The organism is Paucibacter sp. KCTC 42545 (genome assembly GCF_001477625.1).
Classification (GTDB): domain Bacteria; phylum Pseudomonadota; class Gammaproteobacteria; order Burkholderiales; family Burkholderiaceae_C; genus Paucibacter_A.
In genome coordinates this window covers 508,410-623,752 of sequence record NZ_CP013692.1, presented here as the reverse complement: position 1 = coordinate 623,752, position 115,343 = coordinate 508,410, and the positions used below count along the sequence as shown (strand labels likewise).

83 protein-coding genes (2 of these 83 cut by a window edge) are annotated in these 115,343 nt (G+C 64.0%); 26 read left to right on the top strand and 57 right to left on the bottom strand.

The genetic code is table 11. The features are described from left to right. Both AT984_RS02720 and AT984_RS02715 read right to left on the bottom strand, forming a co-directional pair. Positions 1-2,580, bottom strand: the 5' portion of a protein-coding gene (locus AT984_RS02720; RefSeq protein ID WP_058718795.1) for a two-component regulator propeller domain-containing protein. Its footprint begins 1,386 nt before the window's first position; only the first 2,580 of its 3,966 coding nucleotides appear in the window; its start codon is at positions 2,578-2,580; its stop codon lies beyond the left edge, outside the window. A gap of 264 nt (positions 2,581-2,844) precedes the next feature. Further along, positions 2,845-4,028 (bottom strand): IS3 family transposase gene (locus tag AT984_RS02715; RefSeq protein ID WP_231741695.1). Its coding sequence is split into 2 segments (ribosomal slippage): positions 2,845-3,758 and positions 3,758-4,028, totalling 1,185 coding nucleotides; the frame shifts between segments, so codons are not numbered across the junction. Between the two features lie 206 nt (positions 4,029-4,234). On the opposite strand from AT984_RS02715, the gene AT984_RS02705 reads away from it, so the two are divergent. The 3 genes from AT984_RS02705 to AT984_RS02695 all read left to right on the top strand — a co-directional run bounded on the left by AT984_RS02705 (position 4,235) and on the right by AT984_RS02695 (position 7,021). Continuing rightward, entirely contained in the window at positions 4,235-4,807 is a 573-nt protein-coding gene (locus AT984_RS02705; protein WP_082680284.1) for a nuclear transport factor 2 family protein, read from the top strand. A 362-nt stretch (positions 4,808-5,169) separates the two neighbouring features. Further along, positions 5,170-5,739, top strand: coding sequence for a TIGR01841 family phasin (gene phaP, locus AT984_RS02700; protein WP_269465248.1), 570 nt, complete (start codon positions 5,170-5,172; stop codon positions 5,737-5,739). A 313-nt stretch (positions 5,740-6,052) separates the two neighbouring features. Further along, complete coding sequence (locus AT984_RS02695) at positions 6,053-7,021, top strand: DUF3667 domain-containing protein (protein WP_058718792.1); 969 nt, start codon at positions 6,053-6,055, stop codon at positions 7,019-7,021. Positions 7,022-7,049: 28 nt separating this feature from the next. Here the strand turns inward: AT984_RS02695 and AT984_RS02690 are convergent, their stop codons facing one another. Both AT984_RS02690 and AT984_RS02685 read right to left on the bottom strand, forming a co-directional pair. Further along, positions 7,050-7,703 (bottom strand): LON peptidase substrate-binding domain-containing protein, encoded by a 654-nt coding sequence (locus AT984_RS02690; protein ID WP_058718791.1) that lies wholly within the window; start codon positions 7,701-7,703, stop codon positions 7,050-7,052. A 59-nt stretch (positions 7,704-7,762) separates the two neighbouring features. Beyond that, the gene (locus AT984_RS02685; RefSeq protein WP_058718790.1) at positions 7,763-8,731 is read right to left on the bottom strand and encodes a patatin-like phospholipase family protein; all 969 of its coding nucleotides are present in this window, start codon (positions 8,729-8,731) and stop codon (positions 7,763-7,765) included. Positions 8,732-9,078: 347 nt separating this feature from the next. On the opposite strand from AT984_RS02685, the gene AT984_RS02680 reads away from it, so the two are divergent. Genes AT984_RS02680 through AT984_RS02670 form a run of 3 tightly spaced genes read left to right on the top strand, consistent with a single transcriptional unit; the run spans position 9,079 to position 13,428 of the window. Continuing rightward, positions 9,079-10,125 (top strand): PEP-CTERM sorting domain-containing protein, encoded by a 1,047-nt coding sequence (locus tag AT984_RS02680; protein ID WP_058718789.1) that lies wholly within the window; start codon positions 9,079-9,081, stop codon positions 10,123-10,125. Positions 10,126-10,151: 26 nt separating this feature from the next. Then, a complete protein-coding gene (locus AT984_RS02675) occupies positions 10,152-11,678 on the top strand; it encodes an esterase/lipase family protein (RefSeq protein ID WP_058718788.1) in 1,527 nt (508 codons plus the stop codon). Between the two features lie 13 nt (positions 11,679-11,691). Next, positions 11,692-13,428 (top strand): dockerin type I repeat-containing protein, encoded by a 1,737-nt coding sequence (locus tag AT984_RS02670; protein WP_156421861.1) that lies wholly within the window; start codon positions 11,692-11,694, stop codon positions 13,426-13,428. A gap of 69 nt (positions 13,429-13,497) precedes the next feature. Here the strand turns inward: AT984_RS02670 and AT984_RS02665 are convergent, their stop codons facing one another. After that, positions 13,498-14,493, bottom strand: coding sequence for a hypothetical protein (locus AT984_RS02665; protein WP_082679731.1), 996 nt, complete (start codon positions 14,491-14,493; stop codon positions 13,498-13,500). A gap of 320 nt (positions 14,494-14,813) precedes the next feature. Here AT984_RS02665 and AT984_RS02660 point away from each other — a divergent pair, with 320 nt between their 5' ends. Further along, on the top strand, positions 14,814-17,231 hold the full coding sequence (locus AT984_RS02660) for a penicillin acylase family protein (RefSeq protein WP_058718785.1): 2,418 nt from the start codon (positions 14,814-14,816) through the stop codon (positions 17,229-17,231). A gap of 62 nt (positions 17,232-17,293) precedes the next feature. Here the strand turns inward: AT984_RS02660 and AT984_RS02655 are convergent, their stop codons facing one another. The 4 genes from AT984_RS02655 to AT984_RS02640 all read right to left on the bottom strand — a co-directional run bounded on the left by AT984_RS02655 (position 17,294) and on the right by AT984_RS02640 (position 23,541). Continuing rightward, the gene (locus tag AT984_RS02655; RefSeq protein WP_058718784.1) at positions 17,294-20,068 is read right to left on the bottom strand and encodes a PAS domain-containing hybrid sensor histidine kinase/response regulator; all 2,775 of its coding nucleotides are present in this window, start codon (positions 20,066-20,068) and stop codon (positions 17,294-17,296) included. Continuing rightward, complete coding sequence (locus tag AT984_RS02650) at positions 20,065-21,339, bottom strand: HD-GYP domain-containing protein (RefSeq protein WP_058718783.1); 1,275 nt, start codon at positions 21,337-21,339, stop codon at positions 20,065-20,067. Before AT984_RS02650 ends, AT984_RS02655 begins: the two co-directional genes overlap by 4 nt. 106 nt (positions 21,340-21,445) lie before the next feature. Beyond that, on the bottom strand, positions 21,446-22,675 hold the full coding sequence (gene pncB / locus AT984_RS02645; RefSeq protein WP_257721170.1) for a nicotinate phosphoribosyltransferase: 1,230 nt from the start codon (positions 22,673-22,675) through the stop codon (positions 21,446-21,448). Then, positions 22,672-23,541 (bottom strand): hypothetical protein, encoded by an 870-nt coding sequence (locus AT984_RS02640; protein ID WP_058722040.1) that lies wholly within the window; start codon positions 23,539-23,541, stop codon positions 22,672-22,674. The genes pncB and AT984_RS02640 overlap by 4 nt, the downstream gene beginning before the upstream one ends. Positions 23,542-23,670: 129 nt before the next feature. On the opposite strand from AT984_RS02640, the gene AT984_RS02635 reads away from it, so the two are divergent. The 4 genes from AT984_RS02635 to AT984_RS02620 are packed head-to-tail and all read left to right on the top strand — an operon-like array spanning position 23,671 to position 27,236. After that, complete coding sequence (locus tag AT984_RS02635) at positions 23,671-24,810, top strand: ABC transporter permease (RefSeq protein ID WP_058718782.1); 1,140 nt, start codon at positions 23,671-23,673, stop codon at positions 24,808-24,810. A gap of 34 nt (positions 24,811-24,844) precedes the next feature. After that, on the top strand, positions 24,845-25,615 hold the full coding sequence (locus AT984_RS02630) for an ABC transporter ATP-binding protein (protein WP_058718781.1): 771 nt from the start codon (positions 24,845-24,847) through the stop codon (positions 25,613-25,615). Continuing rightward, a complete protein-coding gene (locus AT984_RS02625) occupies positions 25,612-26,619 on the top strand; it encodes an MlaD family protein (protein ID WP_058718780.1) in 1,008 nt (335 codons plus the stop codon). Before AT984_RS02630 ends, AT984_RS02625 begins: the two co-directional genes overlap by 4 nt. Continuing rightward, positions 26,616-27,236, top strand: a complete 621-nt coding sequence (locus tag AT984_RS02620; protein ID WP_058718779.1) for a PqiC family protein — start codon at positions 26,616-26,618, stop codon at positions 27,234-27,236. Before AT984_RS02625 ends, AT984_RS02620 begins: the two co-directional genes overlap by 4 nt. Before the next feature lie 36 nt (positions 27,237-27,272). Here AT984_RS02620 and AT984_RS02615 read toward each other — a convergent pair whose 3' ends face one another. Beyond that, positions 27,273-27,698, bottom strand: coding sequence for an Lrp/AsnC family transcriptional regulator (locus AT984_RS02615; RefSeq protein ID WP_058718778.1), 426 nt, complete (start codon positions 27,696-27,698; stop codon positions 27,273-27,275). Between the two features lie 167 nt (positions 27,699-27,865). Between AT984_RS02615 and AT984_RS02610 the strand changes: the two genes are divergently transcribed. After that, on the top strand, positions 27,866-28,921 hold the full coding sequence (locus AT984_RS02610) for an ornithine cyclodeaminase (protein ID WP_058718777.1): 1,056 nt from the start codon (positions 27,866-27,868) through the stop codon (positions 28,919-28,921). 34 nt (positions 28,922-28,955) lie between these two features. Here the strand turns inward: AT984_RS02610 and AT984_RS02605 are convergent, their stop codons facing one another. After that, positions 28,956-29,399 (bottom strand): HIT family protein, encoded by a 444-nt coding sequence (locus tag AT984_RS02605; RefSeq protein ID WP_058718776.1) that lies wholly within the window; start codon positions 29,397-29,399, stop codon positions 28,956-28,958. Positions 29,400-29,457: 58 nt separating this feature from the next. Here AT984_RS02605 and AT984_RS02600 point away from each other — a divergent pair, with 58 nt between their 5' ends. After that, the gene (locus tag AT984_RS02600) at positions 29,458-30,489 is read left to right on the top strand and encodes a Bug family tripartite tricarboxylate transporter substrate binding protein (RefSeq protein ID WP_082679728.1); all 1,032 of its coding nucleotides are present in this window, start codon (positions 29,458-29,460) and stop codon (positions 30,487-30,489) included. A gap of 112 nt (positions 30,490-30,601) precedes the next feature. Here the strand turns inward: AT984_RS02600 and AT984_RS02595 are convergent, their stop codons facing one another. After that, positions 30,602-34,537 (bottom strand): DUF3683 domain-containing protein, encoded by a 3,936-nt coding sequence (locus tag AT984_RS02595; RefSeq protein ID WP_058718775.1) that lies wholly within the window; start codon positions 34,535-34,537, stop codon positions 30,602-30,604. Between the two features lie 396 nt (positions 34,538-34,933). Between AT984_RS02595 and ugpB the strand changes: the two genes are divergently transcribed. The 5 genes from ugpB to ugpQ all read left to right on the top strand — a co-directional run bounded on the left by ugpB (position 34,934) and on the right by ugpQ (position 40,065). Continuing rightward, the gene (gene ugpB / locus AT984_RS02590; RefSeq protein ID WP_058722038.1) at positions 34,934-36,244 is read left to right on the top strand and encodes a sn-glycerol-3-phosphate ABC transporter substrate-binding protein UgpB; all 1,311 of its coding nucleotides are present in this window, start codon (positions 34,934-34,936) and stop codon (positions 36,242-36,244) included. 11 nt (positions 36,245-36,255) lie between these two features. Next, on the top strand, positions 36,256-37,143 hold the full coding sequence (gene ugpA / locus AT984_RS02585; protein WP_058718774.1) for a sn-glycerol-3-phosphate ABC transporter permease UgpA: 888 nt from the start codon (positions 36,256-36,258) through the stop codon (positions 37,141-37,143). A gap of 1 nt (position 37,144) precedes the next feature. Next, positions 37,145-37,996, top strand: coding sequence for a sn-glycerol-3-phosphate ABC transporter permease UgpE (ugpE, locus tag AT984_RS02580; protein WP_058718773.1), 852 nt, complete (start codon positions 37,145-37,147; stop codon positions 37,994-37,996). 249 nt (positions 37,997-38,245) lie between these two features. Then, positions 38,246-39,328, top strand: coding sequence for a sn-glycerol-3-phosphate import ATP-binding protein UgpC (locus AT984_RS02575; protein ID WP_058718772.1), 1,083 nt, complete (start codon positions 38,246-38,248; stop codon positions 39,326-39,328). Continuing rightward, complete coding sequence (ugpQ, locus tag AT984_RS02570; protein WP_058718771.1) at positions 39,325-40,065, top strand: glycerophosphodiester phosphodiesterase; 741 nt, start codon at positions 39,325-39,327, stop codon at positions 40,063-40,065. Before AT984_RS02575 ends, ugpQ begins: the two co-directional genes overlap by 4 nt. Before the next feature lie 18 nt (positions 40,066-40,083). Here ugpQ and AT984_RS02565 read toward each other — a convergent pair whose 3' ends face one another. From AT984_RS02565 to epsA, 15 genes are all read right to left on the bottom strand, one after another. Then, positions 40,084-40,665, bottom strand: a complete 582-nt coding sequence (locus tag AT984_RS02565) for a GNAT family N-acetyltransferase (protein ID WP_058718770.1) — start codon at positions 40,663-40,665, stop codon at positions 40,084-40,086. Further along, positions 40,652-42,091 carry an MFS transporter gene (locus tag AT984_RS02560; RefSeq protein WP_082679726.1) on the bottom strand — a complete coding sequence of 480 codons (1,440 nt, stop codon included), beginning with the start codon at positions 42,089-42,091 and terminating at the stop codon, positions 40,652-40,654. The genes AT984_RS02565 and AT984_RS02560 overlap by 14 nt, the downstream gene beginning before the upstream one ends. A gap of 278 nt (positions 42,092-42,369) precedes the next feature. Beyond that, positions 42,370-44,049 carry a gamma-glutamyltransferase family protein gene (locus tag AT984_RS02555; RefSeq protein ID WP_058722037.1) on the bottom strand — a complete coding sequence of 560 codons (1,680 nt, stop codon included), beginning with the start codon at positions 44,047-44,049 and terminating at the stop codon, positions 42,370-42,372. 100 nt (positions 44,050-44,149) lie between these two features. Then, positions 44,150-44,818 carry a hypothetical protein gene (locus tag AT984_RS02550; RefSeq protein ID WP_058718769.1) on the bottom strand — a complete coding sequence of 223 codons (669 nt, stop codon included), beginning with the start codon at positions 44,816-44,818 and terminating at the stop codon, positions 44,150-44,152. A gap of 17 nt (positions 44,819-44,835) precedes the next feature. Beyond that, a complete protein-coding gene (locus AT984_RS02545) occupies positions 44,836-46,653 on the bottom strand; it encodes a putative porin (protein ID WP_058718768.1) in 1,818 nt (605 codons plus the stop codon). A gap of 93 nt (positions 46,654-46,746) precedes the next feature. After that, the gene (locus AT984_RS02540; protein ID WP_156421860.1) at positions 46,747-47,460 is read right to left on the bottom strand and encodes a TonB C-terminal domain-containing protein; all 714 of its coding nucleotides are present in this window, start codon (positions 47,458-47,460) and stop codon (positions 46,747-46,749) included. Between the two features lie 10 nt (positions 47,461-47,470). Further along, positions 47,471-47,872, bottom strand: coding sequence for an ExbD/TolR family protein (locus AT984_RS02535; protein ID WP_058718766.1), 402 nt, complete (start codon positions 47,870-47,872; stop codon positions 47,471-47,473). A gap of 9 nt (positions 47,873-47,881) precedes the next feature. After that, positions 47,882-48,295 (bottom strand): ExbD/TolR family protein, encoded by a 414-nt coding sequence (locus AT984_RS02530; RefSeq protein ID WP_058718765.1) that lies wholly within the window; start codon positions 48,293-48,295, stop codon positions 47,882-47,884. A gap of 18 nt (positions 48,296-48,313) precedes the next feature. After that, complete coding sequence (locus AT984_RS02525) at positions 48,314-50,005, bottom strand: DUF2341 domain-containing protein (protein ID WP_058718764.1); 1,692 nt, start codon at positions 50,003-50,005, stop codon at positions 48,314-48,316. Between the two features lie 46 nt (positions 50,006-50,051). Beyond that, entirely contained in the window at positions 50,052-61,994 is an 11,943-nt protein-coding gene (locus AT984_RS02520) for a filamentous haemagglutinin family protein (RefSeq protein ID WP_156421859.1), read from the bottom strand. Positions 61,995-62,008: 14 nt separating this feature from the next. After that, the gene (locus AT984_RS02515; RefSeq protein ID WP_082679724.1) at positions 62,009-63,760 is read right to left on the bottom strand and encodes a ShlB/FhaC/HecB family hemolysin secretion/activation protein; all 1,752 of its coding nucleotides are present in this window, start codon (positions 63,758-63,760) and stop codon (positions 62,009-62,011) included. Between the two features lie 187 nt (positions 63,761-63,947). Continuing rightward, positions 63,948-65,072, bottom strand: coding sequence for a PEP-CTERM sorting domain-containing protein (locus AT984_RS02510; RefSeq protein ID WP_082679723.1), 1,125 nt, complete (start codon positions 65,070-65,072; stop codon positions 63,948-63,950). Between the two features lie 96 nt (positions 65,073-65,168). Continuing rightward, positions 65,169-66,671, bottom strand: a complete 1,503-nt coding sequence (locus tag AT984_RS02505; RefSeq protein WP_058718760.1) for a hypothetical protein — start codon at positions 66,669-66,671, stop codon at positions 65,169-65,171. A gap of 100 nt (positions 66,672-66,771) precedes the next feature. Continuing rightward, a complete protein-coding gene (locus AT984_RS02500) occupies positions 66,772-67,617 on the bottom strand; it encodes a PEP-CTERM sorting domain-containing protein (protein WP_058718759.1) in 846 nt (281 codons plus the stop codon). A 375-nt stretch (positions 67,618-67,992) separates the two neighbouring features. Beyond that, the gene (gene epsA, locus AT984_RS02495; RefSeq protein WP_082679722.1) at positions 67,993-68,940 is read right to left on the bottom strand and encodes an XrtB/PEP-CTERM-associated transcriptional regulator EpsA; all 948 of its coding nucleotides are present in this window, start codon (positions 68,938-68,940) and stop codon (positions 67,993-67,995) included. A 307-nt stretch (positions 68,941-69,247) separates the two neighbouring features. Between epsA and AT984_RS02490 the strand changes: the two genes are divergently transcribed. The 3 genes from AT984_RS02490 (at position 69,248) to adhP (ending at position 74,703) form a co-directional block, all read left to right on the top strand. After that, positions 69,248-70,837 (top strand): S8 family peptidase, encoded by a 1,590-nt coding sequence (locus AT984_RS02490; protein ID WP_082679721.1) that lies wholly within the window; start codon positions 69,248-69,250, stop codon positions 70,835-70,837. A 287-nt stretch (positions 70,838-71,124) separates the two neighbouring features. Then, a complete protein-coding gene (locus AT984_RS02485; RefSeq protein ID WP_058718756.1) occupies positions 71,125-73,539 on the top strand; it encodes a TonB-dependent receptor plug domain-containing protein in 2,415 nt (804 codons plus the stop codon). 141 nt (positions 73,540-73,680) lie between these two features. Next, positions 73,681-74,703 (top strand): alcohol dehydrogenase AdhP, encoded by a 1,023-nt coding sequence (adhP, locus tag AT984_RS02480; protein ID WP_058718755.1) that lies wholly within the window; start codon positions 73,681-73,683, stop codon positions 74,701-74,703. A gap of 47 nt (positions 74,704-74,750) precedes the next feature. Here adhP and AT984_RS02475 read toward each other — a convergent pair whose 3' ends face one another. From AT984_RS02475 to AT984_RS02460, 4 genes are all read right to left on the bottom strand, one after another. Then, positions 74,751-74,945, bottom strand: a complete 195-nt coding sequence (locus AT984_RS02475; protein ID WP_156421858.1) for a hypothetical protein — start codon at positions 74,943-74,945, stop codon at positions 74,751-74,753. Positions 74,946-75,148: 203 nt separating this feature from the next. Further along, positions 75,149-76,591, bottom strand: a complete 1,443-nt coding sequence (gene gbpA, locus AT984_RS02470) for an N-acetylglucosamine-binding protein GbpA (protein ID WP_197418225.1) — start codon at positions 76,589-76,591, stop codon at positions 75,149-75,151. A gap of 211 nt (positions 76,592-76,802) precedes the next feature. Continuing rightward, positions 76,803-77,483, bottom strand: a complete 681-nt coding sequence (locus tag AT984_RS02465) for a histidine phosphatase family protein (RefSeq protein ID WP_058722035.1) — start codon at positions 77,481-77,483, stop codon at positions 76,803-76,805. A gap of 202 nt (positions 77,484-77,685) precedes the next feature. Next, positions 77,686-78,741, bottom strand: a complete 1,056-nt coding sequence (locus AT984_RS02460; protein WP_058718753.1) for a hypothetical protein — start codon at positions 78,739-78,741, stop codon at positions 77,686-77,688. A 349-nt stretch (positions 78,742-79,090) separates the two neighbouring features. Between AT984_RS02460 and AT984_RS02455 the strand changes: the two genes are divergently transcribed. Continuing rightward, the gene (locus tag AT984_RS02455) at positions 79,091-80,707 is read left to right on the top strand and encodes a hypothetical protein (RefSeq protein WP_058718752.1); all 1,617 of its coding nucleotides are present in this window, start codon (positions 79,091-79,093) and stop codon (positions 80,705-80,707) included. Between the two features lie 74 nt (positions 80,708-80,781). Here the strand turns inward: AT984_RS02455 and argJ are convergent, their stop codons facing one another. Continuing rightward, the gene (gene argJ / locus AT984_RS02450) at positions 80,782-82,011 is read right to left on the bottom strand and encodes a bifunctional glutamate N-acetyltransferase/amino-acid acetyltransferase ArgJ (protein ID WP_058718751.1); all 1,230 of its coding nucleotides are present in this window, start codon (positions 82,009-82,011) and stop codon (positions 80,782-80,784) included. A gap of 228 nt (positions 82,012-82,239) precedes the next feature. On the opposite strand from argJ, the gene AT984_RS02445 reads away from it, so the two are divergent. Together AT984_RS02445 and AT984_RS02440 are read left to right on the top strand one after the other, a co-directional pair. Beyond that, a complete protein-coding gene (locus tag AT984_RS02445) occupies positions 82,240-82,971 on the top strand; it encodes a type 1 glutamine amidotransferase (RefSeq protein ID WP_058722034.1) in 732 nt (243 codons plus the stop codon). A gap of 183 nt (positions 82,972-83,154) precedes the next feature. Beyond that, a complete protein-coding gene (locus tag AT984_RS02440) occupies positions 83,155-83,982 on the top strand; it encodes a substrate-binding periplasmic protein (protein WP_082679720.1) in 828 nt (275 codons plus the stop codon). A gap of 43 nt (positions 83,983-84,025) precedes the next feature. Here AT984_RS02440 and kdpE read toward each other — a convergent pair whose 3' ends face one another. The 12 genes from kdpE to AT984_RS02385 all read right to left on the bottom strand — a co-directional run bounded on the left by kdpE (position 84,026) and on the right by AT984_RS02385 (position 97,645). Beyond that, on the bottom strand, positions 84,026-84,739 hold the full coding sequence (kdpE, locus tag AT984_RS02435) for a two-component system response regulator KdpE (protein WP_058718749.1): 714 nt from the start codon (positions 84,737-84,739) through the stop codon (positions 84,026-84,028). Then, the gene (locus AT984_RS02430) at positions 84,732-87,488 is read right to left on the bottom strand and encodes a DUF4118 domain-containing protein (protein WP_058722033.1); all 2,757 of its coding nucleotides are present in this window, start codon (positions 87,486-87,488) and stop codon (positions 84,732-84,734) included. The genes kdpE and AT984_RS02430 overlap by 8 nt, the downstream gene beginning before the upstream one ends. Before the next feature lie 16 nt (positions 87,489-87,504). After that, positions 87,505-88,479: a magnesium and cobalt transport protein CorA gene (locus AT984_RS02425; RefSeq protein WP_058718748.1), complete on the bottom strand. Its 975-nt coding sequence runs from the start codon at positions 88,477-88,479 to the stop codon at positions 87,505-87,507. Between the two features lie 59 nt (positions 88,480-88,538). Next, positions 88,539-89,381: a TorF family putative porin gene (locus AT984_RS02420; protein WP_058718747.1), complete on the bottom strand. Its 843-nt coding sequence runs from the start codon at positions 89,379-89,381 to the stop codon at positions 88,539-88,541. Between the two features lie 186 nt (positions 89,382-89,567). Next, positions 89,568-90,200, bottom strand: coding sequence for a potassium-transporting ATPase subunit KdpC (gene kdpC / locus AT984_RS02415; RefSeq protein WP_058718746.1), 633 nt, complete (start codon positions 90,198-90,200; stop codon positions 89,568-89,570). 13 nt (positions 90,201-90,213) lie between these two features. Then, positions 90,214-92,325: a potassium-transporting ATPase subunit KdpB gene (kdpB, locus tag AT984_RS02410; RefSeq protein WP_058718745.1), complete on the bottom strand. Its 2,112-nt coding sequence runs from the start codon at positions 92,323-92,325 to the stop codon at positions 90,214-90,216. Between the two features lie 9 nt (positions 92,326-92,334). After that, positions 92,335-94,131, bottom strand: a complete 1,797-nt coding sequence (kdpA, locus tag AT984_RS02405; protein ID WP_058718744.1) for a potassium-transporting ATPase subunit KdpA — start codon at positions 94,129-94,131, stop codon at positions 92,335-92,337. 1 nt (position 94,132) lies between these two features. After that, positions 94,133-94,222 (bottom strand): K(+)-transporting ATPase subunit F, encoded by a 90-nt coding sequence (kdpF, locus tag AT984_RS22315; protein ID WP_082679719.1) that lies wholly within the window; start codon positions 94,220-94,222, stop codon positions 94,133-94,135. A gap of 274 nt (positions 94,223-94,496) precedes the next feature. Beyond that, a complete protein-coding gene (locus tag AT984_RS02400; RefSeq protein WP_058718743.1) occupies positions 94,497-95,507 on the bottom strand; it encodes a S49 family peptidase in 1,011 nt (336 codons plus the stop codon). A gap of 26 nt (positions 95,508-95,533) precedes the next feature. Further along, positions 95,534-95,920 carry a Rieske (2Fe-2S) protein gene (locus AT984_RS02395; protein WP_058722032.1) on the bottom strand — a complete coding sequence of 129 codons (387 nt, stop codon included), beginning with the start codon at positions 95,918-95,920 and terminating at the stop codon, positions 95,534-95,536. Positions 95,921-96,027: 107 nt separating this feature from the next. Further along, positions 96,028-96,687, bottom strand: a complete 660-nt coding sequence (locus AT984_RS02390) for an HAD family hydrolase (protein ID WP_058718742.1) — start codon at positions 96,685-96,687, stop codon at positions 96,028-96,030. After that, on the bottom strand, positions 96,668-97,645 hold the full coding sequence (locus tag AT984_RS02385) for an RluA family pseudouridine synthase (protein WP_058718741.1): 978 nt from the start codon (positions 97,643-97,645) through the stop codon (positions 96,668-96,670). The genes AT984_RS02390 and AT984_RS02385 overlap by 20 nt, the downstream gene beginning before the upstream one ends. 979 nt (positions 97,646-98,624) lie before the next feature. On the opposite strand from AT984_RS02385, the gene AT984_RS02380 reads away from it, so the two are divergent. Both AT984_RS02380 and AT984_RS02375 read left to right on the top strand, forming a co-directional pair. Further along, positions 98,625-101,726 (top strand): Rne/Rng family ribonuclease, encoded by a 3,102-nt coding sequence (locus AT984_RS02380; RefSeq protein WP_058718740.1) that lies wholly within the window; start codon positions 98,625-98,627, stop codon positions 101,724-101,726. 155 nt (positions 101,727-101,881) lie between these two features. Continuing rightward, complete coding sequence (locus AT984_RS02375) at positions 101,882-103,447, top strand: POT-type proton-dependent oligopeptide transporter (protein WP_058718739.1); 1,566 nt, start codon at positions 101,882-101,884, stop codon at positions 103,445-103,447. Between the two features lie 97 nt (positions 103,448-103,544). On the opposite strand, the gene nagZ is transcribed toward AT984_RS02375, so the two are convergent. From nagZ to fabF, 13 genes are all read right to left on the bottom strand, one after another. Further along, the gene (gene nagZ / locus AT984_RS02370) at positions 103,545-104,612 is read right to left on the bottom strand and encodes a beta-N-acetylhexosaminidase (RefSeq protein ID WP_058718738.1); all 1,068 of its coding nucleotides are present in this window, start codon (positions 104,610-104,612) and stop codon (positions 103,545-103,547) included. An 11-nt stretch (positions 104,613-104,623) separates the two neighbouring features. Beyond that, positions 104,624-105,019, bottom strand: a complete 396-nt coding sequence (acpS, locus tag AT984_RS02365) for a holo-ACP synthase (RefSeq protein WP_058718737.1) — start codon at positions 105,017-105,019, stop codon at positions 104,624-104,626. Then, positions 105,016-105,570, bottom strand: a complete 555-nt coding sequence (locus tag AT984_RS02360; RefSeq protein ID WP_058718736.1) for a GNAT family N-acetyltransferase — start codon at positions 105,568-105,570, stop codon at positions 105,016-105,018. Before AT984_RS02360 ends, acpS begins: the two co-directional genes overlap by 4 nt. A gap of 12 nt (positions 105,571-105,582) precedes the next feature. Continuing rightward, positions 105,583-106,380, bottom strand: coding sequence for a pyridoxine 5'-phosphate synthase (locus AT984_RS02355; protein WP_058718735.1), 798 nt, complete (start codon positions 106,378-106,380; stop codon positions 105,583-105,585). A gap of 25 nt (positions 106,381-106,405) precedes the next feature. Then, on the bottom strand, positions 106,406-107,185 hold the full coding sequence (recO, locus tag AT984_RS02350; RefSeq protein WP_058718734.1) for a DNA repair protein RecO: 780 nt from the start codon (positions 107,183-107,185) through the stop codon (positions 106,406-106,408). 34 nt (positions 107,186-107,219) lie between these two features. Continuing rightward, positions 107,220-108,149, bottom strand: coding sequence for a GTPase Era (gene era, locus AT984_RS02345; RefSeq protein ID WP_058718733.1), 930 nt, complete (start codon positions 108,147-108,149; stop codon positions 107,220-107,222). Between the two features lie 25 nt (positions 108,150-108,174). Next, entirely contained in the window at positions 108,175-108,882 is a 708-nt protein-coding gene (gene rnc, locus AT984_RS02340) for a ribonuclease III (protein ID WP_058718732.1), read from the bottom strand. A 77-nt stretch (positions 108,883-108,959) separates the two neighbouring features. Continuing rightward, positions 108,960-109,346: a DUF4845 domain-containing protein gene (locus tag AT984_RS02335; protein ID WP_058718731.1), complete on the bottom strand. Its 387-nt coding sequence runs from the start codon at positions 109,344-109,346 to the stop codon at positions 108,960-108,962. A gap of 46 nt (positions 109,347-109,392) precedes the next feature. Then, the gene (gene lepB, locus AT984_RS02330; RefSeq protein ID WP_058722031.1) at positions 109,393-110,358 is read right to left on the bottom strand and encodes a signal peptidase I; all 966 of its coding nucleotides are present in this window, start codon (positions 110,356-110,358) and stop codon (positions 109,393-109,395) included. A gap of 29 nt (positions 110,359-110,387) precedes the next feature. Beyond that, positions 110,388-112,196 (bottom strand): translation elongation factor 4, encoded by a 1,809-nt coding sequence (gene lepA / locus AT984_RS02325; protein WP_058718730.1) that lies wholly within the window; start codon positions 112,194-112,196, stop codon positions 110,388-110,390. A 646-nt stretch (positions 112,197-112,842) separates the two neighbouring features. Then, on the bottom strand, positions 112,843-114,324 hold the full coding sequence (locus AT984_RS02320; RefSeq protein WP_442952181.1) for a DegQ family serine endoprotease: 1,482 nt from the start codon (positions 114,322-114,324) through the stop codon (positions 112,843-112,845). A 203-nt stretch (positions 114,325-114,527) separates the two neighbouring features. Next, entirely contained in the window at positions 114,528-114,974 is a 447-nt protein-coding gene (locus tag AT984_RS02315) for a hypothetical protein (RefSeq protein WP_156421857.1), read from the bottom strand. Positions 114,975-115,058: 84 nt separating this feature from the next. Then, a protein-coding gene (gene fabF, locus AT984_RS02310; protein ID WP_058718727.1) for a beta-ketoacyl-ACP synthase II crosses the window boundary here: on the bottom strand, positions 115,059-115,343 show its 3' end. 960 nt of this gene lie beyond the right edge of the window; the window shows 285 of its 1,245 coding nt (coding positions 961-1,245); the start codon falls outside the window, past its right edge; the stop codon is at positions 115,059-115,061.

Here is a 115,343-nt window from a genome sequence, read left to right as displayed (position 1 = left end):
ATGGGCCTGCTGCTGCAACTCATGGGTGCGGGCCGCCACCTCCTGCTGCAAAATTTGACGGCTGCGGTGAAAGCGGCGCACCCGCCAACGGTAGGCGCCGCCCAGGGCCAGCAGCGCGGTCAAGACCAGGCCTGCGTTCCACCAGGTGGTGCGCCAAAACGGTGGCAGCACCTCCACATTCAGCAACTGCTGCTCCTTGCCCCAAACCCCATCGGGATTGGCGGCCTTAGCCAGCAAGCGGTAGTGGCCGGCGTCCAGATTGGTGTAGGTCGCCACGCCGGAATTGTCTTGGCCGTAGATCCAGTCGCGGTCAAAGCCTTCCAGCTTCCAGGCATGCCGCACCAGGCCGCGCTTGTCGAAGTACAGCGCCGAGAGCACAAAGCTCACCATCGCCTCTTTGTGACTGAGGCGCAGTTGCTGTGCCAGATGCAGCGGTCCAGTGACGCCCAGATCGGCCAATGTCAGCGTGGGCCTACTGGCAGCTGACTGACCCTCACTGACGGGCTCCGCCTTGCCCTCGGCCGCCAGCGATTGGTTGAACACCCGCAGATCACTCAAGACCACTTGGGGCGCCTGCGCGTTGTCTTGCATGGCCTCGGGGCGAAATCGCACCAGCCCCTTGCCGCCAAAGTAGAGCGTGCCATCCGGGGCTCGCGCCGCCGCGCCGAAGCTGAAGCCGCCGTTGAAGTGGCTGGCTCCGGGGTAGAACCTAGCGCGCTGCGCCTGCGGCATGAACTCGGTCAAGCCCTGCTCGCTGCCCAGCCAGACACTGCCCGACTCAGCATCCTGAATCGACTCGAAGGCACCGCCAGGCATGCCCGGCAGCTGCGACCCGCTCTTGTACTGCCAGCGCCCAGGACCGGCGCTGATCAACTCAAAAAAACCCGACTCCGAGGCGGCCCAGATGCGCCCCTGCTGATCCTGGCGCAGCCCGTAAACCTGCAGACTCGAAGGCCTCGCTACATCGGCATTGCCTTGCACCGGCTGCGAAAAACTGTCGTTCGCCGCATCCCATAAATGCAGCCCGCCTTTGGTGCCCACCCACAGCCGCCCGCTGCGGTCTTGCAACAAGCAGTCAACGATGTCGTGGCTGAGCGCCGCGGGATTGCGCGGGTCGGCCTGATAAGCCCGCACCCGGCCGCTGCGGTCCACTCGGTACAGGCCTTGCGCACTGCTGACCCACAGCTCGCCCGAAGCGATGCGCAGCATGGCGCTGACCGAGACCGGCGCCATCATATTCGGCCGCAGGTCAAAGGTCTGGCTGCGCCGGCTCCGCGGGTCATAACGCTGCAGGCCGCGCTCGCCGCCCACCCAAAGCAGGCCATCCGGCTCGCGCCACAAGGCTTTGACATGGCTGAGCGGCATCTCTTGCGCGCTGATGCGCTGCACCTCGCCGCTGGATAGATGCAAGCGGTTCAAGCCGCCGCCATAAGTGCCAACCCAAACATGCTGCTCGCCGTCAAAGGCCACGGCCATCACCGTGTCGCTGGACAAGCTCTTGTCGTCACCTGGCAAGCTCAAGTAGGTGGAAAAGCGCCGGCCGCCCAGATCCGCCAGGCTGATGCCGCCACTCAAGGTGCCCACCCACAGGCCGCCGCTGCGGTCTTGCATCAGGCTGGCGACCGAGTCTTCGCTCAAGCTGCTGTCCACCGAGGGCAGCTTGACGAAGGTGTCGAGGCGGCCGGGGACGGGCTCACCTCGCTCATTTTTTGCGCCCTCTTGCCAACGGTACAAAGCCGGGCGGTTGAAGGCGCCGATCCACATGGCCTGATCGCGGTCGCGCAGCAAGCTGTAGACCCGGTCGCGGGGCAGCTTCAGTTGCAAGCCCAGCGGATCCGGGCGCGGCGCCAAGTCTTTGTTTTGCCCCTCGGCCCAGCGCCAAGTCTGCAGGCCGCCGACCATGCCCACCCAAATCCGGCCTTGCCCGTCAAGGGCCAGGGTGCTGACATGCAAATCGCTCGCCGCCATGGCGTCAGCACCCAGGCCGTTGAGGGTGCCAAACTGATAAAGCACCTGGCCCTGTGCATTGATCCGCAGCACCTCATGGCTTTCGCCGACCCAGACGCCGCCCTGCCCATCCGGCAACAAGGCCCGAATCGGCCGCTTCAGCGACAGGCGCTCGCCCCCCGGCCGCTGCCAGTCGACAAAGCGCCGCTCGGCCGTGTTGAACATCAGCAAGCCGCCCACGGTGCCCACCCACAAACGCTGCGGCCCGGCAGGCGCCAGGGCTAGCACGCGCCGCTCGGCGAGGCTGAAGGACTCCGGCATCGACTGACGCTCAACTTTTTCGCTTGCTAGCGGCATGCGGTCCAGGCCGCCGCGCGTGCCTATCCACAGCACGCCCTGCTCGTCCTCTAGCAAGGCTTCAACCAAGGAGTGGCTGAGGGAATCTGCTTGCTCGGGGCGAGACTTAAAGGTCTTGACCGCCTGGCCGTCAAAGCGCGCCAGGCCGGCTGTGGTGCCCATCCAGACCAGACCGTGGCGGTCTTGCAAAAGGCTGATGACGCTACCGCCCGGCAGCCCCTGTGCTCCCCCCAGATGAGAAAAGCGCAAGCTGTGCAGCGCACTTGCCCAGACCAAGGGCTGACACAAAAGCAAGAGCCCGCAAAAGGCCAAGGCACGCAAGGCGTCGGCCCCGCGTGACCACTTCTCTTGTGGCCTTTGTGGCTGCCCCCTACTCGCTGCGTTAACAGCGCGCTGGTCCTCATGCTTGAACAAATCGGTCTCCGGCTCCCGCCTGACAAGTCATCCAACATCTCGGCGGGGCCTTGCACCGCCCTCCGCCGATCAAAGCAGTTCGTATGGCTGTGAGCATATAGCGGCTGACGCGGCACGGTGTGCTGGTCAAGTTTTTTTGGACACAGCGATAGGTTGTTTGATTGCCGATTGCTGCTCGAAGGCATTGGGTGGCAAGTTGCCCAGTTTGGAATGCAGTCGCACGCTGTTGTAGAAGCCAACGATGTAGTCGGCGATGTCCGTCATGGCCTCGGCGTGGTTGGCGTAGTCGCGCTGCCAAACGCGCTCCGTCTTGAGGCTCAGGAAGAAGCGTTCTATCACCGCGTTGTCCCAGCAGTTGCCTTTGCGACTCATGCTGCCGACCAGGCCGTGACGGGCCAGCAGCGCCTGATGAAGGGAGCTTGCGTACTGGCTACCCCTGTCGGAATGAACAATCAGCCCTGGTGCGGGTTGGCGCTGCGCGATGGCCAGTTGCAGCGCCGCGCATACCAACTCGGCATGCATGGTCGGCGCCATCGCCCAGCCCACGACTTTGCGGGCGTACAGGTCCAGCACCACCGCCAGGTACAACCAGCCACTGCGCGTGCGGACATACGTGATGTCGCTCACCCAGGCTTGGTTGGGGCCGCTCGGGTTGAAGCGCCGGGCCAGCACGTTGGCTGAGACCGGTAGCGCATGGCCGCTGTCGGTGGTGTGGACGAACTTGCCCCGCCACAAGGCCCGCAGCCTGTTCTCGCGCATCAAACGTCGCACGCGGTGGCGCCCGATATGCAGACCCTGAACGCGCAGCACCGCGCCAAGACGACGACTGCCATAGACGCGGCCGCTGGCGGCGAACTCGGCCTTCAATTGCGTGCTGACCAAACAGGCCTTGGGCGCGAGCTTGGCGCGCTGACGGGCACCGTAATAGCCCGAACGGCTGACGCCCAACACGCGACACAGGCGCCCTACAGGAACGGCCTTCTTGTGCAACTGCTCGACGAACTGATAGCTCATCGAAGCTCGCGGGCAAAGAAGGCCGATGCTTTTTTTAGGATATCGACGTCGCCGCGCAACTGCTTGTTCTCGGCCTCAAGCTGGCGGATGCGTTGCTGCTCGGCGGTCAGCGGTTTGCCGATACCGGGGCGGCCTGCAGCCTCTTCATCGGCCTGCGTCAGCCATCGCCGCACGGCCGTCTCGCCGAGCTTCATGTCGCGGCAGACATCGCCCACGCTCAAACCCTGCTGACGAATCATCTGCACGACTTGCAGTTTGAAGTCCGCAGTGAATGTCCTTCGTTCTCTCTTGCTCATGTTTCCCGTCCAGGTGGATTCCACCTATCGAGGTGTCCGGGGAAATTAGACCAGCACACGGACACAGCGCTAAGCAGGGCGGTCAAGCGGTCAACCGGTCAAGCGGGCTTGAGCTCTGGCCCTACCTGCGGCATGCTCGTGGCCCCTATTGCGGCCCTAGATGGCGCCGTTGACTTTTGGCCCTAGGCCTCACATAGGAGAGCATGATGCGAGTCCTCGCCTTATCCCTGATCACAGCAGTCGTGTCGCTTGCTTGCGCAAGCCCGCCAAATCAGCCCAACAAGACCTCGCCACTACAAGGCGAAAGACACTCCGCCGCACCACCTCTTGCGGCGAGCACGGACGGTTTGCAGTCCGGGGAGTTGTTCGAGGTTCTTGCCCAGATGGATCGCGCCTTGTTCGAAGCCTCCTTCGAAACCTGCGATGCTGCGAAAGCCAACGCTTTCTTTGCCGACGACGTTGAGTTCTATCACGACCAAACTGGCCTAGCCGTCGCTGAACAAGTACGTGAGAACACCCGCCGGCTCACGGCATCCTGTCCTAGCCATCGTGGCGTGAAGCGAACGCTGGTGCCAGGTAGCTTGAGGGTGTATCCGATACACAACTACGGCGCTGCACAGATCGGCATGCACCGGTTTGACGAGCGTGGTGCCAGCACAAGCAGCTTGGCAAAGTTTGTCAATCTGTGGCGCCTGCAGGACGGACGCTGGCGGCTTGCACGAGTACTGAGCCTCGACCATCGCGCCGTGCCACCGCTGGCACCTATGCCGGCCAACTAAGCGGGCGGACTTACTCCGTTTCAATCGACAGCCGGTCAGGTCGAAGCTGAACTGGATAAGAGGAAGCGCGCAAACAAGGCGTCCCCCTTCGCCCTAGGCCGAGTTCGGGGAAAGGCACAAAGTCATCGCCGCGTCATGGCCCCGTCACGCCCTGCGCGCATGCTGGCTTGGCAAGAACTTGCTGGGCAAAAACAGCCCGGCTTGGCCTTATTACATTTTTTTGCTGCATTGCAACAAAAAAGTGCTTGCAAAAGAAATGCCCCTCCCTATACTTCGGTTTGTTGCAGTGCAACATTTCACTGTCGAAGTTTGACTTTGCAGATAAACACGGGGGTAGCCCCCAATTCAAGGAGTGCTCCATCATGCTGACCGCAGAACAAATCATCGCCGCCCACAAAGCCAATATCGAAACCCTGTTCGGCCTGACGAACAAGGCGTTTGAAGGCGTCGAGAAGCTCGTCGAACTGAACCTGCAAGTGGCCAAGACGGCCCTGGGTGAAGTGGCTGAGTCCACCCACGCCGCCCTGTCGGTGAAGGACGCCCAAGAGCTGCTGGCCCTGCAATCCTCGTTGCTGCAACCCAGCGCCGAGAAGGCCGCTTCCTACAGCCGTCATCTGTACGACATCGCTTCCAGCACCAATGCCGAAGTGGCCAAGGTTGCCGAAGCCCAGTTGGCCGACATCCAAGCCAAGTTCTCCGCCGTGGTTGAGAGCGCTGCCAAGAACGCCCCCGCCGGCACCGAAAACGCTGTTGCCCTGGTGAAGTCGGCTGTTGCCGCCGCCAACAACGCTTTCGAGTCCGTGCAAAAGGCCGCCAAGCAAGCGGCTGACGTCGCCGAAGCCAACTTCGAAGCCGCCACCAACTCGGCCGTCAAGGCCAGCCAGACTGCCACTCAGACCGCCACCCGCGCCACCAAGCGCGCCGCAGCCTGATCAGTCAGCAAACGAATCAGCAAGCCGACGCCCGGGCCTTGATGGCCCCGGTGCAGCGGCCTTGCAGCCGGTAGATCAGTCAGTCAGCCGACCAAGTTTGTCTCCTCGGTGCATGCCTGCACCGATTCAGCCCAGCGCTTGCGCTGGGTTTTTTTATGGCCGAACGCTTTTCAAGCAAGCGCGGCAAGACCTGACCCCAAGGCGGCAACGGCAGGCAAACCCCAAGCGTGCGCCGCGGCGTGGCATGGCGCCAAGCCCATAAGATGCGGGCACTGTTTTTCGCTGTCACGGCGTCACCTTTTTGCGCATCCCCATGTCCGACCCGACCTCGCTTGCCCCCGCCCCAGCACCGCTGGCGCAACGCCCGCCCCGGCTCTGGTCGCGCTGGCTGGCCGTGTCGCCCGCGCAGGCCGAAAAATGCCCCAACTGCGCCAGCCCTTTTCCAGACCCCAAGCCCAAGTACTGCGGTGAATGCGGCCAGGAAACCCTGCTGCGCGCGCCCAAGTTGGGCGAGTTTTTGCAACAGTTCGGTGGCAGCTACTTGGCGATGGAAGGCGCTTTGTGGCGCACCCTGGCCAAGCTGATGCTGCCGGGCCAGCTAACGCTGGAATATTTTGCCGGGCGGCGCCGCCGCTATGTGCTGCCGCTGCGCATCTATCTGACCATCAGCCTGCTGGCCTTGGTGTTGCTGCGGATCGTGACGGCCAATCAGATGGAAAGCGACTCCGGCCATTTGGTCACGATCGACTCTGCCGACAAACGCGACTTCGAGATCATGAGCATCGGCGGCTTTGGTGCCGGCGTCAAAGACGGGGTATTTTTCTGCAACAAGCTGCCCGCCTCGACTTGCGAGCGCCTCAAGCGCCGCTTCAACTTCGACCCCGCCACCATGGCCAATGAGCTGCAAGAAGGCCAGGCCCGCTTCTTCAGCCATCTGGGTACCACCATGTTCTTGCTGCTGCCCAGCTACGCGCTTTGGCTCAAGCTGGTCTATCTGGACAAACGGCGCCGCTACACCGAGCACCTGATTTACGCCCTGCACCTGCACGCCTTCTGGTTCGCCATGATTGCCCTGGTGATGGCGGGCAAGCTGATGGGCCTGTCGGGCGCGCCCGCATGGGCCGGGCTGGCCTCGGTGCTCTACCCACTGGTCGCGATGAGCCGGGTCTACGGCTCACGCTGGTGGAGCACCGGTCTGCGCGCCTTCGCCGTGCTCTTGCTGTATCTGATCACCATCAGCATGGCGCTGGCCGGCTTGATGGTGTGGACGCTGCTGAGCTGATGCGCAGATTGAGCGCGGGCGCGCTCGATCAACGGCCCTGAGGTGGCAGGCCCAAACGGTCCAGCTGATCGGCCACCAATTCGAGGCGCAGCAGCGGGTTGTCCAACTGCATCAGGCGCTGCCGCTCGGCATCGGCCAGCGGCAGCATCTCGCTCCAGCGGTTGGACAACCAGCCGCTGTCCTGCCACTGGTAGGGCGGCTGAAAAGGCAGATCAACCGCCGCCGCGCCCTGCTCCAGGTTGTGCAGCAAGGTTTGCAGCAAGACGGCGGCCGGGGCCAGATCGGCGGGCACGGCCACCGCTACATCGTCGGGCAGCAGTTCGATCTCGCCCATCCACAAACCATGCGGCAGGCATTCGCTGCGAAGCAGGCGAAAGCGCTGGCCGCCATGGCAGCGAATCTGCAGCAGACCGGGGCCTTGCGACTCCAGCCAGTCGATATGCGCCAAGGTGCCGATGTCTTGAAAGCGCTCGCGCACAAAGCCTGCGCCATCGCCCGAGGCCTCATCGCGGCGGCGCAACTCGCCGCCCTCAATCAGGCTGACGACGCCAAAGGGCTGGGCGGCCTTGTGCTGGCGCGCAATCATGTCCAGATAGCGTGGCTCAAAAATCCGCAGCGGCAGATAGCCGCCGGGAAACAGCACCGACTGCAAGGGGAAGAGCGGAATCGTTGCGGTGCTCATGATTCGGTGCCTCGCGGGATAAGCCAGGCCGGGTCAAGCGGCCGGGGGAAGGACATGAACTAGCGCGTTTTGGCCTCAATGCGCGCCCGCAGCTGCGGCAGCATCAGGATAGCCGCTTCGCGACCCGCCTGGATGGAGCGGCGCCGCGCTGAGAAATCAGCACTGCCCACCCCGTCGAGCTTGGGCCGAATCACCACATCGGCCTCGCCGAGCTCAAAGTTATTGATGCTGCGGCCCATGATGGAGAAGGTCTGCATCAGCATGCGCATCGCATCACCCGGCGGGTTCTTGTCGGGCGGCGAGGAGATGTCCACCGCCAACACCAGTTCCGCCCCCATCTGCTTGGCAAAACGCACCGGCACAGGCGCCACCAGGCCGCCATCCACATACTCGCGATTACCAATCTTGACCGGCTGGAACACCGCCGGCACCGAGCTTGAGGCCCGCACCGCCACGCCGGTATCACCGCGCCGGAACAGCGCGCCCGAGCCGTCCGACAAATCGGTGGCGACGATGCCCAGCGGCAGCTTCATCTGCTCGATCAGCTTGCCGCCGGTCTTCTCGCGCACATAGCGCGCCAGCGCCTCGCCACGGATCAGGCCGCGGGTCGGAAAGGCCCAATCGGTGATGGCACCTTCGTCCATGCCATCGGCCAGCGTGGCCAGCTCACGGCCGTTCATGCCATAGGCATACAAGGCGGCCACCAGGCTGCCGGCCGAGGTGCCTGCCACCAGGTCGACCTTGATGCCCTGCTCTTCCAGCACCTGAATCACGCCGATGTGCGCAAAGCCGCGTGCCGCGCCGCCGCCCAAAGCCAAGCCCAGCTTGGGCAAAACGGGCGGGAGCTTGGGCGCAGCCACAGGGCTGGCGGCCACCGGGCTGGGTGCCGGGGCCACCTCGGGCGCTTTGGTCAGGGAAGTGCTGGAACAGCCGGCGAAAGCCAGGGCTGCCAACAACAAGCCACGGCGGCTGAATGAGGTGATGAAGGTGCGAGGGGAAGCAGAAACAGGAGCGGAGAAAGAATGCATGCCGCGATTCTAGGGACCTTGCGCCGCTCCCCCCTAGATGTGAAATTGCGCGCCGCAGCAGCACTCCATAGACTCAGCGCCATTCAAGGCAAGGCTTGTGCAAGTCAAGCTTCTGCGGACGGGCGAAGAGCCGGGCAACAAAGCCCGGTCTTGACGGGCCCAGTCTTCCCCAGGCACCAGCGAAGTGCCGTGCGAGCACGCATGCCTCGCCATCACGAGGTTTCAGCCGGAAAAACTGTTTTGCTTGAAGAGCCGCGGTAGGCCGCGGTTGAAGCTGCTGCATGGCTGCTTGGCCGCCAAGAGCCGCACCCGAATTCAGTCATCACACCGTTCAGTCAGGAGTTCTCATGAAGCTAGGTTTCCCCCTCTCCATCCAGAGCCAGCTCCGCACCGGCATGCTGCGTGGGCTGCTGGCGCTTGCCTTGGCCAGCACAGGCTGGATCGGCACGGCACAAGCCACGCCGCTCATCAGCGTCAGCGCCTCGAAGTCCAGCGTGAATGTGGGTGAAGTCTTCACCATCTATTTCGACATCAGCGGCTTCAGCCCAGCGGCCGGCAGTTCGCTCAGTACATTCGACATCAATATCTTGAACAATGCCGCCCTGGCGGGCCTGGGCACCGTTAGCTTCATCGACCCGGCCAGTGCCATCAACCAGCTTGACCTTGACGAGCCGGGGTCGCTGGGCTTCTACGGTGATGCCACCCAGGGCGCCGGCATGATCGATGCCTTTGGCCTGTCCGGCAATAGCACGGCCTTGTTGGACGCCGACCAAGCCGACAGCTTCCGCTTCCTGAGCCTGAGCTTCACCGCCTTGGCGGCCAGCAGCGGCGCCGAGTTCGCCATTGATCTGAGCGACCCCGGCATGCTGTTCTTGGACAGCAGCGGCCGGGTCATGGAAGTTGACTACCAGTCGGCCCGCGCGGTGGTGGCCATCACCGAGGGCGGCGGCGGGCAAGTACCCGAGCCCGCCAGCTTGGCACTGGTGGCCTTGGCCCTGGCCGGCGTGGGCCTGAGCCGCCGCAAGGGCAAGCAGGCCGACAGCGCAGGCAAGACCCGACCCTCAGGGCGGGCCATCCAGCTGCTCGGCCTGGCCAGCGCCGCCTTCGCGGTGGGCCAAGTCTCGGCACAGGCCGGCAACCTGCCGCCCGCTACAAGCGCCGCCTCCGCGCCTGCCACCACGGCTGTTGCCAAAGGCACGCCAATCGAAGTCGTCGTGCTGCAAATCGCCGGCTCGCGCGCCAAGGTGCGGGCGGTGGAAGACGGGCGTGAGTACTGGATCACCACCGCCCAGCCGCTGCCGGCGGACAAGCTCGGCGCCCGCCTGCAGGGCCAGGCCCATGCGCGTGGTGACGCGATCTTTGTCGCTGCCCCTGTTTTCCTCAGCAAACCCTGAGCCCCTTCGACTCAAAGGACGCCATCATGATGAAGACCTTTGTGCAGGCAGGCGCCAGCCTGACCCTGCTAGCCACCGGTGCCTGCGCGCTGGCGCAGACCACCTCGCCCTTTACCCCGCCCGAGCAGGACATGGGCAAATACGTCACCAACTCCGGCGCGGGCCTGGACACCGGCTGCACCTACCGCGGCAGTGGTCCACTCGTCGTGCGCTTCAAGGTGCCGGCCCCCGTCAATGAAACCCAACTCGACGGCCAGGGCAAGCTCAAGGACCCGGGCAAGCTGGTCGCCGACAAGGTGGTGGGCGCGCGCGCCAAGATTTCCTTCCCGGTCTACGACATTGACGACAAGGCCGTCACCGACGGCACTTACGCCCCCGAGATCGATAACCTTTCCTGGAACGGCACTTTCATCAAAACCCTGTCCGGCTTCAACAACCAATGGGTGAATGATTCCTTCGAGGTCGACATCGGCGAGGTCAAGTTCGCCAGCCCGAGCAATCCGGGCGTGGTGAACGAATTTCAGGTCGACATCGACACCGGCAATGTCGGTAATGGCGAATACTGGTGCATGGCCATCGACTGGGTCGGCATTGAATTCGATGCCGCCTACCCCTTTGCCCTGATTCACGGCATCGCCGCCAAAGACAACACCTGGGACGCCGCCGAGGCCCCCGGCGTGCTCGACACCATGGACAAGAGCGGTGCGCTCTACAAGCGATTTTTCACCGGCAACCGCAATGGTGCGGTGATGACGAATGCGGCGGACTTGAAGGGCCAGATTACGGGCTATCTGGATCAGGTCAAGGCCAAGAAGGTCAACCTGATCGTCCACAGCAAGGGTGGCCTGGACTCACAAGCCATGGCCGTGTTGAGCCCGCCGGAATTTGAAGTGCTGTCGCTGGGTACCTTGTCCACCCCCCACCGCGGTTCGGTGGTGGCTGACCTGACCCTGCTGCAGCGCGCGTTGGCCAGCATCTATGAAGGCAATGGCCAAGACCCCAACGGCTATGCCCGCCGCTTTGTGGACAGCACCACCGCCGGCATCGCCAGCGGCTTTGGCGCCGGCCCTCAGCCTCCGGGGCTGAACGACCTGACCACGCAGTCGGCCAATCAGGCGATCTCAGCTGGCTTGCGCGGCAATGTGGGCAATACCTTCACCATTGGCGCGGACGCCGGCCCCAACTGCAGCCGCGAGCCCAGCAATGGCGAGATCGATCCGATGAACCCCATCTCCGGGGTGCCCATCTTCGGCAACTACACCTACAACGCGCTGCGCCTGGCCTATATGACCATTTGCAACTTCAGCTCGGCGGTGCAGCTGAGCTTCGAGGTGCTGCCTAACTTTGACCCCTCGGTTCCGCCCATCACGGTGCTGACTTACCAGACGGTGCTGAACGCCAGCGCCAGCCCCAACGATGTGGTGGTGGCCCTGCCCAGCGCCAACCCGGGCTGGGGCACGCCACTGGGCAACCAGAACAGCATCAACCATTCGACGGTCAAGAACGGCGGCAATGTGCGCAAGATTCTTGATGAAACCATCAAACTGCGCTGAGCCAGGAGCCATCATGAGCTTGATTCGTCGCCACCCATTTCCTTCATTGCGCTCGCTACGCCTCTCCACCCTTTGCCTGGCGCAAGCCCTGGCACTGGGCCTGAGCCTGCTGGCCCCCGCTGCCCAAGCGCAGAACACCGGCCTGGTCAACGCCATGGCCACCAACACCCAGGCCGGGCCTATCACGGCCGGCGCCACCCAGCTGCGCATGCCGATTGCGGTCTCGGCTTTCAACAGCCTGAAGCTGCAGCTGATCCTGCCAGTGAGCGGGGCACAAATCAGCCTGATCGACCCGCAAGGCACGGTCGTGATCGCGGCCAATGACCCGCGCATCAGCTTTCTGGACGGCGCCAGCCTGACGCCGCCGCTGCCGGGCGGCCTGTTCATCACGCCCGAGATCGCCAACCCGGTGGACGGCAATTGGACCTTGCTGGCCACCTTCCCGCCCGCACCCGTGCCCACGGTTGCCCTGCTGAACTTGTACGCACAGTCGCCCTACCAGGTCGGCATGGTGCTCAGCGGTCAAAGCTACCGGGTCGGCCAGCCGGTGCCGCTGGGCGTGCTGGCCTTGAACCAGGGCCTCCCCATCCTGGGCCTGGCGCCCAGCCTCACGCTCAAGAAGGACGGCAATCCGATTGCCAACGTCAGTGCGGTGGACAGCGGCCAAGCCGCTGACTTCGACGGCCTGGCCAGCGACGGCATCTACAGCCGCGGCTACACCTTCAACCAGACCGGCCGCTACCAGGTCGACGCCCAGGTGGACATCCCCACCGCCGGCGGCGGCAATGTGCGGCGCACGGCCACTGGTTTTGTGGACATCGTGCCGGCCAACTTCACATTCGGCGCGGTCAGCAGCTCGGTCACACGCGGGGCCAACAACTGCATCAGCAAGCTCAATGTCACGCTGACCGGCACGGTCGCCCTGCCCGGCACCTACAGCACGGCAGCCACCTTGCTCGGCCCCAACGGCAGCGCCAGCGGCAGCCTGCTCAAGCGCGCCAACACCACGCTGGCGGCGGCCGGCGCTTTGTCGTCCACCGTGTCATTCAGCTCGACCGAGATCCGCCAGCACTTCAGCGAAGGCGGCAGCTTTGTCGTCGATCCGCTGGATCTGCTGGCCTTCGCCGGCGCTTCGCCGCAGCTGGAAATGCGCCGCAACAATGCGCTTAGCTTCAGCGGCATGCCGCTGGAACAGTTCTGCGCCGCCGCCATCGAGGTGGCCAATGGCGCCACGGTCAGCCCGGTGCTGCGCGGCAGCCATATTGGTCAGCTGGACTTCAGCCTGCCGCTGCGCGTGATCAATGCCGGCAACTACCAAATCTCCTTCAAGGTGATTGATGCACAAGGCGCCGAGGTGGGCCAATTCGGCCTCAGCCGCGCACTGGCCGCCAACAGCAATACCGCCATCACCGCCACGGTGCTGGCAGACAAGCTGCAGCGCAGTGACGGGCCTTACCGCATCGAGTCGGTGCTGGTGGTGGGTGGCGGCAGCACGGCACAGGCTTCGCGGGTGCCGGTAGCCGCCAGCGCCATCTCGCGCTGGCAGTACTTCCCCACCATCACCGGCGACCTCAACGGTGATGGCAGTGTGAACGCCGCTGACCGCGACCTCTTGATGCAGTACCGCGGCCAAAGCCCGCTGATCCCCGGCGACCGCCGCGACCTCAACGGTGACGGCAAGATCGATCTGCAAGATGCGCGGCTTTTGATCCAGCGCGCATGTACGGCGCCCAACTGCCCGCGCAACTGACCCAGATCGGGGTATAGCAGCCGCATGGCCCGTTGACCTAAGGGGCCATGCGGCCGAGTGAGAACGAACTCAGGGCCTACATACAGCCATGTATACGGCCCTGAGTTCATTGGCCTGCTCGGCGCTCAGCGCCACCTCTTGCAACTCGGCCACCAGGCCCGCTTCGCTGGGCCCAAAGCGGATCAGGCCCACCCGGGCCAGCGCCGTCAGTGGCCCGCCAAGAGCGGCAAGCTTGTCTGCGCCCACCCGCACCGAGATGCGACCCGCCCCCGCCGCCAGCATGCTGGAGGCGCTGACCATGCGCGATCCCGCCGGCCCGACCAGGCTGATATTGCAGGCATAGTTGCCGGCAGTGGCCACACTCACCGCAAAGTCAAACAGCACCGCGCGGACGCAAACCCCGGCAGCTCCCGCTTGCTGCTCAAGCCGCAGCCCACTCAAGGCCAGCGCGGCCTTGGGCGCGGCGGCATGCAGCAGCAACTCGGCCTGCAAGGGCTTGGCCGTGGCCCGGAACTGGTGCTGGGCAGTGAGCCGGTACTCCCCCGCGGCGGGCAGGCTGAAGCGGGCGATGAGGGCACCGGGCTCATCGCTGATCAAGATGCCAGTCGCGGTGCGCGCGCCGGCCTCGGCTTTGGGGCTGGCGACAAGTTCACCCCGGCTATCGCGCAGACTCAGCTGCGGCGCCCTTGCCACCCAGTTGGTCAGCGGTACGCCGTAATCCTGGCCTCGCAGCACCAGCAGCAGGGGCTCACCGGCGGCAATCATTGCGCCTGAACTGCCGGCGCTCAACAAACTCAGGCTCAGCTCGAAACGCGGCAAGACCCGGTAGCTCAGCAAGACCTGACCCTTGGCGCCCGCTCTTGCTTCGAGCTGCAAGCGCCAGCGCCCCGGCGCCGCATCGCGCACCGCCGGCAAGACGATGGCATCGCCCAGCTCGGGCCGCCCGGCATCGGCCTGCGGCGTCAGCCCCAGCTCGGCCGGCGTTTTGCGCCAGACCAGCGAACCCAGAGGATCAAAAAGGCTGATGGCCGCGAGCTTGGCCGTGCTGCGCAGGGATGAAAACACGAGGCTATTCTCCGGCTCACCCTGGACCTCAATACTCAGATTTAGCGGCCCGCCGCCAGCCGGCAGCGTCGCTGTGAGCTGTTGCGCCTTGATAGCCGCCGTGCTGCTATTGGCCAGCTGCTGCTGCGCGGACGCCGGGGCTTGTGCGAATGCATCCATACGGGGCCAGAGAGTCATGGCCAAGCCGCCCGCCCAAGGGCCGAACTGCCGGCGCGATACATGCTTGGCGAAGAACATGGGGCGCATGGTCGCATACCTGGCTCCGACATGGGGCAAGACCCGGGGGCCGAGTGCCGCGCAGCCACCTAGACTGCCTCATCATGACGAACACGCCCTCCCCCAAAAAATCCGGCCTGCGCCTGCTGCGCCGCAGCCTCGCTGCCCTGCTGCTGATCCTGCTCCTGCTGATCGCCCTGGCCTGGGCGCTGCTGCGCGCCAGCCTGCCCCAACTCAATGGCAAGATCACGCTGCCGGGCCTGCAAGCGCCTCTGAGCATAGGCCGCGACGCCCTAGGCACGGCCATATTGCAGGGCGAGCACCGGCTGGATCTGGCGCGCGGCCTGGGCTTTGTGCATGCGCAAGAGCGCTTTTTTGAGATGGACCTGACGCGCCGCTCCGCCGCGGGTGAGCTGTCCGCCCTGTTTGGCGCCAAGGCGCTGGAGCGCGACAAGCAGCGCCGCATGCACCGCATGCGCGTGCGCTTGAGCGAACGCTTCCAGCAACTCAGCGCCGCGGATCAAGCCCTGCTGACGGCCTATGCCAGCGGCGTCAACGCCGGCCTGGCCGCGCAGACGCTGCGGCCCTGGCAGTACCTTTTGCTGCAGGCCCAGCCGCAAGCCTGGACCGAAGTGGACTCGCTGCTGGTGGTGGCGGAGATGTTCTGGATGCTGCAAGGCAGTGGCATCGATGCCGGCTTTGAACGCGCCCGCCTGCGCGAACTCAGCGGCGACGCTTTGTTCGACTGGCTCAACCCGCGCGGTGGCCACTGGGACGCGGCGCTTGACGGCAGCAAGCTGCCCCCGCACGGCGCCATGCCCACGGCCGAAGCTTTTGACCTGCGCAAGCAGGCGGCGGCAGCGCCCAAGCAGGCCTTGAGCTTCAACCCAGAAAATGGGGCTGGGCTAGAGCTTGGAATGGGGATCAGCATGGCCAGCGGCGGCGAAGCCCCCGTCATCGGCAGCAATAACTGGGCCGTGTCCGGCCAGCGCAGCGCCCACGGTGGCGCCTTGCTGGCGGACGATATGCATCTGGGCCTGTCGGTGCCCAGCATCTGGTACCGGGCGCAGCTGCAGCTGGGCCAGGGGGGCGGCAGCCAGCGCGGTGCCGGGCTGACGCTGCCGGGCATGCCCAGCTTGGTGGTGGGCAGCAATGGCCGGCTGGCCTGGGGATTCACCAATGCCTACGGCCAATGGTTTGACTGGATCAAGCTGCCGGCCAATCTGCCTGCCGAGCAGATTCAGCGTTACCAAGAAACCATCGCCATCAAGGGCGAGGCCGCGCAAACACTGGAAGTGCGCGAGTACAAGGGCGCGCCCATCGTGCGCGAAGACAAAGCCAGCGGCCACGCCTATGCCCTGCGCTGGATCGCCCAGCGCGGCGAGGCCTTCAATCTGGAACTGGACCGTATGCTGCAAGCCAGCTCGGTCGAAGAAGGCCTGCGCATCGCCCAAACCAGCGGCCTGCCGCATCAGAACATTTTGCTGGCTGACAGCCGCGGCGCCATCGCCTGGACCATTGCCGGCCGGCTGTGGCGCCAAGCCGGCGTGGCGCAAAGCTACGCCCGCTTTCAAGCGCCCGACAGCGCCGCCCCTGACTGGATGCCCCCTGCCGAATACCCCGTCATCAAGAACCCCACTCAGGGCCAACTGTGGACCGCCAACAACCGACAGATCGGCGGCGAGAGCATTGGCGATGGCGGCTTTGACCTGGGTGCGCGCGCCCGCCAGATCCGTGACCGGCTGAGTGAGCGCGCCCAGCACGACGAGCAAAGTCTGGCGGCGATCCAGCTCGACAACGAAGCCCGCTTCATGCAGAGCTGGGCCCAGCGCCTGGCCAAAGTGCTGGCGCGCAGCCAGCGCCACGACGAAGTGGCCGCCATGCTGCAAGCCTGGAATGGCCGCGCCGATGCCGACCAAGTGGCCTACCGCCTGGTGCGTGCGGTGCGCCTGAAAACACTGGACCGCCTGTGGGCCGCCTGGACCCTGCCCTTCCTGGGTGAGCAACAGCTCGACGATAAGCGCCGCACGCCCTGGCGCGCCCAATTCGAGTACAGCGCCAGCGCGGCGCTGGACCAGGCCCCCGCCCATCTGCTGCCGCCCGCCTACGCCAGCTGGGACGCCCTGCTGCTGAGCCAGTTGGACATTGCCATCAACGAACTCACTCTGGGCGCCACCGAGCCGCTGGGCCAGGCCACTTGGGGCCGGCACAACGCCAGCAAGATCCAGCATGTGCTGTCCAAGGCCATCCCCGCGCTGTCAGTGTTCTTGGACATGCCCAGCCAGCCACAAGGCGGGGACAGCAATCTGCCCCATGTGGCCCAGCCGGCCTTTGGCCAGTCGCAGCGCCTGGTGGTGGCGCCGGGCCGCGAGGCGCAGGGCTTGTTGAGCATGCCGGGCGGGCAAAGCGGCCACCCGCTCTCGCCCTACTACGGCGCCGGCCACGCGGCTTGGGCGGCCGGTGAGGCCACGCCCTTGCTGGCGGGCAAGCTGACGCAGTGGCTGGAGGCCAAGCCACAGTAAGCGCTAGTCACCTGTAGTCGCCGCCCATCCATGCGGCCTTGCATGCCGCAATATCTGGAGGCTCAGGTCTGCGCCGGCAAGGCCAGCACCGCCTCGGCCAGTTCGTGCAAGGCTGCCACCGTGGCCTGTAGCTGCTCGGACAGTGTGGCCAGCCAGGCGGCATCGGGCGCATTACCTTGCTCCAGCTGGGTTTCGCCACTGTCCAGAAACTGGGCGAGGCGCTCGGCGCCCAAGATGGCGGCCATGCCTCGGCAGGCGTGAACCTGAAGCTGGGCGGCCGCCAAATCACCCGCATGCAAGGCCGCCTCAACCTGGCCCGGCAGTTCGCTCGCTGAAGCGGCAAAGCCCAGCACGGTGCGCTGATACATCGGCGCTTTGCCCATGAAGCGGTCCAGGGCCAGCTGGATCTGAATGCCATCAGCCAACGCCTGCTGCTGCAACGGCGCGGGCAGCTGCAAAGAGGGAAAGACAAACGCCGCTGCCGCTTCGCTTGAGGCCGAACCCTCCGAGCCGGGCCTTGTTGGCCGGCCGAGCTTTTGGATCAGCTGCACCAGCCGGTCCAGGTCAAAAGGCTTGCCCACATGCTCGTCCATGCCTGCGGCCAAGCAATCATCGCGGTCCGAGGCCATGGCATTGGCCGTCATCGCCACGATGGGCAGGCGCAGGCCCAGCTCCTCGCGCAGGATGCGGGTGGCGGTGTAGCCGTCCATCACCGGCATTTGCACATCCATCAACAAGAGGTCCACCGAGCCCGCCTCGGCCCGCATAAAGTCCACCGCCTCCTGCCCATTCGAGGCCAGGCTAACCGTGGCGCCGGCGTCTTCAAGCAGCTCCTGCGCAACCTGCTGGTTGTTGAGGTTGTCCTCCACCACCAGCAGGCGGATGCCCGCCAGCGGGGCCGCCTCGTTCGACGCAGCCGCCGCGCCGGCCTGGGCGTTTTCGGCGGCCGCGTCCTTGGCCGGATTCAGCGCCTCACGCAAGGCGACCGCCATCAAAGGCTTGACCAAGAAGGCACTCAGCTGCGCTTGCTCGGCCTGGGTCTGCGCTTCGAGCTGCAGCGCCGTGCCGCTCATGACGATGGGCAACTCGGCCAAGCCGGGCTGGGCCCGCAGCTGGGCCAAGCAAGCCCACACATCTTCGCCCGGCAGCAGCGCGTCCACCAGCGCCAGGTTCAGCGCCAGGCCGTCGGGGGCGGAGGCAGCCATCAAGGCCTGCGCCTCGGCCACGCTGGCCGCCGCCACCACTTGCCATCCCTCGGCCGTCAAGAGGCGGCGCAACACGTCGCGGGCCCGCGCGTTATCGTCAATCAGCAAGGCCAGGCCCTGCCGCGGCGGGGCTGCGCGCTGGGCGCTGACACCAGGCTCGGCTTCGGCCTGCACCAGCGGCAAGTCGAGCTGAAAACTGAAGCGGCTGCCCTGGCCCAGCGCACTTTGCAGCGTGATCTGCCCGCCCATCAATTCCAGCAAGCGCATGCTGATGGCAAGCCCCAAGCCGGTGCCTCCGAACTGGCGTGTGGTGGAGGTTTCAGCCTGGCTGAAGCCGGAAAAAATCTTGGCATGGTGCTCCGGCGCGATGCCTATGCCGGTGTCCGTCACCGTGAATTCCAGGCGCGCCGCCTCTGCATCGCACTGCAAGAGCTTGACGCCCACCACCACCTCGCCGCGGGCCGTGAACTTGAGCGCATTGCCGGCCAGATTGATCAGCACCTGCAGCAAGCGCAAAGCATCCACCTGCAACAAGGGCGGCAGTTGCGGATCCAGATCAAACAGCAAGTCCACCGGCTTGGCGCCCACATTGGCGGCCAGGATCACCGACAAATCACGGAAGACCTGCGTCAAGGCATGCGGCTGCGGGTCCAACGCCAGCTTGCCGGCCTCGACCTTGGAGAAGTCAAGAATGTCGTTGAGCAAGCCCAGCAACGAGCGGGCCGCACCTTCGGTCTTGCTGGCGTAGTCGCGCTGGCGCGTGCTGAGCTCGGTGCGCTGCAAGAGTTTGAGCAGGCCCAGGATCGCATTCATCGGCGTGCGGATCTCGTGGCTCATATTGGCCAGGAAACGACTCTTGGAGCGCGAGGCTTCCTCGGCCTCCTGGCGGGCGTGCACGAAATCGCTGATGTCGTGGAAGCTGTAAACCAGCCCGATCACCTCGCCGCGGTCCATCTGCGGGCGGGCGCGGCGTTCAAACAAACGGCCGTTCTTGAGCTTGGTGATTTCGCAGACTTCGTGACCAGCCTGTTGGCTGAAGGCGTCGAAGTCGTCTTGCAACGCCCACGGCGTGCTCAGCTTGTCCATCAGGCAGGCGATGATGGCTTCGCTGTCTTGCAGCAGCACGGCCTCGGGGATCTCCCACATGGCGCTGAAGCGGCGGTTCATATTGACGATCTGGCCGGCCGAATCGAGCACCAGAATGCCTTCCCAGATCGATTCCAGCGTCGCCTGCAACTGGCCAGACAACGCCGCCAACTGGGCCTCGCCGCGCTTCAAGCTGGCGCCGTCACGCACCCGCAGCACCAAGACGTCTTCGAAGTCACCCCGCAAGCGGCGGATCGACTTGATCACAGGCAGCGCCACGCCGTCACCGCAGATGTACATGGATTCAGCGTTGTCGATATCGCTACCGCCACCCATGCGCACATCTTCCCAGTAGAAGATATCGGCCAGGCTGCTTTCCACCTCGGTGATGGAGCGCCCAACCAGCGGCGTGGCTTCATAGCCCAGGGTGACTTCGGCCTGCCGATTGGCCGAGATGATGTTGAGCGACTTGGGGTCCACCACCAAGAGCATCTCGGAGCTCTGGTCGCACATGACGCGATCCAGGGTGGCAGCATCCCAGCTCATGAGGGCTTGCCTCCGTCAAAGAAGTAATTGACCCGCTTGCGCGGCGCCAGGTACTCATACACCGCGGCCGGCAGCTGGCTGGGGCGGTAGGCCTTGCTGATGTGGACATCGCCCTCTTCGTTGAGGTCCAGCATCATGGCTTCGCTCTTCGGAATGCCCGCGTCATAAGTGATGACGGTGGGCTTGAGCGGCCGGGCGGCGTTGACGCGAATCACCAGGCCAATCACATCATTGGACAGGCCCACGATGGTGCCCGGCGGATACACGCCCATGAACTTGATGAAGGCCTGCAAAAAGCGCGGGTCAAAGCGGCTGCGCTGCTGGGCGAACATCTGCGACAAGGCCTCATGCGGCGTCAACGAGTTGGCGATATTCGGCGCGTTGCAGAGGTTGTCGTAGGTATTGATGACCGCCACCAGGCGGGCCAAGGGATCGATCGCCTCGCCCGACAGCTTTTTCGGATAGCCGCTGCCGTCAAAGGCCTCGTGGTGCTGATAGATGATGTTGCACAAGACATTGGACAAGCCAATCTTCTTCGCCAGGTCCAGACCGTACTGGCAGTGCAGTTCGCGCGCCTCGCGCTCGAACTTGCTCAAGGGCCCGGCCTTGCGCATGATGTTCTCGGGAATGTCGTTCAGCCCGATGTCATGGAACACCGCCGCCATGCCCACCATCTTGACCAGCTCGGCCGGCATGCTCATCTCCTTGCCCAGCACCATGGCCAGCACAGAGACGTTGAGTGAGTGGAGATAGACATCCTCGTTGCCGGGCTTGTCGCCCATCACCTGAATGGCCAGATCCGGCGCCGCCAGCATCTCGTCGACGATGCCGCCGATCAGCTCGGTGGTGTCATTCAGCGCCTGCTGGGGCTGCGAGTAAATGGTTTTGTTGATGCCCTTGATGACCCCGGCGGCATTGGCGAAGGCGCGCTCCACTTTCTCGATCTTCTCGCGGTGCTCGGCCAGCTGCTGAATGCGCTGCTGCTTGGCGGCCATCAGGGCGGCCAGCTCGGCCTGGCGGGCCAGCTCCTCCGCGGTGGGCGGCGCCGGCGGCTGCTCGCTCTTGGCCAAAGGCTTCACATCGCTCAGGGACGGCGCCCAGCGCACGCTGGCCAGGCCCAGGCTGCGAATGGTCTGCAGCTGCTCTTCGGTCTTGATCTTGAAGTTATTGAAGTTGAAGGGGTGATCCATCCAACCCACGTCCAAGTAGACGTAAACGCCCACGCGCAACTGATCAACGGTGATGCGATGTTCGTTTTCTGCAGCAGACATGGCGGCAATTATTTGAGCATGTTTCCAAGCACTTGGGGCAGTCGAATCAGTGCCAGAAGCGCGCTGGCTGGGCTGGCAAACTGGGCAGAATGATCAGCTCCTTAACTCATATGGCGGCAATTCCGAAGACCTGGCGCAGATAGGCCAGGAAGGTTTGGTCCTCGCACATGGTCTTGCCCGGGCTGTCGCTCAGCTTGGCCACCGCCTGGCCATTGCAATGGGTCAGCTTCATGACGATGTTCAAGGGCGTCAGCCCCATATCGTTGGAGAAGTTGGTGCCTATGCCAAAGCCCAGCTGGGTGCGATCAGCGAAATGGCGGTACAGGGCCAGGGCGGCAGGAACATCCAGTCCGTCGGAAAACACCAGGCGCTTGGTGTGCGCGTCGATGCGCAACTTGGCGTAATGGGCCAGGGCTTTTTCGCCCCAGACATAGGGGTCGCCGGAGTCGTGCCGCAAGCCGTCAAACAGCTTGGCGAAATAGAGATCGAAGTCGGCCAGAAAGGCGTCCATGCCAACCACATCGGTCAGCGCCACACCCAGGTCGCCGCGGTACTCCTGCACCCAGTCTTCCAGCGCGGCTTTTTGATGGTCGCGCAGGCGCACGCCGGTGGCCTGGTAGCTTTGCAAATACTCATGCGCCATGGTGCCGATGGGCACCAGGTCAAGGTCGCGGGCCAGCAAGACATTCGAGGTGCCTTTGAAGAACTGCGGCACCTCGGCCTTCAAGGTGGCCACCATCTCGCGCTGCCAGGCGCCGGAAAAGCGCCGCCGCACGCCAAAGTCGAAGACCTCGAAGGGATGGGCGCGCCGGGGCTCATGTTCGAAGGCGCGTAACTCGGCAATCTTGCTGGCCAGGCGTTCGCGGCCAAGGCGCAGGGCACGGGCTTGGTCAAAGCGGCGGAAGTAAAGCTCGTTGACGATGGCCAGCACATAGATCTCAAAGCCCATCACATGGACTTGCGGTCCGCGCGCCACCAGGGTCAGGTCTTGCCGCCCATCGACCTCGCTCACGCCCAGTTCGATGAAGTCGCGCTGGAAGCGAAAGATGCGCAGAAAGTCGATGAAGTCAGACTTCATGAAGCGCAGGCCGCCCAGGTAGCGCAGCTCGTCGGGCTTGAAGCTGAGCGCACACAGGGCGTCCAGCTCGCGCGCGATATCGGGCAGCAACTCGGCCAGCGGGTAGTCGGGCTGGGAGCGGCAGGCGAATCGGTACTCGGCCTGCGCCTGCGGGTGGCGGTGCAGCATGGCCTGCCACATGGTGAATTTGTAGAGATCGGTCTCCAGCAGGCTGCCGATGACGGGGGCGGCAGAAGAACCCACAACAGCGCCGCTCACTGCGCCGCCTCGGCCAGCCACTGACCAGTGCTGCACACGCGCAAACCGCGCACCTGCATCTCATCCAAAAGGGCCTGACTCTGTGACTCAAAGCCGGCCACCGGGCTCATGCAATCGCTCAGCAGCACGATGCGGCCCAGCTGATCGGGCGGCCAATGCGCCACCAAATGTTCCAGCGTGGCCTTGACGCAATGGCTGCTGGCCTCACCGGCCACCAGCAAGGTGCCGGCCGTCGCCAGGCTTTGCTGCAAGCCCTGGTTGAACTGGCTGGCGGGGTCGGCGGCATCGGGCACTTCGGCCTGCAGTGCGCTGTAATGCTCGGTCCAGGGGTTGCTGCCTTTGAGGATCTTGCGTACCGGCAGCAAACGCGACTCTTCCCAGGCGCTGCAAGCCGCATGCACATCGGCATGCACCGCATGGCCCCAGGTGCCGATCTCGCAGTGCACCGGCCAGACCATCAGCTGGTAGCGCCCGCCCGCCTCCAGCGCATCCAAATAAGCCTGGCAGCGCGGGGCCTGCGCCGGGTCACGCGGGCAGAATTGGCCGGCGCGCAGCGCCTCGGCGCTGATGATGGTGAAAGGCGGCACAGGCAGGCCGCTGGCATCCTGCCACCAAGCAGGATGGGCGATGTCCAGGCGCTGATGCGAGTCCAAGGTGAGCGTGATCGCATCCAGCTTTGCCTGGCAGGAGCGCATGAACTGGGCCAGTCGCTGCATATCGGCATGAGCGCCAGGCACCGGCAGTGCGGGCGACAGCCTGCCCCCCGTGGCCGGATCGGGCGCCCGATAGGCCTCGGGCAGATCGCAAAAATCGTTCTGCGGATCGATGATCAGCAAATGCAGGGGATGGTGGAGTTGGCTAGGCACGATGAGAATTGAATCTTCGAGGGCTTCAATGTACAAGGGACGCTAGGAGTCTGCGCGGCGGCATTTGCTGATGCGACACTGCGGCAACACCCCAAATAACTTGCGAGAAGAATGACAGAAGTCCCGCGCATGCCCTTGAGCGAAGAACGCTTCCGCGTTCTGCCTGAGCCGCAGGCGGCCTCCGTGCGCTGGGTGTTCGCCGGCTCATGGCGCTTGAGCGACCGTTTACCCCAAGCAGCCGAGTTGATCGCCTTTGCCGCCGAGAGCAAAGCCGAAGGCACCACCATCAGCCTCGACGGCCAACAACTCAACGCCTGGGACAGCGGCTTTGCCGTTTTGATACGCGGCCTGATCCAGCAGCTGCAGGCCGAGGGCGTGCAACTGGACTTCAGCGCCCTGCCCGACGGTCTGCGGCGCTTGCTGCACCTGGCCGCGCAGGGTGAGCCGCCCGACGCACCCCACGCCGAGGCCAATACCGGCTTCATCCATCGCTTAGGCCTGCTGACGCTGGAGATCGGCGCCGATATGCGCGCCTTCGCCCGCTTCATCGGTGAGCTGCTGCAAGCCACCGGCGAGGCGCTGCGCGGCAAGGGCTCATTTCGGGCCCGCGACTTCTGGAGCATCGTCGAGCAATGCGGGCCGCAAGCCTTTGGCATCGTTTCCTTGATCAGCTTTTTGGTCGGTTTGATCCTGGCCTATATGGGCGCGGCGCAATTGGCCAGGTTTGGTGCCCAGGTGTACATCGCCGACCTGGTGGGCATTGGCATGGTGCGGGAAATCGGCGCGCTGATGACCGGCATCGTGGTGGCCGGCCGCTCGGGCGCGGCCTTCGCGGCCCAGCTGGGCACCATGCAGGTCAACGAAGAGATCGATGCCTACCGCACCGCCGGCATGGCGCCGATGCGCTATCTGGTGCTGCCGCGCATGCTGGCCTTGATTTTGATGATGCCCTTGCTGACCATCTACGCCAGCGTGATGGGCATTCTGGCCGGCCTGAGCGTAGCGGTGCTGGTGTTCGGTCTGGACGCCACGGCCTATTTCAGCCAAACCGTGGAGACGCTGAGCCTGACCGACTTTGGTGTCGGCCTGGCCAAGTCCTGCGTCTACGGGGCGATGGTGGCGCTGGCGGGCTGTTTGCGCGGCATGCAGTGCGGCCGCAGTGCGCAGTCGGTGGGCGAAGCGGCCACCTCGGCGGTGGTGACCGGCATCTTGCTGATCGTGGTGACGGCCTCGATGTTGACCATCGTGTTTTACAAACTGGGCATCTGAGCCGGTGAAGCCAACAGCCCCGACACTTCCAACGATGAGCGACACCGCCCCCATCGTCATCGACGCGCTCACCATGGCTTATGGCGAGCGGGTGATACAGCGCGACCTCAACTTCGCGGTGCAGCGCGGTGAGATCTTCGTCATCATGGGTGGCAGCGGCTGCGGCAAGAGCACGCTGCTGCGCCACATGATCGGCCTGCAAAGCCCGGCCCAAGGCCGGGTGCTGATCAAAGGCCAGGACTTCTGGGCCAGCAGCGCGGCAGAGCAAGCCCAGCTGCAGCGCCAATGCGGCGTGATGTTTCAAAGCGGCGCGCTCTGGAGTTCCCTGACCCTGAACGAGAACGTGGCCCTGATCATCGAGCAACACCTGGCCCTGAGCCCCGCCGAGACCAGCGCCCTGGCCAGCTTCAAGCTCGACTTGGTGGGCTTGCGTGGCTTTGATGATTACTACCCCAGCGAGATCAGCGGCGGCATGCGCAAGCGCGCGGCCTTGGCGCGGGCCCTGGCCATCGATCCGGAAATCCTTTTCATCGACGAACCCTCGGCCGGGCTGGACCCGATCAGCTCCAAAAACCTGGACGATCTGATCCTGGAGCTGCGCGACAGCTTAGGCGCCACGGTGGTGATGGTGACCCACGAGTTGCCCAGCATTCTGGGCATTGCCGACCGCTGCGTGTTTCTGGACGCCAAGACCCGTACCATGATTGCCTTGGGCAGCCCGCAAGCGCTCTTAACCAGCGGCCCGCCCCAAGTGAGCAGCTTCATGAGGCGCGGCAAGCCGGCCGCAATGAGTGAGCCCCAATGAGTAAAAAAGCCAACCCGACCTTGATCGGCAGTTTCGTGATCGCGGCCTGCCTGCTCGCCTTTGTGGGCGTCTTGCTGCTGGCGCGCGGCACCTTGTTCAGCCGGCCGGAACGCGCGGTGATGTATTTCGAGGGCTCGGTTTACGGCCTGCAAGTGGGCGCACCGGTGGTGTTTCTGGGCGTCAAGGTGGGCCAGGTCAGCAAGCTGGGCATCACCGTGGCACCGAACAGCAAAAAGTTTCTGATCCCGGTGGTGGTGGAGTTCTCGCCCGAGGCGGAGCGGCGCCTGCGCGTCACGGGCTTGAGCGATCTGGACAGCATGCGCCACCTGGGTCTGCGCGCCCAGCTGCAAAGCCAGAGCCTGCTGACCGGCTTGCTGCTGGTTGATCTGAGCCTGCAGCCCAACACGCCCGAGAAGCTCTATGCCCTGAGCAACGAGATGGGCGAGATCCCCACCCTGCCCTCACGCTTCGACCAAATGACGGCACGTTTGGAGCAATTGCCGGTCGAGGAAATGGTGGCCGACTTGGGCAGCACCATGCGGGCCATCAAGGTGCTGGTGAACTCGCCCGAGCTGAAGAATGTGATCGGCAATGCCGGCGGCACGCTGGACAGCCTCAAACGCACGCTCAAAGCGATCGAGCGGCTGGAGCTGCACATCGAACAGCAACGCGTGCTGCCGCAAGCCACGGAGTCACTGGCGGCGATGCAGCAAGCCGCAGGCAAAACCGGTGCGGCCATGGAGAACTTAAGCCAGCTGACGGCCGAAAACTCCGCCACGCTGACCAGCTTGCGCAAAGGCCTGGACGAGGTGGCCGCCGCCGCACGCAGCTTGCGCGAGATGACCGGGCGCGACTCCACCGCCGTGTGGCAGCTGGAACAGACCGTGCGCGAGCTGGAAAACACCGCGCAAAGCCTGCGCCAGCTCAGCGACGCCGTCGAGGCCAAACCCGATGCGCTGATCTGGGGCCGCAAGCCCCAGCCCGAGAACAGGAATCAACCGTGAAGCCAAGCCCGCACCATTTCACCGCCAGCGCGGCTGCCCTTGTTGGCGCGCTGCTGCTGAGCGCCTGCGCCAGCGATGTTCCGCCGCCGCGCAGCGTTGCTTTGCAGTCCTTGCAAGCCATGCCCCCAGCCACGCAAGTTGCCAACAGCAGCGCCAGCAAGGCCAGTGTGGTGGTGGACCGGGTGATCCTGCCCGACCTGATCCGGCGTAACCATCTGCTGGAGCGGATTGCCGCCGGCGAGGTGCACTACCGCGACGTAGCGCGCTGGGCCGAGCCCCTGAGTGAAGCCGTGCCGCGCGTGCTGGCGGACGATTTATCGGCCCTGCTCGGCCGCAGCGTGACGCTGAGCAAGCTGCGCCCGCAACCCAGCACCAGCGACCCGGCTTGGCTGCTGTGGCTGGATGTGCGCAGCCTGGAGGCCGACGGCCAGGGCCGTGTCACGCTGGAAGCGCACTGGAGTTGGTTGCGCGAAGGCAAGCCGGAAGTGCGCTGGCAGCAAGGCCGCTTCGAAGCCAGCGCCAGCAGCCGCGACCCCGAGCGCATTGCCTATGCCCACAGCCAGGTGCTGCAGCAGCTGGCCCAAGCCATGGCCGCGGAGCTGGCACGGCAACCCTAGCCCGGCCGCCAGCCTGCCTCATACCTCAGGCCGCAATTACGAGGCCATATAGCTCTGCAAGTGAATGCTGGTCTCGGTAGCGCCAATGCCCTTGATCAAGCGCACCCGCTCCAGCACCTCGGCCAGCTCACCCAGCGTGGCGGCACGCAATTCGGCCAGCAGGTCCCAGCGGCCATTGGTGTCGAACAGGCCCGCCACGCCGGGCTCACCCAGCAAGATGCTGATCACCTCGCGGGTCTTATTGCCTTCCACCGCAATGCTCATCCAGGCGGTGATCTCGTTGGGCGTTTCATCCGGCCGTAAACGCACGGTGTAGCCCACGATCACGCCGGCATCTTCAAGCTTGGCGATGCGATTGGTGACGGTGCCGCGCGAGACCTTGAGCTTGTGCGCCAGGGTCGCGACCGAGCTGCGCGCGTCCGCCCGCAGCAGGGCCAGCAGTTGTTGGTCCAAGGTGTCCATATTGGCATTCTGACAAATTAGTCTGCCGATATGGCAAATTTCTAGCGATTCTCGGGCATTTCAGCGGCTTCTCTTTCACTCTGCAGGCGAGAAGAATGGCGACACCGAAGCAATGACCTGCCCGGCACCGTACCGGGCGAAGGCAAAAACCCTTTTGGAGACAGCCCATGACCACCCTGCTCAACACCCAAGACATCGCCCGAATGGCCCAGGCCCTGGGCGTGCCCGCCCTGCTGCAGCGCATGTGCAGCTACATCGAGGCCGACTATCTGCGCTGGCAAGAGTTTGACAAATGCGCCCGCGTGGCCAGCCATTCCGCCGATGGCGTGATCGAGCTGATGCCGATTGCCGACGCCCAGCTCTACACCTTCAAATACGTCAACGGCCACCCCAAAAACACCCAGGCAGGCCTGCCCACCGTGATGGCTTTGGGCGTGCTGGCCGATGTGGCCACCGGCCGACCCGAATTGCTGAGCGAGCTGACCCTGACCACCGCCTTGCGCACCGCCGCCACCTCGGCCATGGCCGCCAAGCAATTGGCCCGTCGCAATGCCAAGACCATGGCCCTGATTGGCAACGGTGCGCAAAGCGAGTTCCAGGCCCTGGCCTTCCACCACCTGCTGGGCATCGAAGAGATCCGCCTCTTCGACCTCGACCCCGCTGCAAGTGCCAAGCTGATGCGCAATCTGCAAGGTCAGGCCGGCCTGCGCCTCAAGCTGTGCAAGAGCATTGCCGAGGCAGTGCGTGGTGCCGACATCGTCACCACCGTCACGGCGGACAAGACCAATGCCACCATCCTCACGCCCGAGATGATTGAGCCCGGCATGCACATCAACGGCGTCGGCGGCGACTGCCCCGGTAAGACCGAATTGCACCCCGCCGTGCTGGAGATGGCCAAGGTGTTTGTGGAGTTCGAGCCGCAATCGCGCATCGAGGGCGATGTGCAGCAGATGCCGGCGGACTTCCCGGTCACCGAATTCTGGCGCGTGCTCAAGGGCCAGGCCCAGGGCCGCGACAACGACGCGCAAGTGACCGTGTTTGATTCGGTGGGCTTTGCGCTAGAAGACTACTCCGCCCTGCGCCTGCTGCGCGATCTGGCGCGGGAACTGGGCCTGGGCCAGGACGTCAGTCTGGTGCCCAGCATGGCCGACCCGAAGGATCTGTTTGGCCAGCTGCAGCAGCGCCCGGCGCCCATGTTGGCAGTCACCTTGGCCGCTGCCTGAGGCGGCATTGCGCGGCTTGATCAGGCCGGCTTGATCAGGCCAATCCAGCCAGCGCAGCCAGCACGCGCTGATCCAGCTCGGCCAAAGGCAGCGCCAGCCGAGCCGCCGCGCCACCCGCCACCTCGCGCTTGGCCTGGCCCCAGATCGGGTTGGGGAAATGGCTGTCCCAATCGAAGCGGGCGATGAGGTGCCAATGCAGATGCGGCACCATATTGCCCAGGCTCGCAAGATTGATCTTGGTGGGCGCCAGGGCCTCCATCAAGGCGCACTCCACCGCCGCCACCGCGGCCATGCAGTCCACGCGCTCGGCGGGCGAAAGATCGCTGAACTCAGCCACATGGCTGGCCCAGATCAAGCGATAAAAGGCGGGGAAGTTGCTGTCGTCCAGCACGCGCACCACGCGCCACTGCGCGCTTTGCGCCACCAGCAAGCCACCACTCTCCTGGCACAAAGGACATTGGGGCTGAATATTGTTCATATTGTGCTCACGGGCTGACTAAGATGCGCAGACTTTAGCAAGCACAAGCGATAGGCCCATGACCCACACGCCAGCAGCCCAAGTCACGACCAAGGTCCACACACGCCGCCAGGCCATCCTCAAGCTAACGGCCAGTTTGGGCGCCACGCTGCTGGCCCCAGGCCTCGCCTCAGCGGCCGCCGAGACGAGCGGTACCTGGCCCAACAAACCGATCAAGTGGATCGTGGCCTACCCGGCAGGCGGCGGCTCTGACTTTTTGGCCCGCCAACTCGCGCCTGCCCTGGGCAAACAGCTGGGCCAGACCCTGGTGATCGACAACCGCCCCGGCGCCGGAGGCAGCATAGGCACCGACGCGGCCGCCAAGTCGCCTGGCGATGGCTACACCCTCCTCAGCGGGGACAACGGCGCGATGATTTTCAACAGCGCCATGTACAAAAAGCTGCCCTACGCAGCCAGTGACTTCACGCCGGTGGGCATGATGGCGCGCTTTCCGCTGATTTTGGCCGTTAACCCCAGCTCAGGCTTCAGCAGTGCCAGCCAGTGGCTGGCGGAAATCAAGAAGAACCCCGGCAAATACAGCTACGCCTCACCGGGCATCGGCAGCCCGCACCATCTGGCCATGGAGCTGATCAAGCAGCGCAGCGAGAGCTTTGTGGTGCATGTGCCCTACCGAGGCACGGCCTTCGCGATTCAGGATGTGATGTCGGGCATTGTGCCGATGGCGATTCTGGACAGCGCCGCCGGCCTGTCCCAGATCCGTGCCGGCAAGCTCAGGGCCTTGGCGGTGCTGAGCAAGACCCGCCTCCAGCAACTGCCCGATGTACCCACCTTCGAGGAATTGGGGCTCAAGGGCGTGGACGTATCGGCCTGGCAGGGCCTGTTCGTGCCCAAAGGCACGCCCGAGCCCATCGTGCAGCGCCTGACGCTGGAGATGAACAAGGCCATCGCCCTGCCCGAGGTGAAGGCCAGGCTGGAAGAGTTCGGCTTGCAAGTCATCCCTGGCGACGGCCCCAGCCTGGCGCGCTATCTGCAGCAGGAAACGCAGATCTGGCACACGCTGATCAAAGAGCGCAAGCTGTCGGCGGAGTAAGCGCTGGGATGCCAAGCTGACCTTTCGGGGTCAGGTCTTGCCCGCCAATCCCTAGCGAAAGATCTTTGCAAGATCTGCCAGGCCTAAGCCCAGCAGGTTCGCCTGCGTCGTCTTACACCAGCACTCGCTCAATGCCGCCGTTATTGGCCTTGGCCACATACTCCGGCATCCAATCCTCACCGAGGATTTGGCGCGCCATCTCAACGACGATGTAGTCGGCCTCCAGCAAGCCGTTTTGCAAGTCGCCACCGTAGCGGCTCAGGCCTTGCAGGCAGCTGGGGCAACTGGTCAGAATCTTGAGGTTATCGGCCGCAGCGACCTTGCCGCTGTCGCGCAGCTGGGTCTCGGTGGCGCGCAACTCTTCTTCCTTGCGGAAGCGGATCTGCGTGGAGATATCGGGCCGGGTCACGCCCAGGGTGCCGCTCTCGCCGCAGCAGCGCTTGCTTTCAACCACGTTGTCACCCACCAGCGCCTTGACCGTTTTCATCGGCTCTTGCAGCTTCATCGGCGTGTGGCAGGGGTCGTGGTAGAGATAGCTCTTGCTTGAACCCAGGGTGATGCCTTTTTCCAGCAGGTACTCGTGGATGTCGATGATGCGGCAGCCGGGGAAGATGTCCTCGAACTTATAGCCCTGCAGCTGGTCATAGCAGGTGCCGCAGCTGACCACCACCGTTTTGATGTCGAGGTAGTTGAGCGTGTTGGCGACCCGGTGGAACAAGACCCGGTTGTCGGTGATCATCTTCTCGGCCTTGTCGAACTGACCCGAGCCGCGCTGCGGATAGCCGCAGCACAGATAACCCGGTGGAAGCACGGTCTGCACCCCCGCGTGCCACAGCATGGCTTGCGTCGCCAGGCCGACCTGGCTGAACAAACGCTCGGAGCCGCAGCCGGGGAAGTAGAACACCGCCTCGGTTTCGGCATTGGTAGCGGCCGGGTTGCGGATCACCGGCACATAGTCCTTGTCCTCGATGTCCAGCAGCGCGCGCGCGGTCTTCTTGGGCAGGCCGCCGGGGAGCTTTTTGTTGATGAAGTGAATCACCTGCTCCTTGATCGGCGCCGGGCCGACGCTGGCGCGGGGCGCCGCCGTCTGCGCCTTGGCGAAGCGCTTGAGCACATCGTGCGCCAGGCGCTGCGCCTTGAAGCCCACGCCCACCATGGCCGCGCGTGCCACCTTGATGGTCTCGGGGTTGCTGGCATTGAGCATGAACATGGCGGCGGCATTGCCGGGGCGCCAGCTCTTCTGACCCATCTTGCGCAAGAGATTGCGCATATTCATGGTCACATCGCCGAAGTCGATCTTGACCGGGCAGGGGTTGGCGCATTTGTGGCAGACCGTGCAGTGGTCAGCCACATCTTCGAACTCTTCCCAGTGCTTGATCGAGATGCCGCGGCGGGTTTGTTCTTCGTACAGGAAGGCCTCGACCAGCAGCGAGGTCGCCAGGATCTTGTTACGCGGCGAGTAAAGAAGATTGGCGCGCGGCACATGGGTGGCGCAGACCGGCTTGCATTTGCCGCAGCGCAGGCAGTCTTTGATCGAGTCGCTGATAGCACCGATATCGCTTTGCTGCATGATCAGCGACTCATGCCCCATCAGCCCGAAGCTGGGCGTGTAGGCATTGGTCAGATCGGCGAAGGTGGTCATGGACTCCGGCCCGCCCAGGCGCAAGAGCTTGCCCTTGTTGAAGCGGCCTTCCGGGTCCACCTTGGCCTTGTAGCCGGCAAAAGGCGCCAGCTCTTCGTCACTCAAGAATTCCAGCTTGGTGATGCCGATGCCGTGCTCGCCGGAGATCACGCCGTCCAGGCTGCGCGCCAGCTTCATGATGCGGGCCACGGCGCCATGCGCCGTCTGCAGCATCTCGTAGTTATCGGAGTTGACGGGGATATTGGTGTGCACATTGCCGTCGCCGGCGTGCATATGCAGGGCCACCCAGACGCGGCCGCGCAAGATCTCGCCGTGGATGCGTTTGCACTCGGCCAAGATGGGCTCAAACGCCGCGCCATTGAAGATGGCTTGCAGGGGCTTGAGGATCTGGGTCTTCCAGGAGGCGCGCAGGGAATGGTCTTGCAATTGGTCGAAGAAGCTGGGCTCGTCAGCGCGGGCCAGATCCAGCTCATCCTTCCACTGCTTCCACTGCCCGCCCACCTGGGCCAGCAGGCTGCGGGCTTGCTGAACCCGGTCGCCCAGCAGCTCGGCGCTGGGGATGTCGCCGGCGTCGTCGCTCTTGCCCAGCGGCAACTTGGTTTGCTCGAACAGGGCTTGCAGGGCGTCCACCAAGGCCAGCTTGTTGAGCAGGCTCAGCTCGATATTGATGCGCTCAATCCCCAGGGTGTACTCGCCCATGCGGGGCAAGGGGATCACCACGTCTTCGTTCACCTTGAAGGCGTTGGTGTGCTTGCTGATGGCGGCCGTGCGCTTACGGTCAAGCCAGAACTTCTTGCGGGCGTCGGCCGACACGGCCACAAAGCCTTCGCCATTGCGGCCATTGGCCAGGCGCACCACTTCGCTGGTGGCGCGCGCCACGGCATCGGCGTCTTCGCCGACGATATCGCCCACCAAGACCATCTTGGGCAGGCCGCCGCGCTTGCTCTTGGTGGAGTAGCCAACGGCCTTGAGGTAGCGGTCATCCAGATGCTCAAGACCGGCCAACACCGCGCCGCCCGGGCGCTTGGCCTCCTCGAACATGAAGTCTTTGATGTCGACAATGCTGGGCACGCATTCGCGCGGGTTGCCGAAGAACTCCAGGCAAACGGTGCGCACATGGGCCGGCATCTTGTGGACGATCCAGCGGCAGCTGGTGATCAGGCCATCGCAGCCTTCCTTCTGAATGCCGGGCAGGCCGGCCAGGAATTTGTCGGTAACGTCCTTGCCCAGGCCTTCCTTGCGGAAGACGCGGCCGGGGATGTCGAGGCGCTCGCTGCGCTCGAGCTTTTTGCCGGTGGCGTCGAAATAGTTCAGCTCAAAGCTGGCCATCTCCACATCGTGGATCTTGCCCAGGTTGTGGTTCAGGCGGATCACCTCCAGCCACTTGGCCTCGGGTGTCACCATGCGCCAGGAGGCCAGGTTGTCCAGCGCCGTGCCCCACAGCACCGCCTTTTTGCCGCCCGCATTCATGGCCACATTGCCACCCACGCAGGAGGCCTCAGCCGAGGTCGGGTCCACCGCAAAGACAAAGCCATGCTGCTCGGCCAGATCGGCCACGCGCTGGGTCACCACGCCGGCTTCGCTGAAGATGGTGGCCACTTCGCGGTCCAGCCCGGGCAGGCGCAGCATCTCGACGCCGCGCAAGGCCTCGAGCTTCTCGGTATTGATGACGGCGCTATTCCACACCAGGGGCACGGCGCCGCCGGTGTAGCCGGTGCCGCCGCCGCGCGGGATGATGGTCAGGCCGAGCTCGACGCAGCTCTTGACCATCTGCGCCATCTCGGCCTCGGTGTCGGGGGTGAGCACCACAAAGGGGTACTCGACGCGCCAGTCGGTGGCGTCGGTCACATGGCTGACGCGCGAGAGCCCGTCGAACTTGATATTGTCTTTGGCGGTCGATTTGCCCAGCAGCTTGGTGGCGCGGCGGCGCAGCTCGGCCACCTCCACAAACTGGCGTGCAAACTGCTGCACCGCGCCACGGGCGGCGCTCAACAACTCGCCCACATGGGCGTCGCGTTGTGCGTCGGTGCTGGGGTCGCGGCGGCGTTCCACCTCGTGCAGGCGGTGCTCCAAGGCCTCGATCAGCAAAGCCCGGCGCTTCGGGTTGTCCAGCAAATCGTCTTGCAAATAGGGGTTGCGCTGCACCACCCAGATATCACCCAGCACCTCGTACAGCATGCGGGCGCTGCGGCCAGTGCGGCGCTCCTGGCGCAGCTGATTGAGCAATTCCCAGGCGCGGTTACCGAGCAGGCGAATGACGATTTCGCGGTCGGAGAAGGAGGTGTAGTTGTAGGGAATCTCGCGCAGGCGGGGCGCAGCATGTGACTCATGTGAATTGGCCACGCCAACGTCAGCAGGGTTGGCGGGAGGAGTCACTACGGGCATCAGGGGATGCGGAGCATTCATGAATGGCGGCCGAGCGCCGCAAAGCGCTCTGATTAGGCTGCTCGGCCGCAGCAAGCGGCCAAGCAGCGGAACTGGAAATTCGCGGCAAGACGTCGAGTGTGCGGGTATTCGCGCGGCTTTTGGCTGCTTGATTAGAACTACCCCTCAAGAAACCGGAGGATTCTCCCGGCCCGCAAGCGCCTATGGAAACAATGCAGCCTGTCGCCACCCTGCCCTCCTGCTTGGGGGGTGAATCCTACCGCAGCGCAGCAAATTACCCGCCTAACGCTGAATAGACCTTGGCCCGGAGCGGCGATTTTCGCAGCCAGGCCAGCATGGCAAAGCGCGCCGCCAGCAATGTCACAATCCGCAACGAAAAAGTCCCCGCCCATCCCCGCTGGAACCACTAAAACCATGCTGAAACTCAAACACATTGCCCCCGCCCTGCTGATCGCCGGCCTGAGCACCCAAGCCAGCGCACAAACCGAAATCCAGTGGTGGCATTCCATGGGCGGCGCCCTCGGCGATTGGGTCACCGACCTGGCCCGCGACTTCAACGCCAGCCAGAAGGACTACAAGATCGTGCCCGCCTACAAAGGCAGCTACGACGAGTCCATGACCAGCGCCATCGCCGCCTTCCGCGCCGGCAATGCACCCCACATCCTGCAGGTGTTTGAAGTCGGCACCGCCACCATGATGGCCAGCAAGGGCGCCATCGTGCCGGTGGGCGAGGTGATGAAGCAAGGTGGCGCCAAGTTCGACCCCAGCATCTATGTGCCCGCCGTGGCTGGCTATTACACGGCCGCCAATGGGCAGATGCTGAGCTTCCCCTTCAACAGCTCCACCACCGTGCTGTTCTACAACAAGGATGCCTTCAAGGCCGCCGGCCTGGACCCCAACAAGGCGCCGAGCACTTGGCCCGAGGTGGCCCTGGCCGCCGCCAAGCTCAAGGCCAGCGGCGTGAAGTGCCCCTACACCACCAGCTGGGTCAGCTGGACGCAGCTGGAGAGCTTCTCGGCCTGGCACAACGTCGAATACGCCAGCAAGAACAACGGCTTCGGCGGCCTGGACACGCGCCTGGCCTTCAACACCCCGCTGCATCTGCGCCATATCGAAAACCTGGCGAATATGTCCAAGCAGGGCCTGTTTGTTTACAAGGGCCGCGGCAATGCGGCGGATGCGACTTTTGTGTCGGGCGAATGCGCGATGCAAACGGCCTCGTCCAGCCTCTACGCCAATGTGAAGAAGAACGCCAAGTTCGCCTACGGCATGGCCCCGCTACCCTTCTACCCCGACGTGCCTGGCGCGCCGCAGAACACCGTCATCGGTGGCGCTAGCCTGTGGGTGATGGCCGGCAAGAAGGCGCCTGAATACAAGGGCGTGGCCGCTTTCTTCAACTATCTGTCGCGCCCCGAAGTGGCGATGGAAAGCCATAAGCGCACCGGCTATCTGCCCGTCACCAAGGCGGCTTACGAGCTGACCGAGAAGAGCGGCTTCTACAAAGCCAACCCCGGCACCGATGTGGCCGTGACCCAGATGATCCGCAAGACCACCGACAAGTCCCGCGGCGTGCGCCTGGGCAATTTCGTGCAAATCCGCACTATCATCGACGAAGAGATGGAAGGCGTGTGGAGCGGCAAGAAGACGCCCAAGGAAGGCATTGACACCGCCATCCAGCGCGGCAACGAGCAGCTGGAGAAATTCCAGAAGGCCAATAGCAAAGGCTGATCGCCCCGACCATGGCTCTCGAAAAACGCGTTCAATTCAAATCCGGCTGGCTGCCCTGGGCCTTGCTGGCACCGCAGGTGCTGATCATCTCGGTGTTCTTCTTTTGGCCGGCCGGTCAGGCGGTGCTGCAGTCCCTGCAGCAGCAAGACGCTTTTGGCATGAGCACCGAATGGGTGGGGCTGGATAACTTCCGCACCCTGTTCAGCGATGCCGGCTATCTGGCCTCCTTCAAAACCACCGCCGTCTTCTCGGTGCTGGTGGCGGGCCTGGGCATCAGCATTTCGCTGCTGCTGGCGGTGATGGCTGACCGCGTGGTGCGCGGCGCCCTAGCCTACAAAACCTTACTGATCTGGCCTTATGCGGTGGCGCCGGCGATTGCCGGCGTGCTGTGGATGTTCATGTTCGCGCCCTCCATCGGCATCGTGGCCTACGCATTGAATGCCATGGGTTTTGACTGGAACCACTTGCTCAACTCGGGCCAGGCCATGGCCTTGGTGGTGATGGCCGCGGTGTGGAAGCAGATTTCCTACAACTTCCTATTTTTCTTGGCGGGCCTGCAGTCCATCCCCAAATCGCTGCTGGAAGCGGCGGCCATTGACGGCGCCAAACCCTGGCGGCGCTTCTGGACCATCGTCTTCCCCCTGCTCTCGCCCACCACCTTTTTCCTGCTGGTGATCAATATCGTCTACGCCTTCTTCGACACCTTCGGCATCATCGACGCCGCCACCCACGGTGGCCCCGGCAAAGACACGGCCATCCTGGTCTACAAGGTGTATTACGACGGCTTCAAGGCCATGGACCTGGGCGGCTCGGCCGCGCAGTCGGTGGTCTTGATGGCCATCGTGGTGGCCCTGACCGTCTTGCAGTTCCGTTATGTCGAGAAGCGGGTGAGTTACTGACATGGTTGAGAAAAACAAGGGCCTGACCGTGCTCTCCCATCTGGTCCTGCTGCTGGGCGTGCTGATCGTCGCCTTCCCGCTCTACATCGCTTTTGTGGCCAGCACGCATACGGCGGAGGCCATCGTGCAAGCCCCCATGCCGCTGCTGCCGGGCAGCCATTTCGCCGACAACTACAGCGCCGCTCTCTTCGGCCATGCCGGCGGGGCGGGTTCCAAAGCGCCTGTGGCGCAGATGATGTGGGTGAGCCTGGTGACAGCGCTGGTGATTGCGTTGGGCAAGATCGCGATTTCGCTGCTCTCGGCCTTCGCCATCGTCTACTTCCGCTTCCCCTTCAAGAGCTTTTTCTTCTGGGCCATCTTCGTCACGCTGATGCTACCGGTGGAGGTGCGCATCCTGCCGACCTACCAAGTCATCTCCGACTTAGGCCTGCTCAATAGCTATGCGGGCCTGACCGTGCCCCTGATTGCGTCGGCCACCGCCACCTTCTTATTCCGCCAGTTCTTCATGACCGTGCCGGACGAGTTGGTGGAAGCCGCCCGCATGGACGGCGCCGGCCCGATGCGCTTTTTCAAGGACGTGCTGCTGCCGCTGTCCAGCACCAGCATCGCCGCCTTGTTCGTCATCCAGTTCATCTACGGCTGGAACCAATACCTTTGGCCCTTGCTGGTGACCACCGAAGAAAACATGTACCCGGTGGTGATCGGCATCAAACGCATGATCAGCGGCGGCGACGCCGCCAACGACTGGAACATCATCATGGCCACCGCCCTGCTGGCCATGATCCCGCCGGCGCTGGTGGTGATCTTGATGCAGCGCTGGTTCGTCAAGGGGTTGGTGGATACGGAAAAATAATGCCCTTGGGGACAGACCTGACCCTGTACTCAGGGGCTGCTCTGTCCCCAACTGATTAGGTGAGCTTGGGGACAGACCTGACCCGGTACCCCGGGGCTGCTCTGTCCCCAACTGATTAGATGAATTGAGTTCAGACCCGCCCCGTACATAAGGTCGGACTGATCTCAAGTGACGAGAAGATTTGGGACAACTCGTCCCCTCTGACTAGAACCAAGTTTTCTAGCCCGAAAACACATTCCAAAGACTGACATGGCCAGCATCTCCCTTCGCAACATCATCAAACGCTACGGCCACGGCCCCAAAGCCAATCAGGTGATTCACGGCGTCAACGCCGAGATCAAGGATGGCGAGTTCGTCGTCATCGTCGGCCCCTCGGGCTGCGGCAAGTCCACGCTCTTGCGCATGGTGGCGGGCCTAGAGGAAATCAGCGATGGCGAGATCGCCATCGGCCCCCGCGTGGTCAATCAGATTGAGCCGGCCGAGCGCGACATCGCCATGGTGTTCCAGAACTACGCGCTCTACCCGCATATGACGGTATTCGCCAATATGGCTTACGGCCTGAAGATTCAGAAAGTGCCCGAGGCCGAGATCAAGACCCGCGTCGACAAAGCGGCCAAGATTCTGGAGCTGGGCGCCTTGCTGGAGCGCAAGCCGCGCGAGCTTTCCGGCGGCCAGCGCCAGCGCGTCGCCATGGGCCGCGCCATCGTGCGCAACCCACAGGTGTTTTTGTTCGACGAGCCGCTCTCCAACCTCGACGCCAAGCTGCGCGCTCAGACCCGGCTGGAAATTCAAAAGCTGCACCGCGAACTGGGCGTGACCTCGCTCTTCGTCACCCACGACCAAGTCGAGGCCATGACGCTCGCGCAGCGCATGATCGTCATGAACGGCGGCCGCATGGAGCAGTTCGGCACACCCGAAGAGGTCTACGGCAGCCCGGCCTCCACCTTTGTGGCGGGGTTCATGGGCTCTCCGCCGATGAATCTGCTCAAAGGCCAAGTAGACGGCGGCAGTTTCAAACTCAAGGGCATTACCCTGCCCTTGCCCGCCGCCGCGCCACGCCCCGGCGCACTGACCCTGGGCCTGCGCCCCGAGCATGTGGACGCCTGGAGCAGCACCCAAACCCAGCCCGGCGCCTGGCCGCTGCGCGTCGAGATGATCGAGATGCTGGGCGCCGAGCGCCTGGTTTACGGCCGGCTGGGCGAAGAAGCCTTCACCCTGCGCATTGACGGCACGGTGACGCCACCCGCCATCGGTGACACGCTTTATTTGGAAGTTAGCGCGCGTCATCTGCACTGGTTCGATAGTGAAACCACCTTGCGCGTGAACCCATGAACGCCCAAGCCTGGCCCCTGCCCTTCTGGATCGCCCACCGCGGCGCCGGCAAGCTGGCGCCCGAGAACACCTTGGCCGCCTTCCGGCTTGGGGCCCAGCATGGCTACCGGGCTTTTGAGTGCGATGTGAAACTGTCCAGCGACGGCATTCCTTTTTTACTGCATGACGCCACGCTGGAGCGCACAAGCAATGGCCAAGGCGTAGCGGGCGACTTGCCCTGGGCCACACTCTCGCGCCTGGACGCCGGCAGCTGGCACAGCCGCGCTTTTGCCGGCGAGCCGCTGCCCAGCCTGGAGGCGCTAGCCCGCTTCATCATCGGCAATCGCTATGCCTTTAATATCGAAATCAAACCCACGCCCGGCCAAGCCCTGCTGACCGGTCAGGTGGTCGGCCGCGAGGTTTTGCGTTTGTGGGCCGACTCGGGTCTGGCCCCGCTGTTCAGCTCCTTCGAGCCCGAGGCCTTGCAAGGCGCCCGTGAAACCGCGCCCGACATCCCACGCGGCCTGTTGCTCGACAACCTGCGCGAAGGCTGGCTGGCCGAGGCCCAAGCCCTGGGCTGCGCCGCCGTCATCAGCAATTACCGGCTGATGGACCAGCCGACCGTAGACGCCATTCACGCCGCCGGCATGAAGGCCCTGGTCTACACGGTGAACGACGCTGAGGCCGCCCAAGCCCTGATTGCGCGGGGCGTGGACGGCATCATTACCGACGCGGTGGATTGCTTCTCACCCGCCTGAACAAGCACGGCCCACGGCTCAGGCCTCGATGCGGGCATAGACCCGCGTGTCACGCGGCTCGCCGTCCACGCCCAGGCTATCGCGGCGCAGCAGGCCTTCGAACTCAAAGCCACAGGCCTCGGCCACTGCGCGGCTGGCGAGGTTGCGATCATCCATGCGGATCTCCACCCGCCGCGCCTGCAATTGACTGAATGCCATTGCCGTGAGCAAACGAACCGCCGCACTGGCGTGCCCCTGGCCGACGGCGCTGCTGCGCAGCCAGTAGCCGATCTCGAAGCGCCGCACATCCCAGTCCAGCCGGTGCAAGCCGGTGCCGCCCAACAGTTCGGTGCACTGGCCGCTGGCGTCCTTGGCATAGATTTGATAGACGAGATCACGCCGGGCGATGAAGTCGGCCTGCATGCGCCGCATCACGGCCTCGGAGGCCTCCATGCTGGGCGCCTCCTGGGCCCAGATCATCCAGGGCCGCAGGTGCTCGATGGACTCAGCAATGGCCGCCGCCATCAGCGGCCCCAGGCCCGCCACCGGCGCAGCCAGAACGATGGACTCGCCCTCAATCCGCTCAGGCACCTGGATCAGGATGGGGTCAGGTCTTGCCATGTTCAGGCCCTTGCTGCTTGGTGCTGGCGGTACTGCTGAAACTTGCACTAGGGTCACCGCCGATCTCACCCTCGCCCAAGGCGCCGGGCATGGCTTCGGCACCCAACACGGGCTCGTCGTCTTGGCCGGTACTGGGCAATACCAACACATGGCGCAAGGTACTCAGGCGCCAGGCCAGCAGGCTGACCAGCAAGGCGCCGATGCCGGCGAACAGCAGAGTCGAACGCAGGCTGACATGCTCGCCCAACCAGCCGCCGATCAAGGCGCCCGGCCCGGCCGGCACAATCGTCAACCAGCGCATGGTGCTGGTCATGCGGCCCAACATGGCCGTCGGCGTGACGGCTTGGCGCAAGGCCAAAAAGGTGATGAAGATCAGCACCGCGCCCACACCGAACATGAAGAGCATCAAGGCAAACACCGGCGCGCCGACCAGGCTGGCCGGAGTCAGCGCCAGCATCAACCAGCCCAGGCCACTGACCGCCAAGCCCAGCACCAAGCTGGGCCCCGGGCCAATGCGCGCGCTCAGGCGCGAGCCAAAAATGCTGGCCAGCACGGTGCCGGCACCCAGCGCCACATAGCTCAGGCCGATCTCTTGCGCCGACAGGCCCAGGGTGCGCGAGGCATACAGAATCTGCACCACCTGCGCGGCGTTGTTGAAAAACTGCCAGCCGCCTACCGCCAGGGCTAGGCTGACCAGCAAGCTGTGCTCGCGCACGAAGCGCAAGCCGCCCTTGAGTTCATCCCAGAAGCGCTGATCCTGGCTGGGCTTGAGCACTTCCTTGACCTGGATGCCGCGCAGAATCAGGGCCGAAAACAGCACCAGGGTCGCATCCACAGCCAAGGCCATGGGCGCCCCCATCAGCTTGATCAGCACCCCGGCAATGCCAGGGCCCACAACCTCGGCGCCCGAGCTGGCCAGGGCGTTCTTGGCATGCGCCTCCACCAAGCGGTCACGCTCCACCACCTGGGTCAGCACAATTTGCGCCGCGCTGCCGGCCGTGGTGTAGACCGTGCCCAGCACAAAGCCCACCACATAGAGCCAGCTCATGCTCAGCCAGCCCATCCAGGCGGCCAAGGGAACCGTCGCAACAGTCACCGCCAACATGCTCTCGCCAATGATGTAGACGGGTAGCTTGCGCACCCGGTCCAGCCACACGCCCGAGGGCAGTGAGAACAGCACGAATGGCGCAATCTCCATCGCCGTCAGCAAGCCCATTTGGGTGGGCGTGGCGTTGAGCAAGAGCGCTGCGGTGAGCGGCAGCGCCAGCATGGTGATCTGCCCGCCCAGCGAGCTGATCAGGATGGACGAGAACAAGCGGCGATACACCATATCGCGCAGCAAGTCATTGGGTGGCAGGGTCAGGGCGGCGGCCAAGCGACGCCATAAGCCAAACCAGGGCAGACGCCGAGCTTGTCGGGTTTGCATAAAAAATCTCCAGAAATCTTTGATGGGCCAGACCGGTAAGCGGCCTGGCTAGCTGCGGCGCGGGACGTTCAGCGTCAATGCGGCGAAGCGGTGCCGGCTCGTGTCACATGACCGCGAGCGCAAACGCCAGCGGCACGGGGTGCGCTGCGTCGGTTGCGGTCGAGGAGTTTGGTCATGGTCGGCTTGACATCAAATACGGCTTGATCCTAACAGGCGAGGTGTGGCATTCGTAAGTCAAGCCATGGTCAGCTGCGCTTGACCGGTCTGCCCCCAAAGGCCTAAAAGCCCACCGCTGCGCCATCACGCCGCGGGTCGCTAGCGGCCACATAGCCCTGGGCATCAGCATCCGGGCTGGCCGCGCCGCCGTCCAGGCGCCAGATGAATTGGCCGGCGCCGAAGTCTTGGTAGCTGTCGTGAATATCCCCGATCACATGGCCCAGCGCTCGCAAGCCCTCAATGGTGGCCGGCTTCATATGCGGCTCTACATTGATAGACAGGCCTTCGTTGAAACGCCAGCGCGGTGCGTCGCAAGCGGCTTGCGGGTTCTGGCCGTAGTCCAGCATGCGCACCAGGGTTTGCATATGGCCTTGGGGTTGCATATTGCCGCCCATCACGCCAAAGCTCATCACCGGCCTGCCCTCCCGGGTCAAGAAGGCTGGGATGATGGTGTGGAAGGGCCGCTTGCCCGGCGCCACCACATTCGGGTGCCCCGCCTCCAGCGTGAAGCAGTGGCCCCGGTTTTGCAGCGACACGCCATAGCCCGGCAGCACCAGGCCGGAGCCAAAGCCCATGTAATTGCTTTGGATGAAGCTGACCATCATGCCGCTCTCATCCGCCACAGTCAGATAGATGGTGCCACCCTTGACCGGGTTGCCGCATTTGAAATCTTGCGCCCGCTGCGGCTGGATCAGCCGGGCGCGCTGGGCCAGATAAGTCGGGTCCAGCAGTTCCGCGCTGCTGAGTTCCATGCTGCGCGGGTCAGCCACATAACGGTAGATGTCGGCGAAAGCCAGCTTCATCGCCTCGATCTGCAAATGCTGGGCGGCCACGCTGTCAACGCTGTGGGCGCGCAGATCCAGGTGCTTCAAAATTCCCAGCGCCATCAGCGCCGCAATGCCCTGGCCATTAGGCGGAATCTCATGCAGGCTGTGGCCGGCATAGTCTTGCGAGATGGGTTTGACCCACTCGGGCTGGTAGGCCGCAAAGTCGGCCGCCGTGATGGCACCTCCGGTGGCCCGCGCAAAGCGCTCCACTGCGGCGGCCACCTCGCCGCGATAAAAGGCCTCGCCCCGGGTCTCGGCGATCAAGCGCAGTGTCCGGGCGGCATCGGCAAACTTGAAGTTCTCACCCACCGCAGGGGCGCGGCCCTTGGGCAAAAAGGCCTCGGCAAAACCGGGTTGGGCGGTGAGATCAGCCACCTCCGCCGCCATTGCCCATTTGCGCTGCACGATCACCGGCACGGCATAGCCGCGCTCGGCAATCTCAATCGCGGGCTGCATCAGGGCGGCAAATTCCAGCTTGCCAAAACGCTCGCTCAAGGCCACCCAGCCGGCCACGGCGCCGGGCACGGTCACGCCACCCCAGCCGCGTTTGGGCGGAGTCTTAGCCTCGCGACCATAGATTTTGAAGAAGTATTCGGGCGTCCAGGCGGCAGGCGCGGTGCCCGATGCATTGAGGCCATGCAATTCCTTGCCGTCCCAGAGGATGCAGAAAGCGTCCGAGCCCAGGCCATTGCTGCAGGGTTCCAACAAAGTCATGCAGGCGGCCGTGGCGATGGCGGCGTCCACCGCATTGCCGCCCTGCGCCATGATGCGCAGCCCCGCCTGCGCGGCCAGCGGGTGCGAGGTGGACACGATATTGCGGGCAAACAGCGGGCTGCGCACGCTGGGGTAGGCCTGATGCCAGTCGAAAGGCTTGTTCTTGCTGCTGGTACTGCTGCTGCCGCTGATGCTACTCATGTCGCACAACTCCTTGAGGGTTGCGCCCATTGTGGCCGCAGCGCAAGCGCATCACCGAAGTCATGGCCCGGGCAGGCCCAAAAGGACGGGCCTGCCCCGACTATTGAGCGGTGGCGGGCTGCAGGCGCTGCGCGTCAATCCGCGCGCGCATGTTTTCGGCCGTATCCAGCATCTGCACCCGGGCCAGACCCAGCACCGGCTCTTGCTGCAGCGTGGCTTCGGCCACGGTTTTGTTGACCCAGCGATCCAGGGCTTGCAGGGCCAAGGCGTGCAGCTCGCGGTTGCTGGCCTGGGCCTGGGTCAGGGCCTGGCTGTTGCGCGCCAGCAGGGCCGTCAGGCTTTGGTTGCCTTGGCGCAGCTCGGCGTTGTCGCGGCGGGCTTGAGCTAATTGCTGGTTCAGCTGTAGCGCGGTTTGCTCCTGCGCCTGGCTAGCCTCCTTTTGCTTGGCCTGCGCCTCATCCAGCTCCCGGCGCAGGGCCGCAGCCTCGGCCAAGGCCTTGTCGCGCTGCTGCTGCAAGGCGCGGGTGGCGCTTTGCGCCTGCGCTTTGGCTTGCTGGACTTGCTGCTCTTTGTCGCTCAACAGGGCGGCCTTCTCGGCTTCCAGGCCTTGGCGCTTGGACTGCTCGGCCTGCAAGGCGGCTTGCACCCGGCGCAGTTGCTCGCGCTCACGCCCGGCCTTGCCCTCGCCTTCGGCGGCATGGGCTGCGCCCAGACTCAGGCACAGCAGCAAGAAGGCGATGCAGAGCTTGTTGTCGATTCGTGCTGACATGATGGCTTTGCTCCGGCTCAGAAGCGGGTGTTCAAGTCGATCTGGAACACATCAATCTTCAGCGTCGCGCTGGAGAGATTGCCGGTCACGATGCTCGGGTTGCTGGGGTCCAGCGGCACACGCACGCCGTCGTCCAGATTGCGGGTGCTGGTCAGGCGGGCGCCAATGGTGCTGCGGCGGTCAAAGGCGTATTGGCCGCCGATTTGCCAGCCCTGGTAGTTGGTGCCGCCCATATGCCAGGTGGTGTCAGTGAAGGCGTCCAGCCAGGCATCGCGCTCGAAGCGGCGCAGCGCCACAAAGCTGGTCCAGTCACCTGCATTGGCCAGCTTGGGCGTGCCCAGGTTGAAGCGCAGCTGGGCGCCGGTGCTGCGCTCCGCCAGATTGTCCACGGTGCTGGTGCCGGCGCGCTTGCGGACATCGGCCAGATCGAAGCCGCTATTGCGCACCCAATCGACGCTCACGCCAATTTCCACCGGGTCAAACTGCTTGAAAGTCAGGCCGGCGCTGAGGTTGATGGGCAGGAATTTGGAGGCCAAGCCCCAGACCGGGCCACCGTTGGCGCAAGGTGCCGGCACGGTGGCATTGTTCTCGCTGCTGACCGGGCAGAGGTTGATCAGCGTATTGCCCTTCTGGCGTGCCGAGATGGCGTATTGCGAGCTGAGATAGCTTTGCGTCGCGCTGCGCGGATTGCTGCTGGCCAGGGGCAAGTCGGTGGCGCGCACGCCTTCGATGTTCTGGAAGCGGTAGGAACCCAGGGCGGCCCGCGCGATGGTGTTGTTGCCCATGGCCATTTCCAAGCCGGCCTGGAAACCGTAGAGCCATTTGTCGCGCTTGTCGGTATTGAACTCTTCCAGCGCGAAGGCGCCGGCGGTGGCGAAACCAAACATGCCGCTGGCCAAGGTCAGGTCGCCTTGCGCGGCCAGGCCGTCGAAGCCGATGTCGTCGGGCCACAGCAAGTCGCCGCCGTAGAAGGGGTTGGCCATGCGGCCGGCCAGCATGCGCAGGTTGTAGCGCGGCTCCCAGCGGATGAAGGCGCGGTCCAGCACCACGCTCGACTTGTTGAAATAGTTGCCCAGGGTCTGCGAGGCCGAACTCGGCCCGGAGGTGGTGCCGGTGGAAATGCGCAAGCCGGTTGAGACTTCATCCGACACCTTCACCGCCACGCCTAAGCGGGCGCGCAGCGTCAGACGGTCGCGGTTGTTGGTGGTGTTGACCAGGTCGGGCGCCCAGGCCGGCGAATCCTTCTGTGTGCGGTAGCACTCGGCCGGCAGATTGCCTCCCACATTCAGGCAGGGCACACCGATCTGTTGGCCAGTGAGCGGGTCCACCGCATAGCTGGGCTGGGCATAGCGCTCGCTCTGCCAGCGCACCCGCACATCGCCTTCTACCGTGGTGCCGCGCACCCATTCCGGCAGGCTGCGCGGGTCGGCCCAACGCTCTTCACGCGCGGTGGCCAGCACCTCGTTTTTGATTTCTTCGCGCATCTGCGCGCGCAGGGTTTCGCTGACATAGGGCACGCGGATGACCCCATTGCTGCCGGCACCTGTGGCCCCCGCACCGGCGGCGGCGCCGGCTACAGCGGCCCCCGCCAGAGGCGTGCCCCAGGTTGCCGGCGCGGCTGCGGGCTTGGCTGCAGGCGCCTGAGCTTGCTTGAGCAAGGCATCGGCCCGCTCACGCGAGAGCAGGCCTTGGCCGACCAGGGCATCGATCAGCGCCAGCGTGGTGGCGCGCAGTTGTTCAAGTTCACGCTTCTCGTCGGCGTGGGCCGTGGGGACGCAAAGGGCTGAAGCCAAGGCCAGGGCCAGGCAGCGTTGGCGGGAGTTCGGAAGGCGCATGAGAGATTTCGCGTTAAGACATGAAGGGGTTGAGCCAGGGGTGTGCGGCAGGCATAGGCGAAGGCACGAGAGAAGGCGAGAACACAGCCCGCCTCAGCCCATTGGCCGCACATTGAGGCGGAATTTCATCGGTTGTGCGGCGGCCACGGGCGGCGGCAGCAGCTTGAGGCTGCGTGCCGTTTCATCCAGGGCGGCGGCGAGTTCGGCGTCCAGGCGCACATCGCCGCTGGGGCGCAGCTCAAAGCGTGTGATGGCGCCGTCTTTGGCGATCCACACATTGAACTCGGCGGTGGCTTGCGTGGCCTCGCTCTTGAGGTGGCGCTCGATCGCATCGCGCAACATTTGCTTGGCGCTGTTGGCGAAGAAGCGCTCCTGCGCCCGGTCACTGCTCGTGCCTTGCTGCGCCGCGCCGCTGGCCACCGCGCCGCCGCTGTATTCCTTGCTGACGCCGCCGGCGGCAAAAGCACTCGGGCCATCGCCCGCCGCGCCTTCCATCTTGATCGGCTCATTGGCCGGCTTGGGCGCCTCGGCCTGCTTGAGTTGCTCGTCGCGCATGACTTGCTTGGTCTCGTCCTTGGGCGGCTCGGGCTTTCGCTCGTCCTTGGGCGGCGGAGGCGGCGGCGGGGTGTCCGGCAAGATGGTGATCTTGGCGGTTTGCTGCTTGGGCGCGGCCGTGGGCTTCATGTTCTTCACGGTCCAGGCCACCAGCAGCACGGCGGCCACAAAGCCAAGCGCCACAGCGCCGCGCAGCAGCCAGGTGCGGCGCGGCGAGTCGTTCAAATGATCTTCAGCCAATCCACTACTCATCACATCACCCTCAGGTGCCGATCTTGGCCGTCACCAGGCCCATATTCAGCTGAAGCTTGTTGCACAGGTCCACGACAGCCACCACGTACTGATACTGGCTGCGCCCATCGCCCTTGATGGCCACCGACATCTGCGCATCGGCCGCCTTGGCGCGCAGCAGCTGCTGCTCCAGCTCCTCCAGATTCACACCCACGCCATTGAGCAAGATGCCGCCATCGGGCATCACCTGCACGATGCGCAAGTCATGCTTTTCAGTGGCGGGCTTGTTGCTGGGCTTGGGCATGCTGATGGACAAGCCCTGCACCGAGGCGGTGGTCATCAAGATGAACACCACCAGCAGCACATAGGCCAGGTCCAGCATCGGCGTGACATTGATGGTGTCGTAGGGTTTGGCTTCGGTCGAAATCTGCATGGCTTGCTCTTATTCCGGCACGGCGCGTTTGGTGACCAGGCCGATCTCGGTGATGTCCAGCTTCTTGGCCACCTCCAGCACCTGCATGACCTTGTCGTACTGGGCCGTGGCATCGGCCTTGAGCACCACCGGCAGCGCCGGATTGGCGGCCTTGTACTGGGCCAGGCTGCTGCTGAGTTGCTCCAGGCTGACCGGGTAGGCATCCAGGTAGACGGCACCGTCCGAGGTGATCGTGATCGCCCGCGTTTGCGGCTTGGCCAGATTGTTGGCGGCTTGTGTGACAGGAGACCGCACCTTCACCCCTTGCACCGAGGCTGTGGTCAGAATGATGAAGACCACCAACAACACATAGGCCAGATCCAACATCGGCGTGACGTTGATGTCATCAAACGGGGTCAGCTCGGTTTTGACGTCAGCAGACATGGCGGCTCCTGGGCACCATCACTGCGCGCCGTGGGTTTCGGCCACGCGGGTGATGAACTCGTCGATGAAGATCTGCATGTCCGAGGCCACGTTCTTGATCTTGGCGGCCAGATAGTTGTAGGCAAACAGCGCCGGAATCGCCACCGCCAGGCCCGCCACCGTGGCCAGCAAGGCCGAGGCGATGCCGGGCGCGATGGCGTTGACGTTGACATCGCCCGCCTGCGCAATCGCCGCGAAAGTGATCATCACGCCCACCACCGTGCCCAGCAGACCCAGGAAGGGGCCGCCCGAGATGGCGATGGTCAACAAAACCATATTCGAGTTGAGCTGGGCGTTCTCGCGCACAAAGTCGGCATCCACCGAGGCCTTGACCGCATTCATGGCCGAGGCACTCAGCACCGGGCCGCCGGCCTGGCCGATCTTGCGTTTGCCCAGCTCATGCACGCCGGCCTTGTAGAGGCGGAACAGCGGCGAAGCGCCATGCTGCTTGTCGTCGCCCAGCTTGAGCAGATCGCCATCGGCATCGCGGAAGCGCTTGAGGAAGCTGCGATTGCCACGGTCGGCCCGCGAGACCAGCAAGGCCTTGGAAATGGTGACCCAGACGGCGATGACGAACATCACCGCCAAGATGATGATGACCACCCAGGCGTCGGTCGTCAGGTTCTTGACCAGGATGGCCATATGGCCGTGGGACTCCTCACCCTCTGCCGTGCCCGTGTTCTCACGCTGCGCCGCCAGCAAGCGGCTTTCCGCGCCTTGGGCGCCGGCCGACACGGCCAACCAGTCGGCGCTGCGCAGGGTGCTGGCAATTTGCAGCTCGTCCAGCAGACCTTGCGCGCCCTCACCCAACTTCAGGTTATTGCCCAGATTGGGCGTGACCATATCACCCTGGGCGACTTGCACGCCAGCGATGAACAAGGTCGCCTTGCCCAAACCCAGGCGCAGGGCCAGATGGGTCCAGCGTTCGGGCGCGACCTCACCGCCGCTGAGTTCAGCCTTGCCCTCGCCCTTGGCCAGCAGCTTGCCGTCCTTCAAGGCCAGTTTCAATCCGCCCCATTGCAGCAAGTCGGCCGCGCCCACCTGCTTGAGTTTGACCCACAGGCTCAGCGTCAGCTGGTTGCCGGCATCGGCCACCGCCTTGTCGCTCAGCGCATAGCTGATGGGCTTGCCGTCAAGCTTGGCGCTGGCCGCCAGCAAGCCATTGGGCTCGATGCTGACGGGGCTGCCGGGCTTGATGGGGCCCAGCTGATCGGCACCCGACGGCGCCGGGTCGCTGTAGTGGAAGGCGGCCAGCGTGGCGGCATCAAAGCCCATCAAAGGATCGGCCGCCTCGGCACTGGCCTTGCTATTGCCCGCGTAGACGTAGAACTGATTCTTGTCGCTGCCCGGCAGCACGCTGGGCACTTGCACCCACAGCACTGCCAGTTCATTGACGCTGTCAAAGCGCTCGATGCTGAACTTCAGCGGCGTCTTGTCGTCGGCCGCCAGCACGCGCAGGTCGGCGCCGTCTTGCTTGGCGGCGGCAAAGTCGAAGTTGCCCGAATGCAGACGCACGGCCACGGCCACATTGCTGGCCGCTTCCTTGGTTTCCAGGCCCTGGGCCGAGGTGTTGAGGGTGATGCGGGTGCGCTCGGTCCAGTCGGCATGCCACCAGGCATGGGCGGCCGGTGACAACAAGGCGATGGACAAAACGGCGAGAAGTTTGCGCATGATGTTGGGGAGCTTGAGATGAATTTGAAAAGGAGCTTGTGGCGCGTCATTCGCCCTGGCTGAAGCCAAGGAAGTCCAGGAAGATGTTGCGGCGGGGGCGGCGCTTGCGGCGCTGTTCTTCGTCGTCCTCGGCCAGCTTTTGGTCCTTCAGCCCGGCCGAGGTGGCGGCCGGCGCCTGAGGAATGGCGCTGACAGCCGCACTGGCGTCGACCTGCACCGCCAGACCGCTGCTCTTGCCCGAGGCCGCGAAGTTGTCGGCGCCGACCAGGCGGGTGGCGCCCAGGAAGGCATTGCCCAGGGTCTTGATGCCGGCATCACCGGCATTGATTTCACCCAGCGGCGCATACAGATCCAAATTGCTGCCGCTGCCCAACACGGCGATGCCGCTGCCGCTGAAAGAGCCCGAGGTGTCGACCACGAACTGGCCTTGCGCATTGATGGTGTAGACCGGCGGCGGCGCGCCGACCACGGTCTTGGCGCCGCGCCCGGCATCGAGGTTGCCCAGGCTGGCCCACAGCAACACATCGCCACGGCCGAGCGTGAAGATGCGCGACTGATTGACCTCCACGCTCATGCGCACGGCGGCGTTGATGTCGCCACCGGCCACCGTGACCACGCCCAGATTGGCGGCCGAGCGCGCATCCGCGCCACCGGCCAGGTCACCCACATTCAAGGTGCCGCCAGGCGCAATGAAGCCGATATTGCCGCCTTGGCTGGTCTTGATCTGGCTGTTGGACAACAAGATATTGCCGTCAGCGTGGGCCGCGCTGGCCGCCGCTGCTGCACTGCCGGGAGGGAACAAACTGTCCAGCGCCTGATAGCCGCGCAGATAGGCCAGATGCGAGCCCGTCAAGGCGGCACGGCCGGCCGTGCGTAGCTCGGTGGCCAGCACCTGGCTGAGGAACAAGGTTTGCTGCGCCCGGTCCATGCCCTTGAAGGCCTCAGCCGCTGCGGCGCCGTCGAGTTTTGTGCTCTGGCGTTGATTGACGAAGTCGGTCAGCGCCGTGGTGTAGGGCGAGACAGCCAGGGTCAGCGCCTGCTGCTGCGTAGGGCTCATGCTTTGCACCTTGGCCGCCAGCGCGGCGCCCAAGGCGGCCGCTTGCAAGCCATCACGCAAACGCAGGCGTGAGGCTTCGGTGGCCGCCGCCAAGTCCTCCGCCGTCGCCTTTGCGCCAAGCACTTGCGGCGCGCCGTTCCACAGCTCAGAGCCCGGCACGACCTTGGCATCGGCGGCGAGGCCAGCGCTACCAATGCGCCCTGCCGCCAGCGCCTGGGCCGAGGCCAGGCTGTTCGCTTCGGCTTGCGCCACGCTGCGCTGCAGAAAAGCTTCGGTGCTGCTGCTCAACAAGGCATCACCCACCAGGGCGCGCACTTGCTCGCGTTGCTCCGCCAACGGCAAAGCTGCAAAAGCCTTGGCAGCGGCAGCTGCCGCAGCGGGAGGCAAGACCTGGCCCCCGTCGGCCAGGGCCTTGAGCTGCACGGCCAGTTCCGCGGGGTAGAACTCCAGGCCGGCACCCACCAGTTGGAACTGCTTGGCCACGGCCTGGCTGCTGTCTTGCAACTGCACGCCGGCCAGCACGGTGATATTGGCGCCGCCCTTGCCGAGCAAGAGGCCGTTGTCCAGATTGCCCACCGTGTTGATGCCGGTGCCGCGGTTCATGTCCACATCGCGGCCGGCGATCAAAAGCAAATCGCCGGGGCCACCCTGCCGAATGCCTTCTTGCTGACCCAGCTTGATGTCGCGCCCGGCCTGCAGCAGGCTCATCTCCGCCGCGCTGTTGTGCTGCAGCTGAATCGGGCCGGCGGCATTCAGGTCGCCGCCCGCCACCAGGCGCAGCGGTCGGGCACTGAAAGAGGCTAGGCTGCCCAGCGTCAGGTCACCCGCGCCCGCCACGATGTGCACGGGGCTGCGGCCGCTGGCATCCAAGCCTGAGTCGGTGCGCAGCCAATGGCCGGCATAGACGTCAAACAGCTCGTTCAAGGTGGCCTGGGCCTGCGGCTTGGGCCAAGAGATTTCGCCCGCGGCGGCCGTCACTTTGAAGGACTCCACGGTCACGCTCTTGCCGGCCACGACGGCCAGGCTGGTGGTGCCAATGGCTTGCTGCATCAACGCAGCGGACTTGATGTTGCCGCCGGGCGCCGCCAACAGCAATTCATCGGGCACCACATCGGCGGCCGCGCCCGGGCTGCTGCCCGACTGCGCATTGGCGGGGCGTGAGTTGCTCAAGCCCACATCGCCCGCCGCGCTGAGGATTTGTGCACTGGACTTGCCCGACAAGCCAAAAACGGCATCCACCCGGGCCGACTGCTCACCGCCCTGCTTGGCGCCGGACATGCTGGCCGGATTGACCAGGCTGCCGAGTTGCAAACCATTGCTGGCGGAAACAGTCCAGGCGGTGTCCATGTAAAAGAGCTGCGGGCCGGGGTAGCTCAAGGGCTGAGCCTTGGCTTCGTCCTGGGTGGCGGCGCGAATCTGATCGCCAGCGCTCAAGGAGGCTTGGGCACCACCCGCATTGAACAGGCCGCCGACCACATCACGCCCGGCCTGCACCGCCAGGCTGCCGCCGCTGAACCAGCGCTGCTGGGCCGGCTTGTAGCCGGCTGTGCCCGGCGTACCGGTGGCTTGCACGGCATAGCCGCTGCTGGGCGTCGAGACGTCCAGGTCAATCACATCGCGGCCGGCGCGTACCGAGATATCACCGCCGCCGAAGGAGGCAATGCCTTGGGCGAACAAGTCGTAGCGCGACCACAGGGCCACGCCTTGGTCGGCCTTGGTGGTGTTGGTCTGACGGAGCCACCAGTCGCTCACGTACTGCACTTTTTCGGCGTTAGCGTTGGTGCTGTAGATGGCCGCGGGCAGGCCGCGCACATCGGCACCGGCGCTGAGCGAGATATTGCCGGCGTCCTGGAAGAAGGGACCAAGCGTGCCGCTGCTGCCGCGGATGAGCTGGGTATCGGTGCGGACGCCCAGGGTCTCAAACCCAGGCGTGTCGGCGGCGGCCACGGCCGTGCCGGTGGTGTAGATACGCACCTGGCTCTTGCGTCCGTTGGCGTCAAGGGCAGTACCCAGATTGATATCACCCGCGGCGGCCAAATCGATATTGCCGGTGCTGCTGCGAATGAAGACCACCGGCGGCACCGCAGTATTGCTGCTGGCAACACGGCCCACGGTGATGCCTGCCGGGCTGCCATTGCCAGCATTGCTATTGCCGGCAGCGAGCACGCTCAGCGGATCAGCGCCCGCCAACTCGGCCCCGCCGATGAGGCGGAACGATGCCGCACCGCCGGGCAAGACCAGGCTACCGGCGGTGATGGCACGCTTGTCTGCAGCGCCCACGGCGGGCCCGAAGCCATCGCTCAAGCTATTGCTGAGGGTCAGCTGACCCGCGGCGCGCAAGGTGACGACCGGCGCGGCACCGACGCGTGTGGCGGTGGTGGGTGCCAAGTTCCAGTCAGTGGCCAAGGTCAGGCTCTTGTTGGAGCGGATCTCGACCCCGGGCGCAACGCTCAGCTTGTTCAGCAAAGCGCTATCGCCATTCGCCAAGTTCAGCGCCAACTGCAAGGTATTGGCCGCTGCGGCGCCGACAAAAGCCTTGTTGTCGGCATCGACCACGGAGGGTTTGAGTATGGGCGCACGCGAGGCTGGCGCGGGTGTGGGAACCGGCGAGGGGCTGGGCGTAGGCGTAGGCGTTGGCGTGGGTGTCGGCGTTGGATTAGGCGTTGGCGTCGGTACGCCCCCACTTGGTCCCGTCGGCGGGCTGGGCGGAGTGACGCCAATGGTTGAACCCGGCACGCCCGGAGAGACTGGACCAGGCTTCGGTGCGGGCGTAGGCGTAGGCGTAGGCGTCGGTGTCGGCGTCGGTGTCGGTGTCGGTGTCGGTGTCGGTGTCGGTGTCGGTGTCGGTGTCGGTGTCGGCGTGGGCGTAGGCGTAGGCGTAGGCGTAGGCGTAGGAGTTGGCGTTGGCGTTGGTGTTGGTGTCGGCCCAGGCGTCCCGCCAATCGGTGGCGCTGGCGGGGTGACACCGATCGTGGTGCCCGGCGTGCCCGGCGCAGCCACGGCAGTGGCACTCGCCATGGCCTGTGCCTGAGCCATACGGCTCAGCCCATTGCTTGCGACAGAGTCAGCCGTGGCAGCAAGCCCCTGCGGCTTGGCGCTTGAGCCGCCGATGGGTGGACTGGGCGGCGGAACACCGACGGTCGTACCAGGCGCGCCGACTGAGGGCACCGTTGGCACAGGCGCAGGCGCGGGAGAAGGTGCCGGCGGGGCAACAGGCGGCCCACTTGGCGGGGCTGGCGGCGGCACGCCGATCGTCGTTCCAGGCGAACCGGGCGACGGATCAGTCGGTGTCGGTGTCGGTGTCGGCGTAGGCGTGGGCGTGGGCGTGGGCGTGGGCGTAGGCGTAGGCGTCGGCGTCGGCGTCGGTGTCGGTGTCGGTGTCGGTGTCGGTGTCGGTGTCGGTGTCGGTGTCGGTGTAGGTGTCGGTGTAGGTGTAGGCGTCGGTGTCGGTGTCGGCGTCGGCGTCGGTGTAGGCGTGGGCGTGGGTGTAGGCGTAGGCGTAGGCGTGGGCGTGGGCGTGGGCGTGGGCGTAGGCGTGGGCGTTGGCGTTGGCGTAGGCGTAGGCGTAGGCGTGGGCGTGGGCGTGGGCGTGGGCGTGGGCGTGGGCGTGGGCGTTGGCGTTGGCGTTGGCGTTGGCGTTGGCGTTGGCGTAGGCGTAGGCGTAGGCGTAGGCGTAGGCGTAGGCGTAGGCGTAGGCGTGGGCGTTGGCGTTGGCACAGGAGTCGGTGCTGGAACCGCCGTCTCGCTGATCAACTCAACCCCGTCGTAAACGCGAACTGCCTCGACCTGCACAGAGCGCACAGCATCAAACTGAGCGCCTGCGTTGCTGATGGCAACACCTGTGCCGCCGGGTGTTGCATCACTGACACCTGTGCGGGCGGCGCGCAGCAGCACGCTGCCGTCGCGACCGGACGGGCCGCCTTGGGTAGACAAGATCGAGGCTGCTTCAAGGCTCAGCTGACCGGTGCCGCTCATCAAGCGGATGTCTCCGCCGTCAGCGCCGGCGGCCTTGTTGCTGGCGGACAGCACGGCGCCTTGGCGCAGCGTCAGATCCCCACCACTGGCCAGCAGAATTTGCGCGCCGCGCTCCGCTGTGGCTTGCAGTTCGCCGGCAAGCGTCAAAGTGCCGGCGTCACTGATGAGGGCCAGGCTGGCCGAGCGCAGCACGGTGCCGGCCGCCAGCGTTTGATCGCCCTGGCGGTTTCGCACCGAGATCGATTGGCTGAACTGGCCTGTCGGCAGTTGCCCAGCCAACTGGCTCAGATTCACAGCCTGGCGGCTGTCCAACTGCAGGCTTGCACCGGCCGAGCTGATGCCCTGGCCTTGCAAGTCACCGGCCAATTGCAAACCACCTTGTGGCGCCGCCAGCAATAACTGGCCACCGCCCGCATTGGCGGCGCCGGACACATTCACGCGCGAACCAGCCGCCACTTGAACATCACCGCCACTGCTGCTGGCATCGATGCGCCCACCCGCTGTGGCAATGGTTTGACCATCCAAGGTCTTTGTGAAGCCTTGCACCGAGCTCAGCGAACCCGCTGCAAACAACAGGTTTTGGCTGGCGCGCAGATTCAGCTGACCGGAGGGCAAATCGATCTGCCCGCCCTGCAGCAACTCGCGGCCGCTCAGGTTCAAACGCGCACCCGCGCCGGGCTGCGTCGCCTCAGCACTCACACCCGCGCTAGGTGCTGCGGCATCCACATGGCTCAACTGCAAGCTGCCGCCGGCCGTCAAGCCCTGCTTGGCCGAGGCAGTGGCCAGCACACGGTCCGAACGCAGCTGAACATCACCCGCGCTGTTCAAGCCGCCCTCGCCTGCGAAAACAATGTCGCGGGCCGCGCTGAGCCTGAGTTGCCCCACTGCCTTGGTGCTGACGCTGCCGGGGCCGATCTGCAAATCACCGGCAGTGGCTTGTAAATCAAGCCGCGCATTGCCGGGTGATCCGCTTGGCGTGCTGGCAGCAGCCGCCTGGCCGGCGCTATTGCTCAACTTCAGGGCCTGCGCACTGGCCGCCGCCTGGCCGCCATCGGCCACGGTCAGCGTGGAGGAATCCAGGGTCAGCGAGCGCAAGTCTTTGCCGCCGAGCTGGGCGCCGTTCTCGAAGAAGATGTCGCTGTAGCTGCGCAGCTGCAACTCGGTCGCCTGACTCAAGCCAGCAAGTTGGCGGGCCGTCAGCCGCAAGCTGTCGCCGGCCGTCGTATCGCCAGCCGCGCCCACACCGCCCACCACAATCCTGCCTGCGCCCAAGACCAAGCGGCCGGCATCCAAAGCGGCCTGCTCATCGACCAAGGTGCGCGCCGCGGCTTCCAGGCTCAGGCTGCCTTGCGCGCCGGCCTTGAGTTCGCTGCCGGCGGCCAGGCGCACCTGGCCCTGTGCTATCGCTTGAGCGGGAACCCCGCTGCGTTGCACAGCCGTCGGCGCGGCCGACAGGCGCAGCGATGCGCCGTCACCATTGACATACAAGGTGTCCGCGGCCTTGGCAGGGGTGGCCGAAGCAGCCGCGCTGCTCGAAGCTGCAGCGCTCAAATGCGCGCCCGCTCCCACCTCCACCGACTGCTGCGCCATCAGCACCAGATCAGCCGCCTGCAGGCTGACACCCGCATCGATCTGCACCGTCTGCGCGCTGACGGCAGCTTGGCGCTGGCCAGTGGCGGCATCCTGCGCGCGCGTGCCGCCCAGCATGATGCTGCCCGCGCCGCTCGCCGACAGCGCCTGGGGCGACAGCACCAGCGCATCAGGGAACAGCTCAGCACGCTCGGAAACGACCAAGCGGGCCGCGCCAATATTGAGTTCGCCGGCGCCGGCTTGCGCCGCGTGGGCGTAATTCAAGGCGGCCTGCATCGTCATCCGCGGCGCGCTGAGATTGAGGCTGCCGGCGTCGATGGCCAGGGGCGGCAAGTCCTTGCCTTCGCGCTTGGCTTGCTGGCTGAAATAGATGTCAGCCTGGCTGCTACGGATCTCCGAGGACTTACGCGCCACGGCGCTGGGCGTGATGGTGAAGGCCGAAGGTCGAGCGTCTTGCAAATCGGTGCCGGCAGTGGCGAAGCTCGCGCCGGCCAAGACGGCCCCACTGGCCTGGGTGACGGCGGTGTTGGCCGAGACGGTCGTGCTTGCCGCTGCAGGCTTGACCAGGAAGCTGCCCGGCAGCAAGGCATAACGCGCCGGCATGACGGCGTAGCGGCCGGCCTTCAGCAACTGATCACCAAACTGCAGATCGCGGCTCAGCAGCAGCTGCCGCCCGGCGGGAATATCCGCCGCCGCGCCACTGGCATCTTTTTGCAAAGCGATATGTAGATCCAGCGACGCCAGCTTGGCAGCATCCGGCACGATGGCGAAGGCCCCGCCCGCAGCACCGGCGAACACATCGCTGGAGCCACCAGGCCCGGCCACAAACTCCAGGCCTTGCAGGGCACCGCCGCCGCTCATATCGAGCTGGGCCTGAAGCTTGCCACTGGCCGCCAAATTCAAATTGGCCGCGCTGAGAGAAATCTGTTTAGCCGGCAGGCCCTTGAGTTGATTGGACGGCGAGCCGTAATACCAGGCCGCGCCGCCTGTCGTGCTGCCGAAAGGCAGCAGCAGGCCATCACCCGAAACCGAAGTCAGGCTGGTGGGCGTGAGCGTTAGCTCGCGTTCGGCCTGCAGCGTCAGGCTGCCCAAGGGCGCGCGCAGCACACCGTCTTGCACGATGTCTTGTGCCTTGAAAGTGAGCGCAGCACCGCCCGACAGTGGCGCCGCGGGCTTGGATACCGCAGTGCCTTCTGCCCGCTGCATCGTGAGCTTGCGGCCGCTGACATCGACCAAAAAGTTAGTCGCGCTGCTGCCGTAAATTTGCGCGGCCGACAGGGTCAGGTCCGCATCGCTGCGCAACTGGCCCGCACTGGCGCCCGCATTGTTCAGCACACCGTGCAGGCGCAAGTCCCCTTGAGCGGCCAGAGTGATGGCCGACGCACCGGCGATTTGCAGCTGGCCCACCAGATCAAGGCTGGTGCCCTCCGCTGCAGCGCCGCTGCGCGGTGCTGCCTGGACCAGCAACTGGCCCTTGCCAGCTTTGGCCACCGTGGGCGCGGCAAAGGCCGAGCTATTGCTCAGCCGTACCGAGCTGCCGCGCAGCTGAACCTTGGCATCCTGTCCCAGTTGCAGCAAGGGCGTGTCCAGGCTGAGGCGGCGTGCGGCTTCCAGCTGCAAGTCGCCGGCCAGCACCAGGCTGTCCATTGAGGCCAAGCTGAAGTCGGCCAGGCTGCCTGGCGCGCCGAGCAGGCTTTGCGCCAGCTGCACCGTCTTCACACCGGCTTGCGGCTGCGCTTGCACCGGCTCGCCCTGAGCAGGCGCCGCTTGCAGCAGCAAACGGTGCGCAGGGACTTGTGCGGCGTCGCTGCTCTTGCTCATCTTCACGCTCAGGCGCCCATCCGCTTGGCGGCTGCCGCCGGCTTTGGCCTGGAAGCTGGCATTCAGCAAGCTGTCTTGCCGTCCGGCCACGTCGACGGCGATATTGAGCGCACCCGCCGCGCTGGCCACCGACTGGCGGCCTTCGGCAAAGGCAGCACCCATGGGGGCGGCGTCCAGCTGAGCCTGGGCCCCATCAGCCTTGATGAGCGCACCGGCATCCAACTGAGCGCTGACGGCACTGAGTGTCACCACCCCGCCCTCCAGCACCCGGCCACGCAAAAGGCCATCCCCATTGGGCTGCAGCAGGGCCAGGCCAGAGACATCGATGCGGCTGGCAGCGCCCAGGCGCAGCGCATCTTCCGTCGCGTCACCGCCGAGGCCGGGCTTTTGCGTCAGGCTGACCGTGCCGCCGGGCGCAGTCAGCTGGCCCAACATCTGCAAGCTGCGGCCGGCAGTCATCGTCAAATTGGCATTAGGGTCCAGCAGAATCTGGGCGCCTTCGGCTATGCGCAGCGCGCCGCTCTGCGCAGCAGCGGTATTGCCGCTAGATTGCAAAGTCAGGCTGACGGGCCGGCGCATGGCCGCGTCTTGCTGCAATAAGCCGCTCAGATCGGCCAGCCGGCTGCCGCTAAGCCCACCGCGAAAGACCTCACCGCCCTGGCGCGATTGCAGCTGCGGGCGCAGCACCGCGCCGTCTGCGAGTTGCAGCGACAGCATGCCGTCCACATCAAAGCGCTCAAAGCCGCCTTGTGAGAAAAACTCGGTGCCCAGATTCAGGCCGCCACTGGCCTTGTCGAGCACCGGACCATTGCTGCCGATCTGCACCGTGGCGGCGCGCAGCTTGAGGCTGCCGCCCTTGTCCACGCCGACGCCCAGCAGGCTGCCGCCCAAATCAAAAGCCTGCGCCTGACCGGCGACCAAGCTGCTGCTCAAGTTCAAGCTGCCGGCATTGCCGGCTTGCACGCTGCCATTGCTGCGCACCGTCGCACCACCAGACACATCCAGCACCGAGCCCTGGCCCAAGAGCAGGCCTGCGCCTGAGTTCAGCGTGACGCTGCCGCCTTGCACGGCGCGCTGAACGCTGGCGCCATCGCGCTCCTGGTTCAGCAAGCGGCCGGCCATATCGAGCTTGACACCATCGGCCACGCGGATGGCACCAGGGGTGCTGCTGCGGTCGGTGTTCTCCACCGTTTGGGCCAGCAGGCTACCGCCGGCACTGACGATGTCTGCGCCCAGGCTGATGCCGTCAGCGCCACGTGAGTAAAGCGTTAGCGTGCTGCGATCCGCGAGCTGCAGCGCGGCACCGGCCGCGCTGGCAATGCCACGGTCGCTGGCCAGGCTGATGCTGCCGAAACCGGCCGCTTGCAGCAGGCCCACATTCAAGAGACTGGTGCTGGCGTCAAGCCCGGCCGTGGCCACGCCGCCGGCTGTTGAAGGCGGCGTTTGCGTGCTCAAGAGCAGCTTGCTGTCCACCCCAGTGCCCTTGGCCTGCGCCTCGCCGAGTTGAAAGCTACCGGCCGCAGCCAAAGCATCCAGCCCAGCCAGCTGACGGCTGCCGGCCAAAGTGTTGGCCGCCATGCTGCCCGTCAGATCGGCCTGCTGGGCCAACACGCGCAAGCTGCCCGCGGCTTGGCCGTCCACATAGGCGCTGGCCACTTGCCCCTGGCTGCTGGCGCGGAAGCCCGTGACCTTGCCCCAACGGCCGTACAAGCCGTAGCTGGCATCTCTCAGGCCCACATAACGCACATCGGCGCTGGCGGTGTTGAGCGTGGCTTGGCTGCCATCTTCGGCCGTCAGGCGACTGGGCCGCACCACCGCTTCGGTGTAGGCCACTTGCCCGCCGCTCAAGGCCAGCTTGGAGCCCGCCTGCGTGGCCACCGACCCGGTGCTTTCCAGCATCAGGCTACCGCCCTTGGCCATGCGCTCTTCGGCCGTCTTCGCGATATTGTTACGGTAGCTGCTGGTGTCGCCCAGGATGGGCGCGGGGGCGCGCACATCAAAGGTCACTTTGGCGCGATACAGCGGCCCCTCTTTTTGCAGCGGGGCGTCTTTCAGATCATTGCCACCCAGCAGTTCAGTGGTGACGAAATTGCGCGCGGCCGACACCTCCGTGCTGCGGGTGCCGGAGAGGTCAATACCTGCGCCCTCACCCACGACGATGGTCGCGCGGGCGTCGAAGGGGCGCGTGGCCGCTTCGAGATTGGGGCTGGCCATAGCATTGGCCTGCGGGTCCACCTTTTCATAGTTCGGCTTGGCCTCGGCGCGCAAGCGCACCTGGGCGGCTGGGGCGACTATTTGCGCGCCGGCATTGCCAGCCGAATCACGGCCCTGCAGCTGAATGTTCAGGGCATTCATTTCCACGCGCGAGGCGGTGAACTGATCGCCGGTGGCACTGCCGCCGGCGGCATCCGGCGCCATCTCAATGCGGCTGGCGGCACCCAGGGTCAGCGTGCCGCCCTCGGCGGCGCGCTTGACGATCACACCGCCCGAGCTGATGCCCTGGGCTTGGCCGCGCGCCAGCAAAAACACCGAGCCGTTCTCGCTGACGCTGGTGCTGGCACTGATGCGGCCCATCTGATTGACGGCCATGCCCACCAAGGTGGTGTTGCCCCGGTTGCTGGCAATATCACCCAGCTGATCGACCCGGCCGGCACCCGTGCCCACCTCCACCAGCAAACCACGCACGGCTGGCACGGCCGCATTGACCTCGGAGGCATAGAGCCGCTCGACCGTGGGCGTTTGCAGATAGACCTGCTCGCCCGCGGCCAGCACCGTCTGCCCCTGTGGGGTGGCGATGCTGCCGGCGTTGATGACATCTTCAGCGAACAAGAACACCCGCCCGCCCGACGGCGTGGTGATGGCCGCACCCTTGCTGACCTCCACAAAGCCGCGGCCCACATCGGGCATGCCAAGCACATCGGCATCGCGTTTGAAGCTGGGGTTGGTGGCGTAGATGGACTTGGTCAGGCCGAGCAGAAAGTCGTCGTTATCAACGTTCAGGGTCGAGGCAATCAGCGCGCCCACATCGACCTTGGCGTTAGGTCCAAAGAGAATGCCGTTGCCATTGAGCAAAAAGATGTCGCCGCCGCTGATGCGCTCAGGCTGGCTGCCGCCGGTCACAAAGGCCGGATTGGGCACGGTGGACTTGAGCGTGCCGAAGATGGCGCTGGGCGCCGCCCCTTTGTCCACCCGATTCAGCGCCGCGCTGCCGACGCCGGGCATGCGGTATTCCACGCTGCTATTGGCGCCAATATTGAAGCTTTGCCATTGGTAGATGGCGCGGGCGGTGGCTTGGTCGATGACCATGTCTTGGCCGCCACGGCCGTTATCGGTGTTGACCCGGGAGGCGGCGTTGCCAGTGATCACACGCATGCCAGCGGGCAGCACCTGGGCGGCCGGCGCGGCGGCGCGAGCACCGGCCTGCGCCAGCGATTGCAGCGGCCAGATTGCCAGCATGGCCACCAGCAAGGGCGCTGTCGCGAAACTCGCCTTCGGGCTGAGCGCGTATGAAGCGGGCGTGGGGTGAAGGCGGGCTGTGGCTGACATGATGGCAATCGGGGTCAAAGCTGCGCGCTCAGGCGCAAGTGCAAACGAGGCTCGTTCTTGGGGCTGATGCGGGTGCTTTTGAGCGGCCAGGCCAGGTCCAGGTCGGCCGACAAGCCGGCCCCGGCACGCAGGCGCAAGCCCAGGCCGGCACCGGCCAGCCAGCTGTGCTCGGCCTGTTCAGGCAAAGGGTTGAGGGTTTGCACGCGGCCGCCTTCGGCATAGCCCAGCAGCGTCAACTCACGCCACCACGAAGACTCCGCTTTGGCTGCGGCGCCAGCAGCGGGAGCCGCTAACAAATTGGCGCTGCGCCACTCCAGCCCGGCCAGCATGGCGTTGTCGCCCGCGGCCTCGGCTTCCAGATAGCCGCGCACCGTGTCCACACCACCCAGTGCGTATTGCTCACCCGACACCAGGGGCTGCGTGGCCAGCTGCCAAGCGAAGCGGGTGTTCAGGCTGCCTCCCAAGGCCGCGGGCAAGCCCAGGGTGCGCAAGGGCCGGGCATCGCGCAACTCCCCGCGCCAGTAGGCAAAACTGCCATCGGCACCGTCGCGCTTGCACTGAAACTGATCCACCGCGCCGAGGTTGCCGGGGCAGGCCACATCACGCTGCAACCAGTTGCGCCAGCCGAAGGTGATGCTGCTGCTGAGGCTGCTTTGCACCCCGCCCGCAAACCAGATGCCGGTGTAGGCCGCTTGAAATGGCAGGTAGCGCAAAGGGGTAGACAGCTCGCCGCCGGCGCTCAACTGCTGCTCCTGCACGTCTTTGTAGTCCCCGCCGACGCTGAAGCTGTGCAGCGAGTCGCCTTCGCTCGACGCATGCGGCACGCTGCGATTCCAGCGCAGACCGTAGGTGGCGCCCTTGCCGATCACCGTGCCGGCCCCAAGCGGCGCCACATTGCTGTTCGACAGCACCACCGTGGCCAGCAAGCTTTGCGGGCGACCCGGCTCTGCACTCAGGGGCCAGCTGTAATTGCCCACCAGCACGCTGGACTGTTTCGTATTGCGCGGCGCGGTGATCAGGCTCAGCGTGAGGCTGTGGTCACGCTGCCAGAGGTTGTCGTGATGCAGGGCCAGCGAGGCACGCCAGGGGTCGGTATCGGCGGCGTGGCGGTTATTGATTTCCAGGCTGGCGCCAGCGGGCAGTTTGTCATTGACGCGCAGCTCCACCTCCACCGTACCGGGCGTCAAGCCGGGGCGCAAGATCTGCTGCAGTTGGCGCTCCTCACGGTTCAAGCCGGCGATCTGCGCGGCGGCCTGGTTGAAGTCTGGCACCTGGCCGGGGGCGAGCTGACTGACGCGCTCACGAATCACGCCCTGGTCGTAGTAGCGCGAGCCGGTTACGCGCAAGCGCTCAACGCGACCCTCGGTCACATGCAGGCGCAGCACGCCGCCCTCCACCCGCTGCTCAGGAATATCGACAAACACAGTCAGAAAGCCGGCCTGCTGGTAACGCTTTTCAAGCGCTTCGCGGGCGGCCTCCACATCGGCCATGTCCTTGTCTTTGCCCATGAAGGGCAGCACCACCTGCTCCACCGCTGCCACGGGCAAGACGGTGTTGCCGCTGATCTCAAATTCGAGAATGGCAAAGCGAGGCGAAGCAGGTTCTGCGGCCGCTGAGCGCTCCGGCGGCACCTGCAGGCTGGCGCCCTGCACAGGCTTTGCGGACAGCAACATCAGCAGCGTCAGCAGCAAGGCACAGGCCAGGCCTGTAGCTGCAGTAGCGCACAGGCCCCGGCCTGCGGCCAGAGGAGAGGCGCACGATTTCATAGTGAAAGCAGTATCGGAAACCGCAGTGAAGCGGCGATGAAGAGGGGACGTTGCGGCGTGAGCCGTTCGGACTAGCTCAGCAAACAAAGACCTAGGCCGAAAGGGCCACGCCAGCGGGGATCGACCGAACGAGGCCTAGCCTCAGGCGCCGACTCAAACGCTGGTGAGCTCGTGGTTCAGGCCATCATCAAGACGTCACGCGCTTGGCTTGCCGCACACGCGCGGCCCGGCCACCCAGCGCCAGCAGACCAAGCGCCATCAGGCCCCAGCTTGCAGGCTCAGGAACGGCACTCACGGTCACGCTGGGCATGACCAAGCTGCTGGGCCGATAACCCGCAAATTCAGTGGACTCCGGGAGATAGGCCCGGGCCATGAAGCCGGCGCTGAAGTCGGTCAAATTAATGCGCGCCTGGCCCAGTGCGGTGGCCGCCTTCGGCGTGCTGGCTTCCAGGGTGTAGCTGAGCAGGTACTGCCCCTTGTAGGGCGAGTTGGCGTTGTCCGCGACCTTGGTGAAACCCCAGTAGCCGTCGTTACCCACGTTGTCGAATTCGTCGACAAGGACATTGGCCAAGTTGTTTGTCAGGCTGGAGCGAGTCAGATAGTAGAACCAGGACGATTTGCCAACATCATTTCCCATGGTGAATGGCATTCGCCCAAGCCCGTTTTCATTGAACACGGGACTGTCGGAACCAAAATATGATTTGGCGTCAATTTCAGCGGAATTGAAACTGCTGCCATTGGACGAATAGTCAAGCGTAGTGCCGCTCACGCCATGGGTACCTGTTGTATTCACAAGATCGAGAAAGCCGCTAGGGCCCGCGTTCGCGACGATCAGCGCACCGAACGACTGATTGGTCATGGTGGCGATGGTGCCTTCAGTCCCTTGCGTGGCAGTTGTGAAAAATCGTCTATCGCCTGGCTTGTTGGTACCCAGCACATCCACACCAAACAGAGCCCATTTCAAACGACTGATGTCAGCCTTTTGCAAGAAGTCGACCCATTGCGGATCTGCGATCGGGAAAAAGAGCTGGGTGAAGTTTTCCTGCTGCGCGCTGACAAAGAACGCGTTCAAGTCCAGACCCAAATCCTTCGCGTATGAGACCTTAGCCTCCGAGTCGTAGACAACAAAGGCCATCTCGCCATTGCCGTCGTATTTGGCCTTTGCGGCCGCGTCATTTCCGGTATAGCCCTTTCCAGGCGAGATCGCTGCAGCAGCATAGCCACACGCCGTAAGTAGCAGCCCGGTCAAGATCAGCCGCATGCAGACAGGGCTCAGCAGATATTGGTGGCGAGCTTCTTTTGTGAGTGTCATTGAATTCACCAAAATGACTAGAAGGAGGGGCCTTGACCCCTCCTCCGATCCGACCCTGAACGGCAGGGCCGAAAGGCTTGACTTCTAAACGCTTGATTACTTCACTGCGATCAACGGTGCGCAGCTATTGCCACCACGATTCACGCGCGAGCCGAAGGTGACTTCCGCAACAGTGCCGGTACCGAAGTCACCGGCATAGCTGGTTGGCAATGCCAGGATGCCGGCCTTGTTCGCGCTGGACAAGGTGTTCAGTGCCGAAGGCTTAGCGATCTCGGCCGTGAAGCCCGTGATGAAGGACTTTTGCTCAGGCGACAGTGCTGCGAAAGCCGACTTCTTGTACTGAACAGTGGACTCAACCAGATAGTCGTAACGACCTTGCTTGGCGTTGTTGCCATCAGCCATGGCGCCTTCCAGGCGGACATGCTTCCAGCTATTGGAGCCAGGTGCGTTTTCCTTGGAGATGTGGCCGATGGCATAGCCACCATTGGACTGAGCCGCATTCATGCAAGTGATCACATCGCCGGTGCCCGGGCCTTCGAACACGAACAAGCCTTCACCGCCAGGCATACCCGAACCTGCACCCATATTGGCCAGCAGATAGTTGGGAATGCTCAGGCCAGAAACCGTGGTGTTGGCAAATGCGGACATGTCTTCGGGGGCAGCCGAAGTCGATGTGTCATAGCCAGCAGGCTCCAGACCGGTAGCACTGCAAGGGCGACCACCAAACATCATGTTGGCAGCAGCCTGCGAGCCCGAACCCTTCACGCGGCGGCAGACATTGACTTGCGTCGTGTTCAGCGCGGCATTGGCAGACAACATCTTCCAGTTGAACGCATTGCCAGTGAAGAATGTGCTGGCTTCAGCCTTGCCAATCGAAGGGATGCAGTTCTCTTCGTTAGAAGAGGTGGTGCAGGCTGCACCAGCGCTGTCCTTCTTGGCGCTCAGGCCCTGCTTGGCAAACATATCGTTGTACAGGGCCGTGTTGACGGCGACGGCGAACACGGTCTGAATCACGGGCGTGATCTTCAGCTCGCCCTGCTGAGCACTTGTCAGACCAGAAGTCGGGTAGTCATTGTCATCCGCATCCAGAGGATCGGCAGGCACGTTGGCGCCAACAAACATACCGGGCTCCACATCGGACATGCCCAAGTTGGGAGTAGCCATGCGGTTGCCCAGGCAACCGCTGAAAACCTGGCCAGAGCCGCTCGTGCAGGTGCTCAGATTGGCGAAGGGACGTGCACTACCGTAGTACACAGGGAACACACCTTGGGCGGAACCACCAGCATCGCTCTTGAAGAAGGCGATGTTGGTGCCGGCCGCCAGGCCCAGCTTGGCGGCAGGCAACTTGCAGGTCACGGCCCAGAAGTTGCTATTGGTCTTGAAGCCGCCAGCGGCGTCATAAGTGGCGTTGTAGATGGTGGCGGTGTTGTTGGCCAGGCCGCCGCAAACATCGTTGAGCACCACGCTACCCAGAGCAGCGCGAACGGCAGAGGCGCCGCTCATATGGATCTGCACGGCAGTGTCAGCGTTGATGGGAGCAGCGAAGGCGGAAGAAGTAGCCAAAGTGGCGACAGCGCAGGCAATCAGGCGGAGTTTCATGACAATCCTTTAAATATCTGGAAGCGGCATGCCTCTGCCTTGGCCAAGCCAGGGCAGTGCATGCAGTTAAATCAGGTGGAAACTTGAGTGCTTAGCGCGATCAGGCTTGATTGCGGCGACGCACCACAAAGCCAACGCCCATCAAACCAGCCAAGAGCAGCGCGTAGCTGCTTGGCTCAGGAACTGCCAAGGCGTAAGTCAGCACCATGCCGTTGGTGGTGCTTTCAAAGACCCATTTGCCCTCACCGTGTGAGTTAGCAAAAGTATCAACGTTGACCAAGGCGAGGTTGTTGGACAGCGAAGAGCGTGTGATCAAGCTAAAGGTGGAAGACTCACCGACAGCATTGGAATTCGAGAAAGGCGCACGACCATTGAAGCGCTCGCCGACCGAAGTTCCAAAATACGAATTGGCATCATCGGCCAGTTTGTTGACGCTCGAACCGTTGGTGGCGTAGTTCGGGGCCGTGCCTCTCACGCCATGCGTGCCTGTGTCGTTGACATTGCCCAGGAACCAGCCAACCGTACCGGTGCTGACGCCGGCAGAGAAGAGTTGATTGGTCCAAGTTGGGATGACAGCTTCGTCGCCGCCCTTAACGGTCGTGTACAGCTTCACAAAGCCAGGCTTGTTGCCACCGCTGACCACATTGCCGAGCACGTTCCACACCAGATTGGCGGGCTTGGTCAAAGCAACAAAGCTGGTCCAGTTGGCATCGCCGGTGAGGTTAAAGCTGATCTTGTAGCCGGCTTCGTTGCCATCGCCATTGATCTTGAACAGGCTGGCCATCGTGCCCAGGTCCTTGGTGTAGGACACATTGGCCACTTGATCGAAGACATTGAAATACAGTTCGCCGTCCAAGTGCTGCGCGTTCAAGCCTTGGATAGCAGCGAAAGCCGGGGCTGCTGCCAACAGAGCTGCCGCGGCAGCAATTTTCTTGATCATCAACATGATGTTTAACTCCGAATGGTTGCTTGAGAAAATACTCAAAAGGACAGGTGCCGACCAAGGCGCTTGAGAGCCTTTGGCTGATCGGCGCCGCCTAAGGAGCAACCACTGGCGAAGCGCTCAATGTCTGGAACTCGTCTTGAGTTCCACAAGGGGAGCGTTGCGGCGGCTACTTTCGGGCGGGGCAGGCGAAAGACTCGCCTGCACAGGGAAAAGAGCTGGAGACCGAATGCGTTGTGCATCGACTCCGGAATATTGTCAGAACTGCGTGAAGAAATTCACCTTTCACACCGCGCCAGATAGTCCGATTGACCCATGCCGGCCGGCAAATTTCAGTGACATTGCGGGCAAACCCTAGGGCCGGCGCAGCAATTAGTTTCAAGCTCCGTCACGCCCGCCGTCCGTGCTGGAGCGGCCAAGCAGATTCATCGACATGGCCCGGGCCACCGCCTGCGCGCGGTTGGCGGCACCGAGCTTGCGCAGAATTTTCTGCACATGGTTTTTCACCGTCAGGGCACTGATGCTGAGCTGCTCGCCGATCTGCTGATTGCTCATGCCCTCGCGCAGCCAAGACAAGATCTCGCGCTCACGCTCGGTGATGGCATTGCCCTGGGCCTGGCGCACGCCCACCGTGCGCGGGGCTTCGCTGATGTCGCGCTCCACCGTTTGCACGCGCAGCCAGGTGCCGTGCAGATAAGGCATTAACAACTCCATCATCAGGCGCTGCTGCGGGCCACTGATGCGCGCTTGGCTGGAGAACACAAAAAAGCTCTCGATCTCGGTCGGGCGCTGCGGCCGCGCCACCCCGTGCACCAGCAACTCCACAAAGCCTGCTTCCAGCAAGGCCTGCCGCATCGGGGCCAGGGCTTGCCCTTCCAAGCTTTGCACCGCCACGGCCAGTGGCTTGCCACGCTGGTCGATCCAGCGCCCCTGCAACTGCTGCATCAAGGCGCTGCGGCCATCGGCCAAACAGTCCAGCAATTCAGCGTTGACGGCAACACTATTGAAAGCCTCAAACACCACCTCACGGCGCTGGCGCACATAGGCGCCACACACTGCCAGCTGATGCGGCAATAAGGCTTGCAGATGGCTTTGGCTCCAGACAAAAAACTGGTAACGCCGGCGCACGTCCAGCGCGGCCTCAACGGCGCGCACCATCGCCTCAACCTGGTCCGCATTGACGGGTTCGACGATGCCGCGAGGCAAGGCCTGACCCCCATGACTCAAGGCCTCCTTGATCATCTCGCCCAAGGGCCGCGTCAGTTCCACCTGAGTTGCGGCGCCCAGCAAGCCACCAGGCTCTCCCGGTTCGGGCAAAGCATGCATAGAGCTTGTACCTTTTTGTTTTGTGTGCCGCTCGTGGCGGATTGCGCTGTCCCCTAAGCCTCAGGCCGGGCCGGGGCAACAGCATTCGAATCATTGAACGATTGGCCTTGCTCCCTCAAGCCGTCTGGAATGAGGCCCAAGCAAGTTCAAAGCCCAGCCGCAGGATATGTGCGACATGTGACCAGTGTTTGAAGATGTGCAAAGACCGTAAGCCGTTCGGACTACACCACCACAAGCTACCGTAGTCGCAACGCCCTAGCCCGCCTTTGTCACGCCAGTTTCACTCGCCGCCACTAGCCTGCGCCGCATGTCTACGCTCAACACACCACGCCGGCGCGCTATTGCTCTCGCCGTGCTCGCCCTGCTCGCCACCGATGTGCTGCGCGCCGCCACACCCAACGACAGCCTGTACACCAACAAGCAGTGGTGGTTGGGCAGCCGCGACAGCAGCGCCAATGCCGGCCTGGCCAACTTCCCCAAGGCCTGGGATCTGAACCAGGGCAGCCCCGTGTCGGGTGCCGCACCCGTCATCGCCGTGCTGGACACCGGTGTACGCGACCACCCCGATCTGCGCGCCAATCTGATCCTGCCGGGCTATAACTTCATCAGCAAGGCCGAGTACGCCAACAACGGCGGCGTCGGCCGCAACAACGATCCCACCGACACCGGCGACGCGCTGACGCAGGCCGAGAAGGATGCGAATCTGGCGCTGTGGGATGGCTGCCCCGTGCAGAGCAGCCCCAGCTGGCACGGCACGCTGGTGGCGGGCCAGCTCGGCGCCGTCACCAACAATGGCAAGGGCGTGGCGGGCATCAACTGGAATGCGCAAATCCTGCCGGTGCGGGTGTCGGGCAAATGCGGCGCTGCCGTGCAAGACATGGTGGACGGCATGCGTTGGGCAGCCGGCCTGCCCGTCAGCGGCGTGCCGCTCAATACCCATCCGGCCAAGATTCTGGTGATCGGCTTTGCCGGTGTGGCCAGTTGCGACACAGCGGATGCCAACCCCGAGGTGGCGCGCGCGGCCAAGCTTTATCAAGACGCGATTGCCGAGCTGCGCGCCAGGAATGTGCTGATCGTGGCAGCCGCCGGCAATACCCGCGGGGCCGTGGGCCGCCCGGCCAACTGCGCCGGTGTATTGGGTGTGACTGCCGTCAACCGCCAAGGCTTCAAAGCCACCTACGCCAATATGGGCCCGCAGCTGGCCTTGGCGGCCACCGGCGGCGATGCCAACTACAAGCGCACTTGCGATGACCTCGCCGGCATCCCCGATGAGGGCATCTTCTCCACCAGCGGCCCCGCCGCCACGCCCTCACCAACGGGCGAAGACTACGCCGCCGGCACCGGCACCAGCTTCGCCGCGCCACAAGTGGCCGGGGTGGCCTCACTGATGTGGGCCGCCAATCCGGCGCTGACCCTGGCCCAGGTGGAAGCCGGCCTGAAGATCAGCGCCCGCCCCCATGTGGCCGCCGCCGCTTTGGGCGAGTGCAGCAGCGCCAGCAACGCCCAGCGCTGCAGTTGCACCACCAGCACCTGCGGCAGTGGCCTGCTGGACGCCGAAGAGGCGCTGCGCTTTGCCGCTGCGCCCAGCACTTATGCGCCACCTAGCCGCAGCCCAGTCAGCCTGAGCAGCGCGGCCTTGGATCAGTGCGGCATCAAACAAGGCACGGCACCGGTGGATCCAACACCGGCTCCCACACCTACGCCCAATCCGACACCGACTCCGACACCGGCCCCTACGCCAGCGCCAACTCCCACCCCTGCTCCAGAGCCCGCCCCCAGTGGCGGCGGCGGTGGCGCGGCAGCGCCCTTCTGGGTCTTGGGTGTTGCGGCCGCCGCAGCGCTCTTGCGCCGCCGTGAAGAGGAAGGCCAGGACGAGAATTTGACGCAACGCAAATAGGCGAACGATTCACCTTCTTTCGTCACGCCAGCTTCATAAATCCTAGGCATACTGCAAAGCATTCGAGGCGACAAACCGGCTGCAGATTGGGCAGATCACTGGAACCCGTCACCAGCGCCAAGAATCCGTCTCCTGCATAGGTGTCCGGATGTCAAAAGGGCTACGACCATTGGGTTGTGGCCTTTTTGCTTTGTGGGTCCGCTCGCAACATTGAACAATGCTGGCAGGTAAAGAAAGTTGAAACTGCGGCCCCGCAGGGCTTGCGGCGCCAAGCTGAACTCGCAAGCATGCGATGCTTCGCAGCCTCCACCAACAGCAAGCAATTCGCCAGCTTTTCTTCGCTGCCCTGCCCGCCCATGTTCCGCACGCCAAAACTCGTCCGCGCCAATGACCCGCGCTACCCACTCACCCTGAGCTTGGCCCTGAGCTGCCTGGCCAGCTTTCCCAGCCAAGCCCAGGAAGCGCCGGCCGCGCCCAGCACAGCCGCCAGCGGGCCACAGCAGCAGCCGCCTACCAAGAAGGCAGCACCTAAGGCCGATGTCAACAAAACCCAGGCGCCGGCCCAACTCGACCGGGTCGAGGTCAGCGGCCGCGCCTCCGACGAAGCACAGCGGCGCAGCGCCACTGCGGCCAAGATCGTTATTGGCCGCGAAGAAATCGAGCGCTTTGGCGACAACTCGCTGGGCGAGGTGCTCAAGCGCCTGCCCGGCGTCAGCACCGGCGGGCGGCCCGGGCGCGGCGGCGAGATCCGCATGCGCGGCATGGGCGGCGGCTACACGCAGATCCTGGTCAATGGCGAGCGCATGGCGCCGGGCTTTTCACTGGACCAATTGCCGCCCGATCAGGTCGAACGCATCGAGATCCTGCGCGCCCCCTCGGCCGAGTACGGTGCCCGCGCCGTCGCCGGCACCATCAATGTGGTCTTGCGTGAAGCCTTGCAAAAACGCCTGAACGACTGGCGCGTGGGCATGAGCGAAGAGAACGGCTTGTGGACACCCAGCCTGGGCTGGACCCGCAATGACAAGCTGGACGAGAACGGCGGCGCCTACAACCTGAGCCTCAACACCCAGCAAGTCAAGCGCAGCGACGCGCTGGACAGCCGCGCGCTAACCCACAACTTGGACGGCAGTGGCGACAGCCTGCTGAGCAGCCACAGCCAGACAGAGGACGAGCGCCGCAGCCTGAACCTGAGCCTGCGCCTGCAGTGGAAGCTGGCCGAGGGCGATTCGCTGAGCGTTCAGCCTTTTGTGGTGGCCTCGCGCAGCAATAACAGCAGCCTGATCACGCAGACCCACAGCAGCCCCACGCCCGGCGACTTTGATCAGGCCCTGAGCACCGGCGACAGCAAATTCAATATGCTGCGCGTCAACTCGCAGTGGCAGCACCGCATCGATGCCGACACCCGCTTGGAGCTGCGCGGCGGCATCGGCCTGGCCCGCAATGACAGCCATACGCTGAGGCAGGAATACCGCCAGTCCGCCTTGAGCCGCAGTCAGGACGACACCGTCAGCAGCGAAGACAAATCCTGGAGCCTGAACGGCAAGTACTCGCACACGCTGGAAAACGAACACAGCTTGGTGGGTGGCCTGGAAGGCGAAGGCACCCAGCGCCAGCAAAACCGCGTCTGCCTGCAAAACGGTCAGTCCTGCCGCAATCTGCTGGACTTCGGCGACGACCTTGACGCCGCCACCCAGCGCATTGCGCTCTACGCCCAAGACGAATGGAGCGTGGGCAAGCAATGGGCCTTCTACGCCGGCCTGCGCGGCGAAACCATCGCCACCCGCAGCACCGCTGCCAACTACGCGGTGAACAACCGCGCCACCGTCTGGACCCCGCTCTTGCATGGCGTTTGGAAAATGCTCGACCAAGACGGCAAACCCAGCCGCGATCAGATCCGCGCCAGCCTGACCCGCAGCTACCGCAGCCCCAATCTGCAAGACCTGATCGCCCAGCCGACCATCAACTCCCAATACCCCTGCCCCGACGCTCAGCCCTGCGGCCCCAACGCCGCCAACTACCCCGACCGCAGCGGCAACCCCAATCTCAAGCCCGAGCTGGCCACCGGCATTGACATCGCCTTTGAGAGCTATTTGAGTAAGGGCGGCGTGCTCAGCGCCAATCTGTTCTACCGCCGCATCAGCGATCTGATGCGCACCGTCACCAGCCTGGAAACCGTCAGCTGGGCCAGCGTGCCGCGCTGGGTAGCGCGGCCACAGAACATCGGCAATGCCAGCACCATGGGCCTGGAGCTGGAAGCCAAGTTCCGCCTGGACGAATTCCTGCCCGAGGCCTGGCCGGTGTCGGTGCGCAGCAATCTGAGCTTGTTCCGCTCCTCGGTGGACGGGATTCCCGGTCCCAACAATCGCCTGGACCAACAACCCAAGGCCACCGCCAATCTGGGCGCCGACTACAAGCTGCGCAGCTTGCCGCTCTCGCTTGGCGCAGGGCTGAACTGGACGCCTTCGGTCACGGTGCAGCAAAGCTTGCTGACCGAGGTGCACAACTCCCGCAAGGTGGTGCTGGATGCGTTCGCGCTGTGGTCCGTCAATCTGAACACCCAGCTGCGTTTGTCGGCCAGCAATCTGAATCCCTTGAGCTATAGCAACGGCAGCGTCATCAGCACCACCGATCAAATCATCACCACCGACACCGGCGGGCGCAGCTTCACCCAATGGCAATTGCGCCTGGAGATGAAGGTCTGAGCCACAAGAAGGTGACAGCCGGGCGCCGCTATGCGGACAAGCCGCATGGCTGGCTTGATCTAGCTCATTGACCCGTCGCCGTGAATCGACATACTTCTGACTCCGGGCCCCACTCGGCCCGCCAACCAGGAGAGGAGTGTCATGGCTCAAAAGATGAAGGCCGCGGTCGTCCACGAATTTGGCGCGCCGCTACAAATTGAAGAAGTGGACGTGCCCGAAGTGGCGGACGGCCAAGTCTTGGTCAAGGTGGTGGCCTCAGGCGTGTGCCACACCGACCTGCATGCGGCCAATGGCGACTGGCCTGTCAAGCCCAGCCTGCCCTTCATCCCCGGCCACGAGGGCGTGGGCTTTGTGGCCGCGCTGGGCCGCGGCGTCAAGCATGTGAAGGAAGGTGACCGGGTCGGCGTGCCTTGGTTGCACACCGCCTGCGGCCACTGCGAGCACTGCATCACCGGCTGGGAAACCTTGTGCGGCGAACAGCAAATGACCGGCTACACCGTCAACGGTGGCTATGCCGAGTATGTATTGGCCGACCCCAGCTATGTGGGCCGCCTGCCTGACAAGCTGGACTTCGACCCCGCTGCGCCCCTGCTCTGCGCCGGCGTCACCGTCTACAAGGGGCTCAAGGTGCTGGACTGCAAGCCCGGCGACTGGGTGGCCATCTCCGGCATCGGAGGTCTGGGCCATATGGCGGTGCAGTACGCGCAGGCCATGGGTTATCACGTCATCGCGGTGGACATTGCCGAGGACAAGCTGGCGCTGGCTCGCGAGCTGGGCGCCGAAGTCTGCATCAATGCGTTGACGCAAGACCCGGTGGCTGAAGTGCAAAAGCATGTGCGCGGCGCCCATGGCGTGCTGGTCACTGCCGTGTCCAACAGCGCTTTCAAGCAAGGCGTGGGCATGCTGCACAAGCGCGGCACCATGTCACTGGTGGGCCTGCCGCCGGGCGACTTTGCCTTGCCGATCTTTGATGTGGTGCTCAACGCCAAGACCATTCGCGGCTCCATCGTCGGCACCCGCAAGGACCTGGAAGAAGCCCTGGCCTTTGCCGCTGATGGCAAGATCCAAACCCACTACAGCAGCGACAAGCTGGAATCCATCAACAACATCTTCGACCAGATGAAGCAAGGCCATATCGATGGCCGGGTGGTGATGAAAATCTAAGCGCAGGCCGCGAAGCCAGCCCACTCAATCGGGCTGGCTTCTCGCCATCAAGCGTCCTTATGCCCCAGCAGTCGCGCAGGCAGAAATAGCACGGCGCGCAGCAAGGCAAACACCGCCTCCACGCTGATGCCAATCAGGCGAAATGGCAAAGACAAGAGCCAAACCACCGGCCACAGCAGCAGCGCCAGCAAGGCCAGCGGCCAACACAGCACGAACAGCAGCAACCACAACAAGAGCTTCACCGCAGACCTTTCATCGAGGGTGTCAGACCTCAAGCGTTTGCGAGCTCAGGCCCACCCCGAACTCACAGCAGGACTCTAGATGGGGTGGCTCCAAGTTAAAAGCCGCCTGCGACCGACCGGCCCCTGACTCGATGAACTGCATATCGAGCGGAACCAGCAGGTCTCAAGCGGCTTAGGCGACTCCGCATCAGGCCCACGCTAGATCAACGCGCGATCCAGGCCTCTTGCCAGTGGCTACCGGTGCCCGGCTCAAACTGCGGCGTCGACGGCGCCCACTGCACGCAATAGCCGCTATTGGGCCAAGGGCGGCATTCATAGACACGACCGTTCTTGGGCTGCAGAACCCGGGTGCCGGCCTTGTAGCTCTTCAGCCCATCCGGGAAGCGGTACTGGAAGTTGCCGCCCGCGGCGGGATCGGCCACAAACATCAGATCAAAGGTCTTCTGAATCAAGACACCGCTGCCCTTGACCACGCCCTTGAGCACCAGCTGGTGATGGCCTGCCGCTGGCTTGTCGATGACGATGCGCAGGTTCTGGCCCGAGTTATTCAGCGAGGCCGTGGCCACACCCTTGGTCTGGCCGCCATGGTCGAAGACGCTGGCATTCAAGTCCACCTCACCCACTGCGGTGACGCCGAACTGCAGCGTTAGCTGCCCGCCCACAATGGTTTGCTGTGCAGCCAGGCCGTTCACCAACAGATCGGCACCGGGCGGCGTGGCCGCTTTTTCGATCTGCACCTCGACGCGATTCAAGCCGCTGTCTTGGCGGGCGAAGACCTCGTTCTGGCCTTGCACCGGCGAGATGGTGCCGTCTGCCGCCAATTGGCCGGCACGCAGCAGGCTTTGCTGGGCGTTGACGCGGGTCGCCAGCAGATAGGGCCAGGTGTTGCGTTGGCCGTCGGCCTGATTGGCAATGGTCAAGCGCGTCTGCAGATCGGCGCGCTCACCCTTGGCATCAAAGACGCGCGTGGCCACCTTGTCGCCCGGCTGCAAATCCACCGAGGGGTAGATGCCGCCGCGCACGGCCCACACCGAGGCCGGCGGGGTCGGGTTGCCGCCACCGTCGGCAAACATCAGGTCCACGAGGTTGTAGAAGCTATTGGGCGTGTCGCCCACTTCCCAAACGCCCAACACCAGCTGATAGCCCGTACGTGCCGGCAACTGGCATTGATGCGTCACCAGCTTGGGCGGCTGACGCATGCCTCCGTCGGCCTGGCAAAAAGGCTGGGCCTCAAAGGAGGCGCGGCTCAGGCGCACATTGGGGTTCCAACCCGGCTTGGTGATGTAGTAGCGCCAGCCCTTGGTGACATGGTTGGCGGTGAAGGTCCAGCTGAAGCTCATGGGGCCGGCGCTGACCGCGCGCTTGCTCCAGCGCGAAGCGGTCTGCTCGTCCAGCGCGGAAAACTGCACCAGGCCGGCGCTGGCAATTTGGCCATCGGCCGGGCCTCGGTCGGGGTAGCCCGAAGGGGCCTCCAGGCTTTGCGGCTCCCACTGAATCGCGCCACAAGCGCTATTGCCGCCGGAGCGGCACAGCGCATTGCGCGACTCCGGTGCGCTGATATAGCCATGTGCAAAAGCCTGAGCACTGAGCGCCAGTCCGGCGATCAGCGCCAGGATCTGGCGCTCTTTTTTGAGCATGAAATGCATGGTTGCCCCGCTGTCAATGAGGGCGCGATTATGGGGAAGGTACCTTCTTGTAACTTCCGTGTGCTTTGACTTTTACACGCCGTTACTGCTGCGTTCGCAAAGAGAACAGCTGGCTTGAGGCGCCAAAATTCGCCATTCTGATTCAAACAGCTATTCGATTGCCGTCGCTTGGCCTGGCGCATCCGCAGCAAGAAGACCCGCCCGGCGGGCCTCAGGCGTAGCTCACCAGCCCCGGCAAGCTGGGCAGCTCCAGATGCGCCACACTATTGAAGCCCAGCAGCGCCATGCGTTTGGGCGTCAAGGCGAACTCGCTGACCGAGCCATTGCGGATGCGCAGATTCAGCTCGATGGCCGTCTGCGCATTCACGCCCAGCACCTGGCCGATGGCGGTGGAGATGGGCCCGCCGCTGGACACCACCAGCACCCGCAGATCCGGCCGGCTCAGCGCCAGCGCTTGCACATGGGCCAGGGTGGCGGCCACGCCGGCCGAGAACTCGGCATAACTCGGCATGCCCTGGGGCTCGCTGGCGCCATCCATCCAGGCTTGCAGGCCTTCACGCAGCAGGCGAAAGTGCTGGCGCGCGGCGTCGGCCGTTTGCGGCGCGTGCAGCGCGCCGGGGTGTATGGCTTGGATCAGCGCGGCGCTGTCGTATTCATTCAGCCCCGGCCAAACTTCCGCTGGCAGGTTCTGGCCCAGGCCCTCGGCAATGCCGGCCAGCGACTGCGCGTGGCGCTTGAGCGAGCCGCGCAGCACCAGGTCAAACTGTTGGCCGCGCTCCCGCCAGTAAGTGCCCAAAGCCACGCATTGGCGCTGGCCCAGCTCACTGAGTTGATCGTAGTCCGCAGCCCCCAACGAGGCCTGGCCGTGACGCACAAGATAGACATTGCCCATGGCGGCAATCATCGCCGCCAGCGGCAAGGACGCCTGTCACGGCTGTGACCTGCGGAGGGAAATCTCGTCAAATGTGCGGGGAAGATAGCGAAGGCATGGGCATAGGCGATGGCGAGCGCGGGCACCAAGGCCGGAACGAACGCAAGTTCCAGGCAAAGGCGGACGCAGGCTAGTCCCTGCAGGCCATCAAGCAATCAGGCGATCAGCCGGTCCGCCCATCCAGACCTTGCAAGCTGCTGCGGCCCAGCGACGCAGCGGCCTCCAGCGAATCCAGGGCCAGATGTTTGAGCAGCTCATCGAGTTGCTGCTGCAACTCCGCCTGGCTGCGGCCTTGGCGGGTGGCCATGGCCGTGGGCGAGCTGCCGCGGGTCAGCCACAGCAGCAGCTGGGCCTGGGTGGTACTCAAACTCAGTGCCCGCATCAGGGCTTGCAGCAAGCGCCAGTCATCGGTTTCGCGCAGCACGATCAGGCAATGGCCCTCACCGACCAAATCGGCATCCACCCCATGCAAATCAAAGTTCAGGCGCCGGCTGCCCTGCCCTTCGGACGGCCCACGATTGCGGCCGGCGCCGGGGCGCGCTTGGGGCAGCACGGTCAAGCCCTGGCCGGCACCACCGGCGCGGCTGCGCAGCAACTCGCGATGCAGCCACAACATCAGCTCCGGCGGCAGGCGGCCGCGCTCGAAGTGCCCGCCACTGAAATAGTCGGCCATCAGGCTGCGGGCGCGCGCCGTGTGCCAGATGCAACGGCCGCTGTGCTCATGCACCAGCAAGCTGGCGTGGCCCAGCACATCCACGCTTGGCAGCGCCTTGTTTGCAGCCGCCCCCACGGTGTCCGCTGCCCCGGCGCGGGTCGCACCCTGCATCAGCAGCGCCAATCGAGGCAGCAACTCCAGCGCGCGCATGGGCCGGCTCAGGCCATCCATCACGCCGGCAGCCAGGGCCGCGTCGCGCTGCTCGGCGCTGCCGTCCAGGCCCAGCATCAGCAATGGCACGGCCGCCCAGCCAGGCCGGGCCAGCAACTGGCGCGCCCATTCACAGGTTTGGGCAAGATCGCTGTCTTGCGCCAACTCCAGCAGGATCACGGCCGGCCGTGGCCCCACCAACTCGGTGAGCCCAGCCGCCGCCAGGCGTTGCACGTTGTAGCCCGACTCTTCCAACACCTCTTGCAGCACATGGGCGGCGCCCGGCTGTTCGGTCTTGACCACCAGCAGGACAAACGCCCCGGCGGGTCCATCGGTGTTGATCAAAAGGCTCATGGGGGCGTCTCGCTAATCTCGGTAAAGCAGCAATTGCAATTGGGGTGACAGAGTCTGAGCAAGGGCCGTGCCAAGTATTGACCGCAGCCCGCCGCATCCCCTCTTGAAAATAGCACCAATTTGGTGAACTTGCACCAAAGCGAGCCAGCCGGGAAGCCCGGTCGCCTGCGTCGAACTGTGCGGCCAAACAGGGAGAAACCAAGGGTCAGGCCTTGCCCAGCGGATCACTTGAGCCAAATCCTCGCTTATCTGGCTATCGAATCCGCACATGAGGCCAAAGGTTAGCGCCGGGCTGGCCGATACTTCTGATGCTGACTCCGCAGCGCCCTTGTCCTCACTGAAACAAAGCATGGATCGTTTGGTCGAGCATGTGGTGGCTTGGCATAACCGCCATCCGCTCGCAAAGAAAATCACTATCTACGACGTCCACACCATGGGCGTCGTGGCTTTGCCATTTCTGCGCAGCGCGCATCAGTCGGGCGGCGGCGGCGCTGGGGCGGAGGCGATCGAGCCGACCATGGGCGACGCGCCACTCGACGGCCTGGGTGAAAGCACCCTCGACGCCCACGCCAACACCACCGCCCAACACCTCGATGCCCTGGCCGACCAGGAGGAGCCCCCCGCTCATGCCCTGGCCCGCATGGGCTGGCGCCAGCGTTTGGCGCAAGTGCTGGGCGCTTTGGCCTTCTGGAAACAGCTAGGCAAGCGCAAGGCCGCCAGCAGCTGGCCCGCCTTCAGCGAGAAGTTCATCCCGATTGCCCCGCGCAAGATTGCGGCTTTTGCGCAAAGCCAGGGCTTTTTGAACCCACCCGGTGATGCCAGCTGGCCGCAGCGCGTGGTACCCATCGACGAGGCCATGCTGGCCAAGCACAGCGGCGCCTGGCCCTTCGAGCTTTATTTGCTGACCGCCGCCATCGACGCCGGCAACTCGCGCACCCGCGTGCTGATCGGTATGGGCCGCAAGCCGCAGATCCTGGGCGCCCGCTGCGGCAGCCGCCGCCGGCTGGCCTTTGCGGCCATGGTGGTGCTGGGCCTGCTGGCCGTGGTGGTGGCACTGCTGATGCCCCATGGCAAATCGGGCGAGCATGCGGTGGATGCCGCTTCGGCAGCATCGGCCCCCGCCTCGGCGGCAGCAGCAGCATCCAGCGCGGCCACCGCGACAGCTGCCGCGAGCGCGGCCGAGTCCGCCGCTGCGGCCAGTGCGGCAGCGCTAGAGGCCGCAGCAGCAGCGTCGGCATCTGCCTCCGCTGCAAGCGCCAATTTGAGTGACACCCTCAGCGCCGCTGGCGACCCAGCCTCAACGCCGGCGAGTGCCAACGCCAATGCCAGCGCCGCTTCGGCAGCGGCCCCGGGCGAGAAGGAAGAGCAGCCCGATATCCGCCCCCAACTGGTCAAGCCACTCCCCAAGCGGGCCCCATTTGCAGCAAGCAGCGAAGGCGCCAGCAAGGCGGACGGTCAAAAGCCGGGCAGCGACACGCAAAAGTCAGGCACCAGCGCAGAGAAGGCCAAAGCGGGCGAAGGCAAGGGGGAAGGCTCAGCTAAATCGGACAAATCCGACAAAACAGATAAAGCGGATAAAGCAAACAAAACGGATAAGGCCGGCAAGGCCACCGACGAGAAAACCACCCAGCCCCTGGTGGAAAAGCTCGGCCCCTTGGACGGCCTGGAGTCCGGCGGCACGATTCAATCGGCCGTCAAGTCCAAGACCGGCAAACCGGGCGAGGCCGTCCCGGTGGTCGCTCTGGTCGGCCCCGTGGCGCCCAGCAAGGCCGAGGCCGAGGCCATGCTGGCCCGCATGTTGGGATTCATCAAGCCCCTGCATCCGGGCGGCCTCAACACCAGCGTCGTGCAGACGCCCCAAGGCTGGCGCGCCGCCGTCTGGCCGTTTGACAGCCGTCAGGAAGCACAGCTGATCAATGCCACGCTGGTGGCGCGCGGCATGAAGACCAAGGCGGTGGATTTTTAAGCGACCCTGCCTGCATCAGGCCGGCCCCTGCTTGCTTGTGCGGGCCAGCCCTGATTGATGCGGACCGCGCCTGCTCAGGAGCGGTAGTCGGCGTTAATGGTCACGTAGTCGTGGCTCAGATCGCAGGTCCACACGGTGGCGCTGGCTGCGCCGCGGTGCAGGTTGACCCGCACGCTGATCTCGCTTTGCTTCATCACGCGCTGGCCGTCTTCCTCGCGATAGTCGGGGTGGCGGCCGCCGGCGCGCACCACATGCACATCGTCCAGATGCAGGTCGATCAGGGTCTGGTCCAGATCATCAATGCCGGCATAGCCCACCGCCGCCAGAATGCGGCCCAGATTGGGGTCGCTGGCGAAGAAGGCGGTCTTCACCAGCGGTGAGTGCGCAATCGCATACGCAGCCAGCTTGCATTCGGCTTCATTGCGACCACCGTCGATCTGCACGGTGATGAATTTGGTGGCGCCTTCGCCGTCGCGCACGATGGCTTGCGCCAGGCGCTGCGAGACCTCGATCAAGGCCGCGCGCAAGACCTGACCCTCTGCGCTGCTCAGCGATTCGATGCGGGCGTGCTTGGCCTGATGGGTGGCGATCAGCACGAAAGAGTCGTTGGTAGACGTATCGCCGTCGATGGTGATGCGATTGAATGAGGCGTCAGCGGCTTCGGTCACCAGCGCCTGCAGCAGCGCCGGGTTGATATTGGCGTCGGTCGCCACATAGCCCAGCATCGTGGCCATATTCGGGCGAATCATGCCCGCGCCCTTGCTGATGCCGGTGAGCGTGACCGTCACGCCACCAATCTGCACCTGGGTGGAGGCGGCCTTGGGGATGGTGTCGGTGGTCATGATGCCCAGCGCGGCTTCGTCCCAGGCGTCCGGGCGCAGCGCGGCGATGGCCGCGGGCAAGCCCTTGATGATGCGATCCACCGGCAGGGTTTCCATGATCACGCCAGTCGAAAAGGGCAAGACCTGCTGCGGCTGGATGTTCAGCAAAGCGGCCAGCGCTTCGCAGCTTTGATGGGCGCGGGCCAGGCCGTCGGCGCCGGTGCCGGCATTGGCATTGCCGGTATTGACGAGGATGGCGCGAACCGCAGCGCCCGCCGCGAGATGCTCACGGCAGATCTGCACCGGCGCGGCGCAGAAACGATTCTTGGTGAACACGCCCGCCACGCTGGCGCCTTCATCCAGCACGATCACGCTCAAATCACGGCGTTCCGCCTTGCGGATGCCGGCCTGGGTGATACCAAGGCGAACACCGGGGACCGGGTGCAGGGAAGCGGGATCGGGGGCGCTGAGATTAACGGGCATGGTGGGGGCCTTGAAACAGGACAAATGAGATGCCTGATTGTAAGTTGGCATAGGGCGGCAGCCATGCGTCATGGCGCCACTTGGCGCCGCGTCAGCCCGCATCCAAGCGCTTGATAGCTTCTTGATGCCATCAGGCCAAAGCTTGGCGAGGTCTTGAGTCACCCCGTCCTAAATTGAAGGCCTCGAAACAAGCGGCGCGCCTTCAACACTGTGCTGCGCGCCACCGATATGAGACCTGTTGCCATCCTCCAGCACGAAGCCAATCAAGGCCCCGGCTATCTGGCCGAGTTCCTGCACCAGCAAGGTATCCCCTGCGAGACCTTTCGGGCCGATCAAGACCAACCCCTGCCGCACCGTGCCGATGAGTTCAGCGGCCTGGTCGTGCTCGGCAGCAACCACAGCGTCAATGACGAACAGCCCTGGATTGCCCGCGAGCAAGCCCTGGTGCAAGACGCCGTGGCTCGCGACGTGCCCGTGCTGGGCCACTGCTTCGGCGCCCAGTTGCTGGCCAAGAGTTGCGGCGCGCGCGTCACCCGCAATGCTTGGCCCAATATCGGCTGGAGCAAGCTGTGGGTGACGCCGGACGCCCGCGCCTTGTTCGGCGGCCGCGCCCAAACCACGGTTTTCAACTGGCACTACGACACCTTCGAAATCCCGCCAGGTGCCCGCCGCAGCCTTTTTGGCACCCACTGCATCAACAAAGGATTCACCATGGGCAAGCATGTCGCGCTGCAATGTCATCTGGAAGTGACCGAGGACAGCGTGCGCGCTTGGTGCCATGAGTCCAAGCATGAGTTAGAGCATGTGCAAAAGAGCCCGGCCGTGCAAAGCGAGGCAGAAATCCTGCATGATCTGGAGGCCCGCACCGATGAGCTGCACCGCATGGCACGCAGCGTTTATCACCAATGGAGTCTGGGCCTGCGGCGGACGAGTGTGGTGAGGGCCAAGTTGTATTGGTAAACCTTGGAAGTGCGCAAGGCAGCCCGTACGAATACGCAGATATCCAGGCTGATTCGCTGAGAGAATGCTCAATAGAAATGCCGACCTGAAGGGTCGGATTGAGCCTCATGCCCATATGCCCGCACGTCAAAAGCAGGTGGACTCGCTAGGCTCGACCTCTCGAAGCCAATAAGGGCCCAGTAAATGACTGATGACAGGCCTATCAAGCTTTGCCGCTGGATTCGCCCTCTCGCCGCCTATGTGTTTGCCTGCTCGGCATGGATGCCGCTTTCGAGTTACGCCCAAGACGCGCCCATAACTGCTCGCACCAGCGGGCAATCCGACAACCTCATCAAATTCCACCCTGGCAATACGGCGGCACCGGGCTTGAGCGTCGAGGTCATGCAGGCGGTGCAGCGAATTGACCCAACACTGAAGTTCGTGGGCCAGGAAGTCCTGCGGCCGCTCAGGCGCGTGGAAGCGGAACTGGTGGCGGGCAAGCTTGACGTTTTCTTCGGCCTGGTGCGCAACCCGGAGCGTGCCGCCAAGTACCTTGTGCTGTCCCCGCCTTTGTACAGGCAGTTCACCCAGTTGGCGGTGCGCAGCGAAGACCCGATCAATATCAAAACATTCGACGAGATTCGCCAATTGGGCAGCGCCGGCATCGTCGGCGTGCCAAGAGGCTCAGCCTATGTCGACCATCTCAATGGCTTGGGTGGTTTGACGGTGGATGACGGTGTCGCCTCGGTCAGCAGCACGCTCCAGAAACTCATTGCCGGACGAGTTCGCTTTGTTTTTTATGGCGGCGCCGTGCTGCGCAAATACATTCAGGAAGATGGGCTGGAAGGCAAGGTCCGGCTGCTGCCGGCTCGTTTCTATAGCGAGGATGTCTGCGTGATGGTCTCAAGAGCGGCCGACCCGCAGCTCGTCTTACGCATAGAACGCGCCCTCGAACGCTTGCGCGCCAGCGGCGAGCTGGCCGCGATTCAGGACAAGTACGAGGTTCGAGGTTTTCCAATCAATAGAAACTGAGCCGCTCCATTTCAAACCCGCCCATCGATCGCAATAGCGTGCCTCAGGCCATCAAGCGATAACCCACCGCCGTCTCCGTCAACAAATGCTTGGGCGCCGCCGGCACCGCTTCCAGCTTCTGGCGCAGATTGCCCATGTAAACGCGCAAGTAATGGTTGTCATCCACATGCGAAGGCCCCCACACCGCCTTGAGCAGCTGGCGATGCGTCAGCACCTTTCCCGCGTTAGCGATCAAATGCGTTAACAAACGGTACTCAATCGGCGTCAGATGCACGGCCTCGCCGGTACGCAGCACCCGGCGGGCGGACAGGTCCACCTCCACTTCACCGAAGCGGAACACGGTCTGCGCCGGCTCGTCCCCATGGCCTCCCATGCGTCCGGCTTGTTGGCTGCGGCGCAGGGCCACGCGCACCCGCGCCATCAGCTCGCCCACGCCGAATGGCTTGGTCAAGTAGTCGTCCGCGCCAGCATCCAGCGCGGCGATTTTGTCGGCCTCGTTCGTGCGGGCGGAAAGCACGATGACCGGCACCCCGGACCAGGCGCGCAAATCCTTCAGATAGTTGATGCCGTCGTCATCCGGCAGGCCCAGATCCAGAATCACCAACTCGGGCCGGCGCGTGCCGGCATCCACCAGGCCTTGGCGCACGGTCTCGCACTCGTGCACCTGCCACCCTTCGGCCTCCAGCGCCATGCGCACAAAACGGCGGATGCTGGGCTCATCCTCAACAATCAGGGCAACGGGTTGCGGTTCACTCATGATCTTCGACGTCTTCTTCCAAAAGCGGCATGGCCGGGGCTTGGCCCAGCGGCAGCAGCATCACAAAGGCGGCACCCTGCGGCTGGGCGGATTCGGCCCAGATGCGGCCGCCATGCGCTTCCACAATCGCGCGGCAAATGGCCAGGCCTAAGCCCACGCCGGGGGTGCTGGATTCGCGCTCACCACGGCTGAACTTGGCGAACAACTGTTCCTCACGGCCGGCGGGCAGGCCAGGGCCATCATCACTCACACTCAAACGCAGGGCATCCTGGCCCTGCAAGGCGCCCGGCGCCAAGCTAGCGGCCACAGCGATGCAGCTGCCAGGCGGCGTGTACTTGAGCGCGTTTTCCAGCAGATTGCACAGCACCCGTTCCATCAAGGTGGCATCCAGATTCAGCAGGGGCAGGCCAGCGGGAATGTCCACTTGCAATTGGTGATCCTGCATCAGCCTTTGCAGGGCTTGCAGGGAAGAGCCCACCACCTCATCCACCGGCTGCCACTGCAGGTTCAGGCGCACAGCACCGCTTTGCAGGCGGGCCATGTCCAGCAGATTGCTGACCATGGCGCTGATGCGCTGCGACTGTTGCAAGAGGCCGCCGGCCAGTTCGCGGGCAGCGGGCGGCATGCCGGCCATGCGGTCCAGGGTTTGGGCCAGGCCGTAGACCACGGCCAGCGGCGTGCGCAAATCGTGCGACAGCGCAGACAGCAAAGAGTTTCGCAGGCGTTCGGATTCGATCTGCACCAGGGCTTGCTGGGCCACCTCCACATAGTGCACCCGCTCCAGCGCCTGACCGATGATGCGGGCCGAGGTTTCCAGCTGGGCGCGCAGCTCAGGCTGCATCAGGCTGCGGCTGGAACGCGGGCGCAGCGCCAGCACGCCGCGCACCCGCATGGGTGCCGCCAGAGGCAGATAGAACCAGGCGCTGCCGGCCAGGGTGTCGGTGCTCAAGCCCGCAGCCTGCTTGTGCTCCAGGGCCCAGCGGGCGGTGCCGGCGTCGGGCTGCTCGGCCAGGGGCAAGGCCTGCTGACGCGGCGAGGGCTGCAATTGCTCATCGAGGTCCAAGACAAACAGCAGGGCCTCGCCCATCACCTCTTGGGCCAGGGCGGACTCGGCCACCTGCAGCACCTGCTCCGACTGCAGGGCACCGGCCAGATCGCTGGTCAGCTCGAACAGGGCGCGCGAGCGCCCTTCCCGCTCGGCTGCCACCTGGGCCTGGTAGCGCAGGCCGGCGGTCAGCTGGCCGGTGATCAAACCCACCGCCAACATCACTGCAAAGGTCAGCAAGTACTGCACATCGCTGACGGCAAAACTCAGCTGCGGCGCGACGAAGAAGAAATCGAACAAGCCCACGCTCAAAAAGCTGGCGGCCACCGCCGGGCCACGGCCCAGTTTGAGCGCCACGCCCACCACCGTCAGCAAGAACAGCATGACGATATTGGACTGATCGAACGCCAGGCGCAGCGGCCAGCTGATCAGCGTCGTCAGGCAACAAGCGGCCAGCGTCAGGCCGTAGCGGCGGGCGCTGCGCTGCCAGTGTTCATTGGAGGCCTGGACGGCGCTGTCACTGCCGGTGACTGCTTCGCGGCGCTGGGTGGCTGCGGGCGTGGAGGCGGCGCTAATCAGGTCCAGCTCCGGCGCTTCGGCGGCAATTTCCTGCTGCAGATCGCGTCGCCCGGTGAGCCTGGCCAGCAGCCCGCGCTCAGCGCTGCGGCCCAGCACCAGCTTGGACAAATTGTGTTCGCGCGCATGGCGGATCAGGGCCGGTGCCAGCGCCTGGGCTGACAGCACCACCGTGCTGGCACCCAAGTCATGCGCCAGGCGCAGCACCCGCAAAATGCGCTCACGCTGCGCATCCGGCAGGCGCTGCAGGGCCGGGGTTTCCACATACACCGCCTGCCAGCTGACATTGAGTTGCTGCGCCAGCTGCGCGGCATTGCGCACCACGCTTTCGGCCGCCGGCGTGGTGCCCACAGCACAGAGGATTGCGGCCTCGGTCTTCCAGACCTGGGCGATGCGCTCATTGCTGCGCCAGGCCTGCACATCGTCTTCCACCCGGTCGGCGGTGCGGCGTAGCGCCAGCTCCCGCAAGGCCATCAGATTGCCTTTGCGGAAAAAATTATTGGCAGCGCGTTGGGCCTGCGGGCCCATATAGACTTTTCCCGCCGCTAAGCGCGCCAGCAACTCATCCGCTGGCGTGTCCACCATCACCACTTCGTCGGCGCGATCGAAAAAGGTGTCGGGCAAGGTCTCCTGCACCCGCACGCCGGTGATGCCGCCCACCACATCGTTGAGGCTTTCCAGATGCTGGACGTTGAGCGTGGAGTAGACATGGATGCCCTGGGCCAGCAGTTCCTCCACGTCCTGCCAGCGCTTGGGGTGGCGAGAGCCGGGCACATTGGCATGCGCCAGTTCGTCGATCAGGATGAGCGCAGGCCGGCGTGCTAACGCCGCATCCAGATCGAACTCAGGCAAGGCCTTGCCGCGGTACTCGATGCTTTTCAGCGGCAGCTGGGGCAGGCCTTCCAGCATGGCCATGGTTTCGCCGCGGCCATGGGTCACCACCACGCCGGCCAAGACCTCCTGCCCTTCGGCCTGCAGCTTGCGCGCCGCCTGCAGCATGGCGAATGTCTTACCCACCCCGGCCGAGGAACCAAAGTAGATGCGCAGCTTGCCCCGCGCCTCGCTTTGCTGGGCTTGCGTGATCTGAGCCAGCAAGGCGTCGGGGTCAGGTCTTGCGCTGTCGCTCATCAATTCTCAGTTCTCTTTACAGCCAACCGGCGCGGCGGAAGCGCCACCATAGGCCGACACATACGCTGCCGATCACGCCCAGCGCCAGCGGGTAGCCCCAATTCAGTTCAAGCTCGGGCATGTGTTTGAAGTTCATGCCCCAGATGCCAGCAAAGGCCGTGGCGGCAGCAAAAATACCGGCCCAGGCGGCCAGGCGCTTGGTGACGTTGCTGTCTTCAATCGCCACCATGGATAGATTGGCCTGGATGGCAGTGGCCAAGGTATCGCGCACCGACTCGATGGCAGCCTCGATGCGAGCCAGATGGTCAGCCACATCGCGGAAATACTCGCCCGTACGGGCGCACAGCGGCGGGATGCGCCCGCCGTGCAGCTTGGACAGCATCTCCAGCATCGGCGCCACCGCCCGGCGCAAAAGCATCAGGCGGCGCTTGAGTTCGTACAAGCGCTTGATATTGTCCAGCTGGGCATCGCGCACAAAAATGCTTTGCTCGATTTCCTCTAGCTCCGACTCCAGCAAGTCGACGATGGGGAAGTAGCGATCCACCACCGCATCCATCAAGGCATAGAGCACAAAGCTGGGGCCGTGGGCCAACAGCTCCGGCTCGCGCTCGCAGCGCTCGCGCACACCCAGAAAGTGCAGCTTGCTTTCGCGCCGCACCGAGAGCACATAGTTGTGGCCGCAGAAGACGCAGACTTCGCCCAGGCTCAGATCGCCACCCACCCAGTCCACCAGATGCATAACGGCAAACAAGTCCTGTCCGTACTCCTCAACCTTGGGGCGTTGATGGCCGTTGTGCGCGTCTTCAACCGCCAGTGGGTGGAGATTGAAGAGGCGGCGCCAGGGCTCGAGCTCGGCCGCTTCGGGGTCGCGCAAGGCCACCCAGATGAAGCAGTCCGGCCGCTCCAGATAGGCCGCCAACTCCTCCGGACGAGTGGGCGAGAGGTCGGCAAGCTTCTGGCCCGCTTGATAGGCTGTGCAATTGATCAGCATGCTGGCATTGTCACTTGCTCACACCTCAACATGGCCGCTTGAAACGCTTTTGCGGGCGCTCAGAAAGTCTTGGCGACGCTCAGCACCAAGCCCGTTCCGCCAACGCGCTTGGCGGCCTGACCGGCGGCATTGCCGACTTGGTAGAACTCCTTCTTGGCATTCGCGCCGACGACGGCAGCCGTCCAGTTCAGACCCGAGATTTCCTTGGCGATGGAGATCTTGGCGTCGGTGTAAGACAGATCGCCGTAGTTGCGCACCTTCAAATAGCCAAGGTGGGTGCCCAAAGTGATGCCCTGCCCCAGGTCGAAGTTGTAGTTCAGGTCCAGATAGGCGCTGCCCTTGCTGCTGCCGCTTGCAGCCAAGCTGCTGAAGTAGGCGTACGCAGCGGTGTTGCTATTGAGGCCAAAGTAGTCGGTGGCGGCGACCGAGAGCTTGGCGCTGAAAGCGCCATAGCCCAGGCCCAGATACAGATCGAGGTTGTCGTACTTCTTATCGCTGGCCACACCGGGCGCGCTATTCAGGCGGGCACCGGGGTAGATGTAGGCCAAGGCGCCGAGGTCCAGAGTCAGGTCTTGCCCTGCCACTTGGCCAGCGTTGAATTTGAAGCCGCCGTAGACATCGGTCTCCAGCCCGGCGCCGTTGTTATAGCTATTGCCTGAGACATTGGAGGCCCACACACCGGCGTAAGCGCCGCTGCTGTGGGCATAGTCAAAGCCGCCTTGCACGGCGGGCAGCAGCCAGCTCTGGCTAATGCCGCGGAAGCGGTAGTCGCTGTTCAGGCTCAGATTGCCGCTCAGTGTGTGCTCAGGCCTTGCAGCGGGCGCCGTGGCTTGGGCAGAGGCGGTGGCGCTCAGCAAGGTCAGGGTAGCCAGGACGATCAGGGAAAGACTCTTGTTTTTCATAGGAATGGAACAGCGTGATTCAAAAAATTGCACGAGGCATTGGGGTCAAACAAACAAATAAAAGACGATGAGACCCCTCCCGTCCAGGAACTCTCTGTTTTTGCTGAGAGCTTTTCCTCCGGTCTCATCGGGCGGCCCCGAGGCCTAGGCCCCCTGGCCGCCGAAAACGAGGCGAGCCGCTCAGGCTCAGCCAGCCGAGGCTGCGGAGGCGGCTGCGGGCGCAGCAGGCGCGGCCTTGACCGCACGCGGTGCGGCGGCGTCCAGCGCCAGATTGAGCTTGAGCACATTGACGCGCGGCTCACCCAAGACGGCCAGATCACGCGCCACGGTGTTGGCGGCAATCAAGCGCTCCACTTCCTTGAGAGAAAGCTGGCGCTCGCGTGCCACGCGGGACGCCTGGTAGCGGGCCGCGGCCATGGTGATTTCAGGGTCCAGGCCGCTGCCGGAGGCCGTCACCAAGTCAGCGGGAATAGGCTGCTTGTTGTCCGGGTCGGCGGCGCGCAAGGCCTCCACACGGCCCTTCACTGCATCTCCCAGGGCCGGATTGAGCGGGCCTTGGTTGCTGCCGGACGAGCCGGCGGCGTTATGGCTCATCGGGCCCGTAGCCGAGGGGCGGCCCCAGAAATAGTCGGGTGAAGTGAAGTTCTGTCCGATCAGGGACGAACCCACGACCTTGCCATCACGCTCAATCAAAGAGCCTTCGGCTTGCGCAGGGAACAAAGCCTTGGAAACGCTGGTGACCACCATGGGATAGAGCAGGCCGGTCACGGCACTGAGCAGCACAAAGCTGACGACAGCGGGGCGCAAGAGATTTTTCATGATGAGGGAGTCCTTAAACCAAGTGGGCAGCGACCAAAATCAGGTCGATGAGCTTGATGCCGATGAAGGGCACGATCAGCCCGCCCAGGCCATAGATCAGCAAATTGCGGCGCAGCAGCGAGGCCGCACCAATGGCGCGATAGGCCACGCCCTTCAACGCCAGCGGGATCAGGGCGATGATGATCAAAGCGTTGAAGACCACGGCCGACAGAATCGCCGAGCTAGGGCTGTGCAAGCCCATCACATTCAGCGCGCCCAGCTGCGGGTAGACGCCCACAAACATGGCCGGGATGATGGCGAAGTACTTGGCCACATCGTTGGCGATGGAGAAGGTGGTCAGCGAGCCACGGGTCATCAAGAGCTGCTTGCCGGTCTCCACAATCTCCAGCAGCTTGGTGGGGTTGGAGTCCAGGTCCACCATATTGCCGGCCTCTTTGGCGGCCTGCGTGCCGGTGTTCATGGCCACGGCCACATCGGCTTGCGCCAGGGCGGGCGCGTCATTGGTGCCGTCGCCGGTCATGGCGACCAGGCGGCCCTCAGCCTGGTAATCGCGGATCAGCTTCAACTTGGCTTCGGGCGTGGCTTCGGCCAGGAAGTCGTCCACACCGGCTTCCGCAGCGATGGCGGCTGCAGTGAGCTTGTTGTCGCCGGTGATCATCACCGTCTTGATGCCCATGCGGCGCAGTTCGGCGAAGCGCTCTTTGATGCCGCCCTTGACGATGTCTTTGAGCTCCACCACGCCCAGAACGCGATTGCCTTCGGCGACCACCAGCGGCGTACTGCCACGGCGCGCCACGTCGTCCACAGCGGTTTGCACTTCCTGGGCCACTTTGCCGCCCAGCAATTCCACATGGCGGCGGATCGCATCGCCCGCACCCTTGCGGATGCTGCGGATGGGCGAGAGCACATCGCCGAAATCCACCCCACTCATGCGCGTCTGGGCGGTGAAAGGCACGAAGTGGGCCTGCAGGGCGGAAAGCTCACGCTCACGGATGCCATGCTTGGTTTTGGCCAGCACGACGATGCTGCGGCCTTCGGGCGTCTCGTCGGCCAGCGAGGCCAGCTGGGCCGCGTCGGCCAACTGGGCTTCACTCACGCCGGGGGCGGGCATGAAGCTGCTGGCTTGGCGGTTGCCCAGGGTGATGGTGCCGGTTTTGTCCAGCATCAACACGTCCACGTCGCCGGCGGCTTCCACCGCACGGCCGGAGGTGGCGATCACATTGGCCGCCATCATGCGGCTCATGCCGGCCACGCCGATGGCTGACAACAGACCGCCGATGGTGGTGGGGATCAAGCAGACCAGCAAGGCCACCAAGGCGGTGATGGACACCACGGTGCCCGCGCCAGCGGCTTCCACGCTGAACATCGAGAACGGCAGCAAGGTCACCGTGACCACCAAGAACACCAGGGTCAGCGCCACCAGCAAAATCGTCAAGGCGATCTCATTGGGCGTCTTCTGGCGCTTGGCGCCTTCCACCATGGCGATCATGCGGTCCAGGAAGGACTCGCCGGGGTTCACACTCACCCGCACCACCAGCCAGTCGGACAGCACGCGGGTGCCGCCGGTGACGGAGGAAAAGTCGCCACCGGACTCGCGGATCACCGGGGCCGATTCGCCGGTGATGGCGCTCTCGTCCACCGAGGCCACGCCCTCGATCACCTCGCCGTCCAGCGGGATCAGGTCGCCGGCCTCCACCAACACCACATGGCCTTTGCGCAGCTCATCGGATTGCGCGGGCAGCCAGGTCGATCCATGCTTGGGCTGTTCCAGCTTCTTCGCCCAAGTCTTGGTCTTGAGCCCGCGCAGCGAGGCCGCTTGGGCCTTGGAGCGGCCTTCGGCCAGGGCCTCGGCGAAGTTGGCGAACAGCACGGTGAACCACAGCCACAGCGCAATGCTGAGCATGAAGCCTGAGCCCTCGCTGCCGGCCACGACTCGGTTGCTGAGGCTCCACACCCACAGCCCCGTGCACAGCAGGCTGCCGACATAAACCACAAACATCACCGGATTGCGCCACTGCGCACTGGGACTGAGTTTGACGAAGCTCTGCACCAGGGCGGGCTTGATCAGCGCCGGATCCAGCAGAGACAGTTGTTGTTCTTGCGTATTGCTAGTTTGCGTAGTCATGATCAGACCTCAGGCAGTCCACAGCATCAGATGCTCAACAATGGGACCCAAGGCAAGCGAGGGGACGTAGTTCAAGAGGCCGACCAGCAGCACCACACCGACAAGCAGGCCGACAAACAAGGGGCCATGCGTGGGCAAGGTGCCGGCACCCACCGGGATGCGCTTCTTGGCGCCCAGGCTGCCGGCAATGGCCAGCACCGGCACGATGACGCCGAAGCGCCCCAGCCACATGACGATGCCAAGCAAGGTGTTGTAGAAAGGCGTGTTGGCCGACAGACCGGCAAAGGCCGAGCCGTTGTTATTGCCGGCCGAGGTCAGCGCATACAGAATTTCCGAGAAGCCATGGGCGCCGGGGTTGGCCACGCCGGCCTTGCCGTCTGCCGCGACCACAGCAATCGCCGTGCCGATCAGCACCACCATGGGTGTGACCAAGATGGCGATAGACACCATCTTCATCTCATAGCTCTCGACCTTTTTGCCCAGGTACTCGGGCGTGCGGCCAATCATCAAACCAGCGATGAAGACCGCCAGCATGGCGAAGATCAACATGCCGTAAAGGCCGGTGCCCACACCGCCGAACACCACCTCGCCCAGCTGCATCATCACCAGCGGCACCATGCCGCCCAGCGGGGTCATGGAGTCATGCATGGCGTTGACCGCGCCGCAAGAAGCGCCGGTGGTCACCACCATGAATATGGAAGTGGCATTGATGCCGAATCGCGTCTCCTTGCCTTCCATATTGCCGCCGGCCTGGGCTTCGCTCATTTGCTGATCCACGCCCAGGGCATTCAGGCTGGGGTTGCCAGCTTGCTCCGCGCTGGTTGCGGCGATCACGCCGACGATGAACATCAAGCTCATGGCGGCCAGAATCGTTACGCCCTGGCGGCTATCACCCACCATTTGGCCGAAGCTGAAGCACAGCGCTGCCGGGATCAAGAAAATGGCCAATATCTGCGCCAGATTCGCCAGCGGCGTGGGGTTCTCGTAGGGGTGGGCCGAGTTGGCATTGAAGAAGCCGCCGCCGTTGGTACCCAGCAGCTTGATCGCTTCTTGCGAGGCGACCGGGCCCATGGCCAGCTGCTGCGTCGCGCTCGTCGCGTCTTCGGTCAAGACCTGACCCTTTTCGTCCTTCAGCGGCTGGCCATCGGCACCCAGCTTGGGCGCTTGGTAGGCATTCAGCTCCAGCGTTGTCGCGTCTTTGTAGGCATCAAAGTTCTGAATCACGCCCTGGCTAACAAAGAACAGCGCGAACACCAGCGACAGCGGCAGCAAGATCCACAGCGTGATGCGGGTCAGGTCGGCCCAGAAGTTGCCAATGCTCTGGCTGCTCTTGGCCGCGAAGCCACGGATCAGCGCGAACACCACGGCGATGCCGGTGGCAGCGGAGACGAAGTTCTGCACCGTCAGCGCCAGCATCTGAGTCAGATAGCTCATGGTGGACTCGCCGCCATAGCCCTGCCAGTTGGTGTTGGTGACAAAGCTGATGGCGGTGTTGAAGGCCGAATCCGGCGTCACCGCGCCAAAGCCTTGCGGATTGAGCGGCAGCACATCTTGAAAACGCTGCAAGCCATAGGCCGCCAGCACGCCGATGAAATTGAACAGCAGCAGGCCCAGGGCATAGCGCTTCCAGTGCATGCCCTCCTCGGCCTTCACGCCAGCCAGCTTGTAAAAGGCCGACTCGACGGCCTGCATCCAGCGCGGCAAGCGCCCTTGCGCCACGGCCGTCAGCCAGCGTGACAGCGGCCAGGCGGCTGCCAAGAGCAAGCCCATGTACAGGGCCAAATTGATCCATCCCAAGGCGTTCATCTCAGAACTCCTCGGCACGCAGCAAGGCGTAGACCAGATAGACAAACAAGCCGGCTGCGGCCAGGCCGCTCAAGAGGTAGAGCGCGCTCATGGCTTGGCTCCCCCACCTTGGCGATCACCGAGGCGATCGCCCAAAACCGCCAGGCCCAACATCAGGGCAAAGAGCGCGGCGCTCAGAGCCAAATAGTTCCAATCCATTGCATGCTCACGAAATGTTGAGATGCAGGAAGCTTAAAAATTGGCGCCTCAGATTGCTGTAGAAGCTGGCCAGGCGCGTATCAAGATTTCATAAAGACCGCCTTAAAAAGACAAAAGGCCCGCCTCTTGCGAAGCAGGCCCTGGCGAGCGCGGAAAACTGAAGTAACTCAGTGCAACGCAGGCAGCTGGCGCACGGCCTTGACGGCGCCCTCGCCCATGGCGGCGCCAAAGCGCTTGGCCAGGCGCTCGGCCACGTTGTCGCGCGGGGTGTAGTCCACCACCTCTTCGGCCTTGACGACCTCGCGGGCGACGAAATCGAGGTTGCCGAAATGGTCGGCCAGGCCCAGCTTGACGGCTTGCTCACCGTTCCAGAACAGGCCTGAGAAGGTCTCCGGCGTCTCTTGCAGGCGCTTGCCGCGGCCCTCACGCACCACAGCGATGAACTGCTGGTGGATCTGGTCCAGCATGGCTTGGGCATAGGCTTGCTGTTTGGGGCTGACAGGTGCGAAGGGATCGAGCATGCCTTTGTTCTCGCCGGCCGTCATCAAGCGACGCTCGACGCCCAGCTTGCCCATCAAACCGGTGAAACCAAAGCCGTCCATCAAGACGCCGATGGAGCCAACGATGGAAGCCTTGTCGACAAAAATTTCATCAGCACCGGCGGCGATGTAATAGGCGCCCGAAGCGCACATTTCTTCCACCACGGCATAGACCTTCTTGCCATGCTTGGCCTTCAGGCGCTTGATCTCGTCGTAGACGATGCCGGCTTGCACCGGGCTGCCGCCGGGAGAGTTGATGCGCAGCACCACGGCTTGTGAACCCTGATCCTCAAATGCCGACTTCAGCGCCGCCACGATTTGCTCGGCACTGGCTTCGCTGTCGGCCGCAATCTCACCCCGCACTTCCACCAAGGCGGTATGCGGTGCGCTATTCGACGGGGCATGGTGATGCTGCTGCCAGAACAAAGCCCAGGCCAGGAAGGCCAGCAAAGCCAGCCAGCACAGGCGGGTGAAGGTGCGCCAGCGGCGCTCACTGCGGCGGTCCTGCAAATAGTCTTTGGCGAACTGGGCCAGCATGGGCTCATAGCCGGCGAGCTTGGGCTCGGGCGGCGTCAGGCGGGCCTCAGGCGACACCAAGGGGTCCTGCATCGGAGGGGGCAAATCATCGTTTGAACTCATGGCGGTGGCTGTATTTCTTTTCTCAATCAGTCTTCGAAAGCAGGCTTGGTGTCGCGGGAAGGATACCAATAGACGCGTCCCTCACGCTCCTGCACCTCAATCTTGGTCAGGCCCATGCGGCCGCACATGCCGCTGACGCAGCGGCCAGTCAGCGGGTCATACACCGCGCCGTGGATGGAGCACATGATGTACTGCTTGTCGCGGTCGAGGAATTCACCCTCTTGCCAGTCCATCTCGGTGGGCACATGGGCGCAGCGGTTCAGATAGGCCACCACCTGGCCGTCAAAGCGCAGCGCAAAAGCGCGCGCCGGCTCGCGATACTGCAGCACATCAAAACCGTGGGCCTTGCCACGCTCTTGCAGATCTTCGGAGGCGCACAGTGGCAGGCCAAGCGTTTGTTGTTCTTCTTGCATATTCTCAGAATTCACGGTCGTTCACCGGCGGCCGATTGAAACCTACCCGCGCCTTACTGCCAGCGCGGCCTCCCATTGGCCTGTGCTGGGCGCAAGGGCGCGCGGCATCAGGCATTGCGAAGCAACCACTCATGCAGATCGGGCACGGAGTGAGCCACATGCCGAGGATTGAGGTCGGCAAAGGTTTCGTGATCATGGGCGCCGTAACTCACCCCCACGCTAGCGGCGCCGGCATTCAGGGCCATTTGCAGATCATGGGTGGTGTCGCCAATCATCAAGGTGCGTTCGGGTTCGACGCCGAACTCGCGCATCAATTCCAGCAGCATGGTCGGGTCGGGCTTGCCGGCGGTCTCATCCGCGGTGCGGCTGCCGTCGAACATGCCTTTGAGCTCAACCGCGTGCAAAGCTTCATCCAGGCCCCGGCGGCTTTTGCCGGTGGCCACGGTCAGCCAGTGATGGCGCGCCTTCAGCGCCGCCAGCATCTCCAGCGTGCCCTGGAACAAAACCACCTCATGCTGGGCCGCAAAATAGTGATGGCGGTAGCGCTGGCCCAACTCGGGGTAGCGCTCGCGCGCCAGCCCCGGCACCGCATGCGCCAAGGCCTCGGCCAAGCCCATGCCGATGACATAGCTAGCAGCCTCGTCGCTGGGCCGTGGTTCACCCACATCGACGGCGGCCGCCTGGATGCTGCGGGTGATCAAGGCAGTGGAATCAAACAGGGTGCCATCCCAGTCGAAGGCGATCAAATCAAATTGCTGCGGGCGCATGAGGTTTTTTAGAGCTAAGGCTTAAGTCGGCAACCAGCTTGGCACATTCGGGCGGCAGTGGCGCCAGCAGCTCAATCTCGGCATTGCTGCCGGGATGGATAAAACGCAGGCGTTTGGCATGCAAAAACATGCGATCGAAGCGCAGCGCGCCGCGTGCGATGGCCCGGTTGGCTTCAAAGTCACCGTATTTGGGGTCGCCCACGATGGAGTGGCCGGCATGCGCCAGATGGACACGAATTTGGTGGGTGCGGCCGGTTTTGATGGTCACATCCAGCAAGCTGGCGCCCTGCAATCTTTCGGCCACCTTGACCAGGCTGATCGAGCGCTTAGCCTGGTCGGCCTGCGGGTCGTGCGAGTTTTCCACCGCGCGGACCCAGCGCTCACCATCGCTGCCGGTGAATTTGAGCAAGGCCACATCGATGACCTTTTTGTTCTCGGCCCAGTCGCCCCAAACCAGGGCGGCGTAGGTCTTGCCCGTTTCACGCTCGCGGAACTGTTCTTGCAAGGCCACCAGGGCGCTGCGCTTTTTGGCGATCAGCAGCAGCCCAGAGGTTTCCTTGTCCAGGCGGTGCACCAATTCCAGGAACTTGGCCTCGGGCCGCGCCTGGCGCAGCTGCTCAATCACGCCAAAGCTGACGCCCGAGCCGCCGTGGACAGCCACGCCCGCGGGCTTGTTGACGGCCAGCAGATGATCGTCTTCAAACAAGACGGGGAATTCCCGCGCCGGCACAAACTCGCGCGGCGCCTCGACCCGCTCGGGTAGGCGCACGGGCGGTATGCGCACATCATCACCCAATTCCAGCCGCGTGTCGGCATGGGCACGGCCCTTGTTGACCCGCACCTCACCGGCCCGGATGACGCGGTAGACATGGGTCTTGGGCACGCCCTTGAGTTCGCGAAGCAAGAAGTTATCCAAGCGCTGCCCGGCCGAGCCTTCGTCGATCACCACATGCCGCACGACCGGAGAAGGTGCGGGCACGGGCGCCGCTGTGGGCTTCGCTGCGGGCTTTGCGGCTGGTGCTCGCGCCGGAACCGGCGCCGCCGCCGCAGCGGGACGCGCGACGCGGGCGCCCTGCGGACGCGCTGAAGTTGGTGCCCGCTCACTGCGCTTGGCCGCCTGGCCGGGGAAAACTACCGCAGGTTTGCCAGGCTTTGTGCGGGTTTTTGCGGCGGAAGGCGCTTTGGCTTTCGCCCTTATAATGTTGCTCACCACGTAACCGCCGTAAGTATTTGATTTTTCTGATTTTACCCGCCGCGGGGCATCGCCCGGCGACGACGGCAAAGGCAGATGCAAACGGTGAGCAGGTGGTAGCCGGGGTGAACGATGGGTTTGCCTGGGCAAGAAAAAAATAGGCGATGCAACGCACGGCTCTTGGCAAAGGGCCCTGTCCCCAAGTGACAGGGCGGTTGCCGGGGTTGCGCGGCAGAGCGATGTAGAACGAACCACACCGGGCAGCTTCGCTTGTGAAGCTGCCAGGTATAGACAAGGTATTCAAAAGGCATGAGGCTGGTGGATCCATGATCCCTACTGCCCTCGTGTCTGCTGCCCCCAGTCCTCGCTGATGTTTCCCTTCACTCCCCTCATCACCCCCCACCGCACCTGTGTGCAGCCCCGGCCAGACGCCGGCGAGGCTGCGACACGCGGCCGTGGCCGGGCCGTGTTGCGTTCCGGGCCTTTCTGGGCCCCCGCAGCACGTTCATGGGAGCGGGCAGCAGCGCCGCCTGACGAGCCGCACGCGCCAACGCTGTCCACCTGATTCGTCGTCGAACCACTGTTCGATAGCGCATCCACGGTCAGTCCAGGGCGATTCCTTCCTCGGTTCCTCCACATTGCCCGTGCATCTGGTGTTGCCGCCAGGGTTTTTGAGCCCGGCGGTGACGTGATGCTGCGTGCCATCTCGACTTCAATCACGAGTGGCACGCGAGGAGTGATGTCAATGAAACGCATGCTGATCAATGCGACGCAGCCGGAAGAGCGGCGCCTCGCAATCGTTGATGGCCAAAAGCTGCTGGACTTCGAGACCGAAATCGAAGGCCGCGAACAGCGCAAAGGCAATATCTACAAAGCCGTCGTGACCCGCGTCGAGCCTTCGCTCGAAGCCTGTTTCGTCGACTACGGCGAAGACCGCCACGGTTTCCTGCCCTTCAAGGAAATCGCCCGCCAATACTTCCGCGAAGGCGTGGACGTGCGCACCGCCCGCGTGCAAGACGCGATCAAGGAAGGCCAGGAACTGCTGGTCCAGGTCGAAAAAGAAGAGCGTGGCAACAAGGGCGCTGCCCTGACCACCTTCGTCTCGCTGGCCGGCCGCTATCTGGTGCTGATGCCGAACAACCCCCGCGGTGGTGGCGTTTCGCGCCGCATCGAGGGCGAAGACCGTGAAGAGCTGAAGGAAAACCTCGACCAGCTCGAATACCCCAAGGGCATGAGCTTGATCGCTCGCACCGCAGGCATCGGCCGCTCCGCCGCCGAACTGCAGTGGGACCTGAACTACATGCTCAAGCTCTGGACCGCCATCGACGATGCGGCCAAGGGCGGCAAGGGTGCCTACCTGATCTACCAGGAATCCAGCCTGGTGATCCGCGCGATCCGTGACTACTTCACCGCCGATGTCGGTGAAATCCTGATCGACACCGACGACCTGTTCGAACAGGCCCACCAGTTCATGAACCACGTGATGCCCGATCAAGGCCATCGCGTGAAGCGCTATCGCGACGACGCGCCGCTGTTCAGCCGTTTCCAGATCGAACACCAGATCGAAACCGCCTTCAGCCGCACGGTCAACCTGCCCTCGGGCGGCGCCATCGTGATCGACCACACCGAAGCCCTGGTTTCGGTGGACGTCAACTCGGCCCGCGCCACCCGTGGCGGCGACATCGAGGAAACCGCCACCCGCACCAATCTGGAAGCCGCCGACGAGATCGCGCGCCAGATGCGTCTGCGCGACCTGGGCGGCCTGATCGTGGTCGACTTCATCGACATGGAAGAGTCGAAGAACCGCCGCGAAGTCGAGCAACGCCTGCGCGACGCGCTGCGCCAAGACCGCGCCCGCGTGCAGTTCGCGTCCATCAGCAAGTTCGGCCTGCTGGAGCTGAGCCGTCAGCGCCTGCGCCCTTCCTTGAGCGAAGGCAATCACATCACCTGCCCGCGTTGCAACGGCACCGGCCACATCCGCGACACCGAGTCCTCGGCGCTGCAGATCCTGCGCATGGTTCAGGAAGAGTCCATGAAGGACAACACCGCCGCCGTTCACGTGCAAGTGCCGGTGGAAGTGACCTCCTTCTTGCTGAACGAAAAGCGCACCGAGATCACCAAGATCGAGCTGAAGCAGCGCGTCACCGTGCTGCTGGTGCCCAATAAGCATCTGGAAACGCCCAACTACAAGCTGGAGCGCCTGCGCCACGACGACCCCCGTCTGGAGAACCTGCAAGCCAGCTACACCATGATAGAAGAGCAGCAAGACGAGGTGGGCATCACCCGTCGCAGCGATTCGGACAAGGGCCGCAGCAAGCAAGAGCCGGTGATCAAGGGCATCCTGCCCGAGTTGCCCGCCCCCATGCCCTCGCCGGCAGCCCCCAAGGCCGCACCTGCTGCCGCAGCAGCAGCCGCTACGCCGGTGGCAGCACCCGCCGCTGGCGGTGGCTTCTTTGGCTGGATCAAGAACCTGTTCGGTGCCCCCGCACCAGCCCCGGTGGAAACACCGGCCACGCCCGCCAAGCCCGCCAATGGCGAGCGCAGCAAGCGCGAAGGTGGCCGTGATGGCGCCCGTGAAGGCCGTGGTGGACGCGAAGGTCGTGAGGGTCGCGAAGGCCGTGGCCGTAACGGCGAGCGCACTGAGCGTGGCGGCGACCGCAACGCCAAGCGTGAAGGCGGACGTGGCGACGCCAACAAGCCGCAAGAAGCACGCGGTGAGCGTCCGGAAGGCCAGCAGCGCCCCGAGCGCCCCGAGCGCGCTGAACGTGGCGAGCGCGGTGACCGTGGTGACCGCAATGGCCGCCGTGGCGAGCGCAACGAGCGCGGCAATGAAGCCAAGCCCGAAGGCCTGAACGCCAATAACGAGCAGCAGCAACAGCAGCGCCCCGAGCGCGGCAACAACGAGCGTGGCGAGGCCGGTGGCCGCCGCCCGCGCGGTGAGCGTCCGCCGCGTGCCGAGCGCAGCGAAGAGCAAATCGCCGCCGCCAACCTGGCCAGCCAGTCGGGTCAAGAGCCGAACGCCTTCGTTGACAGCCAGGCGCCTGCCTTCGGCAACGATGGCATTGCCAACGCTGACAGCGAAGCCAGCAACGAAGAGCGTCAAGGCCGTGGCCGCCGCCGTCGTCGCAACGGCGGTGCCCGTGAAGATGGCCGCCCTGTCGAGGCGGGTGATGCTGGTGCCGACACGCAGCCCGCAGCTGTCGAAGGCGAGGCTAACGCCGCCGAAGGCGGTAACGAAGCCGGCGACGAGTCGCAACAGCAGCAAGCCGCTAACGGCGAAAACCGTGGTCGTGGCCGCAACCGTGGCCGTGAACGTGGTCCCCGCGCTGATCGTGGTGACCGCGCCGAGCGTGGTGAGCGCAACGGCAACGGCGAAGCCGGCGAGCAAGTCGCCACGGCAACCGAAGCTGCTGAGCAAGCGCCTGCCGCACTGAGCACCCAGGTCGAGCCGGTGCAAGCCGCCCCCGCAGCCGCTAACGCAGCAGTTGCTGAGCCGGTGGCAGCTGCCGCTGAAGTGGCAGTGGCTGCGGCTGCGGTTGCAGCGACCGCCCCAGTAGCAGCACCTGCAGCACCTGCAGCAGCGCCTGTCGCAGCCGCAACCCCGCAAGTCCCGGCCTTCAAGCTGGCGATTGACGAGCTGCAAGCGGTTGCCGCGGCCAGCGGTCTGCAATGGGTCAACTCGGATGCCGACAAGATCCGCGCCGTGCAAGAAGCCATCGCCGCCGAACCCAAGCCGGTGCACGTGCCCCGCGAGCCCAAGCCTGTGGTGAGCATCGAAGAAGGCCCGCTGGTCTTGGTCGAGACCCGCAAGGATCTGGGCCAGGTCAAGCTGCCCTTCGAGGTTTGAAGGCTCAAAGCTTTTGACTGAACGCTGAGGGCCACCCCCGGCCCCAGCCCCAACGCCGCCCGGCTCAACAGCTCGGGCGGCGTTTCTCATTCGGGCCAAGCCAGCAGCCCACCCACAGCTGAACTTGGCCGCCCTGTACGACACGCCACCCCACCATGAACACCACATCCATCCAGGCAGCAGCGGCACCCAAGATGCCGCCGCAAATCCCTTACATCATCGGCAACGAAGGATGCGAGCGCTTCAGCTTCTACGGCATGCGCAACATCCTCACCATGTTCCTGATGACCAGCTTGCTGCTGTCCATTCCCGAGGAATTGCGCAAGGGCGAGGCCAAAGATGTCTTTCACACCTTTGTGATCGGCGTGTACTTCTTCCCCTTGCTGGGCGGCTGGTTGGCCGACCGCTTTTTCGGCAAGTACAACACCATCCTTTGGCTCAGCCTGGTGTACTGCGCCGGCCACGCCTGCTTGGCGATTTTTGAAAACAATCTGCGCGGCTTTTACTTTGGCCTCTTCCTGATCGCCCTGGGCTCGGGCGGCATCAAGCCGCTGATCAGCTCATTCGTCGGCGACCAGTTCGACAAAAGCAATCGCAGCCTGGCGCAAAAGGTGTTCGACGGCTTTTACTGGATCATCAACTTCGGCAGCTTCTTCGCTTCGCTGCTGATGCCCATCTTCTTGGCCGAGTTTGGCCCCAGCGTGGCCTTCGGCATTCCGGGCGTGTTCATGTTCATCGCCACGCTGATCTTCTGGTCGGGCCGCAAGAAGTATGTACATGTGGCACCCACTGCAGGCAAAGACCCCAATAGCTTCCTCAAGGTGGTGCGCACCGCCCTGCTCACGACTAAGCCCGGCGCCGGCCGCCCTGGCCTGCTGCTGGCCCTGAGCGGCGTGGCCCTGGCCATTGCCAGCCTGTGCTTTTACAAAGAGATCGGCATCGTGCCCGCCCTGTGCTCGGCCCTGGTGCTGATCATGGGTTTTGGCGGCGCCGGCGCCTGGGCGCAGTTGGACCGCGCCAGCGCCAAGCATGGCGAGCCCGCCGTGGCGGCCGTGCGCACCGTGCTGCGCTTGCTGGTGCTGTTCGCCCTGGTCACACCCTTCTGGTCGCTGTTTGACCAAAAGGCCTCCACCTGGGTGCTGCAGGCAGACCAGATGGCCAAGCCCGAATGGTTCAAGTCCTCGATGATGCAGGCACTCAACCCCTTGCTGGTGATGTTGCTGATTCCCTTCAACAACATGGTCCTATACCCACTGCTGCGCCGCATGGGGCTGCAGATCACGGCCTTGCGCCGCATGGGTGCCGGCATTGCTTTTTCCAGCATCGCCTTCTTGGTGGTGGGTGGCTTCCAGCTCTGGCTGGACGACGGTCACCGCGTCACCATCCTCTGGCAAATCCTGCCCTATGCCTTGCTGACCTTTGGTGAGGTGCTGGTCTCGGCCACCGGCCTCGAGTTCGCCTACAGCCAGGCGCCGCTGGCCATGAAGGGCGTGATCACCAGTTTCTGGAATCTCTCGGTCACGGTCGGCAATTTGTGGGTGCTGCTGGCCAACTCCAGCGTCAAGGGCGCCGCAGTCACCAGCTATATCCAGAGCACCGGCACCAGCGTCACCGCCTTCCAGATGTTCTTCTTCGCCGGCTTTGCTTTGCTGGCCGCCCTGCTGTTTGGCCTCTATGCGCGCGGCTATGAAATGCAGGAGAACTACCGCAGCGCGACTTGATTGCGAGCGGCGCGCCTGAGCCGCAAGGGTGATCGAAAGGCAGGCCAATCAATGGCCTGCGCTTGAACTCCCTTCGGCTAGCAGCGCCGCTGCCAACTCAGGCTAGGCGTTCGACTGCCGCCAGATAGCGCGCATTGCGCATCAGCTCATCCCAGGTCAGCGGCACGGTCTGCGGCAGCAGATCCAGGCGGCGTGATTCGCTGTCGGGTTCAGGCGTCCAGCGCCCTTCGCGCTGGGCGGCATCCAGGCCCGCCAGCAAATCGTCAATCGCCGCGCCGCCATCCACCGCCGACTGATTGCACAGCAACACCAGGTCGCAGCCGGCTTGCAAAGCCGCCAAGGCCGCCTCGGTGTAGCCGATGGCGCGGCCTTCCAGCACGCGGGCGCCGGCCATGCCGAGGTCGTCACTGAAGATGGCACCACCGAAGCCCAGCTTCTCACGCAAGATCTCTTGCAGCCAACGGGCGCTGAAGCCGGCCGGGCGGCTGTCCACTTTCGGGTAGATCACATGCGCGGGCATCACGGCCGACAAGCTCAGGCTCAGCCACTCGAAGGGCTTGGCGTCTGCAGCCAAGATGGCTTTGAGGCTGCGCTTGTCCACCGGCACCGCCACATGGCTATCGGCCTTGACGAAGCCATGGCCGGGGAAATGTTTGCCGCAGCTGCTCATGCCCGCCAGCAGCAGGCCTTGCATCAGGCTCTTGGCCAAGACGCTGACGACGCGCGGGTCGCTGTGGAAGGCGCGCTCACCAATCACGCTGGTGTTACCGATATCCAAATCCAGCACCGGGGTGAAGCTGAAATCCACCCCGCAGGCGCGCAGCTCGGCGGCCAGCACAAAGCCGCTGGCTGTGGCGGCCTCGGTGGCGCGCATGGCGTCTTCCATCCAGAGCTCACCCAGCGCGCGCATGGCGGGCAGATGGGTGAAGCCATCGGTACGGAAGCGCTGCACGCGCCCGCCCTCGTGGTCCACCGCGATCAAGATGTCGGGGCGGATTGCCTTGATGCTGGAGGTCAGCGCCACCAATTGGGCGCGGCTCTCGAAATTGCGCGCAAACAGGATCAGGCCGCCGACCAAGGGGTGGCTCAGGCGCTTGGCCTCGGCCGCACTCAGGCTCAGGCCGGCAACGTCGAGGACGACGGGGGCGTGGTGTTTGTCTTGCATATGCTGCTTCCCTACTCTTTGCTTTCGACCACCACAAAGGCAGCCGCGTATTCGGTTTCGTCCGTCACGCTGACGTGCGCCTTCAGCCCATTGGCCTCGAACCAGAGCGCTAACTCGCCATGCAAGCGGATTTCGGGCTTGCCGCTGGCGGCCTTGACGATCTCACAATCGCGCCAATTCATGGGGCTGCGCATGCCCATGCCAATCGCCTTGGAAAAGGCCTCTTTGGCGGAAAAGCGGGTGGCCAAATAGCTGATGCCGCGGGCGGCTACGCGCTCGCTGCGTTCCCGGAACACCGCCAACTCATGCGGGCCCAGCACCTTCTCGGCAAAGCGCTCGCCGCGCCGCGCCAGGGTTTCACGGATGCGGCGGATGTCGCAGATATCGGTGCCTATGCCGTAGATCATCGGTACTGCTCCTGCTCATGGCCTGACTCATCGCCTGCTTCCAAGGCGGGCCAGCCCAACACCTCGTTGCGGTGGCGCTGGCCATCGAGTTCAAACCAAGTCTCGCCCCAGAGCTGCGCGCCCTCGCGGCGGTAAAAGCGCAAGGCGCCGTCATTGCCTTCCCAGGCGCTCAGCCACAACGCACGCTGCGGCCATTGCTGGCGCACCTGCCGCAGCAAGCGCACGCCCAGGCCTCGGCCAACACAAGGCGGCGCGATGTAGAGCCGGTGCAGCTCTACCGCTTGCTCAATCCCTGCGGGCAGCAGCGTCGGGCATTCGGCGGCGGCATCCAGCTGAGCCCAGCCTTGCAGCATCTCGCCCTCTTGCAGCAGCCAATGCGGGCTGAGGTCAATGGCGCGGCGCAGCGCCTGTTCATCGAATTCGCGCCGCAGATAGCCGGCAAAGGCCTCGCTCACCCCGTCGCTGGCGTAGCTGTCGAGCCAGACCCAACGGGCCAAGGCCGCGATGCGGGCCGCGTCGTCCGGGCGAGCCTGGCGCAGTTCAAGTGCCATGCGGCGACTCCATCAAAGCGGCTGGTAGGCGCGCTGGATGCAGCGCTGGTATTCGCGCACGGTCTCGGTATAACCCAGCTCCAGCGCATCAGCGATCAAGGCATGGCCGATGGAAACCTCTTGCACGCCGGGCACGGCACGCAAAAAAGCAGTGAGGTTATCGCGATTCAAATCATGGCCGGCATTCACGCCCAAGCCCACGGCCAGCGCGGCCTCGGCCGTGCGGGTGAAGCCCGCCAGCACTTCGGCTTCACGCTCGGTGCCGAAGGCGCTAGCAAAGGTTTCGGTGTAAAGCTCCACCCGGTCAGCACCCAACTCGGCCACAAAAGCCATGGCTTCGGGCTGCGGGTCCATGAACAGGCTGACGCGTACGCCCAGAGCCTTGGCCTCGGCCACCAAGGGACGCAGTCGCTCCAGATCGGCGGGGAATTGCCAGCCATGGTCGGAGGTGAACTGGTCTTCACTATCAGGCACAAAAGTGACCTGATGGGGGCGCAGCTGGCGCACAAAGTCCATCAGATTCTGGGTTGGGTTGCCCTCGATGTTGTACTCGGCTTGCGGCCAGTCCCGGCTCAGCAAATCAGCGAGTTCATGCACATCGTTCGTGCGCACATGGCGGGCATCAGGGCGCGGATGCACGGTGATCCCTTGCGCGCCGGCCAGCAAGCAGGCTTGCGCCGCCCGCAGCACGCTGGGAATGCCCAGGTGCCGGGTGTTGCGCAGCAAGGCCACTTTGTTGACATTGACCGACAAGGCGCAGCGGCCGGCCGATGACGCATGGGAAGACTCAGGGGCGACCAAGGGATTCATGGCTCTCTCTCAAAACGGCTCACAACTATTCGATGAGTTTTTGCACGTCCAGCATCACCTGCCGGGTGCGCAAAGGCTTTTGGCCCAGATGATAGTGAAGCAAAGCGCGCAGGGCCGAGCGCAGGGCCGGCAGGCAGCTGGCACAAGCATGCTGCAAGGCCGCCATGCTGCCATGCAGAAGCGCCGCCTGCAGATGCACCAGGCTGGCCGCGGCAAAGCCAGCCGCATCGCCCGCATGCGGCAGCACGCCACCATCGGGCGTGAGCATATAGAGGCGCTCGGGCGACAGCGGCGCCTGAGTGATGGTGGACAAGCTCAAATCAGGCAGCAGCCCCAGCTCCTGCAGCAGTCGCAACTCAAAGGCGCGCAATGCCGTCTGCGAGGCCGCATCGTCATTGGCATGCAGCTCGGGCAGGGTCTGCGCGTAGGCATCGAACAACTGGGGATGCGGGTCTTGCCGGGCCAGCAGCTTGAGCAAAAGCTCGTTCAGGTAGTAGCCCGAGAACAATGCCGCGCCGACCGGCAAGGTGGCACCACCCACCCATTCGGCGCCACGCAAGGTGACCACCTCGGCGGGCGAGCCATCGGCCGACTTGCCCGGCTTGGAGAGCGTGACCTGAATGCGCTGAAATGGCAGCAACACGGCTCGCAGCTGCGAGTAAGGGCGTTTGGCGCCTTTGGCCACCACGGCCAGGCGGCCCTGCTCGCGAGTGAACAAGTCCAGCACCAGGCTGGTTTCACTCCAGTCGTACTGGTGCAAAACAAAGGCCTGCTGGACCGCAGGCGGGCGCGCAGCGCGGACCATCAGGCCTGGCGTGGGAACAAGGTGAGTCGAGAACTTATTCGTAGCCGTAGCTGCGCAGATGCTCTTCGCTATCGGCCCAGCCGGAGCGCACCTTGACCCATAACTCCAAGAACACGCGGCCATCCATCAGATGCTCGAGCTCTTGGCGTGCTTCGGAGCCGATGCGCTTGAGGCGCTCACCGCCCTGGCCGATGATCATGCCCTTGTGGGCATCGCGCTCCACCACGATGGAGGCGGAGATGCGGCGCAGCTCGCCCTCGTCTTCCCATTTGTCGATCACGACGGTGGAGGTGTAGGGCAGCTCATCGCCGGTCAGGCGGAAGAGCTTTTCACGGATGATTTCGCTGGCCAAGAATTTTTCGCTGCGATCGGTCAGCGCGTCTTCCTCGTAGAACCAGCCCTGCTCGGGCAGATAGGGCTTGAGGATCTTGAACAGGCGCGCGACATCGGCTTCCTTCTTGGCCGAGAGCGGCACGAACTCGCTGAAGTTGCGACGCTCTTGCATGCTCTTGAGCCAGGGCGCGAGCTCAGCACGGCGCTGCACCGCGTCGAGCTTGTTGGCGATCAGGACCACCGGCTTGTCCTCGGGCAGCAGGGACAGCACCTTGGCATCATCCAAGCCGAAGCGGCCGGCTTCCACCACATAGAGCACCAGATCCACATCGCCCAACACGCCGTGCACCGTGCGGTTGAGGTTGCGGTTCAGGGCGGCGTTGTACTTCATCTGGAAGCCAGGCGTGTCCACGAACACGAACTGGGCCTCGTCTACCGTGCGCACGCCGGTGATGCGGTGGCGCGTGGTTTGCGCCTTGTCCGAGGTGATGCTGACCTTCTGCCCCACCAAGGCATTGAGCAAGGTGGATTTACCCACGTTCGGGCGGCCAACGATGGCGATCAGGCCGCAGCGTTGGGGCAGGCCTTCGCCCTCAGGGGTAGAAGGAGTCGGCAATGTATTTTCGGTCATGGGGTAACAGCGGTTCGGCTGCTCATTAATCGCGCAGGCCGGAGCCTGGCTTGTCGCGCAAGATCAATTCGTCCAGCATACGACGGGCGGCATCTTGTTCGGCCACGCGGCGCGAGCGGCCCTCGCCTTTTTTACTCAGGCTCAAGGGCGGCACTGCGCACTCGACCTCAAAGGTCTGGGCATGGGCCTGGCCGCGGGTTTCGGTGATGGTGTAAATCGGCACCGCCAAGCGGCGTGCCTGCAGCCATTCTTGCAAGGCGGTCTTGGCGTCTTTGCCAAACTGCTCGCCACTGCTGGCTTGGGTAATCACATCGGCCAGCAGCTTGCGCACCAGCTCCAAGGCCGGGGCATAGCCACCGTCGACAAAAGTGGCGCCAATCAAGGCCTCCACCGCATCGGCCAAGATCGAGGCGCGCTGCGCGCCACCGCCCTTGGCTTCACCTTCGGACAGGCGCACCACCTGCGGCAGTTCCAGCGTCAAAGCCAGCTTGTGCAAGCTTTCCTCGCGCACCATGTGCGCGCGGATGCGGGTCAGGTCACCTTCATCCGAGCCAGCAAAACGCTCGTACAACAGGCTGGACACGGCCAGACTCAGCACCGCATCCCCTAAGAACTCGAGGCGCTCGTTATGGTCGGCGCCAAAGCTGCGATGCGTCAGCGCGCGGGTCAGCAGCTCAGGCTTGCTGAAGCGGTAACCCAGGCGTTGCTGAAGGGAGGCGAACTGCGGAGTCATGGCGGGAAAAGGCAATGGGCGTTGAACGAGTAGGCAACTGCGCGGAATGAAAGCTTGAACAGGAGGCTCAGCAATCCTTAACGCGACTTGCCCTCGTACTTGATCAACAGGTACACCGGGCCGGCGACGGGGATTTGCTTGTCGTAGGCAAAGCTGATCTGCACCTTGTCATTTTCCTTGCTGACTTGCAAGTCTTGCGAGGTGATGCTGACGATGGAATATTCGATTTGCTGGGCGCGGTCAAACTCGGCGCGCACAACCGGCACCGTGGCCGGGTTCTCTGCGGCGATGCGGTTGACGACGCGTTGCACGGTATAGAACTCCAGCACGGTCGGGAACACCCGGACCGCGACCAAGCCGCCAAAAGCAATCACCACCGCCCAGAACAGCAAGCCAAACAAGCTGACGCCCCGCTGCCCGGACAGCGATGACTTGCGTGCTGCGAAGGGTCGCGATGCCGGCATGGTGAGGATCCTTTTCTGTTCTTGAAGTGAGTGTGCCAAAAGCTTATCAGTTGAAGGCGCCGATGCGCCCCAAATTGCCGAAGTTCATCCAGACAAAGAAGGCGCGGCCGACGATGTTCTCGTCCGGCACAAAGCCCCAGAAGCGCGAGTCACGCGAGTTGTCGCGGTTGTCGCCCAGCATGTAGTAATAACCGGCGGGCACTTTGCAAGTCACGCCTTCGGGGCTGTACTTGCAATTGTCCTGGAAGGGGAATGCGGTGTCCGGGCGGAACAGCGGATGGCGCTGCGTGTCCACCAACATCTTGTGCGCCTTGTCACCCAGCTTCTCTTCGAACAAGGGGCGATAGGACATCGAGCTTTCGTCGTAGAAATCACCCTGCGGCTGCACCGCCGTGGGTTGACCATTGACGTAGAGCTTCTGGTTCAGATAGCTCACCTCGTCGCCAGGCACAGCGGCCACGCGCTTGATGAAATCGATGCTGGGGTCGGGCGGAAAGCGGAACACCATCACGTCACCACGCTTGACCTCGTTGTTATCGATGATCTTTTTGTTGATCACCGGCAGGCGCACGCCGTAGTGGAACTTGTTCACCAGAATCAGGTCGCCCACTAGCAGGGTCGGCACCATGGAGCCAGAAGGAATCTTGAAAGGCTCAAACAAGAAGGAGCGCAGCAAGAAAACGATCAAGATGACCGGGAACAAACCAGCTGTCCAGTCCATCCACCAGGGTTGCTGCAGGATTTGCTGACGCGCGCCTTCCACATCACCATCAACCCGCGCAATGCCCTGAGCAGCCAGATTCTGGCGGCGCTTGGCATCGTTTTCCAGCAAGTCGGCGGCGGCCTTGGCGCGTGCGGGCGCGAAGTGGAAGCGCTCCGCCAGCCAATAGGCCGAGGTGACCATCGTCAGGATGAAGAGCAGGAGCGAGAAGTTGCCACTCCAGTAGCCGCTGTACCAGCCGCCCAGGTAAGCCGCGAGGACGGCGTAGAGAATTCCGGTCAGAGCACTCATCATCAGTTCTTCGTCTTCTCTTTTTTGAATTAATCGTCCACTTGCAGAATGGCCAGGAAGGCTTCCTGCGGCACCTCGACGGAGCCCACCTGCTTCATGCGCTTCTTACCGGCTTTCTGCTTCTCGAGCAGCTTGCGCTTACGCGACACGTCGCCGCCGTAGCATTTTGCCAGCACGTTTTTACGCAAGGCCTTGATGTTCTCGCGGGCGATGATGTTAGAGCCGATGGCGGCTTGAATCACCACGTCATACATCTGGCGCGGGATGTGCTCGCGCATCTTGGCAGCCACACCGCGGCCACGGAATTGGCTTTGCTGGCGGTGCACGATCAGGGACAGCGCATCGACGCGGTCGCCGTTGATCAAGATGTCGACCTTGACCACATCGGACGCGCGGTACTCCTTGAACTCATAGTCCATCGAGGCATAGCCGCGCGAGACGCTCTTGAGCTTGTCAAAGAAGTCCAGCACGATTTCGGCCAGCGGCATCTCATAGGTCAGCATGACCTGACGGCCGTGATAGGCCATATTGATCTGATTGCCGCGCTTCTGATTGGCCAGTGTCATCACCGGGCCGACATAGTCTTGCGGCATGTAGAGATGCACGGTCACGATGGGCTCGCGGATCTCTTGCATCAGCCCCAGGTCGGGCATCTTGGAGGGGTTCTCGACCTCGATCACCGTGCCGTCATTCAGCAGCACTTCGTAGACCACGCTGGGCGCGGTGGTGATCAGGTCTTGATCGAACTCGCGCTCCAGACGCTCTTGCACGATCTCCATATGCAGCAAGCCAAGGAAGCCGCAGCGGAAGCCAAAGCCCAACGCCTGCGACACCTCGGGCTCGTAGCGCAGCGAGGAGTCATTGAGCTTGAGCTTCTCCAGCGCGTCGCGCAGCTGGTCGTACTCGCTGGCTTCGGTCGGATACAAACCGGCGAAGACCTGCGGCTGAATTTCCTTGAAGCCGGGCAGCGCCTCTTCGGCCGGGCCCAGATTGTTGGGCAGCTTCTTTTCCAGCGTGATGGTGTCGCCGACCTTGGCGGCCTGCAACTCTTTGATGCCGGCAATGATGAAGCCCACCTCGCCTGCATTGAGTTGCTCGCGCTTCTCAGACTTGGGCGCGAACACACCCAGATGCTCGGCCGGGTAGACGGCGTCAGAGGCCATCATGCGAATGCGCTCGCCGCGCCTCAAGGTGCCATCCACCACGCGCACCAGCATCACCACGCCCACATAGGCGTCGTACCAGCTGTCGATGATCATGGCGCGCAGAGGGGCCTCAACCACACCCTGGGGTGGCGGCATGCGTGCAATCACTGCTTCGATGATTTCATCGATGCCCATGCCGGTCTTGGCACTGCAAGGAATCGCATCGGTCGCGTCAATGCCGATCACATCTTCGATCTCGGCCTTGGCGTTGTCGGGGTCTGCGCTGGGCAGGTCCATCTTGTTCAAGACCGGCACCACTTCCACGCCCAGGTCCAGCGCGGTGTAGCAGTTGGCCACGGTCTGCGCTTCCACGCCCTGGCTGGCATCCACCACCAGCAGCGCGCCCTCGCAGGCCGACAGCGAGCGGCTGACTTCATAAGAGAAGTCAACGTGTCCGGGCGTGTCGATCAGGTTGAGGTTGTAGGTCTTGCCATCCTTGGCCGTGTACTGCAGCGAAGCAGTCTGGGCCTTGATGGTGATGCCGCGTTCACGCTCGATGTCCATCGAGTCCAGCACCTGCGCTTCCATCTCGCGGTCCGAGAGCCCGCCACAACGTTGAATGATGCGATCCGCCAGCGTGCTTTTGCCGTGGTCGATGTGGGCGATGATGGAGAAATTACGGATGTGGTTCATGTTGTTCTTAAATGCGCTGTGCCGAAAGACACAACGGCGAAGCCGTTGCAGCGCAAGCTCAAATCGCGGAGCGATATGAAGGCGCGACGCGCCGTGCTGAAGCTAAAAAAAAGGCACGTCGAAACGGTGACGCGCCTTCCAACAAAACGTATGGCAACTGCTTGTTGGGCTTCCATTGTAGCGAAAAGCCTAGACCTGGAAACCGCGGCAAGGCTGGAATCAAGGTCGTTGCGGCCCGCCAACATCAAAGTTATCAACAGCTTACCAACAAGGCATCAACAACCTACTGATGAGCTAGCGATAACTACGCGAGAGCGACAAGAGCCGGGGCTCAAGGTGTTGCGCCCTCGCCAATCGACCCCCATTTATGTTGTCTGCGATCCACAAACACTGCTGCCAAGGCCTTGATTCTAGCCGACGGCGACAAGAATGCCGATTTTGATCGGCCGACGCACCGTCAAGCAGCACTGGTTTTGTCCACTGACGCCAGTTTTTGCACAAAGTTCAAACCAGGCTTGGCAGTCAAAGCTAGGGTCAAATTTTCACAATAAGAAAAGACCCGCCAGCTAGGTCCACCATTGCCCGCCAAGTTTGGGTGCGCGGACCGAATCAAGCTCGCACCCATCCTCACCCAGCCGGCGCCGCCTCAGCGCGCGGGACGCAGCAAGACAAAGCTCACCACATCGTCACGCCGCACCACCAGGTTGATGACCTTGGCTTTTTCAAGCTTGGCCAACTGCGCCTGGAATTGCTTGACGCTGCTGACTTCCACGTTGTCGACCGACAGCACCAAGTCACCTTCGCGCAGGCCTGCACGCGCGGCCACACCGGTGGCGCCATCGATACGCACACCGGAGCGCAGCTTCAACTCTTTCTTCTGCGCCTCCGGCACTTCGGAGATTTGCAGACCCAGGGCTGTGACGGAACTCGGCGAGGCCTTGCCCTCGGGCTCGGTGGCGGCACGGGCTTGCTTGTCGCTGGGCATCTCAGCAATCACGATGTTCAAGTCTTTGTAAGCGCCGCGGCGGAAGACCTGCACCGTTGCCTTGGCACCGGGCTTGAGCGCAGCCACCACGCGGCGCAGATCGCTCGCCTTTTCAATTGTCTTGCCGTCGAATTTGGTGATCACGTCACCGCCCTCGATGCCCGCCTTGTCGGCCGCGCCGCCTGCCGTCACGCTACGAATCACCGCACCGGTGGGCTTGCCCAGGCCAATCGATTCGGCCACTTCCTTGCTCAGATCATCCGGCGCCACGCCGATGAAGCCTCGCACCACCTTGCCACTGCTGCGCAGCTGATCGGACACGCGGATGGCCTCATCGATCGGAATGGCAAATGAGATGCCCATGAAGCCGCCCGACTGGCTGTAAATCTGCGAGTTGATGCCCACCACCTCGCCGCGCATATTCAGCAAGGGGCCGCCGGAGTTGCCAGGGTTGATGGCCACGTCGGTTTGAATAAAGGGCAGGAAGTCACCGGTGTCACGCGCCTTGGCGCTGACGATGCCGGCGGTGACGCTATTGTCAAAGCCGAAGGGCGAGCCGATGGCCATCACCCACTCGCCAACCTTCAAGCGCCCCACATCGCCGATCTTCACGGCCGGCAGGCCGCTGGCCTCAATCTTCAACACCGCCACATCGGTGCGCACATCGCTGCCGATCAGCTTGGCCTTGAACTCACGCTTGTCGGTCAGGGTGACGAAGATCTCATCTGCGCCATTCACCACATGGGCGTTGGTCATTACATAACCATCATTGCTCAGCACAAAGCCCGAGCCGATACCGCGGCGCTGGGGCGCTTCATCCTCGCCGCCACCTCGCGGTGCACCGCGGCGTTGGCCCGGCACGGGCAGACCGAAGCGGCGCAGGAACTCCTGCATCTGCTCGTCCATCTCCGGCATGCCGGCGGCTTGCTTGGCGCGCTCCGAGGTGCGGATATTGACGACGGCCGGGCCGACCTTCTCCACCAACTCGGTGAAGTCCGGCAAGCCCTGAGGCTGCGCGAACACCGGCGCCGGGCTGAGCGCCAAACTGAGGGACAGCACCGAGGCCGACAAGAGCACACGCGACATGCCGGTCAGGCGAGTCATCGGCGATGTGCCGGAACGAGTTGCGGACAAAGCAGGCATAGAACTCATCTTCTTCATCATCATTTGCTCAAGGACTCTCAAGAAAGGATTCGGTTAAACCAAGTCGGCAGTTTGGGGGCAAGCGAGCCAGATTCAAGCGCAGTTTACGTACTGCAACATAGCGCCAACTGATGTTCGCACGGATGGCCAGGTGCAGCAAAAGTCATAGCCCCAGGCGACTGCCAGGCATTGGCCCAATCTCCTCAGTGGGGTGGCCGGGCAGAAAACAGCGTGGCCCGCAACTGGCCCCACATCGCCCCTTGCTGCGCTGCGCTGAGCGGCAGGTACAGGTCGGGCCGAAACCAGGGCGATGTCGGCTCACGCAGGCGCAGGAGCAACCAGCCATCGAGATCAATCACCACCGCCACCCGCACTTCTTGCTGCGCCTCCTCATCCAGGCTTTGCGACAAGCGCCAGCACTGCCCGTCCCACTGCAAGCGCCGCGCTCTCACGCGCGCCGCGCGCCAAGCCAAGGCCGCCGCCAGCGGCAGCAAGGCCATCAAAGACCAAGCCTGAGGCAGGTGCTGCATAACAGCCAGCACAAAGCAAAACGCCGCCAGGCAAGCCAGGGCGGCGATTGAGGCCTGCAGCCGGGGCTGCGGCAGGATGTCCACCCGCAAGGGTGGCGCATGACGGTGACTGACACTCATGGCAACGGCGCTTGCCTAGATGGACAAACCATCGCGAGGATGACGACGAAATTCGGCGCCATCACCCGGAGCCCCGCCTCGCGCTTAGATCTTCTTGAAGATCAGCGTGCCGTTGGTGCCACCGAAGCCGAAGTTGTTCTTGGCGGCATAGTCGATCTTCATCGGCCGCGCCTCATTGGCGCAGTAGTCCAGGTCGCACTCGGGATCCTGGTTGAAGATATTGATGGTGGGCGGCGCCACCTGGTTGTGCACAGCCAGCACGGTGAACACCGATTCGATGCCACCCGCGCCACCGAGCAAATGCCCGGTCATGGACTTGGTGGAGCTGATCACCAACTCTTTGGCGTGCTCACCAAATGCCAGCTTGAT

Coding starts and splice junctions, on each gene's coding strand:
- AT984_RS02705 (WP_082680284.1), top strand. CDS start 4,235: ATGCGAGTCCTCGCCTTATCCCTGATCACAGCAGTCGTGTCGCTTGCT.
- phaP (WP_269465248.1), top strand. CDS start 5,170: ATGCTGACCGCAGAACAAATCATCGCCGCCCACAAAGCCAATATCGAA.
- AT984_RS02695 (WP_058718792.1), top strand. CDS start 6,053: ATGTCCGACCCGACCTCGCTTGCCCCCGCCCCAGCACCGCTGGCGCAA.
- AT984_RS02690 (WP_058718791.1), bottom strand. CDS start 7,703: ATGAGCACCGCAACGATTCCGCTCTTCCCCTTGCAGTCGGTGCTGTTT.
- AT984_RS02685 (WP_058718790.1), bottom strand. CDS start 8,731: ATGCATTCTTTCTCCGCTCCTGTTTCTGCTTCCCCTCGCACCTTCATC.
- AT984_RS02680 (WP_058718789.1), top strand. CDS start 9,079: ATGAAGCTAGGTTTCCCCCTCTCCATCCAGAGCCAGCTCCGCACCGGC.
- AT984_RS02675 (WP_058718788.1), top strand. CDS start 10,152: ATGATGAAGACCTTTGTGCAGGCAGGCGCCAGCCTGACCCTGCTAGCC.
- AT984_RS02670 (WP_156421861.1), top strand. CDS start 11,692: ATGAGCTTGATTCGTCGCCACCCATTTCCTTCATTGCGCTCGCTACGC.
- AT984_RS02660 (WP_058718785.1), top strand. CDS start 14,814: ATGACGAACACGCCCTCCCCCAAAAAATCCGGCCTGCGCCTGCTGCGC.
- AT984_RS02655 (WP_058718784.1), bottom strand. CDS start 20,068: ATGAGCTGGGATGCTGCCACCCTGGATCGCGTCATGTGCGACCAGAGC.
- AT984_RS02650 (WP_058718783.1), bottom strand. CDS start 21,339: ATGTCTGCTGCAGAAAACGAACATCGCATCACCGTTGATCAGTTGCGC.
- AT984_RS02635 (WP_058718782.1), top strand. CDS start 23,671: ATGCCCTTGAGCGAAGAACGCTTCCGCGTTCTGCCTGAGCCGCAGGCG.
- AT984_RS02630 (WP_058718781.1), top strand. CDS start 24,845: ATGAGCGACACCGCCCCCATCGTCATCGACGCGCTCACCATGGCTTAT.
- AT984_RS02625 (WP_058718780.1), top strand. CDS start 25,612: ATGAGTAAAAAAGCCAACCCGACCTTGATCGGCAGTTTCGTGATCGCG.
- AT984_RS02615 (WP_058718778.1), bottom strand. CDS start 27,698: ATGGACACCTTGGACCAACAACTGCTGGCCCTGCTGCGGGCGGACGCG.
- AT984_RS02610 (WP_058718777.1), top strand. CDS start 27,866: ATGACCACCCTGCTCAACACCCAAGACATCGCCCGAATGGCCCAGGCC.
- AT984_RS02605 (WP_058718776.1), bottom strand. CDS start 29,399: ATGAACAATATTCAGCCCCAATGTCCTTTGTGCCAGGAGAGTGGTGGC.
- AT984_RS02600 (WP_082679728.1), top strand. CDS start 29,458: ATGACCCACACGCCAGCAGCCCAAGTCACGACCAAGGTCCACACACGC.
- AT984_RS02595 (WP_058718775.1), bottom strand. CDS start 34,537: ATGAATGCTCCGCATCCCCTGATGCCCGTAGTGACTCCTCCCGCCAAC.
- ugpA (WP_058718774.1), top strand. CDS start 36,256: ATGGCTCTCGAAAAACGCGTTCAATTCAAATCCGGCTGGCTGCCCTGG.
- ugpE (WP_058718773.1), top strand. CDS start 37,145: ATGGTTGAGAAAAACAAGGGCCTGACCGTGCTCTCCCATCTGGTCCTG.
- AT984_RS02575 (WP_058718772.1), top strand. CDS start 38,246: ATGGCCAGCATCTCCCTTCGCAACATCATCAAACGCTACGGCCACGGC.
- ugpQ (WP_058718771.1), top strand. CDS start 39,325: ATGAACGCCCAAGCCTGGCCCCTGCCCTTCTGGATCGCCCACCGCGGC.
- AT984_RS02565 (WP_058718770.1), bottom strand. CDS start 40,665: ATGGCAAGACCTGACCCCATCCTGATCCAGGTGCCTGAGCGGATTGAG.
- AT984_RS02560 (WP_082679726.1), bottom strand. CDS start 42,091: ATGCAAACCCGACAAGCTCGGCGTCTGCCCTGGTTTGGCTTATGGCGT.
- AT984_RS02555 (WP_058722037.1), bottom strand. CDS start 44,049: ATGAGTAGCATCAGCGGCAGCAGCAGTACCAGCAGCAAGAACAAGCCT.
- AT984_RS02550 (WP_058718769.1), bottom strand. CDS start 44,818: ATGTCAGCACGAATCGACAACAAGCTCTGCATCGCCTTCTTGCTGCTG.
- AT984_RS02545 (WP_058718768.1), bottom strand. CDS start 46,653: ATGCGCCTTCCGAACTCCCGCCAACGCTGCCTGGCCCTGGCCTTGGCT.
- AT984_RS02540 (WP_156421860.1), bottom strand. CDS start 47,460: ATGAGTAGTGGATTGGCTGAAGATCATTTGAACGACTCGCCGCGCCGC.
- AT984_RS02535 (WP_058718766.1), bottom strand. CDS start 47,872: ATGCAGATTTCGACCGAAGCCAAACCCTACGACACCATCAATGTCACG.
- AT984_RS02530 (WP_058718765.1), bottom strand. CDS start 48,295: ATGTCTGCTGACGTCAAAACCGAGCTGACCCCGTTTGATGACATCAAC.
- AT984_RS02525 (WP_058718764.1), bottom strand. CDS start 50,005: ATGCGCAAACTTCTCGCCGTTTTGTCCATCGCCTTGTTGTCACCGGCC.
- AT984_RS02520 (WP_156421859.1), bottom strand. CDS start 61,994: ATGTCAGCCACAGCCCGCCTTCACCCCACGCCCGCTTCATACGCGCTC.
- AT984_RS02515 (WP_082679724.1), bottom strand. CDS start 63,760: ATGAAATCGTGCGCCTCTCCTCTGGCCGCAGGCCGGGGCCTGTGCGCT.
- AT984_RS02510 (WP_082679723.1), bottom strand. CDS start 65,072: ATGACACTCACAAAAGAAGCTCGCCACCAATATCTGCTGAGCCCTGTC.
- AT984_RS02505 (WP_058718760.1), bottom strand. CDS start 66,671: ATGAAACTCCGCCTGATTGCCTGCGCTGTCGCCACTTTGGCTACTTCT.
- AT984_RS02500 (WP_058718759.1), bottom strand. CDS start 67,617: ATGTTGATGATCAAGAAAATTGCTGCCGCGGCAGCTCTGTTGGCAGCA.
- epsA (WP_082679722.1), bottom strand. CDS start 68,940: ATGCATGCTTTGCCCGAACCGGGAGAGCCTGGTGGCTTGCTGGGCGCC.
- AT984_RS02490 (WP_082679721.1), top strand. CDS start 69,248: ATGTCTACGCTCAACACACCACGCCGGCGCGCTATTGCTCTCGCCGTG.
- AT984_RS02485 (WP_058718756.1), top strand. CDS start 71,125: ATGCGATGCTTCGCAGCCTCCACCAACAGCAAGCAATTCGCCAGCTTT.
- adhP (WP_058718755.1), top strand. CDS start 73,681: ATGGCTCAAAAGATGAAGGCCGCGGTCGTCCACGAATTTGGCGCGCCG.
- gbpA (WP_197418225.1), bottom strand. CDS start 76,591: ATGCATTTCATGCTCAAAAAAGAGCGCCAGATCCTGGCGCTGATCGCC.
- AT984_RS02465 (WP_058722035.1), bottom strand. CDS start 77,483: ATGGGCAATGTCTATCTTGTGCGTCACGGCCAGGCCTCGTTGGGGGCT.
- AT984_RS02460 (WP_058718753.1), bottom strand. CDS start 78,741: ATGAGCCTTTTGATCAACACCGATGGACCCGCCGGGGCGTTTGTCCTG.
- AT984_RS02455 (WP_058718752.1), top strand. CDS start 79,091: ATGGATCGTTTGGTCGAGCATGTGGTGGCTTGGCATAACCGCCATCCG.
- argJ (WP_058718751.1), bottom strand. CDS start 82,011: ATGCCCGTTAATCTCAGCGCCCCCGATCCCGCTTCCCTGCACCCGGTC.
- AT984_RS02445 (WP_058722034.1), top strand. CDS start 82,240: ATGAGACCTGTTGCCATCCTCCAGCACGAAGCCAATCAAGGCCCCGGC.
- AT984_RS02440 (WP_082679720.1), top strand. CDS start 83,155: ATGACTGATGACAGGCCTATCAAGCTTTGCCGCTGGATTCGCCCTCTC.
- kdpE (WP_058718749.1), bottom strand. CDS start 84,739: ATGAGTGAACCGCAACCCGTTGCCCTGATTGTTGAGGATGAGCCCAGC.
- AT984_RS02430 (WP_058722033.1), bottom strand. CDS start 87,488: ATGAGCGACAGCGCAAGACCTGACCCCGACGCCTTGCTGGCTCAGATC.
- AT984_RS02425 (WP_058718748.1), bottom strand. CDS start 88,479: ATGCTGATCAATTGCACAGCCTATCAAGCGGGCCAGAAGCTTGCCGAC.
- AT984_RS02420 (WP_058718747.1), bottom strand. CDS start 89,381: ATGAAAAACAAGAGTCTTTCCCTGATCGTCCTGGCTACCCTGACCTTG.
- kdpC (WP_058718746.1), bottom strand. CDS start 90,200: ATGAAAAATCTCTTGCGCCCCGCTGTCGTCAGCTTTGTGCTGCTCAGT.
- kdpB (WP_058718745.1), bottom strand. CDS start 92,325: ATGACTACGCAAACTAGCAATACGCAAGAACAACAACTGTCTCTGCTG.
- kdpA (WP_058718744.1), bottom strand. CDS start 94,131: ATGAACGCCTTGGGATGGATCAATTTGGCCCTGTACATGGGCTTGCTC.
- kdpF (WP_082679719.1), bottom strand. CDS start 94,222: ATGAGCGCGCTCTACCTCTTGAGCGGCCTGGCCGCAGCCGGCTTGTTT.
- AT984_RS02400 (WP_058718743.1), bottom strand. CDS start 95,507: ATGAGTTCAAACGATGATTTGCCCCCTCCGATGCAGGACCCCTTGGTG.
- AT984_RS02395 (WP_058722032.1), bottom strand. CDS start 95,920: ATGCAAGAAGAACAACAAACGCTTGGCCTGCCACTGTGCGCCTCCGAA.
- AT984_RS02390 (WP_058718742.1), bottom strand. CDS start 96,687: ATGCGCCCGCAGCAATTTGATTTGATCGCCTTCGACTGGGATGGCACC.
- AT984_RS02380 (WP_058718740.1), top strand. CDS start 98,625: ATGAAACGCATGCTGATCAATGCGACGCAGCCGGAAGAGCGGCGCCTC.
- AT984_RS02375 (WP_058718739.1), top strand. CDS start 101,882: ATGAACACCACATCCATCCAGGCAGCAGCGGCACCCAAGATGCCGCCG.
- nagZ (WP_058718738.1), bottom strand. CDS start 104,612: ATGCAAGACAAACACCACGCCCCCGTCGTCCTCGACGTTGCCGGCCTG.
- acpS (WP_058718737.1), bottom strand. CDS start 105,019: ATGATCTACGGCATAGGCACCGATATCTGCGACATCCGCCGCATCCGT.
- AT984_RS02360 (WP_058718736.1), bottom strand. CDS start 105,570: ATGGCACTTGAACTGCGCCAGGCTCGCCCGGACGACGCGGCCCGCATC.
- AT984_RS02355 (WP_058718735.1), bottom strand. CDS start 106,380: ATGAATCCCTTGGTCGCCCCTGAGTCTTCCCATGCGTCATCGGCCGGC.
- recO (WP_058718734.1), bottom strand. CDS start 107,185: ATGGTCCGCGCTGCGCGCCCGCCTGCGGTCCAGCAGGCCTTTGTTTTG.
- era (WP_058718733.1), bottom strand. CDS start 108,149: ATGACCGAAAATACATTGCCGACTCCTTCTACCCCTGAGGGCGAAGGC.
- rnc (WP_058718732.1), bottom strand. CDS start 108,882: ATGACTCCGCAGTTCGCCTCCCTTCAGCAACGCCTGGGTTACCGCTTC.
- AT984_RS02335 (WP_058718731.1), bottom strand. CDS start 109,346: ATGCCGGCATCGCGACCCTTCGCAGCACGCAAGTCATCGCTGTCCGGG.
- lepB (WP_058722031.1), bottom strand. CDS start 110,358: ATGAGTGCTCTGACCGGAATTCTCTACGCCGTCCTCGCGGCTTACCTG.
- lepA (WP_058718730.1), bottom strand. CDS start 112,196: ATGAACCACATCCGTAATTTCTCCATCATCGCCCACATCGACCACGGC.
- AT984_RS02320 (WP_442952181.1), bottom strand. CDS start 114,324: ATGCCTGCTTTGTCCGCAACTCGTTCCGGCACATCGCCGATGACTCGC.
- AT984_RS02315 (WP_156421857.1), bottom strand. CDS start 114,974: ATGAGTGTCAGTCACCGTCATGCGCCACCCTTGCGGGTGGACATCCTG.